114 protein-coding genes and 1 other RNA gene (2 of these 115 cut by a window edge) are annotated in these 115343 nt (G+C 43.8%); 33 read left to right on the plus strand and 82 right to left on the minus strand.

The window, feature by feature from the left end; all coding sequences use genetic code 11:
• Both ABMY45_RS01370 and ABMY45_RS01375 read right to left on the minus strand, forming a co-directional pair.
• Window positions 1-38 carry the beginning of a nucleoside deaminase gene (locus ABMY45_RS01370; RefSeq protein WP_174170083.1) on the minus strand. It extends 544 nt beyond the left edge of the window, so the window shows 38 of its 582 coding nt (coding positions 1-38); its start codon is at window positions 36-38; the stop codon falls past the left edge of the window.
• A 41-nt stretch (window positions 39-79) separates the two neighbouring features.
• Complete coding sequence (locus tag ABMY45_RS01375; RefSeq protein WP_349288301.1) at window positions 80-1474, minus strand: PLP-dependent aminotransferase family protein; 1395 nt, start codon at window positions 1472-1474, stop codon at window positions 80-82.
• Window positions 1475-1569: 95 nt separating this feature from the next.
• Between ABMY45_RS01375 and ABMY45_RS01380 the strand changes: the two genes are divergently transcribed.
• A complete protein-coding gene (locus ABMY45_RS01380; protein WP_227387028.1) occupies window positions 1570-2952 on the plus strand; it encodes a pyridoxal-dependent decarboxylase in 1383 nt (460 codons plus the stop codon).
• 17 nt (window positions 2953-2969) lie between these two features.
• Here ABMY45_RS01380 and ABMY45_RS01385 read toward each other — a convergent pair whose 3' ends face one another.
• The 7 genes from ABMY45_RS01385 to ABMY45_RS01415 form a co-directional block, all read right to left on the minus strand.
• A complete protein-coding gene (locus tag ABMY45_RS01385; RefSeq protein ID WP_102057051.1) occupies window positions 2970-3812 on the minus strand; it encodes a hypothetical protein in 843 nt (280 codons plus the stop codon).
• 15 nt (window positions 3813-3827) lie between these two features.
• On the minus strand, window positions 3828-4649 hold the full coding sequence (locus ABMY45_RS01390) for a hypothetical protein (protein ID WP_010605150.1): 822 nt from the start codon (window positions 4647-4649) through the stop codon (window positions 3828-3830).
• Between the two features lie 126 nt (window positions 4650-4775).
• Entirely contained in the window at window positions 4776-5156 is a 381-nt protein-coding gene (locus ABMY45_RS01395) for a DUF4440 domain-containing protein (RefSeq protein WP_102057052.1), read from the minus strand.
• Between the two features lie 9 nt (window positions 5157-5165).
• On the minus strand, window positions 5166-5573 hold the full coding sequence (locus tag ABMY45_RS01400) for a GFA family protein (RefSeq protein ID WP_010605152.1): 408 nt from the start codon (window positions 5571-5573) through the stop codon (window positions 5166-5168).
• 13 nt (window positions 5574-5586) lie between these two features.
• On the minus strand, window positions 5587-6039 hold the full coding sequence (locus tag ABMY45_RS01405; RefSeq protein ID WP_174170080.1) for a GNAT family N-acetyltransferase: 453 nt from the start codon (window positions 6037-6039) through the stop codon (window positions 5587-5589).
• A gap of 15 nt (window positions 6040-6054) precedes the next feature.
• Window positions 6055-6342, minus strand: coding sequence for a hypothetical protein (locus ABMY45_RS01410; RefSeq protein ID WP_174170079.1), 288 nt, complete (start codon window positions 6340-6342; stop codon window positions 6055-6057).
• Window positions 6343-6732, minus strand: coding sequence for an HIT family protein (locus ABMY45_RS01415; protein ID WP_010605155.1), 390 nt, complete (start codon window positions 6730-6732; stop codon window positions 6343-6345).
• Between the two features lie 176 nt (window positions 6733-6908).
• Between ABMY45_RS01415 and ABMY45_RS01420 the strand changes: the two genes are divergently transcribed.
• The 10 genes from ABMY45_RS01420 to hisC all read left to right on the plus strand — a co-directional run bounded on the left by ABMY45_RS01420 (window position 6909) and on the right by hisC (window position 19976).
• On the plus strand, window positions 6909-7982 hold the full coding sequence (locus tag ABMY45_RS01420) for an SGNH/GDSL hydrolase family protein (protein ID WP_206471006.1): 1074 nt from the start codon (window positions 6909-6911) through the stop codon (window positions 7980-7982).
• Between the two features lie 402 nt (window positions 7983-8384).
• Window positions 8385-10490 carry a TonB-dependent siderophore receptor gene (locus ABMY45_RS01425; protein ID WP_206471007.1) on the plus strand — a complete coding sequence of 702 codons (2106 nt, stop codon included), beginning with the start codon at window positions 8385-8387 and terminating at the stop codon, window positions 10488-10490.
• Window positions 10491-10499: 9 nt separating this feature from the next.
• Window positions 10500-11219, plus strand: a complete 720-nt coding sequence (locus ABMY45_RS01430; RefSeq protein ID WP_039497249.1) for an ABC transporter ATP-binding protein — start codon at window positions 10500-10502, stop codon at window positions 11217-11219.
• Window positions 11219-12619 carry a DUF3526 domain-containing protein gene (locus ABMY45_RS01435; protein ID WP_206471008.1) on the plus strand — a complete coding sequence of 467 codons (1401 nt, stop codon included), beginning with the start codon at window positions 11219-11221 and terminating at the stop codon, window positions 12617-12619. Before ABMY45_RS01430 ends, ABMY45_RS01435 begins: the two co-directional genes overlap by 1 nt.
• Complete coding sequence (locus ABMY45_RS01440; RefSeq protein WP_206471009.1) at window positions 12616-14085, plus strand: DUF3526 domain-containing protein; 1470 nt, start codon at window positions 12616-12618, stop codon at window positions 14083-14085. Before ABMY45_RS01435 ends, ABMY45_RS01440 begins: the two co-directional genes overlap by 4 nt.
• The gene (locus tag ABMY45_RS01445) at window positions 14082-15416 is read left to right on the plus strand and encodes an alanine racemase (RefSeq protein WP_174170075.1); all 1335 of its coding nucleotides are present in this window, start codon (window positions 14082-14084) and stop codon (window positions 15414-15416) included. Before ABMY45_RS01440 ends, ABMY45_RS01445 begins: the two co-directional genes overlap by 4 nt.
• 36 nt (window positions 15417-15452) lie before the next feature.
• The gene (locus ABMY45_RS01450) at window positions 15453-16511 is read left to right on the plus strand and encodes a cysteine synthase family protein (protein WP_174170074.1); all 1059 of its coding nucleotides are present in this window, start codon (window positions 15453-15455) and stop codon (window positions 16509-16511) included.
• A 2-nt stretch (window positions 16512-16513) separates the two neighbouring features.
• Window positions 16514-17497: an ornithine cyclodeaminase gene (locus tag ABMY45_RS01455; RefSeq protein WP_174170073.1), complete on the plus strand. Its 984-nt coding sequence runs from the start codon at window positions 16514-16516 to the stop codon at window positions 17495-17497.
• Window positions 17491-18867, plus strand: a complete 1377-nt coding sequence (locus ABMY45_RS01460; RefSeq protein WP_174170072.1) for an MATE family efflux transporter — start codon at window positions 17491-17493, stop codon at window positions 18865-18867. The genes ABMY45_RS01455 and ABMY45_RS01460 overlap by 7 nt, the downstream gene beginning before the upstream one ends.
• A complete protein-coding gene (hisC, locus tag ABMY45_RS01465; RefSeq protein WP_174170071.1) occupies window positions 18864-19976 on the plus strand; it encodes a histidinol-phosphate transaminase in 1113 nt (370 codons plus the stop codon). Before ABMY45_RS01460 ends, hisC begins: the two co-directional genes overlap by 4 nt.
• A 22-nt stretch (window positions 19977-19998) precedes the next feature.
• Here the strand turns inward: hisC and ABMY45_RS01470 are convergent, their stop codons facing one another.
• The 7 genes from ABMY45_RS01470 to ABMY45_RS01500 form a co-directional block, all read right to left on the minus strand.
• Window positions 19999-20889 carry a DUF1015 family protein gene (locus tag ABMY45_RS01470; RefSeq protein WP_174170070.1) on the minus strand — a complete coding sequence of 297 codons (891 nt, stop codon included), beginning with the start codon at window positions 20887-20889 and terminating at the stop codon, window positions 19999-20001.
• Between the two features lie 164 nt (window positions 20890-21053).
• On the minus strand, window positions 21054-21641 hold the full coding sequence (locus ABMY45_RS01475; protein WP_102057064.1) for a helix-turn-helix transcriptional regulator: 588 nt from the start codon (window positions 21639-21641) through the stop codon (window positions 21054-21056).
• A 201-nt stretch (window positions 21642-21842) separates the two neighbouring features.
• On the minus strand, window positions 21843-22247 hold the full coding sequence (locus tag ABMY45_RS01480; protein ID WP_174170069.1) for a hypothetical protein: 405 nt from the start codon (window positions 22245-22247) through the stop codon (window positions 21843-21845).
• Window positions 22248-22348: 101 nt separating this feature from the next.
• Window positions 22349-22810 carry a GNAT family N-acetyltransferase gene (locus tag ABMY45_RS01485; protein ID WP_211866505.1) on the minus strand — a complete coding sequence of 154 codons (462 nt, stop codon included), beginning with the start codon at window positions 22808-22810 and terminating at the stop codon, window positions 22349-22351.
• An 86-nt stretch (window positions 22811-22896) separates the two neighbouring features.
• Window positions 22897-23838: a polysaccharide deacetylase family protein gene (locus tag ABMY45_RS01490; RefSeq protein WP_349288302.1), complete on the minus strand. Its 942-nt coding sequence runs from the start codon at window positions 23836-23838 to the stop codon at window positions 22897-22899.
• Window positions 23839-23995: 157 nt separating this feature from the next.
• Window positions 23996-24175 (minus strand): hypothetical protein, encoded by a 180-nt coding sequence (locus ABMY45_RS01495; RefSeq protein ID WP_349288303.1) that lies wholly within the window; start codon window positions 24173-24175, stop codon window positions 23996-23998.
• Window positions 24165-24491: a hypothetical protein gene (locus ABMY45_RS01500; protein WP_206471016.1), complete on the minus strand. Its 327-nt coding sequence runs from the start codon at window positions 24489-24491 to the stop codon at window positions 24165-24167. The genes ABMY45_RS01495 and ABMY45_RS01500 overlap by 11 nt, the downstream gene beginning before the upstream one ends.
• Before the next feature lie 423 nt (window positions 24492-24914).
• On the opposite strand from ABMY45_RS01500, the gene ABMY45_RS01505 reads away from it, so the two are divergent.
• Window positions 24915-25616: a hypothetical protein gene (locus ABMY45_RS01505; RefSeq protein ID WP_010605170.1), complete on the plus strand. Its 702-nt coding sequence runs from the start codon at window positions 24915-24917 to the stop codon at window positions 25614-25616.
• A gap of 12 nt (window positions 25617-25628) precedes the next feature.
• Here the strand turns inward: ABMY45_RS01505 and ABMY45_RS01510 are convergent, their stop codons facing one another.
• The 21 genes from ABMY45_RS01510 to ABMY45_RS01610 form a co-directional block, all read right to left on the minus strand.
• Entirely contained in the window at window positions 25629-26975 is a 1347-nt protein-coding gene (locus ABMY45_RS01510; protein WP_227387023.1) for a DUF2254 domain-containing protein, read from the minus strand.
• Window positions 26976-27097: 122 nt separating this feature from the next.
• Window positions 27098-28480 carry a Na+/H+ antiporter NhaC family protein gene (locus tag ABMY45_RS01515; protein WP_039497221.1) on the minus strand — a complete coding sequence of 461 codons (1383 nt, stop codon included), beginning with the start codon at window positions 28478-28480 and terminating at the stop codon, window positions 27098-27100.
• 230 nt (window positions 28481-28710) lie between these two features.
• On the minus strand, window positions 28711-29130 hold the full coding sequence (locus ABMY45_RS01520; protein ID WP_010605173.1) for a hypothetical protein: 420 nt from the start codon (window positions 29128-29130) through the stop codon (window positions 28711-28713).
• Window positions 29131-29182: 52 nt separating this feature from the next.
• Window positions 29183-29449, minus strand: a complete 267-nt coding sequence (locus ABMY45_RS01525; RefSeq protein WP_045989807.1) for a GNAT family N-acetyltransferase — start codon at window positions 29447-29449, stop codon at window positions 29183-29185.
• A 230-nt stretch (window positions 29450-29679) separates the two neighbouring features.
• A complete protein-coding gene (locus ABMY45_RS01530) occupies window positions 29680-29817 on the minus strand; it encodes a hypothetical protein (RefSeq protein WP_227387021.1) in 138 nt (45 codons plus the stop codon).
• Window positions 29818-29848: 31 nt separating this feature from the next.
• The gene (locus tag ABMY45_RS01535) at window positions 29849-30223 is read right to left on the minus strand and encodes a GFA family protein (protein ID WP_349288304.1); all 375 of its coding nucleotides are present in this window, start codon (window positions 30221-30223) and stop codon (window positions 29849-29851) included.
• Window positions 30224-30362: 139 nt separating this feature from the next.
• A complete protein-coding gene (locus ABMY45_RS01540; protein WP_010605175.1) occupies window positions 30363-30830 on the minus strand; it encodes a DUF4265 domain-containing protein in 468 nt (155 codons plus the stop codon).
• 179 nt (window positions 30831-31009) lie between these two features.
• Entirely contained in the window at window positions 31010-31273 is a 264-nt protein-coding gene (locus ABMY45_RS01545; protein ID WP_206471020.1) for a hypothetical protein, read from the minus strand.
• A 145-nt stretch (window positions 31274-31418) separates the two neighbouring features.
• Entirely contained in the window at window positions 31419-33677 is a 2259-nt protein-coding gene (locus ABMY45_RS01550) for a hypothetical protein (RefSeq protein WP_349288305.1), read from the minus strand.
• A gap of 64 nt (window positions 33678-33741) precedes the next feature.
• Window positions 33742-34062, minus strand: a complete 321-nt coding sequence (locus ABMY45_RS01555; RefSeq protein WP_017216036.1) for a multidrug efflux SMR transporter — start codon at window positions 34060-34062, stop codon at window positions 33742-33744.
• An 829-nt stretch (window positions 34063-34891) separates the two neighbouring features.
• Entirely contained in the window at window positions 34892-35407 is a 516-nt protein-coding gene (locus ABMY45_RS01560) for an adenylate kinase (RefSeq protein WP_349288306.1), read from the minus strand.
• A gap of 252 nt (window positions 35408-35659) precedes the next feature.
• Window positions 35660-36274, minus strand: coding sequence for a LysE family translocator (locus tag ABMY45_RS01565; RefSeq protein WP_227387017.1), 615 nt, complete (start codon window positions 36272-36274; stop codon window positions 35660-35662).
• A gap of 25 nt (window positions 36275-36299) precedes the next feature.
• On the minus strand, window positions 36300-36854 hold the full coding sequence (locus ABMY45_RS01570; protein WP_227387016.1) for a GNAT family N-acetyltransferase: 555 nt from the start codon (window positions 36852-36854) through the stop codon (window positions 36300-36302).
• A gap of 74 nt (window positions 36855-36928) precedes the next feature.
• Entirely contained in the window at window positions 36929-37555 is a 627-nt protein-coding gene (locus tag ABMY45_RS01575; RefSeq protein WP_227387015.1) for an SMI1/KNR4 family protein, read from the minus strand.
• 78 nt (window positions 37556-37633) lie between these two features.
• Window positions 37634-38158, minus strand: a complete 525-nt coding sequence (locus ABMY45_RS01580) for a DUF4303 domain-containing protein (protein WP_349288307.1) — start codon at window positions 38156-38158, stop codon at window positions 37634-37636.
• 54 nt (window positions 38159-38212) lie between these two features.
• Window positions 38213-38881, minus strand: coding sequence for a hypothetical protein (locus tag ABMY45_RS01585; protein ID WP_227387014.1), 669 nt, complete (start codon window positions 38879-38881; stop codon window positions 38213-38215).
• 333 nt (window positions 38882-39214) lie between these two features.
• Window positions 39215-39871 (minus strand): hypothetical protein, encoded by a 657-nt coding sequence (locus tag ABMY45_RS01590; RefSeq protein WP_349288308.1) that lies wholly within the window; start codon window positions 39869-39871, stop codon window positions 39215-39217.
• A 649-nt stretch (window positions 39872-40520) separates the two neighbouring features.
• On the minus strand, window positions 40521-40760 hold the full coding sequence (locus ABMY45_RS01595) for a hypothetical protein (RefSeq protein ID WP_010605182.1): 240 nt from the start codon (window positions 40758-40760) through the stop codon (window positions 40521-40523).
• A gap of 135 nt (window positions 40761-40895) precedes the next feature.
• Window positions 40896-42008 carry a serine hydrolase domain-containing protein gene (locus ABMY45_RS01600; protein WP_349288309.1) on the minus strand — a complete coding sequence of 371 codons (1113 nt, stop codon included), beginning with the start codon at window positions 42006-42008 and terminating at the stop codon, window positions 40896-40898.
• Window positions 42009-42010: 2 nt separating this feature from the next.
• Window positions 42011-42241: a hypothetical protein gene (locus ABMY45_RS01605; RefSeq protein WP_249122695.1), complete on the minus strand. Its 231-nt coding sequence runs from the start codon at window positions 42239-42241 to the stop codon at window positions 42011-42013.
• 206 nt (window positions 42242-42447) lie between these two features.
• Entirely contained in the window at window positions 42448-43410 is a 963-nt protein-coding gene (locus ABMY45_RS01610; protein WP_349288310.1) for a DUF5050 domain-containing protein, read from the minus strand.
• A 364-nt stretch (window positions 43411-43774) separates the two neighbouring features.
• Here ABMY45_RS01610 and ABMY45_RS01615 point away from each other — a divergent pair, with 364 nt between their 5' ends.
• On the plus strand, window positions 43775-44983 hold the full coding sequence (locus tag ABMY45_RS01615) for a porin (protein WP_010605186.1): 1209 nt from the start codon (window positions 43775-43777) through the stop codon (window positions 44981-44983).
• Window positions 44984-45053: 70 nt separating this feature from the next.
• Here ABMY45_RS01615 and ABMY45_RS01620 read toward each other — a convergent pair whose 3' ends face one another.
• A complete protein-coding gene (locus tag ABMY45_RS01620; protein ID WP_349288311.1) occupies window positions 45054-49496 on the minus strand; it encodes a di-heme oxidoredictase family protein in 4443 nt (1480 codons plus the stop codon).
• A gap of 348 nt (window positions 49497-49844) precedes the next feature.
• The gene (locus ABMY45_RS01625) at window positions 49845-50357 is read right to left on the minus strand and encodes a GNAT family N-acetyltransferase (RefSeq protein WP_206471027.1); all 513 of its coding nucleotides are present in this window, start codon (window positions 50355-50357) and stop codon (window positions 49845-49847) included.
• Between the two features lie 359 nt (window positions 50358-50716).
• On the opposite strand from ABMY45_RS01625, the gene ABMY45_RS01630 reads away from it, so the two are divergent.
• Window positions 50717-50875, plus strand: coding sequence for a hypothetical protein (locus ABMY45_RS01630; protein WP_157782784.1), 159 nt, complete (start codon window positions 50717-50719; stop codon window positions 50873-50875).
• A gap of 157 nt (window positions 50876-51032) precedes the next feature.
• Here ABMY45_RS01630 and ABMY45_RS01635 read toward each other — a convergent pair whose 3' ends face one another.
• Window positions 51033-51920, minus strand: coding sequence for a LysR family transcriptional regulator (locus ABMY45_RS01635; protein WP_349288312.1), 888 nt, complete (start codon window positions 51918-51920; stop codon window positions 51033-51035).
• 105 nt (window positions 51921-52025) lie between these two features.
• On the opposite strand from ABMY45_RS01635, the gene ABMY45_RS01640 reads away from it, so the two are divergent.
• On the plus strand, window positions 52026-52892 hold the full coding sequence (locus tag ABMY45_RS01640; protein WP_174170054.1) for an MBL fold metallo-hydrolase: 867 nt from the start codon (window positions 52026-52028) through the stop codon (window positions 52890-52892).
• Window positions 52886-53509, plus strand: a complete 624-nt coding sequence (locus ABMY45_RS01645) for a DsbA family protein (RefSeq protein WP_349288313.1) — start codon at window positions 52886-52888, stop codon at window positions 53507-53509. The genes ABMY45_RS01640 and ABMY45_RS01645 overlap by 7 nt, the downstream gene beginning before the upstream one ends.
• Window positions 53510-53651: 142 nt before the next feature.
• Here the strand turns inward: ABMY45_RS01645 and ABMY45_RS01650 are convergent, their stop codons facing one another.
• Window positions 53652-54053, minus strand: a complete 402-nt coding sequence (locus ABMY45_RS01650; RefSeq protein ID WP_349288314.1) for a hypothetical protein — start codon at window positions 54051-54053, stop codon at window positions 53652-53654.
• Window positions 54054-54152: 99 nt separating this feature from the next.
• On the opposite strand from ABMY45_RS01650, the gene ABMY45_RS01655 reads away from it, so the two are divergent.
• Window positions 54153-55343, plus strand: coding sequence for a serine hydrolase domain-containing protein (locus ABMY45_RS01655; protein WP_349288315.1), 1191 nt, complete (start codon window positions 54153-54155; stop codon window positions 55341-55343).
• A 617-nt stretch (window positions 55344-55960) separates the two neighbouring features.
• Here ABMY45_RS01655 and ffs read toward each other — a convergent pair.
• Both ffs and ABMY45_RS01665 read right to left on the minus strand, forming a co-directional pair.
• Window positions 55961-56057, minus strand: an RNA gene (gene ffs / locus ABMY45_RS01660) — signal recognition particle sRNA small type.
• A 146-nt stretch (window positions 56058-56203) separates the two neighbouring features.
• The gene (locus ABMY45_RS01665; protein ID WP_010371393.1) at window positions 56204-57082 is read right to left on the minus strand and encodes a DUF3014 domain-containing protein; all 879 of its coding nucleotides are present in this window, start codon (window positions 57080-57082) and stop codon (window positions 56204-56206) included.
• Between the two features lie 554 nt (window positions 57083-57636).
• Between ABMY45_RS01665 and ABMY45_RS01670 the strand changes: the two genes are divergently transcribed.
• Genes ABMY45_RS01670 through ABMY45_RS01680 form a run of 3 tightly spaced genes read left to right on the plus strand, consistent with a single transcriptional unit; the run spans window position 57637 to window position 60573 of the window.
• Window positions 57637-58776: a patatin-like phospholipase family protein gene (locus ABMY45_RS01670; RefSeq protein WP_227387007.1), complete on the plus strand. Its 1140-nt coding sequence runs from the start codon at window positions 57637-57639 to the stop codon at window positions 58774-58776.
• A 30-nt stretch (window positions 58777-58806) separates the two neighbouring features.
• Window positions 58807-59985 (plus strand): beta-propeller fold lactonase family protein, encoded by a 1179-nt coding sequence (locus tag ABMY45_RS01675; protein ID WP_227387006.1) that lies wholly within the window; start codon window positions 58807-58809, stop codon window positions 59983-59985.
• 6 nt (window positions 59986-59991) lie between these two features.
• Window positions 59992-60573: a GNAT family protein gene (locus ABMY45_RS01680; protein ID WP_227387005.1), complete on the plus strand. Its 582-nt coding sequence runs from the start codon at window positions 59992-59994 to the stop codon at window positions 60571-60573.
• A 79-nt stretch (window positions 60574-60652) separates the two neighbouring features.
• On the opposite strand, the gene ABMY45_RS01685 is transcribed toward ABMY45_RS01680, so the two are convergent.
• The gene (locus tag ABMY45_RS01685; protein ID WP_349288316.1) at window positions 60653-61864 is read right to left on the minus strand and encodes an alpha/beta hydrolase-fold protein; all 1212 of its coding nucleotides are present in this window, start codon (window positions 61862-61864) and stop codon (window positions 60653-60655) included.
• A gap of 115 nt (window positions 61865-61979) precedes the next feature.
• On the opposite strand from ABMY45_RS01685, the gene ABMY45_RS01690 reads away from it, so the two are divergent.
• Window positions 61980-64070, plus strand: a complete 2091-nt coding sequence (locus tag ABMY45_RS01690; RefSeq protein ID WP_349288317.1) for a winged helix-turn-helix domain-containing protein — start codon at window positions 61980-61982, stop codon at window positions 64068-64070.
• A gap of 87 nt (window positions 64071-64157) precedes the next feature.
• Here the strand turns inward: ABMY45_RS01690 and ABMY45_RS01695 are convergent, their stop codons facing one another.
• Entirely contained in the window at window positions 64158-66128 is a 1971-nt protein-coding gene (locus ABMY45_RS01695) for a monovalent cation:proton antiporter-2 (CPA2) family protein (protein ID WP_349288318.1), read from the minus strand.
• Window positions 66129-66281: 153 nt separating this feature from the next.
• Between ABMY45_RS01695 and ABMY45_RS01700 the strand changes: the two genes are divergently transcribed.
• Window positions 66282-67178 (plus strand): GGDEF domain-containing protein, encoded by an 897-nt coding sequence (locus tag ABMY45_RS01700; protein ID WP_102057103.1) that lies wholly within the window; start codon window positions 66282-66284, stop codon window positions 67176-67178.
• Between the two features lie 33 nt (window positions 67179-67211).
• On the opposite strand, the gene ABMY45_RS01705 is transcribed toward ABMY45_RS01700, so the two are convergent.
• The 19 genes from ABMY45_RS01705 to rpsB all read right to left on the minus strand — a co-directional run bounded on the left by ABMY45_RS01705 (window position 67212) and on the right by rpsB (window position 88360).
• On the minus strand, window positions 67212-67559 hold the full coding sequence (locus ABMY45_RS01705) for a hypothetical protein (RefSeq protein ID WP_239420828.1): 348 nt from the start codon (window positions 67557-67559) through the stop codon (window positions 67212-67214).
• Window positions 67552-68859, minus strand: a complete 1308-nt coding sequence (gene tilS, locus ABMY45_RS01710; RefSeq protein WP_206471037.1) for a tRNA lysidine(34) synthetase TilS — start codon at window positions 68857-68859, stop codon at window positions 67552-67554. Before tilS ends, ABMY45_RS01705 begins: the two co-directional genes overlap by 8 nt.
• Window positions 68860-68944: 85 nt before the next feature.
• The gene (gene accA, locus ABMY45_RS01715; RefSeq protein ID WP_010606782.1) at window positions 68945-69901 is read right to left on the minus strand and encodes an acetyl-CoA carboxylase carboxyl transferase subunit alpha; all 957 of its coding nucleotides are present in this window, start codon (window positions 69899-69901) and stop codon (window positions 68945-68947) included.
• Window positions 69902-69917: 16 nt separating this feature from the next.
• Window positions 69918-73409, minus strand: coding sequence for a DNA polymerase III subunit alpha (dnaE, locus tag ABMY45_RS01720; protein WP_102057105.1), 3492 nt, complete (start codon window positions 73407-73409; stop codon window positions 69918-69920).
• Window positions 73410-73411: 2 nt separating this feature from the next.
• Window positions 73412-74005, minus strand: coding sequence for a ribonuclease HII (gene rnhB / locus ABMY45_RS01725; RefSeq protein WP_010606780.1), 594 nt, complete (start codon window positions 74003-74005; stop codon window positions 73412-73414).
• A complete protein-coding gene (lpxB, locus tag ABMY45_RS01730) occupies window positions 73995-75149 on the minus strand; it encodes a lipid-A-disaccharide synthase (RefSeq protein ID WP_010606779.1) in 1155 nt (384 codons plus the stop codon). Before lpxB ends, rnhB begins: the two co-directional genes overlap by 11 nt.
• 72 nt (window positions 75150-75221) lie before the next feature.
• Entirely contained in the window at window positions 75222-75995 is a 774-nt protein-coding gene (gene lpxA / locus ABMY45_RS01735) for an acyl-ACP--UDP-N-acetylglucosamine O-acyltransferase (RefSeq protein WP_088530226.1), read from the minus strand.
• A complete protein-coding gene (gene fabZ / locus ABMY45_RS01740) occupies window positions 75995-76447 on the minus strand; it encodes a 3-hydroxyacyl-ACP dehydratase FabZ (RefSeq protein ID WP_010371351.1) in 453 nt (150 codons plus the stop codon). The genes lpxA and fabZ overlap by 1 nt, the downstream gene beginning before the upstream one ends.
• 10 nt (window positions 76448-76457) lie before the next feature.
• Window positions 76458-77501, minus strand: a complete 1044-nt coding sequence (lpxD, locus tag ABMY45_RS01745; protein ID WP_211866556.1) for a UDP-3-O-(3-hydroxymyristoyl)glucosamine N-acyltransferase — start codon at window positions 77499-77501, stop codon at window positions 76458-76460.
• Window positions 77501-78019 carry an OmpH family outer membrane protein gene (locus ABMY45_RS01750; protein ID WP_010606776.1) on the minus strand — a complete coding sequence of 173 codons (519 nt, stop codon included), beginning with the start codon at window positions 78017-78019 and terminating at the stop codon, window positions 77501-77503. The genes lpxD and ABMY45_RS01750 overlap by 1 nt, the downstream gene beginning before the upstream one ends.
• Window positions 78020-78030: 11 nt before the next feature.
• Window positions 78031-80502, minus strand: coding sequence for an outer membrane protein assembly factor BamA (gene bamA, locus ABMY45_RS01755; protein WP_010606775.1), 2472 nt, complete (start codon window positions 80500-80502; stop codon window positions 78031-78033).
• A gap of 166 nt (window positions 80503-80668) precedes the next feature.
• Window positions 80669-82021, minus strand: a complete 1353-nt coding sequence (gene rseP / locus ABMY45_RS01760; RefSeq protein WP_349288319.1) for a sigma E protease regulator RseP — start codon at window positions 82019-82021, stop codon at window positions 80669-80671.
• Window positions 82022-82023: 2 nt separating this feature from the next.
• Complete coding sequence (gene ispC / locus ABMY45_RS01765) at window positions 82024-83214, minus strand: 1-deoxy-D-xylulose-5-phosphate reductoisomerase (protein ID WP_174170036.1); 1191 nt, start codon at window positions 83212-83214, stop codon at window positions 82024-82026.
• Entirely contained in the window at window positions 83211-84077 is an 867-nt protein-coding gene (locus ABMY45_RS01770; RefSeq protein WP_017216091.1) for a phosphatidate cytidylyltransferase, read from the minus strand. Before ABMY45_RS01770 ends, ispC begins: the two co-directional genes overlap by 4 nt.
• A 10-nt stretch (window positions 84078-84087) precedes the next feature.
• A complete protein-coding gene (locus tag ABMY45_RS01775) occupies window positions 84088-84861 on the minus strand; it encodes an isoprenyl transferase (RefSeq protein ID WP_010606771.1) in 774 nt (257 codons plus the stop codon).
• A gap of 171 nt (window positions 84862-85032) precedes the next feature.
• Window positions 85033-85590, minus strand: a complete 558-nt coding sequence (gene frr, locus ABMY45_RS01780; protein ID WP_010371327.1) for a ribosome recycling factor — start codon at window positions 85588-85590, stop codon at window positions 85033-85035.
• A gap of 92 nt (window positions 85591-85682) precedes the next feature.
• Window positions 85683-86420, minus strand: a complete 738-nt coding sequence (pyrH, locus tag ABMY45_RS01785) for a UMP kinase (protein ID WP_010371324.1) — start codon at window positions 86418-86420, stop codon at window positions 85683-85685.
• Window positions 86421-86559: 139 nt separating this feature from the next.
• The gene (gene tsf / locus ABMY45_RS01790; RefSeq protein ID WP_010371321.1) at window positions 86560-87411 is read right to left on the minus strand and encodes a translation elongation factor Ts; all 852 of its coding nucleotides are present in this window, start codon (window positions 87409-87411) and stop codon (window positions 86560-86562) included.
• 220 nt (window positions 87412-87631) lie between these two features.
• Entirely contained in the window at window positions 87632-88360 is a 729-nt protein-coding gene (rpsB, locus tag ABMY45_RS01795; protein ID WP_010371318.1) for a 30S ribosomal protein S2, read from the minus strand.
• A gap of 279 nt (window positions 88361-88639) precedes the next feature.
• On the opposite strand from rpsB, the gene map reads away from it, so the two are divergent.
• From map to dapD, 3 genes are all read left to right on the plus strand, one after another.
• The gene (gene map / locus ABMY45_RS01800; protein ID WP_010606768.1) at window positions 88640-89431 is read left to right on the plus strand and encodes a type I methionyl aminopeptidase; all 792 of its coding nucleotides are present in this window, start codon (window positions 88640-88642) and stop codon (window positions 89429-89431) included.
• A 216-nt stretch (window positions 89432-89647) separates the two neighbouring features.
• Window positions 89648-92266 (plus strand): [protein-PII] uridylyltransferase, encoded by a 2619-nt coding sequence (glnD, locus tag ABMY45_RS01805; protein WP_102057114.1) that lies wholly within the window; start codon window positions 89648-89650, stop codon window positions 92264-92266.
• 10 nt (window positions 92267-92276) lie between these two features.
• A complete protein-coding gene (gene dapD, locus ABMY45_RS01810; protein ID WP_349288320.1) occupies window positions 92277-93104 on the plus strand; it encodes a 2,3,4,5-tetrahydropyridine-2,6-dicarboxylate N-succinyltransferase in 828 nt (275 codons plus the stop codon).
• A gap of 49 nt (window positions 93105-93153) precedes the next feature.
• On the opposite strand, the gene ABMY45_RS01815 is transcribed toward dapD, so the two are convergent.
• The 11 genes from ABMY45_RS01815 to rpoE all read right to left on the minus strand — a co-directional run bounded on the left by ABMY45_RS01815 (window position 93154) and on the right by rpoE (window position 103775).
• Entirely contained in the window at window positions 93154-95208 is a 2055-nt protein-coding gene (locus ABMY45_RS01815) for a TonB-dependent receptor (protein ID WP_349288321.1), read from the minus strand.
• Window positions 95209-95289: 81 nt separating this feature from the next.
• Window positions 95290-96024, minus strand: a complete 735-nt coding sequence (gene pdxJ, locus ABMY45_RS01820; protein ID WP_174170033.1) for a pyridoxine 5'-phosphate synthase — start codon at window positions 96022-96024, stop codon at window positions 95290-95292.
• A gap of 93 nt (window positions 96025-96117) precedes the next feature.
• On the minus strand, window positions 96118-96810 hold the full coding sequence (gene recO / locus ABMY45_RS01825; RefSeq protein WP_010606763.1) for a DNA repair protein RecO: 693 nt from the start codon (window positions 96808-96810) through the stop codon (window positions 96118-96120).
• Window positions 96811-97710: a GTPase Era gene (gene era / locus ABMY45_RS01830; RefSeq protein ID WP_010371295.1), complete on the minus strand. Its 900-nt coding sequence runs from the start codon at window positions 97708-97710 to the stop codon at window positions 96811-96813.
• Window positions 97700-98377: a ribonuclease III gene (gene rnc, locus ABMY45_RS01835; protein WP_010371291.1), complete on the minus strand. Its 678-nt coding sequence runs from the start codon at window positions 98375-98377 to the stop codon at window positions 97700-97702. Before rnc ends, era begins: the two co-directional genes overlap by 11 nt.
• 2 nt (window positions 98378-98379) lie before the next feature.
• Complete coding sequence (lepB, locus tag ABMY45_RS01840; RefSeq protein WP_010371286.1) at window positions 98380-99315, minus strand: signal peptidase I; 936 nt, start codon at window positions 99313-99315, stop codon at window positions 98380-98382.
• A 12-nt stretch (window positions 99316-99327) separates the two neighbouring features.
• Window positions 99328-101115, minus strand: a complete 1788-nt coding sequence (gene lepA, locus ABMY45_RS01845; protein ID WP_010606762.1) for a translation elongation factor 4 — start codon at window positions 101113-101115, stop codon at window positions 99328-99330.
• A 59-nt stretch (window positions 101116-101174) separates the two neighbouring features.
• Window positions 101175-101633 (minus strand): SoxR reducing system RseC family protein, encoded by a 459-nt coding sequence (locus ABMY45_RS01850; protein WP_010606761.1) that lies wholly within the window; start codon window positions 101631-101633, stop codon window positions 101175-101177.
• Window positions 101630-102580, minus strand: coding sequence for a MucB/RseB C-terminal domain-containing protein (locus tag ABMY45_RS01855; RefSeq protein WP_010371273.1), 951 nt, complete (start codon window positions 102578-102580; stop codon window positions 101630-101632). Before ABMY45_RS01855 ends, ABMY45_RS01850 begins: the two co-directional genes overlap by 4 nt.
• Complete coding sequence (locus tag ABMY45_RS01860) at window positions 102581-103192, minus strand: RseA family anti-sigma factor (protein ID WP_174170031.1); 612 nt, start codon at window positions 103190-103192, stop codon at window positions 102581-102583. It abuts the gene before it with no gap.
• 1 nt (window position 103193) lies between these two features.
• Window positions 103194-103775: an RNA polymerase sigma factor RpoE gene (gene rpoE / locus ABMY45_RS01865; protein ID WP_010371267.1), complete on the minus strand. Its 582-nt coding sequence runs from the start codon at window positions 103773-103775 to the stop codon at window positions 103194-103196.
• 297 nt (window positions 103776-104072) lie between these two features.
• On the opposite strand from rpoE, the gene nadB reads away from it, so the two are divergent.
• Window positions 104073-105674, plus strand: coding sequence for an L-aspartate oxidase (gene nadB / locus ABMY45_RS01870; protein ID WP_349288322.1), 1602 nt, complete (start codon window positions 104073-104075; stop codon window positions 105672-105674).
• A 57-nt stretch (window positions 105675-105731) separates the two neighbouring features.
• On the opposite strand, the gene ABMY45_RS01875 is transcribed toward nadB, so the two are convergent.
• Entirely contained in the window at window positions 105732-106145 is a 414-nt protein-coding gene (locus ABMY45_RS01875; RefSeq protein ID WP_349288323.1) for a protein YgfX, read from the minus strand.
• Window positions 106126-106377, minus strand: a complete 252-nt coding sequence (locus ABMY45_RS01880) for a succinate dehydrogenase assembly factor 2 (RefSeq protein ID WP_349288324.1) — start codon at window positions 106375-106377, stop codon at window positions 106126-106128. The genes ABMY45_RS01875 and ABMY45_RS01880 overlap by 20 nt, the downstream gene beginning before the upstream one ends.
• A 160-nt stretch (window positions 106378-106537) precedes the next feature.
• Here ABMY45_RS01880 and ygfZ point away from each other — a divergent pair, with 160 nt between their 5' ends.
• Both ygfZ and ABMY45_RS01890 read left to right on the plus strand, forming a co-directional pair.
• Window positions 106538-107449, plus strand: coding sequence for a tRNA-modifying protein YgfZ (gene ygfZ / locus ABMY45_RS01885; RefSeq protein WP_349288325.1), 912 nt, complete (start codon window positions 106538-106540; stop codon window positions 107447-107449).
• Between the two features lie 11 nt (window positions 107450-107460).
• Entirely contained in the window at window positions 107461-107946 is a 486-nt protein-coding gene (locus ABMY45_RS01890; RefSeq protein ID WP_010371256.1) for a peptidylprolyl isomerase, read from the plus strand.
• A 31-nt stretch (window positions 107947-107977) separates the two neighbouring features.
• Here the strand turns inward: ABMY45_RS01890 and ABMY45_RS01895 are convergent, their stop codons facing one another.
• The 3 genes from ABMY45_RS01895 to ABMY45_RS01905 are packed head-to-tail and all read right to left on the minus strand — an operon-like array spanning window position 107978 to window position 109601.
• Window positions 107978-108427 (minus strand): hypothetical protein, encoded by a 450-nt coding sequence (locus ABMY45_RS01895; protein WP_010606754.1) that lies wholly within the window; start codon window positions 108425-108427, stop codon window positions 107978-107980.
• 11 nt (window positions 108428-108438) lie between these two features.
• Window positions 108439-109266: a DUF481 domain-containing protein gene (locus ABMY45_RS01900; protein WP_174170027.1), complete on the minus strand. Its 828-nt coding sequence runs from the start codon at window positions 109264-109266 to the stop codon at window positions 108439-108441.
• A gap of 17 nt (window positions 109267-109283) precedes the next feature.
• Entirely contained in the window at window positions 109284-109601 is a 318-nt protein-coding gene (locus ABMY45_RS01905) for a DUF440 family protein (protein WP_102057123.1), read from the minus strand.
• Window positions 109602-109793: 192 nt separating this feature from the next.
• Between ABMY45_RS01905 and ABMY45_RS01910 the strand changes: the two genes are divergently transcribed.
• The 4 genes from ABMY45_RS01910 (at window position 109794) to ABMY45_RS01925 (ending at window position 112592) form a co-directional block, all read left to right on the plus strand.
• Entirely contained in the window at window positions 109794-110591 is a 798-nt protein-coding gene (locus ABMY45_RS01910; protein ID WP_349288326.1) for a crotonase/enoyl-CoA hydratase family protein, read from the plus strand.
• Window positions 110592-110702: 111 nt separating this feature from the next.
• Window positions 110703-111071 carry a CidA/LrgA family protein gene (locus ABMY45_RS01915; RefSeq protein WP_174170025.1) on the plus strand — a complete coding sequence of 123 codons (369 nt, stop codon included), beginning with the start codon at window positions 110703-110705 and terminating at the stop codon, window positions 111069-111071.
• A 1-nt stretch (window position 111072) separates the two neighbouring features.
• Window positions 111073-111753, plus strand: a complete 681-nt coding sequence (locus ABMY45_RS01920) for an LrgB family protein (protein ID WP_211200811.1) — start codon at window positions 111073-111075, stop codon at window positions 111751-111753.
• Between the two features lie 17 nt (window positions 111754-111770).
• A complete protein-coding gene (locus ABMY45_RS01925) occupies window positions 111771-112592 on the plus strand; it encodes a mechanosensitive ion channel domain-containing protein (RefSeq protein ID WP_349288327.1) in 822 nt (273 codons plus the stop codon).
• 42 nt (window positions 112593-112634) lie between these two features.
• Here the strand turns inward: ABMY45_RS01925 and ABMY45_RS01930 are convergent, their stop codons facing one another.
• Window positions 112635-113531 carry a mechanosensitive ion channel domain-containing protein gene (locus ABMY45_RS01930; protein WP_349288328.1) on the minus strand — a complete coding sequence of 299 codons (897 nt, stop codon included), beginning with the start codon at window positions 113529-113531 and terminating at the stop codon, window positions 112635-112637.
• A 180-nt stretch (window positions 113532-113711) separates the two neighbouring features.
• Here ABMY45_RS01930 and ABMY45_RS01935 point away from each other — a divergent pair, with 180 nt between their 5' ends.
• The gene (locus tag ABMY45_RS01935) at window positions 113712-115235 is read left to right on the plus strand and encodes an amidase (protein ID WP_349288329.1); all 1524 of its coding nucleotides are present in this window, start codon (window positions 113712-113714) and stop codon (window positions 115233-115235) included.
• 89 nt (window positions 115236-115324) lie between these two features.
• Here ABMY45_RS01935 and cysS read toward each other — a convergent pair whose 3' ends face one another.
• A protein-coding gene (gene cysS, locus ABMY45_RS01940; protein ID WP_349288330.1) for a cysteine--tRNA ligase crosses the window boundary here: on the minus strand, window positions 115325-115343 show its 3' portion. It continues 1361 nt past the right edge of the window; 19 of the gene's 1380 nt are visible here — the last part of the coding sequence; the start codon falls outside the window, past its right edge — the gene reads right to left on this strand; its stop codon occupies window positions 115325-115327.

A 115343-nucleotide genomic window follows, 5' to 3' on the forward strand; every position in this document is an offset into this window, starting at 1 on the left:
CTATTTACTTGGGTTTCTGCGTTGAGTAATACAGTCATTTTTTTTATTCCTTGTTGTATTATATGAACCGAGCTTAACACTATAATTTGGCGCAATTATGAAGTACCCAATCACATAGCTTATCTAACCAAGGTTTTGCCACATCAAGCGGCCAACCACAATTGATCCGCAGATGATCTTGATACAACTCACGACTTGTAAATAAGCTGCCTTGGCGAATTTCAACACCAAGTTCAGCGAGCCGTAAAGCGAGTGCATCACAGTCAATATTAGGCAGTTTCAGCCATAATGCCATCCCGCCCTGAGGGGAAGATATTTTACAGCCCTTTGGTAAACGCGATTTCAAATAGCTTTGGTAAGCGAAGCAGTGTGCCGCTAAGGTGCGATTAAGCGTCCGTAAATGGCGCTGGTAATGTCCTGTCTCAATAAATCGTGATACCGCCATTTGTAAACATTGATTTGGCATGCCGTGAAATGCCTGCATGAGCGCGGCCACTTGGCTTTGATAACGCCCAGCTTCACACCATCCAACTTGCAAGCCCGGCGCTAACGTCTTAGACACTGAGCTACACCAAATTACATATCCGGCTTTATCCCACGCCTTTATCGGTAAAGGCATTGTGTGATTATGGCTCAGCTCCCCAAAGACGTCGTCTTCGATAATCGCCACTTGATACCGCACAGCAAAATCCGCAAGCCACGCTTTTTGTTGCACAGATAGACTGTGCCCCGTTGGATTTTGATGGTTTGCCGTAAGCAAACACGCAGATACCCTTTGCGTTGTCACTACCTGTTCCAAGGCTTCTAGGTCGAGTCCTTCGGGCGTCGTTGGGATCTCAATCACCTTGAGCTGTAGCGTTGCAAGCAGTTGCAATAAACCTTGATAACAAGGTGATGGCACCACCACACAATCCCCCGCTTTTGTGACAGCCTGTAGTCCCGCCATCACGGCTTGAATACAACCGCCTGTCACCACGAGATTATCAGGATTCAGCGCCAACCCCTTTTGTTTAAAGTGCTTGGTTAGATTCTCTCTGAGCGACATCAGTCCCATCGCATTGGGATAATGAAAATGGTGATACTGAGGAGAGTCGAACGCTTGCTTTATAAACTTAGTCAGGCGATTTATGGGCATCAACTCGGGTGCTACTTGCACCGTAGATAACATTGTATTGAGCCCTACGACAGAGGGTCTTAACGCACTTTTAGGAGATTTCACTTCACTCGTAAACGTGGCAAAGTCAATGTCACTATTTTTTGCTTTCGGTTTACAAATATAAAAACCAGATTTCTCTTGAGAAGCTAAAAAGCCATTATCCTGTAATTCCTCATAGGTTCTAATCGCGGTACTCATGCTCACGCCATGCTGCTTGGCAAAGATCCTAAGTGAAGTCATTTTTTCACCGCATTGACGCTCACCGGCGTTTATCTCTGCAATCACCTGCTCACTTAATGTAATAAACTTCCTCGCCATCTGTACCCCTAACAACCAATAACTTTGTATCTGTACTGCATTTTTACCGAAGTTACACTGTAATTCCAGTATTCGTTCACAAATAGGATTGACACATGACCATGACACACAACCAATGGCAAGCATTACCCCAATTGCTCACTGAGTTTTCTAAACTTACCGAGGCATTTATACAGTCTAACAATAGCCGTCCAGTCGCAGGTCGCGATATTGCTCCGCCCGACCTAGCACTCACAGAGTCTGGAATTGCATTTGAATCACTGATAGAGATTTTTAGTAAACAAGTAGTGCCAAACTTAAGCACCAGTATTGGACCTAGGTATTGGGGATTTGTCACCGGCGGCGCAACGCCTGTTGCCACCTTTGCCGATTGGCTAGTGTCAACCTATGACCAAAATGTCTCAAAAGGCGATGGCTCCATTGCGACCAGTATAGAGCGGCAGGCCATTCGCTGGCTAACCGAATTATTCGACCTACCAGCAAGCTTTGATGGTCTTTTTACTACAGGGGCGACAGCAGCAAATTACTTAGGTGCAGTCATAGCACGCCAGTTTGCAGGGCATCAACAAGGGATCAATGTGGCAGAAGAAGGAGCCTTCGGTTTGGAAATTGAGGTTTTTTGCGCGACGCCCCACGCGAGTATGATTAAGGCGCTTGGTCTTGCAGGCCTTGGCCGCAACCAAATCACTAGAATCGCGACGCAAGTAGGCAATGAGGCTACAGATATTGCAGCGCTTGAGTCAGCGCTTGCAACAAGTAACGCCAAAGGAAAAGTTGTCATCGCCAGTGCCGCCACGGTTACTGGCACTAATTTTGATGATTTAATTCAGATCCGCCATTTATGCGATAAACACCAAGCTTGGCTGCATGTTGATGCTGCATTTGGCATTTTCGAGCGTCTGGTCTCTGGCTCAGAAAGTCGCACTAAGGGGCTAGAGTTAGCCGATAGTATCACCTTAGATGCACACAAGTGGCTCAATGTACCATACGACTGCGGTATTTTTCTCACTCGTCATTTGCACTATCTGGTTGAAAGCTGTGATGTTCCAGCGCCTTACTTAGTCACATCAAAAGCCGATCCTGACTTTTTTTCGATGGGTGTAGAAAACTCTCGTCGATTTAGGGCGCTGCCCGTTTGGATGTCATTACTTGCGTATGGTAAAGACGGGGTCCGTCAATGGGTAAGCAAAAATATTGCGCAAACTAAACAACTTGCAGACTGGTTTACTGATTCTCCAGACTATGATTTAGTTTATTACGGAGAGCTCAACGTAGTGCTTTTCAAGCCAAGTGGCAAAGATGACGCAGCAACAACCGCCCTTCTTCATGCCATTAATGCGGACGGCCGTATATTTGTCAGCCCAGGGAGTTGGCAAGGACAGAAGGTGATCCGTGCTGCGCTCAGTAATTGGCAAACAGAGCAAGTTGATTTAGACATAGCAAAAAGCGCATTAACCGAATTAGCTAAGGCGCTTTAAGATTATAATATTTGAAGTTAGCTAACGCTGTGATTGGGAGTAATACTTTGCGCCAATTTGCGACTGTATTCCTCAAAATCAATATTGCTTTGCTCACCAAGTCCAGCCACCGCATGAGAAATAAACTGCGGTGGTACAAATAGATAAGTACGTTTTTTAAATTTCCAATGACGCACGATGTGCTTGGGCTGATGCTTGTCTTCATCTAACCCAGCCAACGAAAATAAATCTTGCCAGTCACTCTCGGTATCGCCGGTCGACTGGGCAACGCTTTGTGGTTCGATACTGAGCAAAATTGCCGACGTTTGTGGCACGCCCATCAACAGCTCACCAATAAAAAAGATGCTACCACTGCGGCACAACTGCTGCTGCGCTTCCGTCATCTCAGATTGCTCTGCCATCTTCGCCCTTTGATATTGCATACCATTAAACATGGACTTGGCAAAAGGCAGCTGCTTTTCAGAAAACTCTCGATTTAAGACATGCTGAAACAACGCTTTGCCAAGCGTATTACCTACGCCATCGTGACTAAAAGTGCCTTCTTCCACATTGGTTTCAATGAAAAGCCCTGACTCTACCAAAATATTTTTCACAGCTTGGTAGTTAAATATTGAAAACGGCTTACCCGTCACCGGATTTGTTGTCGACGTCACCGCTTTTGTCATCGCAGCAAAAAACACACTAATATCAACGAATGCACTTTTTAAGTCAGTGTCAAAGCTCTGAATGCTATCCGCCGTTGCACACAACATGATATTACCCGTTTCATTAAACACATAATGTTTAGTAATTGGGGTATATATTGGCTTTGATTGCAGTTTTGACGGTTTATCTTGCTTGCTAAACCAAGTTGAGAACATTTTTTACTCCCAACATTAACTGTCCTTTTTAGTCGTTTTACTGGCTGCTGTGGTTTGCGGCGGTGCGGCTATGACACTTCGCATTGATTCAATCAGGTTATTAAACTCTGGATCTGACATCGCCTCATTGAGCGATGCCGCTTGCTTAACAAAAGCAGGAGGAACGAATAAATAAACAGACTTACAAAGTGTAAGTTGTATCTCCGTATGGCCCCCTTTTAAACAAGGGCCTGCTTGCCACACCGATTTGACATCATTGGCATCCGCTGAGATAACAATTGGCGCAATAGAAATAGCACCGAGTAAATATTCGCAAACAAAAATGATGGTGCCGACCTTTTTGTCTTGACTGTCGGAACTCGCACTAATACTTACCGAGGCTTGCCCCATACCAGCGATCATATCCATCAATGATTTACCTATGGAGGCTAAATTACCACTGAGCCCTAGTAAAGTTTGAATCAACTGGCTCGATAGTGTGACCCCTGTCTGTTTACTCTCAAACTGAATATTACTCTCTGTCACTTTGACAAAAAGACCTGAACTTGAGACTAATTTATTGAGCGCGTCATAGTCATATAAACTCGTGCCTGACTCTGCCATCGCCTTGGTTAAAGCAGCAAAAAATACACTCACTTCACCAAACGCATTTTCAGCTTCTTGCGGCAATACACTTCCACCTGCGGTACTGTTTAGCGTACTTGCGATAAATAAGTTGCCGGTGGCATTCACTACAAATTGTTTAGTCGCTGGCACTTCATTGCTGTTTGTCGTCGTTAAATTAGCGGCTCTGGTTTGTGCATTACTCACAACAGTGCCGGGTTGAGGTGTTGACATACTCGTTCCTTAGATCTTGGTCTAGCAGATATTCTTCTTATGTCGATTTAGTGTAGTCGCATTTTCAATTACTTAAAATTTACTTTTGTGATTTTTTACAACCCAACCTATGTCGTAAAAACAGCACTAAAATAAACTGGTGGGCGTACCCTGATGATGTAACAACTGCCACTTATCATTTTGCTCGACCCATAAAGATGATCGATAGGCATGCTCTGAAAGCGTGCCATCAGTGTTCCGCCATGCGGAGCGATAAGTAAGAAGCAAAGCGTCACTATTCATATAAGCACAGTGAAACTGCTCTGCTACTACCTCCCCATCTGGCCATTCTTCTTCATTCATTAAGCATAGGATCTGGCCTAAGTTATATTGGCTTCCAGAGCGTCCAACCTCAATAAATTGAGGGTGAAGGAGTTCGCGACACAGCGCCATATTATGCCTATTTTCTTTGCGGTGAAGCGCACACTCCTTCGCGATCACTTGCTTAATAATTGACGTTGAACACATCAGAGCAGGCTAAGGCTGTTTATCAAATACGATGACGCCCTCTGGGATGGTATACCAGTCTTGCTTTTCACTAACCCATGCATGGGCCGTCGGTTGAATAAGGCGAGTATCGTCCAAATTACTTGGTTTGAGTTTAATTGAATTCGGCTCTGCTGGATTAAAGTGGTAAATGCGATTGCCGCAAGTTGGGCAAAACTTAGCTCCGCTAACGTTACCGCTGTCAGCAGGGCGTCGCCATTCCTTCATCGGACCCGAAAATTCAATATCGTCTTTATCAACAATGGCTGTAATGCTAAATGCGCTGGTTGACAGTTTTTGGCAAGCCTTACAATGACAGGCGACCACCATTTTAGGTGCTGCTTTTAACGTGTAGCTTACTTCACCACATTGGCACGAGCCGTTAATTGGAAATGTCATAAAATATCCTTGCTTAAGTTCGGTCTAACTTCATTGGAACAAATCTAATACCGTTTTTCTGTGCTTCTTGCCCTGTCGCCTGAAAACCTAGCGCAAGATAAAACGATGCTGCATTAAGCGATGAACATAGCGAGATTTGAGCTGCGGATGTACTCGCTAACACAGTATCTAATAACTGCCGGCCAACCCCTTTACCTTGAGCTGACTTAGCAACAAATAAATGGGTGAGGTAGTTACCGTCTCTTAATAAAGCAAACCCGATCAGCTCACCGTTTATCAACGCCTTGGCACCGACAAAGTTGGCGTTGCACATGACTTGAGTTACTTCAGGTATTATTTCGTTTAGATAAGTGTCTTTGCCAAGCTGCGAAAAATTCGGTAAGACGTCAGCCTCTGAGACTTCACGCATTAACCTTTCGATGGCATCCGCATCCTCGCCCTGAATCGCATTGATGGTAATCTTCACTTATGACCTTTTGATTTATTGCGTGCTTACATTTCTGGCAAACATTATCCCAAAAAAGCAATGCATTGCCGCTAGGCTAAATATTAACTTACTTAAACTGGCATCGAAAAACCAAATGCCAATAGCAAATACGGGATGCATAGCAACCATTACCCACCAGCACACTCGGCCAATGTTGTAGAGTGGGTAGCCATGTTTCTTTTGGAAATTTAATAACCCAAACGCCCAAGGCAACAAAGTCCAGACAAGTGACATACAAAGCAATAGCGTCACAACAACCTTAATTAATACTTCCCCGAGCATCTATAACCCCTCAAGTGAGGTACGCAAAACCTCTTGAGGTTTAATATTGAGCCCATCGCGCCCAAACGCAAAACTATCTCGCTTATAGCGGGGGAAAATATGCAGGTGATAGTGGCTCAATTCGTTAAAATGCCCGTTGTTTTGCACCAGCGTAATCCCATCTGGGGAAAATTTACGCTCAATTCGCACATAAAGGTCACGCGCAACGCGGTGGATTTCAGCCAGTATGGATTCAGGGACCTGAAGAAGCGTTTCATAAGGGGATTTGGGGCAAATTAAGATATGGCCAAAGTTTATGGGGTCATGATCGGCAAACGCAATCACCTGCTCTGATTCATATACAATAACCGCTTCAATATCTCTAGCAACTATCTGTTCTACAATCGTCATCAGCTACTTCTCCTTAACCTGATTACATAGAGTAATGTACCTGAGCGACTCTCTTCCTGCCAGTGATATATTCTATTTTCTCCTTTGTTAAGTGAATAATTTTCAAGCCCAAATTAACTCACAACCTATTTAAACCAGTTACATTATTCAATGAATAACCCTACAAGGAATACAACATGTTAAAAACGTTAGTTACGGTGGCTTTATTAGCTTCTGGAAGCGTAGCCAGTGCCGCAAATCACGCAGCGACCCATCATGCGATTCATTATGAAGGACGCGTCAGTAAAAACTATGCCGATGGCAGTGTGAGTTTTAATTGGCCGGGTAGCCAGCTGCATACCAAGCTCACTGGTCGTGCCTTTCATATCGAGTTGATGGGCTATGGCGATCAATTCGATGTATTGATTGATGGCAAATTTACAAAAAAGCTAAAGACCAACGCCAATGGTGTTGCGGAGACCTTCACGCTATTTGAAAGTACAAAGACAGAAACCGTCACAATTGAACTCGTTAAACGCTGGGAGCACTACGAACACAATACCCAGATCCTAAGTGTTGATGTGGACGGAAAATTAGACTCAATCCAGCAGCCACAGCCCCATATCTTATTTATTGGCGATTCAATTAGCGCAGGCTTTGGCAGTGAGTCCACTCAAAGACAGTGTGAATGGAGTGAAATTCTTGATTTAAGTAACGCGCGTAAAGCATTTCCGTATATGAGCGCGCAACAGCTGGGAGCCAGTTTTACCCAAGTTTCATACTCAGGTTTAGGCTTAATTCGAAATTGGGGCGGCAATCAACCACATCATACGTTGCGTAGTTACTACGACAAAATGTCAGCAGTATTTACCGACAACACTGACTTTGAAGACAAGTTTCCACAGCTTATCGTCATTGAAGTAGGCACCAATGACTTTAGTACCGATCCAACCCCTGCAGAGCCTTGGCAAACTATTGATGAAGTCAAAACGCAGTGGGTAAAAACGATGGTCGTTTTCACCAAACAGCTGCGTGCAAGATATCCTGCAGTCCCCATTATTTATATGCCTCGTCCGGCATATCCATATAACTTTATTATTCCAGCAACTCACGATGCAATTGCAAAGCTTAATCAGCAAGATATCAGTAAACTATACAGTCATACATTCGACTCACCATTAGAAGGCTGTGTGTGGCATCCAACCGCTTCAGAGCATCAAGACATTGCTGAGAAACTCGTTACCTTTATCAAGCAGCAAGCACTTCTCTGAGCATATGTTCAGCGTTATTCAGTGAGATTAAGCTCGATGTACTGAATAACACGCAAACCATTTACAAACTTTCACATTGTTTTTTATACAAAAATTCACAACAAAAAATCAACTCACCCGCTTTAAAAACAAATTAATGAGAACGATTTTTATTTGTAAAAATAATACTTGTTGAGATTTATACTTTTTCAACACGTAAAGCCGGTACTTTGAACGACCTACATTAATTTTACTTTTCACAACAAAAATCACCAAGGATAACCTTTTGGCAATAACTCCCCTCTTTTCAAGCACGCAAAAACATGATTAAGATCGTTACGTTATAACATTTTTAAAAATAATCATTTGTATCAAATAAATGATGGTTCTTTTCACATTCGTTTTTGCAGTTGGAATAACAAAATGACAAGGTCACTCCTGACAGTTAGCGTGCTTAGTAGCTTATATTCTTCACTTAGTGTTGCCGAACAATCCATTGAAACAATTGATGTGCATGGCACTCGCGCGCCTCTTTACAGCACGAGAGACGTGAACGCTTCGGCGTTGGGGATGAAAGATCCACAGCTTCTTCCTATTTCCATTCAATCATTTTCTGAAGAACTGATCAGCAATCAAAGAGTAAAAACGCTAGGCGAAGTGCTTGCCAACGATGCTTCTGTTCAAAACACCTCAATTGGTACGGTTTTCGACTTTGTGAGTCTGCGTGGCTTTCAACTAGATTGGACTAACGGTCTAAGACGCGACGGTTTAGCGCTTGCCCCCTACCAAGATGTACCGCTAGAGAATATTCAGCGCATTGATATCGTTAAAGGCCCGTCAAGTCTCGTATCAGGCTTTAACAACCCCGGCGGTACCATCAACTATGTGACAAAGCGCCCTACCATGGACGCCTTTTTGGATGTCACAACAGAAGTACGTAGCCGTGGAGGAAAGTATTTACACATCGACCTCGGTGGGCCAATTTCCGAAGAGCAAACGCTCGGCTATCGTATTAATGCCGCAGCAGAGAAAAACGGTGACTTTACCGGTGGTGATGACTTAGAGCGCTATTTCTTTAGTGCAGCACTGGATTGGCAAGTCTCAGACCGCCTATTTATCCGATTAGACGGCGATTACCAAGACAAAAGCACTGTATCACAGCCTTTGATAGGACTTGCCAGCGACCCCAATGATCCTGACCGTAAAATATTACCGCCCTATGTCGACACCAGTGATGTCTTGCTCGGACAACCTTGGGCAAAGTATCAAACCGAGTCATATAACCTTGCCGCACGTGCTGATTTTTGGTTGAACGACACCTGGCAATGGGTAAACCAAGCTGCGCTTTCTGGTAATGACAGGTTTACCGTTTTTCCTGATATCTACTCGGTTGATACACAAGGTAATGTGCTGTCTGCCGCTATCCACATTACCCCAGACGAAACGTATGACACACTCTCCGCACATAGTTTTGTCAGCGGTCAACTTACCACCGCTGCAATTGAACATGAGCTAGTCGTCGGCGTTAGTATTCGTGATTATGAGTCAAAGGATGGGCGTTGGTTTGAGTTAACCAACCCCGTTGGCAATATTTTCAATCCAATTCATAGCAGTAAACCGCAGTTCCCTGATTATCCAGAACCAACCAAAACTGAAGCCTCTGAAAGCGCGTTATTTATCACAGATACCTTGCACTTTAACGATGTATTTTATGCCACCTTAGGGCTGCGTCATATTCAATACAAAAAAGAGCAAACTCTACCTAGCCAAACTAAAACCACGCTAGACGACCGAACTTTTAATACCCCCATCATAGGTCTTAACTACAACCCAAGCGATCAGCTCGCGTTTTATGCCAGTTACTCAGAAGGCGCGGGGGAAGGCGGCGTTGCAGTCATCGGCAGCGGTGCAATAAACGAGGGCGAATCACTCGGCCCACAAGAAAGCGAACAAATTGAAGCTGGCATAAAATACCAAACGGACACCATGAACTACTCGATAGCCGTCTTCGAAATAGAAAAAATGTTGGAGTACCACAATCACATTACTAACTATTTCGTGCAAGACGGTGTCCAGTCACATAAAGGTATTGAGCTCAATGCTAGTGGTTCATTGGCTCACGGTCTTGCAACCGTAGCATCCATCACCTTGATGGACCCCAGCTTAGATAAGCTCGACGGCGAGCCCGCGCTTAATGGCAACACCCCAGCCAATGTGCCTGAATTTCAAGCAAATCTCTATGTCGACTATCAACTGCCATTTTGGGAGGCGTTAAGCATCAATGCGGGTATTTTCCATGTTGGTGAGCGCGAACAAAACGTCAATAACACGCTAAAGCTACCAGCCTACACGCGCTTCGACTTGGGCGCTAAATACCACTTTACTGACATTAACACCACGCTACGACTCAAGGCCGAAAACCTGTTCGACAAAGAATATTGGCTATCTGGCGGTGCCAAAGGCATAGACTGGGGAGTCGCTCCAGGTCGTGGCCGCACCTTTATCGCCTCATTAAGCGTGAGCTTTTAAGGATAATTCATGACTACACCTGTTATTCAAATCAATAACCTGCAAAAGCGCTTTGGTGAATACCAAGCGTTACAGGGATTAAACTTGAGCGTACATCAAGGTGAAATTCTAGCGCTGCTAGGCCCAAATGGTGCAGGTAAAACCACCACGATTAATTGCTTACTGGGCTTTTTACAACCGGATGCCGGGGAAATCACCATCGCTGGAATTAATCCACAACATGACGTAGTAACGGCAAGGCAGCAACTGGCTTATATTCCTGAACAAGTCGCGCTCTATCCGCGACTTAGCGGACTTGAGAATCTCGCGTATTTCAGCAAAATGGCCAGCATAGAAAAGACCGACGAGGCCTTTCGCACACTGCTCAGTGAAGTAAAACTGCCAAGTCACGCTGTAGACAAACCCGTTGCAACCTATTCAAAAGGGATGCGACAAAAAGTGGGCATAGCCATTGCCCTCGCAAAACAAGCCAAGGCATTGATCTTAGATGAGCCTACATCAGGTCTTGATCCTTCAGCCAGCCATGAATTTAGCCAGCTCATTCAGTCATTAGCAAAGCAAGGCGTTGCGATTTTAATGGCGACCCACGACTTATACCGCGCTCAAGAAGATGCTCATCGCGTGGCAATTATTAATCAAGGGCAATTAGTCGATACCTTAGTCTATGAACAGCTGCAAGAAGTCCAACTTGAATCCGTTTACCTCAAACATATCAAGGTGGGTGTCTGATGTTTCAAACGACATTAAAAAAGGAATGGCTCGATACCAAGCGACAGGGACAAGCTCTTTGGCTTGGAGGCATTGCAGTATTGCTGCTCTTGCTTGCCTGCTTGACTGGTTTTAAAAGCCACCAAAGCTATCAGCAAGCCGTCACGGAAGTGTCCCAATCAGAGCAATTACGCTGGTTAAATCAAGGTGAAAAAGGTCCCCATTCCGCCGCCCACTACGGTATTTATGTGGTCAAACCCACCACCCCATTGGCTGCACTCGACGCGGGATTACAAGCATACCAAGGGAATGTGTTGAGGCTTGAGGCTCATATTCGCAACGATAGCATGTTTAGAAGTGCGCAAGATAACTTGCCGATGTCACGTTTTGGTAGCTTATCACCCGCCTTTGTGCTGCAAGTCTTACTACCGCTATTGATTATATTAATTGGCTACCCACTACTTGCCCGAGAGCGTGAGCAAGGCACCTTAAAACAACTGCTCGCATCGGGCGCAAGCCCAGCTAAGTTGTTTATCGCCAAATGTGCGCTGCTTTTTGCTATTTCTTGCTTATTTTTATTGCCTGTCGCGCTTTTTTTACTTTATAGCCAAGTAACAAGCGCGGAGCCTCATACACTCAGAAGTGGGCTATTTTTACTATTTTATTTGGTTTACTTATTGCTTTGGTCGTTACTCACCACCACGCTTTCAAGTTTACTTCCAACGGCAAGGCGCGCATTGGTAGCGCTATTAACCATTTGGGCCCTTACAACACTTTTACTACCAAAACTGGCGATGAATATCGCAACCACCATTCATCCGCAAGGTTCAGGTCAAGCGTTTCAAGCAAAGCTTGAAAGTGAGGTTTATACCGAGGCACGAGTTGAAGCAATCGCAAAGTTCAAACAACAAACATTGACTCAATATGGTGTTAGCAATGTGGAAGACTTGCCCTTTGACTATGCCGGAGCGCAACTCCAATTTGGTGAACAATACGCTGATAAAATCTTTGACCGCTTATTTTCAGCGCGTTTAGCTCAACTAGAAGCGCAATCACAAAGCTATCAACTTGCAGGAATGTTAACGCCGTTTATCGCGATACAAACGCTGTCGATGGCCACCGCAGCCAGCGACTTTACCCACCAGCAAGCATTTGAGAATGCGGCAGAGCAGCACCGCCGCCTGATGCAAGAGGTGCTTAACTTTAATCAAAGAGATCACGGTCACAAGGCGGACGGACATTACACCGCGGGCGAGGAATTATGGCAGCAGATCCCAAAGTTCGCATTCCAATACCCTAATTTCATTCGTTACCTGCCTCACTACGTTATCAGCCTGTTTAGCCTGAGCTTTTGGTTGATTGTGCTGGTGTTATTGAGTTTCTTCGCGATTAAAAAACTGCGCTTGGAGGAGCAAAGATGAAACGCTTAATGTTAGCTACTGAGTTTAAAAACCTCTGGCGAGAAAAGCTCGTACTCGCGCTGTTTGTGACCACTACCATGCTTGCACTAGTGGCATTTTTTAACGCCCATTACTTTGCTAAAAAACAGCATGGCGTGGTACTTGCCGCACAGCAAATGCAGCAACAGGCCATCCAAGATGCCAAAGCTGGATTACCCGAAAGAGTCGCCAGTACAGCAGACTATAAATGGTGGGAAGACCCATACGACCTGCGCGGGCAGGCTTTTTACTTAATGCAAAATTACGCCACCAAAACCCCGCTTGCAACGTCGCCAATCGCAACAGGGCAAGCCGACGTATTACCTTACTATTTTAAGATGCTAATCAAAGAAAAACAGCACATCGTTCATCAATATGACTATGTTCATCCGCTATCTCTGTTGTTAGGCCAGTTCGATTTAAGTTTTGTAATTGTCTACTTACTGCCATTGCTCATTATTGGCATTTGCTTTAATGCCTTGGCAAGTGAACGCCAAGATGGGCAGCTAAGACTACTGATGCTGCAAGGAGGCAGTGCGACCCGCCTTCTGACCTATCAATTATTGCTGCGAAGCGCGTTAATTGTGCTGCCATTTTTAAGTATTAGTAGCCTGCTTTTAATAACAATACGAGAGCAGCTAGGAGTGGTTGAACTGCTGAGCTATAACCTTATCGCACTATGTTATTCTGGGTTTTGGATTGCCTTAACCGCTTGGGTAAATAGCAGAGCTAAAAGTGCAGCAAACAACGCAGCTACCTTAGTCACCTGTTGGCTTGCCTTGGTGATTGTGGTTCCAGCTTTGGTCAATACCAGCATCGCTTTGCTTGACCCAACCCCTTCACGAATTCACTATATAGATAGCCTCCGTGTCGCTAGCGACGATGCCCAAAAAGCGAGTGAAAAGACCTTAGCTCAGTATTTTCAAGATCATCCAGAACTTGCGAAGAATGGCAGTGGTTCCAGCGATTACGCAACCAAAAAAATCGCCACCATTAATTCTGTTGAACGCGCAATGGCGGCCGAAGATTTACGCTTTTTAACTGCGCAACAAGCACAGCAACATAATGCACAAAAGCTACAGTATCTCTCCCCCGCACTCATCGCACAAACACTGCTGGTTGATTTAGCGGGCAATGGATTAGCACGTCATCACGCCTTCATGGCGGAAGTTGAAGCTCATCATCAAGCACTACAAGGTTTCTTTGCCAACGAAATTGCCAAAGCCAACCAAAGAGGAGACTTTGCTCCTTGTGAGGGTTGTAGCGCCAAGCCAACGCTCACGGACTTAGCTGATATTCCTCAATTTAGCAGTGACTTTGCCACACCAGTGAACAACTACACGCCATTAATCTGGTTGCTGCTCCTAGCCGCCGGCCTGCTCCTTATAGCAAAACGCCGTGTCAACAAGATAGACAGTGCAAACAACAAAGAGGTGTTAGTCGTATGAGTGATGCCTTCACTGCAAAATTGCATCCGCAAACGCAGAGCCTGCTCGCGGAGCACCAAGCCAAGTTATTTGAATGGGCGGCAGCATTGGGAGCGCCGCTACATTTAGTGTTTCCTCAGCGTTTTGCGGAAAATATCGAAACCCTGCAAGCTAACTTAATAAAGCTCGGGCTTGAACATGAGATTTATTTTGCCAAAAAAGCCAACAAAGCCCAATGTTTTACTCAAGTCGCGTCCAATCACGATATAGGAATAGACGTGGCTAGTGTGCAAGAGTTTGAACTTGCCCTAAGCGGTGGTATTCAAGGTGTAAAAATTGGTGTATCTGGTCCGCATAAATCAGATGCACTACTTAGCTTAGCGCTTGTGCATCAAGCACTTGTCGCCATAGATTCAAGTGCTGAGTTAAGCTCCATCATTACACTGGCCCGCCAGCGAAAGCGCCCAGCGCAAGTGCTACTGCGTTTACAAACACAACCAACTAAAGCCTCACGCTTTGGTAGTTCACTGTGCCAGCTTACGCCGCTATTAGCACAGTGTCGAGAATACAAGGAGTGGGTAAGCTTAGAAGGATTTAGCTGCCACTTAAGCGGGTACTGCCCACAAGCACGTGGCGAGAGTATCCATACTTTAGTCGGTGCGATAGACGAGGCCAAGCAAATGGGACTGTCGCCATCAAAAGTGAATATTGGCGGTGGCCTGCCCGTCTCCTACTTACAGAATGAGCAGTGGCAACAAGCCTTGGACTTTGAATGCTTTTTTGCAGATAAAACCTTTGCAGGATTTTATCCCTACCATAACAAACAAAGCCCTGCGGACACCTTACACGCTATTTTGGCAGTGAAGAACGCGCATGGACAAACCGCATTAGCGGCATTACGCCAAAGGAACCTTACATTGATGCTTGAACCTGGGCGCGCACTGCTCGAAGAGGCTGGCATTAGCTTGTTTAAAGTGCAAGGGACAAAGCCGCACCTAGGCACATCAGACTGTTATATCGCTACACTTTCGGGCTCGAGCTTATCACTGTCAGAACAGTGGTTTGAAAGCGAATACTTGCCGAGTCCGCTGTTACTCACGGCACATTCAAACCGCAAACAAGGAACGTATCGCGTGGCTTTTGGCGGCGCAACCTGCCTAGATAACGACATGATAAGCTGGCGGTTTATCCCCTTGTCGCAACTACCGCAGCGCGATGACCTAATGGTTTACCTCAACACTGCAGGATATCAAATGGATTCAAATGAATCTGAATTTCACTCTATGCCATTGCCACGAAAAATCGCCGTAACGTGGGAGCACAACAGACTTTCTTGGCAACTACTTAGCTAGAAAAACCCCAACAACACAACGTAAAGGAGCCTATTTATGAACATAAATGTGCAGCATTCGCTCGCCTCGACATTATCCCTAACCCCCTATTTAAGGGTTTCGCAAAGTATTGGTAATACCCCGCTAATGCAGTTTTTAAGTCTACCAAACGGTAGCAAACTGTTCCTTAAACTTGAGCAATTTAACCCCACTGGTAGCGCTAAGATCCGAATGGCGAAGTCTATGTTAGATGAAGCAGAAGCCAGTGGCCAACTGAAGCCAGGTGGCTGGGTCGTTGAGTCAACTTCTGGCAATACCGGCGTTGGTCTTGCGCTGCTTGCAGCGGAGCGTGGCTATCGCTTTACCGCACTTGTGGATAACCATGCGGCAAAAGAGAAAATTAGTAATATGAAAGCCTTTGGCGCGGAAGTGATCTGCGTTAGCGAAGCTGGAGACGACAGCCTATCTACTGATATTCGCGATGCAATGGCCGCGAAGCTGGCACAAGAGCAAGGCGCATTTTGGACCGCCCAACACAATAATTTTGCCAATAGCCGCGGTTATACAGGACTTGCGCAAGAGGTCTTTCATGAACTTGGTGAACACATTACTCACCTTGTCGGTGCGGTTGGCACAGGTGGGTCGCTATGCGGCACAACAAGGGCTTTGCGCGACTTAGGTTGTCATCACCTCACAACGATTGGAGTTGAACCTGTAGGGTCTGTGATTTTTGGTGGACCAGGACTGAATTATCATCAGTCAGGAACGGGGACGCCGGAAGGCGCTGAGATAGGTCCCGTTATTGAGTATGAACTTATCGACAAAGGCGTGAAGGTATCTGACAAACAAGCGTTTAATACCGCCAGGTACCTTGCCAAGCACTACGCCCTAATGGTCGGTGGCTCGGCAGGTGGGGTTATATACGAAGCAGTACAGGCGTTAAAAACCGCCCCCGCCGATAGCTTATTTGTGGTACTCGTTTGTGACGGTGGCGAGAAGTATCTCGATACGGTATTCAATGATGATTGGATGGCAAAACACGACCTTATCGACATTAACATCGAGCAAGAGCTCGATGACCTATTAACGCAATATAAACCTGCCGCGAGAGCCTAACCATGACCCAACAAACTGTTCTGCCGATACTAAATGAAGCCCGACTGGCGCAACTTGATTTTCCCTATAGTAAAGTCATTGAGGTGGTGGAAAATGCCTTTCGTTCACTGCACCACCCTGACTCTGCCAACCCACTCAAAGTGATTATGACGCCACAAGATGGTCGATCCATTGCCTATAGTATGGCTGGCCGAGATGCCGCAAGTAATACCGTAGGGTTTAAGGTCGTCTATGAATACGACCCAGACAGAAGTCGCAACCAATATCAATTCTATTCCTTTATTTTCCTTTGCGATGATGCCACAGGCCACCCTGTGGCCCTAATGGATGTAAAAGAACTAGGTCCTATGCGCACATCAGCCACCTCCGCCTTGTTCGCAAAATATGCCGTTCATTCAGATGCTAAAAATGCGTTGGTTGTAGGCACCGGTGTTCAAGGGCAAATCGCTTTACCAATGCTGGTCACGGCATTACCACAACTCACAAATCTAACCGTTCATGGCAGCTATCAAGCAGGTTTGGAAGTGGTTCAGCAAAAACTAAAGGAGCATCACCCACAGCGACAAGTTGCGGTATCACAAGATTTAGAAGCTTCAGTAAGACAAGCCGATGTGATCCTTGCCGTTACTGGGTTATCCGCCAAAGAGAACATAAAATATGAATGGTTAAAACCCGGCGCTGTGGTGATTTTAGTTGGCTATGGGATCGAAAAACCAGTGCTACACCGAGCTGATAGATTGCTCACAACGGATGCAGAACAAATGAAGGTCACCGGAGACGATTTATTAGACGAGAACGATAAGCTACCCGCCGTTGATGCGACATTGACGGAAATACTAAATGGTGAAAAGCGGGCACGAACCCACCCTGATGAAATTATCTTTGTCTATAACAGCGGCATGATCATTACTGACGTGGCACTCGGAAGAGCGGTTGCAGACTTTGCCATCACACAAGAAAACGTGGAGGAAGTAACGTTATGGTAGCTTCAGCGCGCGCCGATATTTTTAAAGTAAGTCAGCTCGCAGGGCCGCTTATTCTGACCAATCTGCTCTACGTGGCAATTGCAACGATAGATCTTATCATGCTCGGTATGTTGAGCCCGTTAGAACTGGCTGCTGGCGGCCTCGCCATTGGTATTTTTAATCAATTTAGAACCATGGGAACGGGCGTAGTCACGGCAACGGGTAATCTGGTATCTGATGCAATCGGCAAGGCTAAACTAGATCAGATCACTCCTCTTTTTAACGCCAGCATGCTTATCGGAACATTTTTGGGTCTGCTATTCGCCGCCGCGATGTTTGCCATAGAGCCATTTTTAAGGTTTATCGGTACATCCGAGGCAATTGCCAATTTGACGACCCAATATTTAACCGTTGTCGCTTTGGGCTTATTACCCTGTTTTTGGTTTCAAAGCGTGCGGCATTTTAGTGTTGGATTGAAAAGACCAGGGCCATTGATGTTAATAACGGGTGTATCTGTTGTACTCACTATCGTGCTCAATTACGGTCTAATTTTTGGTCAGTTTGGCCTACCACAACTCGGCTTTGTGGGGGTTGCAGCCGCCACGTGTATCGTGCTGTATTTATCGTTTTTACTGTTTGTACTATTTGCCAAGCGCGATGACGTACTCAGCCCCTACCTCACTATAAAGTTTTGGCAAACCGACCGTGAAGCACTTAGTAAAACATGGAAAATGGGCGTGCCAATTGGCGCAACTTACGGGCTTGAAGCTGGTTTTTTCACCGTGCTTGCGTTGTTTGTGGCAACACTCGGCGTAAATGCCTTAGCCGCCCACAACGTGGTAAGCCAAATGGTGTACATCGTATTTATGGTATCTGCTGGCATTTCATCTGCTTGTTCTATTTACATCAGCGAAGCCAATGCTGCGGGGGACTTTCATCATGCAAAACGCATCGGCAATTTGGGGATTATTTGCGGTGCCGTGGTCATGTCTGTTTTCGCCTTAATCTATTTATTCACACCCGAATTTGTACTGCGGCCATTTTTAAGTGCAGAAGAATTACAAAACTCCGATGTCGTTGTTATCGCTATAGAGCTACTCGTTATTGCCGCCTTTTTGCAGTTTTTTGACGCGTGGCAAAATATCGGGCTCGGTATCCTGCGTGGACTTGGCGATGTTAAAAGCACCCTAATGCTGTCTTTAATTGGTTATTGGTGCATTGGTCTTCCCGGTGCGTGGTTATTTCAAGAATTTTTCTCTTTGGGTATTTTGGGCGTTTGGTACGCCTTAATGTTAGGACTTGCGGTCACAGCGCTATCTGAGATTTGGCTTTTTAATCATAGGGCTAATCGTTTACTTGAGCCCACATCACTCAAGGAGCAAAACGCATGACAACGACAATGCCAAACCCAGCCCGCAAGGAAGTCATTGCACTACCGCCCTATGGTGCGGGACAAACCATTGAGCAAGCAGCAGCGCGTAATCTCCACCCCAATATGATAAACCTCTCGGTGAATGAAAACCCTTTAGGGCCAAGTCCTGCTGCGCTTAATGCTTTTAAAGCACAACTGCATACCGCTAGCTGCTATCCAGACAGCCAATGCACTGAGCTAAATGAGCAGCTGGCAACTAAACTTAACGTTGCCAGAGAACAAATTGTACTCGGCAATGGCTCTGAGGATGTACTCTCAATGCTGTGTAAAGCTTTCCTCAGTCAAGGCGATAAGGTGTTAGTGGCCAAGCCTACCTTTGCGCTTCATGGGATTTACGCCAATATGATGGGGGCAAAGGTCCTAGAAGTGCCGATGCAAAGCGATTTATCCTATCGAATTGATGATTGGCTCGATGCTATCGCATGCCACCCAGATTTAAAAATGCTTATGCTTGCTAACCCATCCAACCCCATAGGTTGTACGTTTGATGCCAATAATTTGCAGCGCCTCATTGATGCCTGTCCGCTCAATACGGTTATCGTCATTGATGAAGCGTACTGCGAATATGCCCAAGGCCATAAACAGTTTGTCGATAGCTTAACACTACTTCAAACACAGCCTCGTCCCTACGCGGTATTACGGACTTTTTCCAAAGCCTATGGTCTTGCAGGGCTTAGAGTGGGCTACGGCGTAATGACAAATGCCCAATTGGCGGATTATCTGCACCGCGTACGTACACCGTACAATGTAAATCGACTAGCACAACTTGCTGCGATTGCGGTATTGCAAGATCCCTCCTATTTGGCAGACACGGTCACGCAAACGAATCGCGAAAGGGAAAAACTCAGCGCCGCCCTCACCGAGCTGGGTTATTTTGTCGCGCCAAGTCTAGCCAACTTTTTATTTATTGATGTCAAGCAGCCGTCTGCGCATGTCGCATCTTTGCTGCTGCAACAAGGAATAATGATAAAACCATGGCTAGAATCAGGTTTTGATCATTTTGTAAGAGTAAGCATCGGACTGCCGGAGCAAAACCTTAGGGTGCTTGAAGCCTTTAAACAGTTGTAAGTATCGCCCTCTGTGAGGGCTTTTAAGCACAAGCTGCCTGCTGATTTAAATGGTAAAGTACTTGGCTGTCGGCCTTATGAGTAAATAAGGTCGACTTTTCTGGAAAGTACTTGCCTGCTTTGGCAGCAGCAAAGATGTCTTCAATTATGGGGGCGCGACAGATGGCGGTTACAATATGAGCGTCATCACTTAGCTCAACTTTATTTTTAGACCACAGCTCCTCAAACGCTGGCAGTGCCTGCAGTGCTCTACGCAACTGGGTCTGAATAAGATAAGAATCGCTTTTCGCGCGTTGGAGAGCAAAACATAAAGCAGCTTTCCCCAACCAAATAGTATAATCGCCCTCAGTCTCCGGGGATTCACAGATATCAAAATCGCTAAGGTGCTGTTTGAATTTAGTAACATCTACAGCTTGTGTGTAAGATGCCTGCACCGCGAAACTCGTTATCACCGCATCTTGCTGTGGAACTAACCATGCCATCATCCGAGATTGAGGCGCATGACGTTGGCTGGCAGCAAACATCCTGTGATGTCCATCAGCAATTAGCCATTGTTGGTGCATTGCGATCTGCTGTCTGAATTCTTGTAGCACGTGACGATTTTCAACAGCATAGAGGCGATGAGTACACTCACCGCAATCACTGTGCCACTGCGCAGTTTCAACACATTCCGCTTGCCATCGCACCTTGTCCAAATTAAGTTTTCCGACCAAAAGACACGGGGGTAACAGCAACTTCTCGAGCTGAACACGCTTTTTCAGCGCCATAGCATGGGTAACCGAAACCGACTCGTGAGGCAGAATCGCTTGCTCAGGTAACACTGAAACGTCAAGCTCGGCCAAAATGCCTGTAACCAAAATACCACCTTGCTCCACTTGGTAAAGATGAAGTGGTCCATCCGTTATTGTGATCATAAAATAAACCTTGCACCATTTTAGATACAATATAACATACCATAAATTGAGTAACATCAAGTTTACATGACAATTTATACTGACTTGTTTAGTGTGGTTATTGCTTTGCCTCAATAATCAGAAAAAATTCAGTAAGTTTGCTTTAACTTACTGAGCTTTTTGTATTACAGATTTGGTGACAACGAGAGTTGATAATCATCAAAGTGTACTTCAGCCTGTTTTTGATGTTGAACCGTAACACTAGGGGAAGCGATAAGAACTTGACCCTCAGAAGATAAGCTGTAAATCTCGGTCACTATTTTCACTTGGTTTTCTTGTTCAATTTTTGAGGTGAGGCGAATTTTTAGCTTATCTGAAAATACAATCTCGCTGAATGCGCCTTCGTCATTCAAAACCTGAACATCAGCCAGCGTTTGTCCCTGAGAGGTTAGCATAAGGTCAACCATCACGGGCTTAGCTGACGCCGTTAAGGTAAAAACACTTGCAGCCATCACAGCAGTACCTGCAAAAAATGCCGCAGCTTTGCGTGTTAATTTGGCACCTTTTAGCTTAGGCTGATGTTGAATTTCTATCACCTTAACTTCATAAACCGCAGCAAGTGCTTTTATCGACTCGAGCGATGCCGTCCCTGACTTTTCGATACGTTGTATGGTTCGCAGGCTTAGCCCAGAAACCTGTGCCAATTCGGATTGACTCCACGCCCGCTCTACTCTTTTCGATTTTATAAGTTGTTTGTTAATTTGCATTTCCATGATTGGTCTCCTGTATTAGTTAGCTCAACTATACTCGGAGACCTTCCTACTGATTACGCCACTTAGGCGACATAGGTATGTCAACTCTATGACATTAAAGAATAAATTAAAACTCTTTCACTGTGTTCTGACACATAACGTTTAAGAGTTAAGCATTAATGATATTTTCACTTAATATTGGCAAATCAATTTACACAAATACTAAATGGACATTTCATCGAGTTGTTTCACCATCGACTTTAGCTCATTAACTGTGACTTTTTCTGCACTAAACTCTTTGCTAAGATTTTGCTGGGCTGCTGCGAAAAGCGGCTCAGCTGTTAGTGAGTTTCCAAGCTTTTCGTGCAATAATCCGATACGGATGTAAGTAAATGCTAAAATATTGGGCCCCAATTCAGCACGAACGCTTGAGGACTCCGCTTGATTCAAAAGCCTAGCCAACGATTCTAAAGCATAGATTCCACTTTCAATTGAGCCATCTTTATATTGCTGAAATGATATTTCAACCTCATTTTTAATAAAATCCATTTCCATATCTTCTGCATAAGCTGCTGTTGTATTGAGTGTAATTAAGCCGCATATGCCTATTAAACATCCTTTAATCATCGAATTCTCCTTAGCCCGTTGTAACATTTATTTTTAGAGTTCGTACCTTTTATAGCAAAAAAAGTTTACTGTGTACATTTTATCATCTTAAGGATGAGTTATTATTGAGCGGGTTTAATTACTGATACAAACGCCAGCTTCTCTATTCCATGTGTTGGCAACCAACGTTTAAACTCAATAAATCCATACTTTTGATAAAGCGCTATGGCGGGGATATTTGCGCTAGCTGTTTCAACTATTACCTTCTCCGCACCCAACTCAGCTAACGCAAAATGCAGTAATTTACCCGCAATCCCTTTGCGAAAATAACTGGGATCAACGGTCAGGCTATCTATTTCTAGCGTTTTCTCAACAATGACAATTTCAATGACAGCAGCAAGATTTTGATTTTCAAAATATCCATAAAAGTGACTCGTCGCGCTGCATATATCTTCTACCGTTCGAGATAAAGGCGGAAAATAACTCGCCCCAATTAACTCTGCTTCTACTTTGTATGAGCGTTGAAACACACTGAAAATCTCTATCGCCACCAACGCATCGCGATTGTCTAATTGTCGAATCACAGCAAATTTCTCACATTTTAACGTATTAGGTGCGCTTAAGTCGGTGTTTTCCAAATTCGAGCGCACCCAATCATATTTAAAGTTGGCTATCTCAACTGATTCATTGTTTTAAATTCCATTCCTATTTTTTTCGCATGAGCGAAGATTTTTAGCAATGTATTTGTCGGTGTTTGCCAGCGATCTGTGACTTCTCCCTCGACGATACAATGGCCAACCAACACTAGGTCTCTACCTGTCTTCATTGCTCTTTCCATCGCTCCAAACACTCTTTCTTGAGGTTCAAAATAAACGCTGTCAATACCCACACCATTATAGAAATAGCCATCACTTTGTGTCGCAAATCTCAAACTATCCGTTTTGGGACTTAAATATCCCCTAACGGAAGTGAACTCGCTTTTCAGAGCTTCACTTAGTTCTAAATTATATGAGCCGAACGGAAATGCAAAGGCAGTTACGTTAAGACCATCATTTCTCATGTTCGTAAGAGAATCCAACACTGCACCTTTGAGCCAAGACTCTACACCATGTTTTTCAACCCATTCCACTGCATTTGCGTGATAAGTAGTATGGTGGGCAATTTCAAAGCCTCTACTTTGCAAGTCGAGCAGATTTGCTGCCATATCACTATTATACTTACTCACGTATAAAGTCGCGGTGGCTCCGTGCTCTTCAAACAAGTGCGCATGCTCTACCCACGAGTCAACACAGTGGCCGTCATCAAATGTCAAAACAACGCTGCCCAGATTTTCACGACCAAGAACAACCTCTTTGATCACTTCGATTTCTTTAACTACTTCGATTTCTTTAACTACTTCGATTTCTTTAACTACTTCGACTTCTTTAACTACTTCGACTTCTTTAACTACTTCGACTTCTTTAACTACTTCGACTTCTTTAACTACTTCGACTTCTTTAACTTTATCTGAAGAGCAACCTAACAAAGTGGTTAATACAATTGCAATCGGTAAATGCTTAACTGTTAACATAAACGTCCCTATAAACAACCCAAAAGGAAGCGATGCTAACATTGCTAAATTACCTAGAAAAGGGATTCTTGTAAAAAAAACCTCTATTAGATACAAAAAAAGTATTTATAAACAAACAATTAACAAAAATTGCATACTTCTAAAGTATGCGCCGAGCATTCCGTTCTTGATGAGAACGATTCATTCTAACTTTGCGAGATCAATGCAAGAAAAGATACAAATGCTGGTTTTTCATTTTAGCTTCATTAAACCAACTTTCGAGCTGCGCGATTTGGGTTTGCTCAAGCTCACCATAGTCCGCTTCGTCTGTATTGATGCTCTCAGGTGCAATGCTGAAAATTGCAGGAAAGTCATCTGGGATTGGAAATTTATAAGGCATATCCATCATAGATGGTGAACGGGATATCATAAAGATTATCCATATCGCATGGGTACCACGCACTATTGTTTAAAAATTGTCCCTTTATCTCGCAAATGGCCTTGAATAAATAACCAAAGGCAAAACCTAGTCCAGCTCGGTTCCCCTCACCAATCAGCAGTTCTTTGAGTAAATCTAACGCGCGAACGTGCTCGCTATGATCTTCTAGCATTGAATTGATCTCACGCAATTCTCTCGCACATTTTAAATTAACTTCTTCAAAAAGTACTCTTGCTGGTGTGTTTAACAGTGCTTGCGTATCTACTAGATACGCCATAGGACATATTATCTCATTAATTTAGTCCATTGTTTACCTAATTGCTTTGCCAGCACGATTGCTGATTGCAATAATAAGCCATGCTAAAAAGTCGGTCGTTATTGTCCGCCTCTCAAAGCACCATTAGCACAACGAAACTTAATATTGAAATCATCTGAATTATCAATTTTATGCTATTGAATGGCCACATAACTCGCCGATCCAGCCACAGAGTCAAGAGTTAGTGCTGATAGTACCAAAACCCACTGCTAAAACTGCAGTTAACGGCTAGAACTCAGGTAAACACTAAAATTTTAAACAAAACGATGGTATTTAGGGCGGATAGAGCCTGGTATTATTTCTAGTGAATTTCAAGTTGTTGCGGTTATAGGGTATAAACAACGCACACTAAAAATAATTTACATAAGATCAAGGAAGCGTTTCATGTCGTTAGCTAAACACACACTCGATTTATCACTAACGGATAAAGTTTGGTTCAAATATGTGACTCTAAAAAACAAAAATGAATTGAACGATAACTCTCAAGTATCACTCAAATCTATCGCAGCGCTGGGCATGCTTTCCGGTGGCGCTGAGTTTTTATTTGCATTATTAGTCTTCGCCTTGGCTATCACAGCGTCGTTTATTGATGGCGAGTACCCACGCTACCTTGCCTTTCCTGCTTGTTTAATCGCATTTTTAATTATCTTTTTCACTAAAAGAGTCATGCTGTACAAAAAATTTGGCTTTGGCTCTCAATGGGTGATGGACGTGTCGAAAAACCAATTAACCATTTCGCCCAAAGCAATAAAAACAAAGGTAACTGGTACGCAAAAAATTGCTAGAGAAGATATTACTGAAATCACCTTTCATTACTTACTATTAAAAGACCGCAAAGGCGGAAGAATAAAAACAACGGCCAATTTATGCTTTGCCGAAATCTTATTAAAAGATGGTACAAAAGTAGAACTCAATGGCACTCGGATCGGTTTTTTTGACTTACTCTACTTACTTATATTCTTTGATTATCCCTTAGTTTATCGAAATACGTCTGCAGGCGGCAGCTCTGATATTGCCATCATTTTACTCAGGTTACTCTCCCTTTCTGCCATTGCCGCCGGTCTTGCTAAGCTTGCGCTGAATTAAAAAAGTTCGCGCTTATTCTCGTTTAAATTGAGTAATAAGCGCTTCTCCTTTGTCGCCATTGATTTTCTCAATGGCCTCGAGCATTTCAATGATCCGTTGACGGTCAAACGGGTTAGTGATGGTATTGCGCACATCGTCGATGATGGCCTCTAGATAATTAAATAAACTTTCCGTCGCTTGTTGACCCGCACGTGAGCGAAACAGTATATTTTTAAACGCTTCCAACACATTAACCATGACATAGCCATCGGTCTTTGCATAGTTTCTTATCGGCGTAAAATTATCATGCAGTAATTCATCAAAAGACGCTTCGTGAATATATAAAAGCGGCTCATTTTTAGCGTGTTTAAAGGAGTAGTTCACATCGCAAATATCCAAACGCTGGATAAGTAAAATACTCAGCATATCAATCGCCTTTACCGCAGTACCGGGGTCATTAATCCCTGGGCTCATGGCCTTCACTGCAATCTCCGAGATTTGTGTTAAACCATAGCGATAATGGTCGCTGATGTACTCTTCAACATAAAAAATAAAACAGCCAAGTAACGCATCCTGTAGCGCCTCATTTTCACTAAGATCCTTATTACACTTAAGAAACGGATAGCCTTTAACGGTAAAAAACCCTTGTTTAACTGCAATATATATTTTTAAGTCATGTTGCTCGCACAACCCGCACAGTTTGTCACTGTGTACTCCCTTAAAATATCCCTCTTCTGTGCTGGGTAAATTATGCCAACTCGAAAAGTCAGGAAAGTTATCAAAAGGCTGCTCTTGCTGTTTGGTGATAATATTCTTCATCTCATTCTTGGTGTTGTTAAACAGGTCATTTAGCACATTATCGACCTGTATGGCGCGGGAGATTGAATGGATAAAAAATACAAAAAAGCCTAATGAGATCAGTCCAAACACCAACGAAAGTAAAACCCCTAACGCTGGGATCCCAGTTTCACCATTGCCCACACCACGAATGTTTATCAGCATAATGATGGCATAAATGATACTGCCGAGATAAAACCCCAATACCAGCTGGTGCGACTTTCTGGTGATAAGGCCTGGCAGTACCCTAGGTGACAACCCAGCGCTGGCATTATTCAGCACAATCATCACCATTGAAAAACTAAATACCGTCAATGAGATGATACTACCCACGAGCGTGCTTAAAATGGTTCGTGCGTTTTCTTCACTGTCGACAAGTACAATCGCTATAAGCTCCTTAAAGTTGCTGATAGGAGCTGCATATTCAAGTGCAGTGGTTATAAGCGCGAAAATGAAAAATGCAACTGCAAGTAAAGAGGGGTAGAAACCGATACTACTTATCAGTTCGCGGTAATTTTCGGCTAACTTGCGAGGTGTGAACATTGCTATCCTTACACTTTGAGAGTCTGGTTATATAGCCTAGCAAGACTTGAGCAATAGAGTAATGTATTTTAGAAAGTTAGCTTCGAAGGGTTAGCAAAACTAACCCTAAAACTTACTTGCGATTATGCAATGATCAAGAAGCCAACAAAGGCGATAGCAGCCGCAATCAACGCATAAGGTAGCTGAGTGATGGCGTGACTGACTAAGTTACAATCTGAGCCTTGAGCTGCCAATACTGTAGAATCCGAGTAGAAACACGCTTGACTTCCAAATGATGATGCCGACAACAACGCGCCTATTACCAAAGGAATATTAGCATCTACAGCAACGGCCAATGGCATCACGATAGGAATAGTCACAGCGAAGATCCCCCAACTAGAGCCTGTTGCAAAAGCCAAAATAGCCATAGATAAAAACACCATCGCAGGCAGTAAACCAGCAGTCATATAAGGACTCAGCGCATTTATCACATATTGTGGCAATAGCAGCTGATCGCACACATCCTTAAAGATAAATGCGGCGATAACCGTTCCTATCGCGGGTAGCATGCATTTAAAACCATTGATCATTTGCTCAAGCATGTCTGCAAGCGGCATCAACCTTTGCACCATATAAAATGGGATAGTTACAGCCAAAGTCGCTAACAAGCCTTTCCATACATCAATGTCAAAATACACTGTAAACGCCACCAACAAACCAATGGGCACTAAAAAGTTAACCAGTTTGCCTTGAGTGTCGGCTTGTTCAAATTCCTGCTCAATGGCTTTTGCAGCATAGTGATCCGGTGTATGCACTTCTTCCAAATCAACCTGCTCAAGCGCAGGCTGTCCTTGTTTAGCTGCAAGCTCTGCTTTTTTCATTGGGCCGAATAGTGGAACAACACCAAATATCACCAGTGGCACCATAATTACAGCCACCCAAGCATACAGCATGTAAGGAATGGCCTGAATATACGTGCTGATCCCCTGTCCTTCTCCGGCGACACCGTTATCAACCAGCAAACCACCAAAGAACACTGCCCAAGTCGAAAGTGGTACTAGAACACAGATAGGCGCAGCGGTTGAATCCACTACATAGGCAAGCATTTCCCTAGAAATCTTAAACTTATCGGTAACGCGACGCATCGTCTCACCAACCGTCAGCGCATTAAGATAGTCATCAATAAAAATGATCACACCTAAAAAATAGGTCATAAGCAAAGACGACTTTGGCCCTTTTGCCATTTTCAGTGCATTGCGACCAAATGCTAAGGCACCACCCGTGTGCACCAACAATGCTATCAAAGCACCAAACGTACCACATACCAGAATAAGCCAGCCGATGGTTTCATCGCCCATCACTTTTAGCGAAGCATCAGCAAAATTTGCCAATACGGTGGCAGGGTCTAACAATGCGAGTCCTACAAGCGCCCCTAAGACAAGGGACAAGATAGGACGACGTAAGATAATTGCAAGCGTCAATACGACGACTGGGGGAATGATGCTAATTGCACTTGGCTCAGCCATTCGAATTTCCCAAATCAAAGGAATTTGAGCAGCGGAAAAAAGGGACGCAACATCGGCTATAAACAGCGGCTGATGCAGTCTTATCCGTTTCCCAAATTCAGAACAAAAGGTTAAAATCACAGGCACTTAATGCGTGTGAGGATCTGCCTAATATTGGGTTGACGAGTTGACTGTATGGCCCTCATTGAAACATCGCGGAGAAAATATACAGAATTTGACTTTGCGTCAATTTATTTTTTGTCTAATGCTAGTTTTGCCATGTGCTTATTTACTTGCTCTATCTCTTCAGCGGTCAATTCGGCGTAACGTCTAGGATAAGACCACCCGTACCCCCAACGAAATGGCGTAGGTAAATAAGGAAGCCCACCAAGTCGCACACCCGCTAACATCAAGGTTGCCACTTCTTCTTGACCTACCGCAGCAACACATTTTTGCAAGGCAATGTCGGCATTTTCGCGCTCTATAGCGGTACCACCTTTCCAGTAGGCAAGGTCGTGTGCCGTGCAACAACTTAGCCACAGTTCATTTTGCGCCAAAGTACCATCAGGAAATGCACTACAGCCATCGCTTGTGAATGGCTTTAATTCATCGGCACTGCCGTGACTAGATGCAAACAGCAGTGAGAATATAATTACTATTTTTTTAATCATCGTAAATTACCGTTTGGCTACTTTTATGACTTCCAACCTTAGCTGGCGCACCTTACACTTTCATTTCCATCAGCTGCGCATCTTCACCATAACTTTTGCATACCTTAATTGGCTTTGGAACAAAGCCTAGTTTCAACCAAAACCCTACGCTATTTTGAACAGCCACGAGTCGAATGCGACAGTACCCCATTTGGGTCGCCAACTCAACTAAGCGTTTAATCATCAAGGCACCAATTCCCTGCCCAGATACGGCTTGTGAAACAACGAGGTCATGTAGAAACAACGACGAACTAGCCGGTTGTTCAGGAAGTAATACCAATTTGCTGAATTAAGTGCTCTATTTTGAGGCAAGAAAATCTTGTCGATAACAAGGCAAAAATTTTGCTATTTAGTTGTTCTAAATAAGAAATTTTTAACACAGTTAGCGTCAGATTTGCTCCTTCAAATTGAGCAAGTATTTAGGTAGATTGGTATAATGTAAACAGACTCGGCGGCTTTTCATCGTACCAAGGGTGCGCCAATAAATAGGCATCCACGGCTCGATGTTGTTTAAAAACAACTCTTTGGCGAGCGCATCCATTTACTTTTTAGGATATCCACAGTTTCCGGCGCAACATCATGATACGCCTGACTTTGTAGCGTTAGGATCTCAGGCCACGACGCATCTTCGATAGCGTAATAAGTCATAATATACTCGCATACGACGCTTAGGTTAACTTCATCCTATGCGCCACCATTTTGGCCTTTTTGAAATATAAGAATGGGATTTGGGTTCTAGGGTTTTACGACTATTGGCATCAAAAACGCCGAGCACTAATGCAATGATAGGCGCGTCATCTATTGCACCTAATGTGCTACCACACTCAGGGCAAAAAGCGCGCGATGAATAATCCGAAGAACGCCACACCTTAGGCGCACCGCCAGGCCCATCCCAGCTTACCTCTTCACTTGCGAACTCTACCCATGTAACGGTTAGGGCACCGCTATGTCTTTGGCACATTTTACATGAGCAGGTATGAGGGTTACGAGGGACGCCAATCGCGGTAAAACGGATCTGCCCACATAAACATCCTCCAACAAAATTGACAGCCATCCTTGTGTTTCCTTAGTATTTCACCATTATCCTAAATTAAGTACGATAGTAAATTACCGTGCCTATAAAGTTCCAAGTGAAACACAAAACTGAACACTAAGCCACTGAATTTGTGATGCATTAGTTAGGTATCTCTTAGTTACGCACTGTTACCATCGAAGTTATCGTGGGGCTCGCCGGCAAGTTCATACTTCAATACGCCAAGCTCCTGATAATAATGCAAGATATCGATAAAAGATTCGTATTCTCTTTGCGGTGAAACCGTCAAGGCAAAGCACCCATCATCCAATTGCTCGCTCTCCACGCCAGATAGAGTAAGCTCTTGAAGTAGCTCTATGTTTTTGGCATTTTCTAACTCGTTTGTAAAGCGGATCCGCAAAGAGTGATACTCACTTCGAGCCACAATCTCGATGACGTCTAAAGAACCTTCGCTATCTGGTGCAACCAAAACGTGGTCGTCGTAGTTAACACCAAAAGCAAAAAGCGGAGCGCCTTTTATTTGATAAATATTATCGCTCACTGCCGTCGCAACAATAAATTCTTCAGCACAACCTTGAGGATGGTTTTTAAAAGTAAACCGTACTTTGTCAGTGACTACATCATTCATATGGATACAAACCGCCTTTACATGGACTGATCTCGTTTTATTTAACCGACCGTAAGTCCAACAAATAAAAGTTACCCACAATTACAATGTGTTACTTGTATATGGGTTTAGATTGCAAACATGATGCAGTAGCAAAACTGAAGAGAAAATTAAGCGACGACCTATAGAAAACAAAGTGGTTAATCACCAGCTAATTTTAGCTTTGAGATCGACTGTGCGATCTTTCTTTTTATAATTTTCTGTTCAATATATAAAGAGACTCCCACTCCTATCATAGCGGTGATAAGCATCACTAACCAAAAGGACAAATTGTCGTAAGACAATAACCCAGAACCGGCAAGGTAGACGTTAAACGGTACTGCAATAAACAATACACCAAGCGCTTTGCACAGCTCATTTAAGGTTGCTGAGTCTGCTTTCGCTTCTGTAATTACCTCATGCAATATCCGATCGTCTATCAGCTCGATTTTCGTGAAATTATTCCTTATCCATCGTAAGTAATCCAATTTATCTTTGCCTCCAAATTTCGGTTTTAGATATAACGTATACAATTTGGGAACGTGGTACTCTGAGACTCAAAGTGGCATGCTAACGTTTGCCCCAAAGCACATCAATTTCTTTACCGTCTTTAACAAACTCTAGCTTCACCGTCACTTTGGTACCATTTTGTGCCTGAGGAAAAGTGCGCGTACATTGCAATACATAATGGGCGAAAAAGCGGTTATAAAATCCATGTTCGCCCATGTCATCAAAAAGATTAAATGCTTTTTCAAGCACTGAATAATCCCCTTCTTGGTGATAAGCGAGGTTAAGTTGTGCAAAACCATCGCATAGGTTTTTAATGTCGTGCAAAATCCGCGGATGCAACTCGACTATTCCTGCAAGGGTTTGGAATTTACTCGCACCTAGCCTGCGCCAATCCCGCTCTTTGCGTGCAAGTTTTCGACATCCCTTTGCTTTGAGATATTGATATGTCGCCAGAGCCACTTCGTTATGAGAGTTAAGTTGCGAATTTAACAATGCCTCAAAAATCGCATCATATAATTTCACCCGATTTTCTATAGTCGCCCGCTCAGGAAGTATTTTGTGATTGATAGGTAATGCAGCGGCAAGCGAGATGGCCAGTCTTCTACTATCAAACTGACCTAATAAAGCTAGTAGCTGAACAAACGCGTCATGGTCAAGGTGTAAGGACTTAACGATCCGCACATTATCGGCATCTTTGAGTATCTCGCTCAATCGGTGTTTTGTATCCTCAGAGTCAAACTCTGGGATCATACCCCATACCGATAAATCATCGACCAAGTGGTCCAGCTCGTTACTGGTCACACTCGCCTCTTGCTGTTTATGTAAGAGCGTCAGACCCAATGTAAACTCGTTTAGCTTGGGCGGCGTTGATGTTGAAAAGGCCACCATCTGAGCATCAAAGCTGAGATAGTAATGACGTTTATCGCCATTAATATCATCTTGATAACCACGCATTCCAAGCGTAGCAAGTTGCACTCTATTTAGCTTGTCTCTCGTTTCAATGGTTTTAAATGAATAGCTGTTACGGCTCATGGCCGACCAAGCACCAAAGCCTAAATTGAACCCATAGGCTTGCTTGATTTCAGTACTGGTTTGAAAGAAGAAGCGCTCTATCTCGATTTCATCTTGGTAACTAGGCTGAGTGATAGTACCAACCCGCCCAAATAGCGCATCAAGATGCACCTGCTCTAGGCCTTTGGTAGTTAATTTAGCTTCAAGCAGCGATTGATGACTGGATAAACGCGTATATTCAAACTTAGCACTTAACTCGGCTTTCAGCTTTGCAGCCGTTTCAATATTTGCTAACACCGTTTTTTTAATGGTCAGCAGCTCGCTTTGGAGTCGTTCTAAACTGTCCATTAGTGGATCAAGCTGTAAGCGATCTTTTAATCTTAAGATCAGATCTTTTTGTGCTTCATCGGGAAAGTTTGTTGCGACAAGCGAAAGGACTTCTTCAACCTTATCCAAAGGTGCATTGAATATCCCTGTCAAAATACTCGAATAAGCTTGCTTAAATCCGGCTTGGTCGGCAAACTTGGCGTTCACTCCCCCAGTGATTGTTAAAGCAGTATTCGACAATGTTGATTTTTTAATTGCGAGGAAAGTATGGTGTGGTTTATCCAAGCGTTTAGAAAAGACAACACGAAAGCCACCACGGATCTCGATATTAAGGTCCGCATTCAAAGCCGAATCAAGGTTAACATCAAGTAACTCTCCTTGGTCCAACCAGCGGCTAAACATATCGAGATTTTGCGCGATTATATCTGACCACCTAAAATTGGCGCTCACGGTTAACGCCCCTGCCGTTTCCATCATTAATGCATTGTTAGGTGCAAGTGACTTAACATCCTCAATATCGAAAATAACCGGCATAGTCGCAAGGTCGCGGCCTAAGGCAAGACCCACAGCTTCATGTGGTTGATGGCATAGGTAGGCTGCTAGTTTACATTGTGCCTGCCCATCTGTATTGATGCCAAGCAGCTCCGCTTTGGAGGAACCGGTTAGATCAAAATCAATCTGTGTGCTGTATTTTATCCAGCACACCTCATCACTATAGGTAAGTGTTGTGGTAGGTTCGAGATTTGCATTAACCTCCTTTTGCTCACCAATAATACCGTCTTCATCGATGACTGTGCTCGCGTTGATAAGCTCTATCTTACTTTCACCAGTAACACTTGTGGTTATATCTTCCAATGCGAAGCTATGGCTTTCTACCATTTCCCCGCGCCAAGGTAACAAATCACCATGATAGTCTTTAAGTGGTGTGAGGGTAGTCTCGACAAGCGTTTGTAAGCCCGTCATATTCAGTTCAATCGTCATCGAATTTCCTTTTCATCTGAAGTGGAATTATCTAACCTAAGCTCCGATTAACTATAGCTGTAATTTAACCCTGAGAGGATAATTTTAGACCAATAATCCCAATCACTATCAGCAGTAAACTGAGTAGCTTAAGTGATGACAACGGCTCTTTAAAATAGACAAAGCCAACAATAATCGACCCTAGCATACCAATGCCAACCCAGACAGAATAAGCAACGCTAAGCGGTAAAGTTCGTAGTGCAACACTGAGAAAGTAGAAACTTGCGGCCATCGCCACTAAAGTAATAATTGAGGGAACAGGCTTCGTGAAACCGTTGGTAAATTTCAAACCAATAGCCCAAACGACTTCCAATAAACCTGCAAAAACAAGTAGCAACCAGCTCATGACAACTCCAAAATGGGGTCGTCCCCGCCAGTAAAAGAAAGCTCTGGAGGTCGTCCACCAGAGCGAGAGAAAATTAGCACGCCCGTGAAGCTAATTCAAGCTTCACGGCAAACAAATTAAGACTCAATTAAAATTGTAAAAGAGCGAGGGCCTGTTGACCTTTGCTGTTTGATTTTTGTTCTTCTGAGTGTGTTTTGGTCGCGACGCTCGACTTGTCGCCTAGTAATCTAGGCAAAAGTTGAGCAACAATGAACAAAGCGCACTCAGGTGAACCCAAAGGGCAGCGCTTGATTGGCATTTCTTCTGTGTTGCCCCACAAGGATGTGGGGTAAGGTGACTTTGCAGGAGCACAAAGTCTTTATCACCAGACTTACATAGAATGACTATGCTACGCTGGCTCTGCCTTGTATAAATACCAATCAAACTGCTGCAAAAACAAACTTGAAAGATCAACAGGCCCTAATATCCTAAAAAATCGCAGTTAGCCGTGACAGACAACACCTTCCAACCACCTTGCTCTATCTGTTCAATCTGTTGGTTGAGTAACTCAACGTCTGGTTGTCGCGAAAAAATGCTTTTTCTTATTAAATATTACAACTCTTCTCATGCACCTCTCCATGCGCAACTATCAAACCGGCTAAGTATAAAGAACAACAAAAAAGTACAAAGGCAAATAGCAAATAATAGCTGCGATTAGATGATTTATCACCGTTTTAGTGTGGGTAAGACCGCTACCAGTTTTATTATTCATCATTTACAGCGCAAAAGACGTAACACCAAAGGCTGTAAATCAAATCAATACATTACTCACGTTTACCCTTTGATGATATTACTTCGCATGTTGGCGTACAAAGCTATCAAGCGCCGCAACCGACTTAATCACATAGAGTGTTTTGGTTTGCGCACTTTCCTCTAACTGCGATAAGAATTTTTCATTCCAAAATTGCGGGCAGCGCCTTAACGTTTTAATACTGGCAATCGTCCCTTTAAACACTGAGCTACCATCTGGCCAGCCTTCAGGCTTATTGAGCATGCTTTTTAAAAGACGTTTTATTACAAACCAATAACTCACTCGATATGGTAAGTTGATGTAGACTAAGGTATCTGCTGCATCTAAGCGCTGTTTAAACGCATCTAACGGACCAAAGCCGTCAATGATCCACGCATCAGTATTCAATATGTTTTGATGTGCTTTATCAAAAGCGGCTCTGTCAACAAACTCGCCATTTGCTTGGTAGAGCATCGAGTCTAATTGATATAACGGGATGTGTATTGCCGCGGCCAGTCCTTTACTCACCGTAGACTTGCCGCTTCCCGGTTTACCAAAAACTGCTATTTTCTTCATGTAACCTCCTTGCTGTGGCCCCACAAGGCAGATACAAAAAACCCACCTTACTTTGGTGGGTTCATTAAAAAAGCACACAAAACCACCACTCCTAAGGAATGGTAATAATTCGTGTACTTGTGAGAAATAGTTCTATATTCATAACGATACTTTCACGTAATGATTAGTTATTGTCAAGCACACGCAGGCCAGATGAGTGAATTGAGAAGTAGCATCACTTTGTGGGCTAGCGAGTCACGAACTTTGGCATCGCTACTGTCTACTCAACAGTAAGTTGCCGCCAGATAGCACCAAAAATGAAGCACATGCACGATTAAAACGTTTAACCAGTTTAGGTTTACTAAACCACTGCCTTAGATACAGCCCAATAACAGCGTACATAGCGATAGCCACGATTTCCAGAACGAGAAAAGTAGCCCCCAATAGTGAAAATTGCTCTGTCACATTTTTTGCAACGTCGACAAACTGAGGGAGAAAAGCGGTAAATATCAAAATTGCCTTTGGATTACCCGCAGCAAGAGCGAACTCTTGCTTCATCAGTCCGGTAATGCTCAGATTGCGGACATCATCCGAAACTGGACTAACGTCTGAGCGCCATAAATTATAAGCCATCCATAATAAATAGAGCGCGCCACAAATCTTAATGGCAAGAAACAATATTTCCGACGTATACAGCACAACAGCAAGGCCTGAAGCGGCAAGCGCAATCATCACACAAAATGCGGCGAGCCTTCCAAATCCCGCAAGTAGAGCTATACGAAAACCATAACGACGAGCATTATTTAGCGCTAGAAGATTATTTGGCCCTGGTGCCATATTCAAGGCAAAGCAGGCTGGAATAAATAAAAGTAGTGTCCAGATTTCCATTGTCTTTCCTTTAAAAAATATTGGCTCAGCGATTAAATTCTGACTTTAATAACCCAAAGCACGTTAGATCGTGAAATTGTTCTTTCCAATACCCACTTTGTCGTCTAACTCCCTCAGCTTTAAAACCTAGCTTTTCTAACACAGCCTCTGACGCATGATTTCCCGGCACCGTATCTCCTTGAATTCGATTCAGTGCACCACATGCTAGTAAACCACCAAACGCGGCGGAGATAATTTGGTGTAATGCTTCAGTGGTATAACCCTTTCCCCAAAATTTCGGCGTCAAATCATAACCGATAACTGCATTTTTCATCGCTGAGTTCCATGAGTTAAAACCACACGTACCTATAAGCTGCTCAGTGTCTTTTAATCGGATAGCCCAACGGATCCCAACACCGCTATCAAATCGAGAATGAAAGAAATCTATGAGTTTTTCAGCTTGTAATCGCTCACTAAACGCATCTAAATCGTAGTATTTCACTACCTCTGGGTTTGAAAATAGTTCAAAAATAGCATTACTGTCGCATTCGGATAGCGCCGTCAACTTCAAGCGTGGTGTTTCAAATTCTGGAAATTGCATATTGATCTCCTTAACATTCAAAGCGCAACACTGAGATAACTTCAAACCGCGATAAATAGCACGGTGAAAGTTATTTATACTGCGCGAAATAGCACTTTGACTGCATCTAAAAAATGGCCGGATTGCGGCTGTTTAGTATTAAAACTTCTACCACCATCGTCTTCGACCACAATACTGTAATTACCTGACTCAAGTTCAGCGGTATACCACTGCATAAACTCAGAGAACGACTTAGCAATCACAAACTTTTCGTCTTCATCACGACCAAAGTTTATCACTTGTCCAACTGTGCCATTTTTGGCCGGATCAAAATCTAAACCAAGGTAGTTGCCTGCCCAATCATGGGCAAACGGTACCCACTTTTTATTGGCATAAACTTCTTTGATAAACCCAGGAACGTGAGAGGTTGAAAACATGCTCAGCTCTTTCATTCCCTCTTCACCTTGTGAATCGATGATTTCAGCCCACGAACACCACTCTTCATAAACTCTGTTCAAAGGTAAAAAATTGAGTCCGTAAAATAAACCAGTATTGATCTCATCTTTCTGGCCGTTATGTTCGAGATACATCGCTTTCAATCGCTCAGGCAGTTCAACACCGAGCTTATTCTCTAGACTTGCTATTTCACTCGCTGTCGCCGGCTGATTAAGATCACACAAAAGCTCAGGTAATGTCGCCTGTACCCATTCAATCAAATTCATTTTAATTACTTCCTTATCACTTAAATCTAAGAGTTAATTCCATTGATATCTAAAATACGCGTGTTTGCTCATCCGCCTTCAACCAAACCGAGCATGCCAATCATTGAATCGGTTCAGCAACTCTGCGCTATTTAGCTTACGATTTGCTGCGCTTTCAAGTTCCAACATATGCTCGCTTGGATCTGTACTTATCACTGACAGAAAAACATTTTTGGCAAAGACGCCTTCTTGCCTCAACTCTAAAAGCGCCAATACAAAAGCGTTGAAAGTGGGGTTGATAATTTCTTCAAGATAATTTTCATAGAGCTTTGCATCTTCCAGTTCAAGGCGAGCTGCGAGTAAAGTAGCAACACCTTTAAAATGCACATCCCTATCGCTTAAATCCCACTCAACGGGAGAGAACTCAAACTCAGTATTATCATCTTGTGAAAGCCATTGTTGTGTCATGGCAACGTGATAGAGCGTCATTACACTGTCATCAGTACATAAGGCATAACCGAGCAACTCATCTGGCTGGTGTATACGTTGGAGGTTTGTAAAAGTAGTTTTTACGGCATCTTTGACGAGACTTTTCAACTTATCAAAGTCAATCAAATCTGACATGGCACAACCTCCATACACTACACTCTGGATAACACACCAAACAGATCCGCAGGCTTATTTATCCGCTAATGACATCGACCCAACTATTTTGCCATTTTCGATTAAAAAGAGCCTATTTGCGATAGGTGCGTTACCGTAACTATCATCGTTCCAAGCTTCGCTATGTAAATAAATAAACTTATCCAATAAATCGTGCGATGCATCTCTGGATACCACCATTAATCCGGTACGTCTCGCTATTGAGACAAGTAGCTGTTCGGCATCTAGCATTTCGTGCGCTTTCAGCATTTGCGTTTGAGATAAAATCGCTTCACTACTAAAAGACTCTCCGCTGGCAGTTAATACTTGGTTGTTTAGCACTGCGGACGGGACAAAGGTTACATCTAAAGCATCAATATTTTGAAAAGCCTGTGGAACTACCACATTTAAATCGATCTCTTGACCATCTTGATGTGTTAAAAAAACGAAGTTATCTGGGGTATCATAACCAAAACCAATCACGACTTCTGGGTCATCTTCTGGGCCAATTAATACTGAATAAACCGCACCGTATTGAATACCTGGCCAATCTCCAGCCTTAATAATGGGATAAATTGTTCTATCCTTTAAGTCCATTGCTATTTCCTTATCTAAGTTGTTTGGTAAAGTAGTTTCTATTGGCATGTCTGCAACAACATCTCCCGAAAACGCAGCTACCAATAACAGTATTAAAAAGACCTTCATAAAAATTTAAGCCTCAATCAAGTAAGACGTACTGCGTAATTGTCGGTTCGAATGTGTTCGTACTTATGCTGACGGTTGTAAGGGAGATAAATAGACGCTCTAGATTTTTGGATTTATTTTGCGATATCCATATCATGCTATCTAAATACGATACTATTCTCAGCAATCCCTGGCAGTATCCATGCTTTTTTATTAAATCACCTTTGTTCCTTTTTTCAAGGTAATTTTATTAGACCATTAATAAAAAATTCAGTGATGTAGAAAAAGGCATGCTTGCATGCATGCCGTTTAGTCTAGGTTTTTAGTGGTAGTATAACCAAGAATAATTGAGTGCTAGCGTGTTGGTCTCAGCGTTTCAATAACCTTCGCATCCATCCAGTATGGATTACCTTCCCAGTAACTCGTGCCGTCTTTTTTGACTTTTTTGTCACCTCGCCAAAAAAATAAGTACTTTCCGTCTGGTGATACTTTAGGTCGTTGCTCGTACGCAGCCGTATTAATCGTATCTCCCATATTTATTGCGTTTGTCCACGTGCCATCTTGGTTACGAAAACTAATGTAGATATCAGGCGTGTTTTCACCTTCCTTTTCAGCATCCCACATAATATAAGACTCATCTGGCGCGATGTAGGGGTGAGCAATGTACTTTCCTTGGTTAATTGCCTTACTCATTTTGTGCGGTGTTTCATATTTGCCATCAACAAGCCGTGAATAACTCAAATGCCCACTGCCGTCTTTCAAATCTAAGACATAAAAGTAGTGTGTCCCTTTTGCTGAGGTGGTATAACCTCTGATTGGAATATCTTTAAAAGGCTCGATGTTTTGTATGTGTGAAACCGGTGGGCTAAATTGCTCCTGATATGCATTTATGTCTGCTTCGGGTATTGATTTTTCAATCCATTGATTGTTTTTATATTGCATCACAATCCAAGTTGGTTTTTGATATTCCCCACCAGAGCGAGTAAAAGAAAGCTCTGACATATCTGGCAAAAACAACACTTCAGTCTCGCGGTGCTCATCCGTAGAAACGACACCTGGAGCAAATTATTAAACTGCAAAACATAGCAATTAGAATGCTCATCTGCTTCATAAACTATCCTTTTATTAGAGCCTTTAGTTTTCAAGTAAATATAATTGCACTAGGAAACAGACAAGTCCAAGCTCCTTTACAAAACCTGACAATAACACCAGTTTGTCTTAATACTTGCTCAATTTGAAGGAGCAAATCTGACGCTAACTGTGTTAAAGATTTCTTATTTAGAATAACTAAATAACCTGAGCTGCGGATAATTAATGCCTTTCTAGCAGCCAGTTTTAGCGCTAACTGCGTTGAATTCACTTCCAATAGCCAGCTATTGGTGCGTAAATTCGCCTTGCCTACAGGATGTAGGTACCTTAGCGAGAGCAGGACGCGGAAGCGGTGTTTTCCCTAAAACTCTCTGGCTAGACAAGGAAAAAACTAAGTTGTGCTTTAGCAACAATGAGTTGGAACATTCCTTATCCAAACCTCAGGTTAAATAGCAAAATCTTTGTCTTGCCTACAGGACGTAGGTACCTTAGCGTGAGCAGGATGCGGAAGCGGTGTTATCGACAAGATTTTCTCGCCTCAAAATAGAGCACTTAATTAAGCAAATTGATGTTACACCGCAAAGCCTCGCCATTGCGGCATCAAAAGGCCTGCAATAAACCAAGGAACTTGTAGTACGAGAATACACAGTGCATACAAACGCAACTGCTCAGCAGTCCATAGCGCAGCAAACCACCCTATGATAAAGAACGACTTCCATCCTTCTATTTTTGCAGCTCCGCCAAAATTTAAAATCCAAAGCCAAAATGCCGCAAGTGTGACATGAGAGAGTATCCATGTAAGTAAACTCATACCTAACTCCTTGTCTCTAAATTCGTACCCGATCCAGCTTTCGCTTCAGAAAGTAAGCTAATGAAGCTGATATTAAACCACTTTAATCAATTGCATATTTTTTAACTTCTTGAATCCGGAATTTTCATTGTCTTTTTACCGCTTAGCGTGCTCATACTTTTCAACAATCGCATTGGCAATATCATTTAATTTCCCTTGCGTGTTGTTCGCTGAAACATTTGTGGCAATAAATATTCCTAACTTCTGCTTTGGATAAAGCGCAAGCCAAGTGGAAGTACCTATAGAGCCTCCACTGTGATAGAACATAGGATTAGCTGAGTGATACTCGTATGTATTCCAAAAAAATGCATGGCCATGTTCACTGCTGGTTTCTGTTAATAAGGTGCGCGACAACAGCACTTCTTCTGCTTGGGTGCTGAGTAAATACTGCATATAATCGGCAATCGAAGCTGTATTGGATGTTAGTCCGCCTTCAGCAAACGAGTGTGGACTGAGTAACGGTGCAATTTTGCCGTTTCTATCTACCCCTCTCGTTATTTTACTTATCTCACTGGGCTCTAAACGAAACCTTGTATGTTCTTCACCCGATTGCTCCGTGATCAATTGCGCAACAAGTGTAGATAATGGTCGGTTATACACGTTTTCCAAAATATACCCAGTCAGGTTTGCGCCAACATTGGAGTATTGAAATGTCTGACCAGGTATTGAGGTAAGTTGGTACTGAGCTAAATCTTCAAAAAACGTCGCTTTTGAATAGTTAGAGAACAGCTCAAAAGCCTTGCCAGGCTTTATATCTGCGCTTGTATATGCAAAATCTTGCGGTAAACCACTTCTGTGAGTCGCGAGATGACGCAAAGTGATAGGTTTGCCTAGATGTTGCAGGTTTTGATAATCACCACCCTGCAAGTACACCCTAATATCTTCATCTAATTGCACTTTTTTATCTACTACCGCCTTGGCAAGCAACAACCCGGTATAAGTTTTAGTGATGGATGCAATTTCATACACGGTATCATGGCGTGGCTTTGTACCATCAGGAAACTCGCCAAATTGCTTTTGATAGTTAAGCTTATCATTCACAATAGCGATGGAAGCAATTTGTGCATTTTCCTCAATCAGAAAATCTGTTAGTTTTTTCTCAACAAATGCGTCAAAGTCTAGTTTGCTATCGTTGTTGCAGGCGGTTAACACCATCAAAAAGAGCATCAAACAAAGTAGGGTTAATGATTTCACTGAACGTAGCAGCATATTTACTCTGGCGCCTCGGTTAATTGATTGATGTATTCCAATAGAAGGCTTTTATTTACTTCATTATCAACCAGTCGCACGGCTACTTTGGTGTTTTTCAGCGCTTGTAAGTTATCCTCATTCGCCTCAAATGCCTTTGCTAATGACTCATAGGCTTGCCAAGACTTAGGTTGATATTCGGTGTAACGTTCTGCGACTTCTATCGCTTCTATGACTCGGCTTAGTCTAATCAAATTCGTACTACTGAAGCCGAGCCTATTTACACTATTCCAACGCGTTGATCTTAGCAATGTAGTAAAATTATAACGCTCTCTTAATTGGTCGTAGTTGTTATTAATATTTTGTAGAACATTACCAGATTTAGTCACAATATCGCGATACTTCTTTTCCTTTTTTAGGTCGTCTCCAACAACAGCAAAGTAAATAACTTAAGCTACGGTCAGCGGACAGGCCCACTGGCGCTCACTTTTTTCTTTAACTTTTTTAGCGCTTCTTGGTCAAGACCTGGCACAACTGTCGCTTGCGAGCTGTTTTGAAGTATTTTTTTGATAGACGTGCCATCCACATTTATAGAAAAGACATCATAAAAGCCAAATACATTCTCTGAAGCGAAATACACCTTTGTGCCGTCTGGAGACCAAGATGGATCCCACTCTTGAATGTTATTACGAGTCAGTCGCTTGTTATTGGTTCCATCAATACCCATAACATATACTTCCTGATTCCCATCTCTATTAGATAGGTAGGCTATTTTTGTGCCATCTGGGGAAATTTGAGGAGACATGTTATCAGTGTCGTCTTGAGTGAGTTGAATAACCTCGCTGCCATCCAAATTGGCAATGCTAATTTGGCTTGGGCTGGCTTTAGATTGGTATAGTAATCGACCATCTGGCATAAATTCTGGAGCACGACCTTCGAGATTTTTAATTTGGCGCTGTTCACTACCATCAGCATTCATTAACCAAATTTCTTCCTGCCAAACACCTTCCTTATTTTCATATTCTCTAGCAAACGCTATCGTCATTCCATCCAAAGACCAAGCAGGTGCACTATCCCACACATATTTTTTACTGGTTAATCTTTTCAGATTGCGGCCAGTAATATCAACGGTATGAATTGACCATGTTTTGAAGTTATCGTATTTACCGTAAAAGGTTACTTTGTCTCCCGATGGTGAGACAGCAGGATAGCCGTCACTTGACGTGGCTTTCACGATCTTTACTGGCGATTTACCACCTTGGTCACTTAAGTAAATCGCTTTGCTATTACCGTCTTTAAGACCATATATAACACCATACGACTCTGTTGGTGGTTCGCTATATGATTGAACTTCATGAATAAAAAACAACATAATGGTGGAAAAACAAGCCAATTTTGAGATGCCAATTTTTTTAACAAGCATTACTCAATCTCCCTTTTGTAGTTGTGTATCTAATTGGAAGACTACAGAAGTCTATCTACCAAAAACATGATGTTTTATTGATTTTTCGCTGAATTACACGTTTTCGTGCTATCTTGCAGTAACAAAACGCTGATATTGCTATAACCCCTTACATTTATTGCGTAAAATCAATCAATAACCTCAGAACTCGTACTTTCCTAACTCATTGATATTTAAACTCAATGAACAGGAAATGAATAAATTTACCAAAAACCACGTTATTTTCTTGATATTTTTTCACTTTTGCCTGTATTTTAGCTTTGATAATCTCCATTTTTTAGCTAATTTAGCCCTATTTAGCAACAACATTGAAACAAGGTAATTCATGAAAAGAACACTTGCTGCCACCCTAATCGCTAGCGTGACTACTATTCCAACAGTGAACGCTATCGAGATATTCAAAGATGAAAAGAATAGTGTCACGGTTGGCGGCTTTATCGATGCTCGAGTTATTAACACTCAAGGCGAGACTGAATTGGTAAACGGCGCATCGCGTATTAACTTTGACTTTAAACGCCAATTGAAAAACAACTGGCAGGCTTTCGCACTCCTTGAATGGGGTGTAAACCCTGTTGGTAGTAGTGATATTGTTTACAGCAACCGCTTCGAATCAATACAAGACGAGTTTTTATATAACCGATTAGGTTATGTTGGTATTAAGCACGATGAATACGGCCAAGTTACCCTAGGAAAACAATGGGGCGCTTGGTACGACGTGGTATACAGCACCAACTACAGCCTAGTTTGGGATGGTAATGCCGCAGGTGTTTACACCTATAACAAAGACGACGGCGCGATCAATGGTACTGGTCGTGGTGATAAAGTGCTGCAATACCGTAATCAATTTGGCAAGCTGAGCTTTGCTGTACAAGCTCAGCTAAAATCTGATGACTTTTATACTTGTGATGTCGTTGATATTTCGAGCAGCTCCTGCGAAGCCCAATTTAATCAAGGGAACAACGCGGCACAAAAAGTAGAGTTTAATTCAACTTATGGTGCCTCACTTACCTATGCTGCGACCGAAAACTTAACTCTCACAGCCGGTGTTAACCGCGGCGCGTTTGATATTGTGTACGCTGGTGGCCGAAATCAATCGGTTAAAGATTTAATTTATGGCGTCGGTATTACTTACGGGGATTTCTATAAGCCTGGTTGGTATGCAGCTGCAAACATCAATAAAAACGAAAACCACGATACAGATAACCTAGGCCGCTTAATCAAGGATGCCGTTGGATTAGAGTCGCTTGTTAGCTACCGCTTTGATAATGACGTGCGTACATTTATCGCTTACAACGTATTTGATGCGGGCGATGACTATGTGATCCAACCAAACTTTAATGCTGATCCTAATGATGTTTTTAAGCGTCAGTTTGCCGTGATAGGCGCACACTACTTTATGTCTGAAGACACCATTTTGTACATTGAAGCGCGTAAGGACTTTAGTGACTTCTCAAGCGCCGATGCCGCGCAAGAAGCACAAATGTCACAAACCGAAGACGACGGTATCGCCATCGGTTTCCATTACACGCTGTAAGACTAAGCACTGTAGCAACAACTTCAAGTGCATCAAAGCTCATGACTTTCGTGATCTTTGATGCACAAACTTACAATGAGTTTAAAAATGCCAACACGGCTGATTTATCATTTGCCGACAAGCTTTCGTAAGCTACTCTCGCTGCTTGCGCTTCACCATCATGCCATAAAATAGCTTCTTCAATCGTTCGCGCACGACCATCGTGCAGATAGCTTGGCTCAGCGGTACAAAACTCATTGCCTTGCCCACCTAACACATTATCAACACCACCTGTCACACAAGCAGACAATCCAATCCCCCATAATGGCGCTGTTCGCCACTCAGCACCGCTAGCGATGCCTTCACCTAAGTTATCCGCAAGACCTGGGCCCATATCATGCAGTAATAAATCGGTATACGGATGGATCGTTTGCGCACGTAACTCCGCAAATGGATGATACTCACTGGTTTCAAATGTTGCTGTATGGCAACCTTCACAGCCAATTGAGGTAAAGCGTGCCTTTCCTAATTGCACCTCAGGGTCGTCAAGCCCACGCTGCGCTCTTACACCCAATAAAGCGATATATTTGCTTAGCGCAGTGAGATGTTGATCAGACACTTCTACACCGCCACCTCCGCAGCTTGATTGTGATGCTCCACAGTCAGGATTTGGAAATACCGAGTTGGTTACTCCCATATCCGTATTAAATGCACTAGCGACTTGGTGTTTAATTGATGCCGCCGCAGCTTTGTAGCCAAAGCGTCCTAACCGTGTTTGACCGGTAATAGGATCGTTCACGCGCTGCGCTTTGCCCGAAATACCGTCGCCGTTACTGTCGTTTTCATCCGCCAAGGCTAACACCGCACTCTCTGGTATCGCTTCAAGTAAGCCCAAGCCCACCAGCTGAGGCGCGATACGGGCTGAGTAGCGTGCTGGAGTGGTTTTATTAAATTGGTAATTGGGTGAACGCAAACCATTATTTTCAGTCCACGAAGCAATCGTTACATCTCCCTCGCCTTGCGTCTCGGTATCTATGCCTGTGTTTTTAGGCTGTAACACATTCCCCAATAAGGGATGGGTGTTGCCATTGATATCGGCCACTTTAAACACCCATTTTGCCAATGAGCCGCCAATAGCTGGTGGAGCCGCACGACCATTGCGAACATGGCAAGCTGCGCAACTGTCGTTGATGTAGTGTGGGCCTGACTTTCCAACCACCGCACTAAACACGCCATTTTCTCCGTTGCGTTCATCGTGCTCACCATTAACAAAACTACTGTGGTGAACACGTCGCCCCTGAACAAATGCCTGTCCATTTTGGCTCGATAAATTGGTCGCCATTTGCATAAAGTGATTATCAGGCTCATTGGTGTAATTGTATGGCAATGTGGTTTTGCCTCCCAACCACCCCGCTTCTGCAATCGGGTAAGAATCTTCGCGTTGTGATGATGGATCAGCAAAGTCGCCAACGGTTTTCCATGGGACAAGCCCTTCACCTACCATGTATAAATACGTTGTACCATAATAATTTTCTCGTCCTTCTGGTGGCGCATCAAGAAACTGGCTAACTTCAAACTCCATGCGCTGACCAACTTCAAGAGGCAAAAAGCCTGCAGCAGGGTCCCAATTTAGCGGTCTGTAGTCATCAATGATCACTCTATAACGATATTGATCACCTGAATCACTTATCTTATTAAAGTTCGTATCATAACTGCCGTTATCAAGCTCAACGACCGCACCGCCACCAAAGTAATTACCGTGGTACTCAGCAACTGTGCCTAATCCACGATACCAAGCACGAAATTCGCGCGCACCGAGTTTCCATTCTGTAATAAAGGTCACTTCAATGCGTGAGCCGCCTTTAGCTACAAAATCAGCGATTTCAAATTGCGCAGTTCGATGCGTCCAATAATGCGATAAATAGTGATCATAGATTTGAAACTGATCTTCTTTTGCATGGCGGTCTCGGCCGCGATCAGCAAAACGCGTAATTAGTGCATCTCCACGGTCATAACTAACGGCTTGCTCTAAAGGTGTTGTTGCATCATAAAGTGGCACAATAGTGCCAAAGCTGAGCTCACAACCTTGGCTGTCAACTTGGCGCCCCGTAGGGGTATTGGGACATTGGTCTAGATTATCTGGCACACCATCGTTATCGCTATCATTGTTAGATGAACCAGCGATATTGAACTCAAGCCAGTTTAGATTTAACTCGCCACCCGCCATTTCAACACGAACGGTATGTACACCCTCATTTAACGTAATCGACGCAATATTTTGACTAATAAAGGTTTGCCAGCCACCCGTAGCAGGCACAACGGTACTGGCAACTAGATTACCATTAACAAGAACGTTATACGCTCCGTTACCAACTTGGGAGGCAACGCGTGCGGTCAAATTATAGCTTCCCGCGCCTAAATTAGCCTGATATTCGAGCCACTCTCCCGCCGACGTCCAACCTACGTTGTAACCACCGCCGTTGTCGCTGGTCAGCTCAATATCAACATCATCATTGCGATATTCGCCACCTGTATTGCCTGCATCGTTATCAAAATAGTTGCTATAGTCTTCCGCTTCGATACGAAGTTGCTCAGTGATTAAAATGCTACATCCATCGGTGTTTACCACATCCCCCACAGGCGTATCTGGACACTGATCGATACCATCATTCACGCCATCACCATCGCTATCGTTACCAGCTGAGGATTCTGAAAGTATATAGGCCTGCTCTGCGGTATCTACGACCGTTCCGTCCTCCTGTTGGTAAGTAAACCAAAAACTAACCACATCCCCCACTGCTAGCCCAGATATTGTCAGCTCATTGCGACCATTAATCACTTGCATGCGGACATTTTGCTGCACACCGCCGTTGACTCGATAATGAACATCCGCCCAGCCGGTAGTGTTAACATAGAAAGTTAAAGTATCCAGAGAGACCTGTTCCAATCCATCGGGTAAATTATTCAGTGGACAGCCATTCGCATCAACTTCTTCATTTGGTTGAGTATTTGGGCACTGATCGAGGCTATCCTCAACACCATCTTGATCGCTATCGACAGGGGTACTACCGCCCCCTGTCCAGGTAATATCGTCAATTGCCATTTGAAAAGAATAGTTAGGTTCTTGCCCAGCGACAGAGACAATATTGAAGTGATTTTTAATTGATTGTAATGCCACCAAGCTACCCGCTAACTCAGTGATTGGAATACGCACTTCACCCCATTGGCCATCACGAACAAGGCCATACTGATTGGTGTTCGCGGGGAATGTGATCCAGTTCTCATTAGTATAAGTGTCAGCAATGCCAATTCTGAAACTCACATTCGCAGGAATTTTAATCTTAAAATTTAAGTAACCATCCCTAAAGTTGCTCATATCTCGCACTTGACGACTTTGAATACCGGCTCCAAACCACTGCGTTGGCGAATATTGCCATGCAATCACTTCATTGCCTTCATAGGCAGGGATATTGCCCTGAGTGAGTGAGTTTTGGTTCCACACATAAATATCCGCGTTGCTTCCCGGCACTAACTGATTATCGCTTGGCCCCTCACTAAAAACACCAAAGGTGCCAACTTCGGGCTTAGTGACATTGCCGCTGAACACTTCACCTTGACCATCTAGCTCATAAATACGCACATAATCCACCACCATTTTCCCAGGAAGTGGTGCGCTCACCTGGTCATTGCTAAGCGCGTCCGTAAATAACCCGCCGACAGCCAAGTTCATCAATAGATAAAATGGCGCGTTGAATTCGTTTGACTCTTCACTAATAACAAACGGGCTATCGAACATATCATATTCGACCCCATTATCTTCAACTGTGAAACGGATCGTTTCTTCGGTCCAATAAGTACGATAGATAACAAAGCGATTGGTTAAGGGGGTTGAGGACAAATGTGCATTATCGGTTTTGTATGCCACACTTGCTGCACAGGTTGGATTACCTTCATTGCAGGCGGCATCTGCATAAAAAATTAAGTTTGAGCCTGTATAGTTATTGCTTGGCGCACCGGGAAAGCCAGCATCATTACGAGCGGCTTGAGATTGGCCCATCTCCATGATGTCGATTTCGCCTTTTGCCGGCCAGCTAGCAGTACTCGTCCCTAGCATCCAAAGTGCAGGCCAAAGCCCCGTGTCGACATCAGATACCTTCATTCTGATCTCTATCATGCCATATTGCACAGCAAGCTTATTCTTACTCTGGATCTTACCTGAGGTAAATGCCTTGCCGCCTATCGCTTGATTTTTTGCTTCAAGAACAAGGCCTTTGTTTCCCACCTCGCCTACAATGTCGGTAATATAGACATTATTTTCACTGTACCACTGTAATTCTTGATTACCCCAACCACATATTCCTTGGTCACAACCATCCCCGACATCTATATTCCATGTGTTGGTATCTAAATTATTAAAATTATCTTCCCAAAGTAAATTCCCCACAGCCGCGTTACTTTGCGAAGACGCACAAACAATCAGACTGATAACGCTAATGTTTGCGAGCTTTGCGATTAACTTGCTACTCGTTTTCACTTTATGTCTCCAAATGTAATGTATAAAACTGCTTTAGTGATCAACCACTAAAACACGGATCCTTTTATCACTTCATAAACCGCAGAAATGAAAGCGCTTACATTTCAATCCATAACAACCCCGAACAATTGAAAAATATAGCGCTTTTCAAACACACGAGCTTTACTACACACTTTTCAGCGCGGTGTAATCGTATGTTGAATGTTAAACCTAACATGTAAGCGCTTACATTAACAAGAAAATAACAACAATTGTTATATTTTTTACTTTTATCAATTGATGGACTAACGACAAGTCGAGCGTTGTGACCAAAGCACATTCAGGGAAATAAAAGTCAAACCGCTGAGGTCAACAGACGCGATGGATCTCATATTCAAAGAAAAGTGGACTGTTTTCATCATGCACTTGCTGTGAAAACCCCAGCTTTTTGAGCAACCGAATGGAAGCATGGTTGGATTGCTCCACTCCCGCAATTAGGGTACTCCAATACTCTATACTGGTAACTGCATGGATAAACCCTTGCAGCAATTCACTGGCGTAACCTTTGCCCCAGTGCTTTTCAGCCAATAAGTAACCGATATGCGCATCACTTTCGTTTTCAACGTAAACAAACAAAAAGCCAATTGTCTCATGCTGCCCAAGCTTAACTTGCAGTAAGCGGCTCTCTGAACACATACGCTGAAACCAGTTTTCGGCCTGTTTTGTTGAATCAATACCATGAAAATAGGGGGGAAGGTTTTCAACCACGTTAGAACTCAGGATATGGGGAATTTGCTCTATCAGCCGTTCACGATCGAGTGCCGGAAAATCGTCGTTAACCTCAATAATATGCAACCTTAAGGTCTGAAATGATAATGCCATTAGCTCCCCTACTTTTTATCAACTCGATTGTTATCCTAACAAGGATACTAGCATTGCTTCTTTTAATGTGTAAGGCGCACGCAGCTATTTGCCGCAACAATTGGTTGGATATAGGTTGTACAATCAACAAGATTGACATGCACAAAAGTCCAGCGCTGTCATTTTTACTTGCTTGATAAAAATTCAATATAATAAACAACTTAAAAAACAAACAACTAAAAGATCTACTGAAGTTATTTGCCATCCCCGCTTGAAATATGTTTAAAAATTAAACACATTATTTAACAGATAAGTACTTAGAAATAGGTATTTATCTACATTACCGAATAATCAAAGATAACAAAATAACTGGATACAACATGAAACTGAAAAAAGTAAAATTAAAAAACCTTAACGCAAACAAAGCGCTAGATGCTAAACAAACGAAAGAAATAGCAGGCGGAACCGGCGCTTACAGTAAAGACTACGGTGCATGCTATACCGCACCTGAATTTTGCCCAACAGTTTACATCTGCTAAGTATGTCAAGCCCAGCAACTAGCTGGGCTTAGTTTTAAGTAAAAAGTAATTGAGAAATATAGCGATAATAAAACACTCGTCGTGTTAGCCACTCATCTGAGCAAACGAGCTAGTAACGTAACAACATTAAGATGTAACTCTTAAGATACTTGCAGTTTCACCATGGCGTGTTGGCAAAATAGTGCGACAAATAATCTATCAATGCCCTCACGGTTGGAGACATATACTTTCTCGAAGAATAGAGCACGTATATATTCATATCGCTTGGCTTCCAATCAGGTAGTACCGGCTTAAGCTCGCCAGATTTGATGTAGCGGTTAACCAAATAAGTGGGTTGAATTGCCAAACCAGCGCCATTTAACGCTGCGTGCATTAAGGCCGTCGCTTCGTTCGCAGTTAAACGACAGTTTACGGCTACCGACTGTTGTGAGTTACCTTTGCGCAAATGCCAGATATGCTGCTGAAAATTCTTATACCCAAGGCATAAGTGCTCAGCTAGGTCATCAGGTTTTGTGATTTCACTTGCACTCGTAAGGTACTGCGGCGACGCCACAATAACAGAGTCACATACTGCAATTGATTTACCAATCAAAGAAGGGTCCGGTGCAGAGGCAATACGAATAGCAAGATCTATCTGACTCTCAGTGAGATCGGCCACAGAATCTTGCAAATCAATATCAATATTCACATCAGGATGTGCTGACATAAACTGTTGAATAGCGGGCACAAGTTGAGAAAAGCCAAAAGACATACTGGTTGCTAGTCGAACCGTACCAGACAGTTTTCCGCTAGTATTCGCCAAGCCGGTTATGGTGTCAGCTTGCCTCAGCCACTGTCTTACTTCTTCCAAGCAGGACTCCCCTGCTGTCGTTAAAGACACTCTTCTCGTGGTGCGATGTAATAAACGAATGTTTAGCCAGCTTTCCATTGCTTCAATGTACCGAGTTACCATAGGGCGAGACATATCTAGCCTATCAGCCGTCGCGGTAAAGCTACCTGTGATTGCAACGTCGGCAAAGACCTTAGCAGCGATGAGTCTATCCATTTATTTGTTCGATTTATGAAACAATGATGTTTAGTTTGGCATGTTTTTCTGAGCCTATCAATTTCATATCATCTGCTCCGTACTAAACCTATTGAGGCAAAAGATATGAAACACCTAACGTTGATAGCAGCATCGATTTTATTCGCAAGCAATGCGATGGCAGCAAACACCGCCCCACTTACACTGGATGTTTATAACGCTGACAAAAACAGCTTCCACGTTAACTCAACACTGGTGATTGGTGAGAGTGAAGTGATGGTCGTAGATACGGGTTTTACCAAAGCGGATGCACTACGCATAGCTGCCAAAGTGCTCGACAGCGGCAAAACCCTAAAAACGATTTTTATCAGCCAAGCTGATCCGGACTATTATTTTGGCGCGGAAGTGCTACACACTTTATTCCCTGAAGCTAAGATCCTAACCACTGCGGCCGTAAAAGCAGTGATTGAAGAAAAACTCGCGGGTAAATTAGCATTCTGGACACCAAAAATGGGGGAAAATGCACCTGTTAAGCCATACATCCCAACAGTTGTAGAGGGAAATACACTCTTTGTAGATGGGCACAAAATAGAGATCCACGGCACGCAATCTGAGCTGGCACACCGCCCCTACTTATGGATCCCGTCAAGTAAAGCGATTCTGGGCAATGTTGCAGTCTACGGTAATGTGCACTTATGGATGGCCGATGCGCAATCCCAACGCAGTCAACAAGCGTGGAGCCGCCAATTAAAAGAGTTAAAAGCACTGAAGCCAGAGATTGTAATACCTGGTCACATGAAAGCAGGCACCAAACTTGATTCAAGTACCATAAGCTACTCGCAGCAGTATTTAAGCGACTTTAGTCAGGCAAAAAGCAGCAGCAAAAATAGCGCTGAACTGATTGATAGTATGTCTGCACGCTACCCTGATGCAGGATTGCCGATGGCGTTGGGTATTGGTGCTAAGGTACATATGGGAGAGATGAAATGGTAAAAGTGCACTACTTCTTCGACCCCATGTGTGGCTGGTGTTATGGTGCGGCTGCACTGCTGGATGCAATTGCAGCCAACAGTGACCTCAAGCTTGAACTGCATCCTGGAGGTATGATTGCCAACCAATCTATAGAGAAAGCATTCCGCAACCACATTCTCACAAGCGATGCGCGTATAGCCAGCATAACAGGCGCGCAGTTTGGCAAAGGTTACATCCAAAGGGTGAATAGTAACGAGTCGATGATCCTTGACTCATACATCACCGCTCGTGCCATCATAACCGCTGAGCAATTGGGCATAGCGCCACTTAACATGCTTAAAACTATTCAGCACGCACACTATGTAGAGGGCAAACAGGTTAACCGAGCTGAGGCTATAGAGGAGCTAGCCGTTGAGCTTGGGCTAGATAAAAACCACTGGCAACGAGCTATGCTGGCAAATCAAGGTGCTGAGCAAACAAAAATCGCGCAAAGCCGCCAATTAATGCAAAAGCTTCAGGTTACTGGCTACCCAACCCTTATCCTTGAAAAGCATGAGACGTTCGTAAAGCTTCCGCATACTGCCTATTACGGTAAGCCCGATGCTTGGCGCAAGCTAATTGATGACTATATACACTAGTTCTATACAAGCTTTGGGGTTGGAATTGGAGCTGCTGTTACGCTAATGTGAGCCCCAAAGGGGGCTGTCGGCATATCCGCTACACAACTTTGGCGTTGTCATACTAATTTGCATCTAGATTGCAACTAACCTTACCTCTGAATTACCTAACTTTTTGGAATTGCCAATCCTTTAATTCGATAACGGACATGCTTTTATCAGCGGTTAGTTCGTAGAACTTACCCGGTCTAAGTTCTACTATAAATTCATTATCTGCTTGTCCACTGTAAACCTTGCTCTGTAAATCCCCCCAAGCAAGATGTAAATCTCCACAACTGGCCGACACCCAGCGATCAGGTGAAGGGTTATATGTAGTCTTCACTCTTACCCAATTTACTTGTTGCGCCTCTTGGGCATCAACTTCAATAATGGGGTACGTTTCTCCTGGAGTTGATTCAAGTGAACCTGAGTTGGTTCCTTTACGCTTAGACTGGTACATATCACATGACTGGCTTGCGATAAAACTCCCTTTGGCAGGGGTAGCAGCGGCAGTAAAGCCACACAAATTAGCTAACTATACATTTTTAAACAAATTAATTTTGAGTAATTCAATAATATTTGAGTCTACAGAGGAGCATTAACAACCAACATAAAGGATTTTGCTTTGCTTATAACAAACTTACAATCATCATTTAAATTCGCTCATTTAGCGTTATTAACCTTACTATTAAGCGCGTGTGGTTCGGATATAACTCAAACTTCGCCCTTAATTGATGAAACTGAGCTCCCTAAAGAAGTAGGTATTGCACAAGATGGTGCATTAAAACAGCATTTAGAAAGTATTCGACAGGCATATAATGTACCTGCAATTACGGCTATGACAGTAAAAGATGGCTTAGTGTACGAAATTGCCAGCACAGGCTATCGTGATATACAAAGCCTTGAACCTGTAAGCGATAATGATCGTTGGGCGATCGGCTCTGTCGCAAAATCTATGACCGCTTTGCTCGCCGCTCGTTTAGTTGAACAAGGCCTCATTACTTTTGACACTACCGTCATAGATATATTTCCTGAACTTAAAGGCCAAATTCGACCAGAACATGAGACCATTACTTTACAGAATCTGTTGAGCATGACATCCGGATTAAAAAAGGACATAGGTGTAAAAAATCAGCAGTGGTACGACAATACCAAGCCTTTAACCGAATTAAGATATGAGCTAACAAAAGAGGTGCTTAATACCGCTGCAGTGAAAACCCGAAGTGAGTTTTGGTATAGTAATGTTGGTTACGTGATAGCAGGACATATGTTAGAGCGAGTCAGCAATCAGACTTGGGAGTGGCTTATTGGCGAAGAAGTCTTTGGGCAATTAGGCATCACTAATTATGGTTTTGGTGAACCGAGCTTTGAGAGCGCAAAGCAGCCTAAAGGGCATATTTACGAAAATGGTCACTGGCATGGGGTAACTGAAGAAAAAAAGCTTGCTCCAAAAGTATATGGTCCTGCCGGTACGGTGAATATAAGTTTACCTGACCTTGCTGTTTATTTTTCTTCGGTATTAGAGGGAATGCAGGGAGGTGACAATATTGTGAGTAAAGAGAGTTACAAAATGTTGCTCTCGCCTTATAGTAAAATTCAAGACAGCCATTCTGAGTATGCGATGGGCTGGTTTGTCAAGTCAGATAAAACGGCTTTTGGTCATGACGGTTTTACGGTCGCATTTTCGGTCAGTAGCCTGCTTTATCCTAGTCAAAATAGCGCTTATTTTGCGGCAGTGAATGGCGATACAGATAACGCACCCAAAGCACTCTCGCAAGCGTTAGAAGTGCTTATGAAAAGAAACTCTATAGAATAGTCAATTTGATAGCTTAGGCAAATGAAGCATCGACGTTATATTCTATTAGGGCCTGAAACCCATCGCGCTTGGTATTCGACGCTGATGCCACACCTTAAGGCAGAGGGTCAATCTTGTAGTAACTATTAGGGTCAGATCTTGCTTATTGCCTTCATGTTCTTTTCTAAACGAACAACTGCCGTGAATAAGGTTGGGTATGCGCGAGTTTCGACCACAGATCTGTCTTTAGGTTTACAAGTAGCCAAACTTGAGGAAGCGGATTGCGACAAAGTATTTATTAATATGACTTACTTTGTTGATTTGTAGGTCGAATAAAGCGTGCAACGCCGCCATCCGACAAACCTTTTGCACAGCAGTTACACTTTTTTCATAACTCAGTTGGAAAGCGCCTACGACTTTTCCAACCTACGAGAACACGCTAATAAAGTGTTGTTGATCTAACGAACGAAGAATAAGTGTTTTATTTGATTTAGTTTTTAAATTTAGAAAGATAGGAATTAGTATGTTTTAGTATAGTTTTAAGTACTATCAATAAGACTTACACTTCAAACAACACACACTATGGAGTTTGTAGTGACTTACACTTCAAACAACACACTTGGAGGTTTGGGTGGCAGTCTTACCAGCCACATCCCGGCACACAAGTCATACGCTGTGGCTGCTTCGTTCCCGACCTGACCAGATTCACGTACTATTGTTGCGAGAGGACCAATAAGACTACCATTGAGGGCCTTGTTTGGCGCGGGATGAATTATCTCGAAGATTGCAGGGGGATGCAAGGGAAAAGTCAAAAAGCTTGGCTAACTGGGTGATGTTTAAACAGTTTGCCAAGCTTTTGTGGATTTTATGAGGCTGTGTGCTTATTTGTTCAACGCAATTTTGATTTCTTCTAGGCGCTTTTTCACTTTTTTCATGTTTTCAGGGCCCATTCTTAAAAACTGTTTTTGCGCCGGAGAAAGTTGCTCCCATTCTGCATATGCATATTTATAGGTAACTGAGTCTTTTACCAAAGGCAGTGCGGTGTCTGGAATGGGTGTTGCCAACAACTCGTCGATTGCATCAGTTAACGTGCCGTTGAATGCATCTCCTTCGTAGCCTATTTCTTCGTATGCTTCTTCAAACAATGGTTTGTATTGGTCGTATAGTCTAACCACTTGCGCGGTGCTCATGGTGTCGAACATGGCGACATAAGGTGTGTAACGCTCGTAGCTGTTAGGATCAGTAATAATAATGTCGTCATCAATTACGCTAAAGCCATCTTGCGGCTTCACCACTGGTGCGTGGTTTTCTGCCACTTTACCCTTTGCTAGGTTATCTACATAAACCACCGTGCGGCGGATCACGTCGTCATCTGCCAGCAATTTTACCGCTTGATTAGAGAGATAATTTGATACTGCTTCTTTAATTTCGGTATCACTTTGAGAAAGCGGCGGTAGTGTTACTTCAGGTTCAACCGGTTCTACTTGCTCTGGCTCGATTTGCTCTCGTTGCGGTGGCAAGGTTACTTCAGGTTCAACCACTTGCTCAGGTGGTGTTTCTCTTGCGGTATTGACCAATGGCGTTTCTGTTTGTTCAGGCACAACAATATCTTGTTTGACCTTTTGGTTTTCCGTCGATGGAGTGTCTTTTTGTGCTAGCACAAACACAGCCACAATAATCAACGCTAGTACAACTACCGCGGCAAATAACAACTGGCTGTTAGAAGGTCTTTTATTACCTTCTTGATGGTTCTCTGACATGGGGACTCCCTCTTCGTCATTGTTGATACGCGTTAATGTAAAACTATCACCAAATACTTGACTAATAACTTAATGCGCGCTGAAACCCTAAAAAAATGCGTTGTGGTGCAAACTCTGGCTACACCTTGTTCAAACATTTGATCTTAATAAAAATACTTGAGCACCGAACTTAAGTTCAGTACATTGAAGTTAAGCTAAATTGCCACTTTATTAAATACAAAATCGCGCCAATTAGCGACTAAATTAAATCGCTAGTTTGTTAAAATTTGTTTGTGCCACCATAGCGCTTTAGTACTTAAATTTCAAAATAATAGCCTAATATATTGCGCGGGTATGTGCACTCAGACAACTTGGGTTTTAGCTAGGTTCAACTAGAATAAATAAAACAACCTATAAGCGGCTTAAGGGCAAAGTGGCACTTTACTACTAAAAATAACGCATTTACTGGAGTTATCAACTCTTTGCCCCTAAAGCATTACAACATCAACAAAGATAAATAACGCATAAAAAGACCAAATTTAAATTAAGCAAATTTAACAGCAGGATGGCCTCTTTTGAGAAAGCATAGAACGAGTGATAAAAAAATTGCCTTACTACTGACTGGAGGTGGCGCAAGGGCCGCTTATCAAGTTGGGGTATTAAAGGCGCTTGCGCAAAGTATGCCTCGTACTTCTCCCCTCCCTTTTGAGATCATTACTGGTACCTCTGCCGGCGCAATTAACTCGGCGGGGATTGCCTGTTACGCATCTTGTTTTCACCTTGCGGTGAAAAAAGTGGAATATATTTGGAAGAACTTTAGCACCGACATGGTGTACAAAAGCTCGTTTACTGGTGCATACGGCCATTTATTTGCCAATATGATGCGCAGCTTTCAAGCGCAATACCTTAATCAGCCACCAGCCAGCTTGTTAAATAACTCGCCGCTTCGAAAGCTGCTGGCCAATGTACTTGATTTAAATCGCATCGATCACAATCTACACCGCCATTATCTTGATGCCATCGCGATTACGGTTTCGAGCTATTCTACTGGTAAATCTGTGGCGTTTTATCAGGCGAACAATGCTGAACCTTGGCAGCGCTCAAAGCGCGAAGGTGTTCCGGGCACGATTTCGCTCGACTTACTCATGGCAAGTTCGGCTATACCTATGGTGTTTCCAAGCGTGCGCGTTAAACATCATTACTATGGTGATGGCTCTATCCACCAGCTTTCCCCGCTTAGCCCTGCCATTCATTTAGGTGCGGATAAAATCTTTGTGATTGGTGTTGAGCAGCCTAAACTGCCACAGCAGCTCGGCTATGAGCCGCATTTTCCGGGAATGTCAGTGGTCGCCGGTCACCTGCTAGACAGTGTGTTTAGCGATACCTTAAATTCAGACATCGAACGGCTCGACCGCGTCAACCGTACGGTAAGCTTGCTACCGGCCAGAGAAAAGCACAAAGAGCTTAGACGAGTAGATCATATGCTCATCAAGCCAACGGTTAATTTTAATGAAGTCGCAGATCATTATTACGAAGATATGCCGTTGGCAATCAAGCTGTTGCTCAGAACCATGGGGGTTAAAAAGCATTCTCCGTCGAGTTTAACGAGTTACTTGCTGTTTGAGCGTACTTATACACAAAAACTCATTGAGCTTGGATTTGAAGACGGCATGAGCCGCTTGGACGAAATGAGAGAGTTTTTGGAACTCAAGTAAGATATACAATAATAAAAATAGGTAGTAAAGATGTATAAACCTACTATAAGTGCACTTATGCTTATCGCACTTGGGTCAATTTCATTTTGCGCACACAGCCAAACGTTCGACGTTGTTCAAACCATCCAAAATAACACCGCAGGGTTTAGCGGCTTAGATAATCCAAGGCAGCTGCGTTTTAATCACCAAGGTACACAGGCCGTTGCAGTAAGTGGCGACGATAACGCAGTGGTTACATTTACGCTTAATGAAAATAAGCAGCTAGTCCAAGATCAACTCTTTCAATCGAGCGACGCGCAACCGCTTTTACTTACTGGCGCATCCGATGCGGTATTCGTAAATAGCAATCTCATTCTTAACACTAGCTTTTACGATGGTGCATTAAATGTGTTTGCAAAAGATAAAACGGGTAAGTTTAACCTTGTGCAAACCTTTTCTGACGAAGTGTCTTACAAAGTGGTGTTTGATCCAACCAAAAATGCCTCAGCTCATGACACCCTTGGCTTGTTTGCACCTTGGAAAATTAGTTTAAGTGGCGACAAGCGCTATGCATTTATCCCAAGTTATAAAAGCAATACCATCACTGCTTTTAGGATCACGCCTACAAACAGCGTGACGTGGCTCGGCCCTATTGATAGCGCTGAGCAAACTGATATGGGTGGGCCTGTGGATGTGCTAGTAAGTAAAGAGGCTAACGCGCTTATCGTTGCAGGTTATGAAGGCGATGTCATTACGCTGTGGCAACAGACAAAAGGTACTTATACTGTTAAACAGCGCATCGTTAAAGACGACACTAACTTGCTCGCACTCAGTAAACCACAAGCCTTAGTTGCAAGCTCAGATTTCACTGTTTTTTATGTTGCAGCGGCGGGCAGTAACAGCATTTTAGCCTTTGAGCGTCAACAAAATGGTCAATATCATTTACTCCAGACCATTGATGCAAACCAAGTTGGCAAGCCACTTAACGGTGTCTCCACCTTGTTACTTGCTGCTGATGGCAAAAGGTTGTTCGCAGCCTCAGAGAGTAGCTCTGGTATTGCAGAGTTTAGCGTTACCGCAACGGGCAAGCTCACACATATCGCAACTTTTGATGATTTGACCAATCCTTTAACCAATATATCGGCCTTGGCTTTTGTAACTGACCCAAATCACTTAGCTGTATCTCTTGCAAAACAAGATACCGTCAAAATACTCAAAATAAGGAAGTAGTACCGCATGTGGCCAGCTAATAAACCACTGATAGGACAGCATGTCACCCTTGAACCATTATCAACAACCCATATTAATGCCCTGCAACAAGCAGTAAAAGATGGTGAAGCTTGGAAGCTTTGGTATGCCAATGTACCCACTCCAGACGATATGGAACGCTATGTTAACACTGCGATAAGCCAAGGTTCTGAAGGCAACCTTGCGTATGCAGTAAGGCTAAATAGCAGCAACGAAATTGTGGGAACCACCCGCTATTACAATGCAGATATAGCCAATCGCCGTGCCATGCTTGGCTATACTTGGTACAGCGATAAAGTACGTCGAACAGCGGTTAACACGGAGTGTAAGCTTTTGCTGTTACAGCAACTTTTTGAAGATTTTGACGCCATTGCCGTTGAATTTAGAACCCACTTTTTTAATCATGCCTCTCGCAATGCGATTGAGCGGCTTGGCGCCAAACTCGATGGTATCTTGCGCAGCCACCAGATCGGTAGAAACAGCGAGCTAAGAGACACTGTTGTGTATTCGATTATCGCCTCAGAATGGCCCACCGTTAAGCAGCATTTATTGAGCAAGCTTGACAGGTAGTAAAAGCATAAAAGATCGCAGGGTGAACCTGCTCCTACTTTGTGTTGTAGGAGACGCTTTACGCGGCGATCTGTATAGCTTACTGCACGATTTTGCTTTTTGCTTGGGCTATCATGCTTTCAAAATAATCATATACTGACGGGTCGTCGACTTGCTGTGCTTTCGCAAGTTGCAAGGCGTGATTAAAGCTTTTCAACGCCTTGTTATACGCTTTATTCTCTAAATATCCATGGCCTAGGCTTGCATGCGCATAAGACGAGTCGGGATAACGCGTGACAAATGCATTTAAAGTCGCAAATGCAGCGTCTACACGTTTATGGCTGATTTGCGCGTCAGCAAGTGCTCTGTATATAGACTCTGGCACTAACACATCAAACTCATAGCGCTTAGAGAGCTTTAGATAATAATCTTCAATATCAGAGATATGCGCATATTTTCCTGCTTCTTCATTAAGCTCAAAATAAAAATCATCAAAAAGTTTTGTTAGTCCTTCATAGAGACTTGGGTAGAACGTAGTTTGATGCGTTTCCAATTCTTTGAGGCTAAATTGCCAATTTACTTCTTTTGATCGAAGTGCTTTCAGGTTTGACGCAACTCGCATACCGTTGGTGTAAAAGTCGCCTCCTTCCCCTGCGATACTAATATACAGATTGCGACGTAAATCATGTGCTGAGTTGCTAAGTGCTTTAAACTGCTGATCGAGCTCTTCCTCACCCCACCAACCTGGCGGGCTAATAAGCAGATAATTAGTAAATATCTCTGGCTTATTTAGAAAGGTGTGTAGTCCGTAGATCCCACCATTGGAATACCCTACTAACGTACGATTAGGTTTGAGTAAATATTGTGACTCAATGAAAGGAAATAACTCTTGAGTTAAGAAGGCTGTAAACTCGGTTGTCTTGCCAAATTGAGGAAACTTCTCTTTAATCCAGCGCTGTCTATCACTTTGAGCCTCACCGTTAATTGGCGGTAAGTAGTCTCTTGTTCTCACCGTGGTTTTCAACCCAACAACGATGGTAGCTGGTATTTTTCCAGTGCTAACCAAAGACTCCACAATGCCCACGGTTTGGGTAAAAAAGAATTCTGCATCGAGTAAGTACAACACTTGATATTGTTTCTTAGGGTCATAATCATTTGGCGTATAAACCATGACCTCCCTATTCTCACTTAATATCTTAGATGCAAAAGTTATTTTAGACCCAATCGTGATGGCTTGTTGTTCTAATGTTTGCCCATACACCTTGCCCAATGCTGCAAGTAGCATTAACAATAGCAAAATAATAAAACGCATGACTTTCCTTTTTAGTTTATTTTTATCAGTGTGTTACATTAGAAAAAAACAGGGCGATAAAACAGCAAAGTTTGCTGATTTTTCGCTGATAATTCGCTGAAAAAAGAATTTTAAAATGGAATTAAAGCAGTTTTTGATTGCAGAGCACCTTGTGGATGTAAACCGCAATCATATTGTTATCGACCAACAGACTTATGCGCTCCCCCCTAAAGCAATAGCGGTGCTTTGTGAATTGGCAAAACAACCCAGAGAAGTAGTGAGCTTTGAGCAACTACTTAACACCGTTTGGCACGACAGAGTTGTTTCTCCCAATACATTGCAGCGCTGCATTTTCCAAATTCGCCAAGTATTCAAATATGCTGATAGTGAGTTAGAGTTTATAAAAACGCACAGTAAAAAAGGCTATAGTTTAGAGGCATCCGTTACGTCGACAAGCGATAAGCCGAGCGCGCATAAAGCGACTCAAAAATCTCGCCCACGCGCTGCAAAATTTGGGGTGGCGGCACTAGTGGTAGTTATCACGGCTTACCTCTTTACTATTATAATTGCACCCGAAACCGCCCCCAGAGTACCTATTCAACCTACTTTTACTCCAATGACCACAAGTGACGCATGGGATGCAAATGCCAGCTACTCACCCAATGGACAATGGATTGTTTTTCAGCGCTTTAGCGATAATTGCCATAGTCAGCTTTGGGTCAAAAATCTAGCCTCGCACAAAACCTCTCGTTTAACCGCTCGCCAGGGCGTGTACGGAAAACCAAGTTGGTCACAGGACGCAAAGCAACTAACTTTTACCGAACGGAGTCATTGCAAGGCTCAAGAGACGTCTCCCTTTTGCTGGTCTTTAAACACACTAAATGTCGATACTGCAATCAACTCACCACAAAATCCACATGCCGTTATTGCTTGCCAAGAAAAGCCCATATGGCGTCCAAATTGGATGAAAAATGGCGAGATCAGTTACTTATCTCATTTACGTCCCAAACAAGCAGTGCCCTACCTTTTTGATTTAAAGACAAAAAAAAGCCGCACTACCGAGTATATGCCAAACTTTGAAAACTACACTCTTGACTATCTTGCAGATAAAAATGTTTTCGCAATGGTAAGCATTGATGAGCACAACTCTCATCACCTGAATATTTACAATCCCGATAAGACACCAACGATCACGGCAAAGATATTACTACCGCACGAATTGTCACCATTACAGCCAATTGAAGTCAGTTATCATCCAAGCGGCGAGTATTTGCTCGCATCGACGACTAATGGACTTTATAAACTGCAAACCAACGGGAGAATGGTTGCACTTGATACTGGGGGTAGAAAAAATCTAAGGGAGGCTTCTTTTTCAGCTGATGGAAAACAGATTTTAGCGACACAGATAAATGCCGATACCGATATTTTTACATTAAGTCTTGCTCAAATACGAAATCACCAAACCACTGCGGCAGCAAAGATAGCCAGAACAACAATGAAGGAAGACAACCCTCAGTTTCAACCTTATGGTGATCATATTGCTTTTACGTCTACACGTACTGGTTCAAGGCAATTATGGCTTTATAATGACCAAGGTGTTGCACAGCTTACCGATTCACAGCAAGACAATATCAGCAAACGAATTGTGTGGTCTCCTGCGGGTAATGAGATAGCGGGCACAACACAACAAGGACTCACTATTTGGTCTTTAAATGGTGAGAAAACCCTCATTGCTAATTCGCTTGCTATTGATTCTGTCCTGCAGTGGCTAACGCCGAAAACGTTGTTGGTCACAGCAAGGGAGAATGGAAACGCGGGGCTTTACATTCTTAATAAAGATACCAAAGAGGCCTCACTCATTGTTTCTGAAAATGTAGTTTGGGCCACGCAAGTAGATAGTGATCATTTTCTGTATCAAGATATGAATCAGCGTTTTTGGCTTGTTAACACAAACACAGATCCTATACCGACTGAGATCAATGCGTTACGCGCTCAGTTAGCGCAGCCATTTGCCGTTTATAAAGATGGTATATTGTACGGCGTAAACAACGACAACCAGCTATGGTCTTATCATCTCAGTACAGGGATATATCAACGCCTTGCAGAGGTACCCAGTAACAGCCGTTACTTGGCAGATTTTAACGGTGAAACCTTTTTGTTTACTCAAATGCATTTGTTACAAAAGCATATCGTGTCATTTAATACACCTGATGATCAAGGCACATAGATAGAGCAAGAACGCAGGCCTACTCCGTGTTGTAGGAGACGCTTTACGCGGCGATCTGTTAAAAAAGCATAAATTTAAGAAACGTTATTACGGTAGGCCATCGAGTAAAAACTGCTCCGCACGTTCAACGCGGCGGGGTTTCCCCTTTAACAGCAAAACATCATTAACGCGTAAAACGGTTTGCTCATCTGGTTGAGCAATTTCTTCGCCGTCACGCCTTAACGCAGTAATATCAACGCGCTTAACGTTGAGCTCAAGCTCAGCAATCGATTTGTTAACGGCAAATGCATGGTCAGGCAAAGCAATGGCATGCAGATATTCTAACCGCTCACCTGTGACTTCATGCAGATCACTGCTGTCTCCAGCAAAAAAACCATGTAAATACGGATAACGATTTTCTCGCTCTTTACTGACGCGACGAAAAATTCTGCGCATTGGCACGCCAGACATGTACAACACATGAGAAACCAGCATCAAACTTGCTTCTAAAGTTTCTGGCACAACTTCTGCGACGCCCATGGCTTTTAATTGCTCCATGTAGCTGTCATCTTTCATGCGTACCAAGATCTTCACTTCGTGGGTACGCCGACGAATGGCGTCAACAACCACCTGCGTCTGTTCAAAGTCATCAAAGGTAATGATAACCAAGCGCGCTTTATCAATATTTGCTGACTTTAACAGCGTTTTTTGTGCCGCATGACCAAATAACACGGGCTCACCCGCAATTTGTGCGTCTTGTACAATTTGCGGGTTGCGCTCTACCGCAATATATGGAATAGCCTCCGGACGTAAAAATCGTGCGATAGTTTGACCAACACGCGCGTAGCCAAAAATCACAACATGATTTTTTAAATCAGCCGCGTTATAACCACTTGGCGCTTCGGGTTGCCAGTCTTTTTCTATTCCCAAGATATTGAGAATATGCGCGGTTTTACTAATAAGATAAGGCGTTAACGCCATAGACAACACGCCAAGCGTGATCAAGAAGGACACTTCATTCTTGTCTAATAATTGATGTTTACTGGCAAGAGCAACCAATACAAAGCCAAATTCCCCCATTTGCCAGATCAAAATACCAGCGCCCCATGCGTCTTTTTTACGCTCTCCCATTAACTGCGCAACGCCAACGATGATCAACACTTTGATCTCAAGCACAGCGCCAAGTGCTGCAACAATATAAATAAACTGGTCGAGCACATAAGGAATATCTAGTTGCATACCCACTGTGACAAAAAAAAGTCCCATTAGAATATCTCGAAACGGTCTAATTTCTGCCTCAAGCTGATGCCGATATTGGCTTTCCCCTAACATCATGCCCGCTAAAAATGCGCCGAGCGCCATTGAAAGTCCGAATGCATAAGTGAGCGAACCCGCGCACAGGGCAACAACTAAAGTAGATAAAACAAAGAGCTCATCTGTTCTTACTAATGCGATTTCGTTAAATATTTTAGGTAGTAACCACTTACCTACTGCCCATAAAACCAGACACACAACCGCACCCTTAGCAAATGCAAAAAGTAGCGCTGACGCCAGCTCTGAATTACTCGCAGAGGAAATAAGCGGAAACGCGATGAGCAGCGGCACAACGGCAATATCTTGGAATAACAACATGCCAATACCGAGCTGACCATGACGTGTGTTGAGCATCCCCAGCTCCTTTAACAGCTTAACCACAACCGCCGTAGAAGAAAGTGCAATGAGGCTTGCAATCACAAATGCACCCACCCACTCATATTGCATAAAACGCAACACAAACATACCAATGATCGTGGTAACGATGACCTGCAAACTCCCTAAACCGAATACTACGTTTCGCATTGCCATTAATTTTGGCACGGAAAATTCAAGCCCTAAACTGAACAGTAAAAACACGATCCCAAGCTCGGCCATAAAGTGGATTTCTTGGCTGTCACTCATCCATCCAATGCCGTGACTGCCTGCAATGACTCCAGTGAGCAAATAAGCCAGAATAGGCGGCAAGCCAATCCGCTTAAAGGACCAGACTAAAATCACTGCACATAACAGCAAGGCAAAAACCTGCGCGAAGATACTTTGCAATCTGCCTCCTGAGCGAAAAAATTGACGGGGAATAAAGGTGGATTTCTTTTTCTTTCTCTTAAATATAGCAAGCGTTTGTTTTTAAGCCAGTTTAAATTTTTGGCACAAAGTTCGCATATTAATCATGTATTGTTGTATTTAAGGGGAAGAAATATGGAAAATGTCCATATTTTGACACAGAGATTGCCGACCAGAGGCGATTACTTGCCGTTCAATTCTGAACAGTATAGTACGCAAGGCGGTGAACACTACGCGCGATTAGTCGACAAACTTCAGACAACACTCAACATTGAAGAGCTGTTGACTATTTACGCGGAGCATGTGGCAAGAATTTCAAAAATTTCGGGGCTCCAGTTCCATTGTAGCCTTGGTGTCTTTCAGATGAAGGACAGCGATAGCCAATTTCCGGCTAGTACGTTTGATCTTGAGCTAGAAAAAGAGCACTTAGGACAGCTGGTGTATTTCAGTGAGTTTCCATTTAGTGAAGCGATCAAGGCAAAATTGTCAAAATTACACGCCTGTTTAATTTACCCAATGCGTAATGCCTTGATGTACAACCGTGTATTGCAATTAGCAACTAAGGACTCTCTAACAGGACTTTATAATCGCAGTCAATTTACTGACAATTTAGAAGAGAAACTCGAGCGTTGCCGTCGTCAACATCGTAATTTTAGCCTAATGCTTTTAGATTTAGACAACTTTAAGCAGGTGAATGATGTTCATGGTCATAAAGCCGGTGATGAAGTGTTGGTTGAGTTTTCACGTATTTTGCAAACCTCAACGCGCGCAACTGATTCGGTATTTAGATTCGGTGGTGATGAGTTCGCCATTTTAATTGACGATCCTGCGTTTACCACCAACAAGGTAATTGCAGAAAGAATTATGGAAGCCGTAAGAAAGTCGAGCATGTTGGCTAAATATACGGTGACCACGAGCATTGGCTTTACGCTGGCATCGAGCCATGATACTGCCGACAACATATTTGCTCGTTCGGATAGCGGCTTATACCGCGCCAAAGCAGCCGGACGAAACTGCGCTCGCGCAGTATAAAAAAACACTTCCCCTTTTGCTCAGTGTTATGCGTTAACGCTGAGCACCTTTTCCTAAGTATAGGTAGGCCATCAGGGCTAACGCCGCGCCGTTAAAAAATCCATTTATTACCCATGCAAGCGCAAGGAAATCGGGTAACTCTGAAAACATCACCGCAAGCATTGGCGCAAGTAAGCCAAGAATAAAATACATTCCACCCTTACCATGCCAATACAGAAGTAAAAACACGATACTGATAATGCCTGACGCGGAAGCAAATATTTGATTTAGCCACACCACTTCACTCGACATAAAAAGTACGATAAACACCACCGCAGTGAACACCACCGCATAAGGTGCCTTTTGCGCTAACTGTTGGCCAATCTTTTTACTTTCAGTCATCTTTTACTACCCAAATAATGCCATTGTCTTCTGCGTGATCGGCACTCACAAACAGTCCGTTCACCGCAACCGGTGTATCATTGTAATAAACAACCGCAATAGAATCACGCTCCCAGCTTGGAATGTGTAAATCTTTTAGCCAATGTTTCAAGGTATTAGAGCCAGGTTTGCTTTGTGGTTTGATTTTATCTTTAAGTCTGCCGTAGCGAATGCTAACGATTTCGTCCGTGAAAGGTTTGCGGATCCCCTTGCCAGTTTGTAAAGCAACAGGTGTACTTTGTCCGCTGAGTTCGTTGAGGTTAACGGTCTCAATGTCATGCTTTTGGCTAGTTTCCGTTACCCAATAAAGTGCGTCACGATAGCGCCTCACTGCGCCTTGCTTAAAACGAATTTCAAGTTGACTGTCTTGGCGCGATAAAAACGCCTGTTGTACGATTTCATCTAGCTGTTTGTGACTCGGCATCTCTATGCCCTGCTTTGATAGCCACAGTCTGATAACATTATCTCTTCTTGCACAAGAGAGCCGTTGTAAAGCCGTGATATTTAGCGCCATCCGACAACGACACTTTTGCAAGTCTTCTTCACTCACCTCATCAATTATGGCTTGTTGGCGCTGTAGAATATCAATACTGCGCAGTGTGTTACCTACAAAACCATTGAATCGAGAGGTAAGTAGCGGGATCACCTGATTGCGTAAAAAGTTACGGTCAAACACATCGTCAGCGTTGGACTCATCAGTAATATGCTCAAGGCCAAACTGCTGTGCAAATGCTTCAATGTCACTGCGACTAACGGCAAGTAACGGACGAATACAATAGCGCCCAGATGGCAGCTGAGTAGTCGCTCTCATCGCTCCAAGCCCGAGTAATCCCGAGCCGCGCTTTAATCTCAGTAAGAAAGTTTCTACTTGGTCATCGGCATGTTGCCCAAGTACGATTGCAAAACCGGCTTTGGCCGCGTCATCTAAAGCTTGATAGCGAGCTTCGCGTGCTTGCGCTTCAAGGCTAGTACGGGTTTTCCGAGTAATAGCAACCTGTTTTGCAACAAAGGGAACATTGAGTGTTTCACAAAGCGATTTACAAAACTGCTGCCACTGCGTAGCGTGCTGTGACAAGCCATGATTAACATAAACCGCTTGGAGTATAACGTTATGCTTGTTTGCATATTCTCGACAAAGATGGAGCAACACAACCGAATCCACACCACCAGATAAAGCAATACACAACCCTTTGGCGTCAAGGCTGGAACTCAATACCTTTAAACTTGACTCTACTTGTTGGTAAACCCGACTATTAATCATGTTTTCTACAATCAATAAAAAAAGCCGCTCAATAGCGGCTTTTTAACTTAAATTAGCATTGATATCAATACGAGCAGAACCCGTATTAACAATAACCAAATGACATCAGACGCTTATAACGCTGATCTAACATCTCTTCGGTGCTTAGCGCTTCAAGATCAGCCAAGTCACGTTTAAGCTGCACTTTCAGGTTTTTCGCCATCGCATCGTAATTGCGGTGTGCGCCACCTAGCGGCTCTTCGATGATGTTATTGATAAGGTCTAACTCTTTTACGCGAGAAGCTGATACACCCATTGCTTCTGCTGCAAGTGAAGCTTTGTCTGCACTCTTCCAAAGAATAGAAGCACAACCTTCAGGTGAAATTACCGAATACGTGCTGTATTGCAGCATGTTTACTCTGTCACCTACCCCAATAGCCAATGCGCCACCAGAGCCGCCTTCACCGATCACAGTACAAATGGTTGGCACTTTGAGCGCTGCCATCACCTTAAGGTTACGTGCAATCGCTTCACTTTGACCGCGCTCTTCAGCACCTACACCCGGGTAAGCTCCCGGAGTGTCGATAAAGGTAATGATTGGCATCTTAAAGCGTTCAGCCATTTCCATTAAGCGTAATGCTTTACGGTAACCTTCTGGCTTTGGCATACCAAAATTACGTTTGATTTTTTCAGCCGTATCACGACCTTTTTGCTGACCGATAATCATTACTGGCTTGTCGTCAAGACGTGCAACACCACCAAGAATAGCCGGATCGTTAGCAAAAGTACGGTCGCCTGCGAACTCGTCAAACTCGGTAAAAATGCGTTCAATATAATCGCGAGTATATGGACGAAGCGGATGACGCGCTAATTGAGACACTTGCCAAGTACCTAAACCATCGAAAATTTTCTTGGTTAGCTCAACATTTTTGTCTTTTAAGCGGCTTATCTCTTCTTCAAGGCTAAGATCTAAATCGCCAGAGCGGCTTACGTTTTGTAATTCTTTGATTTTTGCTTCCAATTCAGCGATTGGAAGTTCAAATTCAAGATAATTGAGGCTCATGCTCTAAACTACCTGTTTAGTTAAATTCTAATTCTAATTCCTGCGCCGCCAACAGTGATAAACGAGTTAAAAGCTCATCACTTGGCGTCACACACCATTGTGTTCCTAATGTTAACTCTGCTAATGCATCAGGACGCTGATATTTAATTTTTACCGGACACGTTCCAAATTTGTATGGTTCTAGCACTTTTTTGAAATTATCAAAGAAGTTCGCGTCAATTTGAGCCATATTTAGCGTCATTTTTATTGCACTAATACGCTTTTCTCGCGCCTGAGCAATGGTAGAGATTTCTCTTGCGGTCATTGTAATGCCACCAGAGAAGTTATCAAAGCTGACCTGTCCAGATATTACCAAGATTTGGTTAATTTGCAGCATTTCTTGGTACATTTCAAACTGTTCAGGAAATAAGCGTACATCAATTCGGGCACTTTTGTCATCTAAAGTGATAAGCCCCCAACGCGCTCCTTTTTTGTTTATCAAGGTACGAGCATTGATAACCAGTCCCGCCGCGGTTGCTACCGTATCACGATTACCGGGTTGTAAGTCAACTAACTTGCCAGAGGTATAATATTTTAATTCTTTACGATATTGGTTAATTGGGTGGCCTGTTAGATAAAGACCTAAGGTTTCTTTTTCCCCATTTAACCATTCTTTATCGCTAAGCGGCGTGGCTTTGATAAAGGCTTGCTCAACCTCCTCAGGCTCAACTGCTAGCAAACCAAATAAGTCGCTCTGTCCAAGTGATTCGGCTTTGTGATGCTGCTCTGCCGACTTCATGGCATCTTTTAAGCTTGCCAGTAAAGTCGCGCGCCCAGGCTGATCTCTGTCAGGGCCAAGCTTATCAAGCGCTCCTGCGTAAATGAGCTTTTCAATCACGCGTTTATTTAGACGCTTTAAATCAACTCGCGCACAGAAGTCGAATAAATCTTTAAATTCTCCCCCTTGGGCTCGCGCTTCAAGGATCGCTTCAACGGGGCCTTCACCCACCCCTTTTATCGCACCTAAACCATAGACGATCTCACCTTGAAGATTTACAGCAAATTTGTAGACACCGGCATTCACGTCTGGTGGTAGCAGCGTCAACTTCATATTTTCGCATTCATCTACCAAGGTTACGATTTTGTCGGTGTTATCCATATCCGCTGACATTACTGCCGCCATAAACTCGGCAGGGAAATGGGTCTTCATCCATAGCGTTTGGTACGACACTAACGCGTAGGCTGCGGAGTGTGATTTGTTAAAGCCGTAACCCGCGAACTTTTCTACCAAGTCGAAGATTTTCATGGCAAGTTCGCCTTCGACGCCATTATCTTTGGCACCATCTTCGAACGTTGCACGTTGCTTCGCCATTTCTTCAGGCTTTTTCTTACCCATCGCACGACGAAGCAAGTCAGCGCCACCTAGACTATAACCGGCAAGCACCTGCGCTATCTGCATTACCTGTTCTTGATATAGGATGATCCCGTAGGTTGGCTCCAGTATGGGTTGTAGACTTTCATGCTGGTATTGTGCGTCTGGATACGATACTTCTTCACGACCATGCTTACGGTCGATAAAGTTATCTACCATGCCTGATTGCAAAGGACCCGGACGGAATAGCGCAACCAGTGCGATCATGTCTTCGAAACAGTCTGGCTTCAAGCGACGGATCAAGTCTTTCATACCACGAGATTCCAACTGAAATACCGCAGTTGTTTGTGCGTCTAGTAACACTTTAAAACTTGCAGGGTCATCCAATGGGATCGCAGCGATATCAATCGGCTCACGACTTTCTCTACCAAGGCGTTCGTTCGCCATGTCGAGCGCCCATTGCAAAATGGTTAGCGTTCTTAGACCGAGGAAGTCAAACTTAACCAGACCTGCAGTTTCTACGTCATTCTTATCAAACTGGGTAACTGGGAATTTACCTTCTTCATCGCAATACAGCGCTGCAAAGTCGGTAATGGTGGTAGGCGAGATAACAACACCACCGGCGTGTTTACCTGCGTTACGCGTACAGCCTTCAAGAATACGACATTTATCAATCAGTTCACGAACTTCTTCATCGCTATCGTAAGCTTCAGGCAGGCGAGGTTCAACATCAAACGCTTTGGCAAGTGTCATCCCAGGGTCGCCAGGTACAAGCTTAGAGATCCTATCTACGAAGCCATAAGGGTGACCAAGCACACGACCAACGTCTCGAATTACCGCTTTTGCCGCCATCGTACCAAAGGTGATGATCTGAGATACGGCGTCTCGACCGTACAGTTTAGCAACGTGATCAATTACCTCGTCTCGTCTATCCATACAGAAGTCGACGTCAAAGTCTGGCATCGAAACCCGCTCGGGGTTAAGGAATCGTTCGAATAGAAGATCGAATTCAAGTGGGTCAAGATCTGTGATCTTAAGCGCATATGCCACCAAAGAGCCGGCACCGGAACCACGACCAGGACCTACAGGGATGCCGTTATCCTTACTCCACTGAATGAACTCCATTACGATTAAGAAGTAACCTGGGAATCCCATTTGGTTGATAACATCGAGTTCAACCTGCAGACGGTCGTCATATTCACCACGCTTTTCTTTGCGATCATTTTCATCAGGAAATAAGAACTGCAACCGTTCTTCTAGGCCATCTCGCGACACTTTTACCAAGAAATCTTCAATCGCCAGATCGCCCGTTGGATAATCTGGTAGGAAGTAGGTGCCAAGCTGTACCGTCACGTTACAGCGTTTGGCGATTTCTACGGTGTTTTCTAAAGCTTCTGGAATGTCACTAAAGAGCGCTTGCATTTGCTCAGAAGTCTTTAAATATTGCTCTTTAGAAAAGCGTTTTGGTCGATTTTTGTCTTCTAATGTATAGCCGTCGTGAATAGCAACACGAATTTCGTGGGCATCAAAGTCTTTTTCGTGTAAAAACACCACTTCATTCGTCGCAACGACGGGTATATTACGCGCAGCCGCGACCTCCACAGCACCATGGAGATATTCTTCTTCTTGTGCACGTGCTGTGCGTTGCAGCTCAATATAAAAATGGTCGCTAAAATGTTGCTCGTAAAACGCCAGCGTTTCTTCAATTAGCTTAGGATTGCCTTTTAAGATGGCTTTACCTAAATCGCCATCTTTCGCGCCCGAGATAAGGATCAGCCCTTCTTTGTATTTGGCGAGCCATTCTTTATCAATAACAGGACGATGGAATACATGACCACGAAGATAGGCATCGGAGATCAACAAGGTGAGGTTTTTATACCCTTGATTGTTCTTGGCGAGAACGAGAATTCGGCTTGGTTCATCAGGAAACTGATCTGACTTCAGCCAAAAATCCGCACCAATTATTGGCTTAATCCCTGCCCCGTGTGCGCCACCATAAAAACGCACCAAACCACATAAGTTCATTTGATCGGTGATGGCAAGCGCAGGCATTGCAAGCTCTTCGGCCCTAGCCACAATTGGTTTGGTCTTTGCTAGACCATCCACCATTGAGAAGTCACTGTGTACACGCAAATGGACAAATTGCGGGGCTGGCATGTTTACTCCTTCTCGGCCAAAATTCGTTGCACAGGCTTAAAGCTTGTACGGTGATGCGGAGTAACACCATGTGCTTCGAGTGCGGCAAAATGGGCTTTGGTTGGATAACCTTTGTGGCCTGCAAAACCAAACTCTGGATATTCCGCATCGAGTGCTAACATCTCATTGTCTCGGGTGACTTTCGCCAATATGGATGCTGCACTTATCTCGGCAACTAGGCTATCCCCTTTTACAACTGCGGTTGCCGCAACACTTAGCTTAGGTAAACGATTTCCATCAACAAATACATGATTTGGTTGAATTTCCAACCCTTCAACTGCGCGTGTCATCGCCAACATCGTTGCGTGAAGAATATTCAGATCGTCAATTTCTGCAACTGATGCTCTCGCAATGCAGTAACATAATGCCTTTTCTTTTATTTCTTCTGCCAATGCAATGCGCTTTTTCTCTGACAGTTTTTTTGAGTCGGTTAACCCTACTATTGGTTTGGTTGGGTCTAAAATAACGGCAGCGGTCACAACGTCACCCACCAACGGGCCACGTCCTACCTCGTCAACGCCTGCAATATACTGCACATCAGGACGTTCAATTTGCATCTATTAACTCCATTACAGCCTGAGCCGCTTGTTTGCTGGCATTTAGGCGAATGTTCTCATGTATCTCGTAAAACTTTCTAACAAGCTTACTATTATTGCCCTTTAACATCGGGAAAAGTGCATCAGCGAGTGCGTCAGGATTACATTCTGCCTGTAAAAATTCAGGCACAAGTGGTGCGTCAGCCAATAAATTCGGCAAAGCAAAGTATTTGATGTTAAAGGTAAAAAAGGTATTAAAAATCCAATAACTCTTAGGATTTAGCTTATACCCTACCACCATTGGCTTTTTATATAGCATCGCCTCAAGTGTGGCTGTACCCGAGGCCAGTAAAACGCTATCCGCAGCTTGCATTGCCAGTGCTGACTGGCCGTCAAGCATAATCGGGTTCAATTCCGGCGCAACTTCCTTCAAGGCTTCCAAAAACTGCGCTCTGCGCTTTTCGTTTACCAAAGGCACGACGATTTTTAAGTCGGGAATTTTATCGACTAGTTTTTTTGCAGTGGCAAGGTAAGTGCGACTCAATAAGCCAACTTCAGAGCCCCGGCTACCAGGAAGCAGTGCTAAAACCGTATCATCTTGACTTAAGCTCAGCTGTGCACGCGCACCTGCGGTATCCGGCTCAAGTGGAATTTCATCCGCTAGCGTGTGACCCACAAATGTACAAGGCACTTCATGTTTATCATAAAAGGCTTTTTCGAACGGCAGCAAAGACAGCACTAGGTTAGTCGCTTCAGCAATCTTATGGATGCGTTTTTGACGCCACGCCCACACACTTGGGCTTACATACTGAATGGTTTTAACCCCAGCCGCTTTCAACGGTTTTTCAACACGCAAATTAAAATCCGGCGCATCGATACCGATGAATACATCGGGTGGATTATCAATAAAGTAATTCACCAATTGCTTTTTAATTTTTAGCAAGCGAGGTAAGCGACCAAGCACTTCGACTAGTCCCATAACAGCCAGTTCATCCATGTCAAACAGGCTTTTACAACCAGCTTGTTGCATTTTAGGACCACCGATCCCGACAAAATTGGCATTGGGGTAATGAAGTTTTAGCGCGTTTATGAGGCCTGCTCCGAGTATATCGCCCGATAACTCTCCTGCGACCACGCCAATGGTAATATTTTTTTCGTTAGCCATTGTTATTTTTCAGTATAAAAAAACGCCATACAAAATGTATGGCGTAAGTATAACCTGTATTGCGGTTCAAGTTTAGCGGATCAAACCACGATTAGAAGTCGCAATAAAATCAATCATTTGTTGAACTGCTGCGAACTCAGAAGCCTCTTCTTTTAGCGCTTCTAACGCATCTTCTAAACGCAGCCCCTTACGGAACAACGTTTTGTATGCGCGTCTTGTTGCCATGATTTCATCAGACTCAAAGCCGCGACGCTTTAAGCCTTCAGTATTAATTGCAACGGGTCTCGCTGGCGTGCCAGTCGTTGTAACAAATGGCGGCACGTCTTGGTTCACACCCGAGTACATACCAATAAAGGCATGTGAACCCACTTTACAAAATTGATGTACACCAGAATTACCCGCAAGGATAACCCAGTCACCAATATGTACGTGTCCGGCTACACTCGCATTGTTAGCGAAAATCACATTGCTGCCAATGACTGCGTCGTGTGCTACATGGGTGTAAGCCATAAATAAGTTGTTGCTACCAATTCGAGTGATCCCTTCGTCTTGAATTGTGCCACGATGGATGGTCGCACACTCACGAATAACGTTGTTATCACCAATAATTAGCTTGGTTGGTTCATCCTTGTACTTTTTATCTTGGCAGGCTTCCCCTACTGACGCGAATTGGAAAATGTGATTGCCTGAACCAATTTCAGATGGGCCTTTGATCACAACATGTGATTCAATCTTACAGTTATCGCCAATGACTACGTCATTGCCAATATAACTATAAGGGCCTACAGAAACATTCTCGCCTAGACGCGCGCCTGATTCGATAATTGCGGTAGGATGAATAGCCATTAAAACTCTCTTCTAGCACACATAATTTCAGCTGAACACACAGTTTTGCCTTCTACTTTAGCTTCAGCACTGAATTTCCAGATATTACGGCGTTCTTTTTCGAACTTAACGTGCAAATGCATCGTGTCACCCGGTAGAACAGGTTGTTTGAAACGTGCATTGTCAATCGCTGCAAATAAGTATAGTTCATTCTCGCTGCGATTCTCGACCGTTTTAAAACCAAGTAAACCAGTTGCCTGTGCCATCGCTTCTAGGATCAACACACCTGGGAAAATAGGTTGCTCTGGGAAGTGACCCGTGAAAATAGGCTCATTAATCGTCACGTTTTTAATCGCGTGAAGATATTCGCCAGGCTTAAAGTCTACCACTTTGTCAACAAGCAACATTGGGTAGCGGTGCGGAAGAAGTTTTAAAATCTCTTGGATATCAAAGCTGTTTAATTCGTTAGCCAAAATAGCTTCCTTATTCTACATCAGTATCTTTAAGCTGTGCTGTCAGCAGCTCAAGTGCCTTCAGGCGCGACTTAAAGTCAGATAAATTGCGTAAGTGTGCAATAGACTTACGCCACTCTTTATTCGTTTGGTGAGGTAAACCAGAAGAATAGATCCCTGGCTCAGTAATTCCTTTAGTAACCATGCTCATACCAGTAATGACAACCCCATCACAAATTTCGTTGTGACCATTGATTGCTGTCATGCCGCCAATTTGGCAGTACTTGCCGATCTTAACACTGCCCGCTAATACCGTGCAGCCTGCGATGGCTGTACCGTAACCAACTTCGACGTTATGGGCAATTTGGATCTGGTTATCTAAAATGACGTTGCTATGAATAATGGTGTCTTCTAGCGCACCTCTATCAATAGAGGTACTCGCGCCAACTTCGACACGGTCGCCAATAATTACGGTGCCAACTTGAGGGATTTTAACCCACTCGCCTTTCTCGTTGGCGTAGCCAAAACCATCACTTCCTATTACGGCACCAGACTGGAATAGACATTGCTCGCCTATCTGTACTTCATGATAGATAGTCACGTTTGCCCAGAGTTTAGTCTTTGCGCCTATTTTGGCATGTTTTCCAATGAAACAGCCTGGCCCTATCTCAACATCATCACCAATCACAGCGCCATCTTCAATTACAGCGTTCGCACCCACACTGACATTTTCGCCAAGCGTCGCGGTATCAGAGATAACTGCTGTACGATGAACTCCTGCTGCTGCGCTAGGTGTTGAGTCTAGCTTCTGTGCAAGTTTTGCATAGGCTACATAGGGATCTGCGATAATGAGTTTATTACCCGCAAAATAATCCGCGTCTTTTACACTCAAGATCACGGCCCCCGCAGTCGTGCTTTCAAGCTGACCACGGTATTTGCTGTTGGCTAAAAACGCGATTTGGTCGTCTTTTGCCTGTGCGAGAGTGGCGATATTTCGAATTGATTTATCGCCATCACCTTGCAGCTGAGCACCTAGAAACTCAGCAAGTTGAGATAAGGTGTGAAGTTTTGTCATTACTTATTGCTAACCGCTTTTACCACTTCTTCAGAAAGGTCGGCTACTTTATCAGGATTGAAGTAAATTGTCGTATCTTTTACTTTAACTTCATCAAACTTACCTTTTTTAGCAACAGCCTCAATCGCATCTACGATTAGCTTTTGTACTTTAGCAAGCTCTTGGTTTTGACGAACTTTAATTTCTTGCTCTAGTGGACGACCTTTTTCAGCAAGTGTCTTTTGCATTCCTTGGATTTTTTCACGAAGCGCTTCTTTTTGCTCTTCACTCATAGTCGTCGCTTCGCGCTTAAATTTTTCAGCTTCGAAACGAATGTCACCTTGAATTTTTTCAAGCTCTTGACGACGCTCAGCAAACTCAGCTTGTAGCGTTTGTTCAATTTTCGCCATTTGTGGAATTTGCTTATACACTTCCTGCATGTCTACGATGCCGACTTTGTGTGCAAGCGCGCTACCTGAAGCACCCATCATTAGTGCTGCTGTCATGGCTAGTGTTGATGATTTAATAAATTTTTTCACAATAAAACTCCTTAGAATGTATTACTGATATTGAAGCTGATCGTCTTCGTATCGTCTTCTTCTTCTTTTTTGAGTGGGTAAGCGAAACTGATCAGCATTGGACCCATTGGCGAGATCCACTGAATCGATAAACCCGTTGATACTCTGAACCTTGATGGATCAGAGAAATCAGAAAGTAGATTGTATTGATCTTCCGTCAAGTTGTTATAGCGATCTACATCAAACTCGGTATCCCAAACGTTTGCCGCATCAACGAAGAAGCTGGTTCTTACAGAACTGGTATTATCTTCGTCTAGGAATGGCGTTGGTACAATAAGCTCTAAACCAGCTAGTGCTTTTGCGTTACCACCGATACGGCCACCTAGGTTTAGCGTATCAAATTGCTGATCGCCGCCAATACAGCTACCTGATGTACCATCTGGTTTAGGTGTACCCGGAATACACTTAGGCGCACGCTGTACCGCTCGAGGTAGGATCGTGTTTCGGTCAAAGCCTCGCAGCTCTTGCTCTGAAATACGGAAGAACTCTTGGAATGGCAATACTTGCTCAAAGCCATTGGTCTCGCCATAACCGTTACCATAACCTAAGCCCGCTCTCGCTGAGAATACCCAACGATGGTCGTTACTGATTGGCCAGTAAAAACGTGAATCGTAATTAATCTTGAAGAAATTAAGATCTGAGTTTGGTGTAGTAATACTTAAGTTCAAGCTTTGACGAGAACCTGCGGTTGGGAACATACCACGGTTAACCGTTACACGTGACCAACCTGCGCTTAACTCATATTTGGTAAAGTCATAATCTGCGTTTGGATCGCTTTCGTTTAAGAAGCTCTCACGAAGTACGCGTGTTTGCTCAAAGTCTGAAATTTGCGAAAGGCTTTCTTCAATCCAACGAATACCAAAGTTAACACGGTTTATCGCATTGATTGGGAAACCAAAGTTAGTGCCGATACCGTAGCTCGTCGATTTATAATCTACAATCCCAAACTCACTTGCATCGAACTTACTATAGAAGATACTGCTGCCTTGCGACACACCATCAGGTGTAAAGTACGGATCGGTATAAGATACACTATAACGCTCTGAACCACGCGAAGTGTTGATATTGAACGCAACTTGGTTACCTGACCCCAAGAAGTTAGACTCACTGACACCGATGTTAAACTGAAGGCCCGCATATGAACCATAAGCAACACCCGCTTGGAAACTGCCTGCAGGTTGCTCTTTTACTTTAAAGTCAACATCAACCTGATCTTCAACCCCTGGAATTGGCTTGACTTCAAACTCTACCGATTCCATATATGGCAAACGTTGAATTTGAAGCTTAGAACGCTCTAAGTTTTGGTTAGACAACCATGCACCTTCAAGCTGCGTCATTTCACGACGTAACACTTCATCCGCTGTATTCTGGTTACCATTCACTACGATTCGACGCACATACACACGCTTACCAGGGTCTACCGATAGCGTTAGTTGTACTTCTTTATTTTCGTCATCAATTTCAGGGACTGTTCGCACTTCAGCGTTAGCATATCCAAAGCGCGCCAAATAACTCTTAATGAAGTCTTCCGTCGCCGTTACAACTGAGCCGTTGTAAAGCTCACCAGCGCGAAGTGGCACAATACCTTTAATTAAGTCTTCACGGCCTAGTAAGTCACCAATGAAATCAAATCCTTTAACGGTATACTTTTCACCTTCGGTGATGTTTGCCGTAACATAAACTGATTCACGTTCTGGGCTTACTGAAACTTGCGTTGAATCGATGTTAAAACGTAAATAACCACGGTCTAGGTAAAAACTGCGGATCTTTTCTAAATCGCCTTCAATAGTTTGTTTTTGATAACGGTCATTAGAGAGGAAGCGCCACCACGGCAAGTCCTGCTGAGATTCAATTAGGTTAAGAAGTTCTTCGTCCGAGAACAGTTCATTACCAACAAGGTTAATTTGACGTACAGAAGCAGCATCACCCTCTTCAAACTTCAGCATCAACTTCACACGGTTACGTGGCAATTCTACAATGCTCACCTCAACCTTAGCATTGTATTTACCAATACTGTGGAAGAATTCCGTTAAGCCTTTTTCGATACTATCGAGTACCGTTCTGTCTAACGGCTCACCTTGGCGAATATTTTGCTGTTCTAAACTCTCATTTAGCTGCTCGTCTTTGATGTCTTTGTTGCCATCAAATTCGATTGAGCTGATAGTTGGACGTTCTTTAACCTTAAAAATAATCTGATTACCATCACGGAATACCGCAATGTTGTCAAAGTGGCCAGACTTATACAACGCCTTGATTGTGCGTGAAATAGTAAACTGATCGACATTGTCACCAACGTTGATCGGAATATGTGTCAATGCAGCACCTAGTGCAACGCGCTGCAGCCCTTCTACTTTTAAATCTTCTACGATAAAGGAGTTTTGCCCTAAGGCAGCAAAACTAGCGCCCAGTAAACTGGTTACTGCAATGTGTTTTTTTATAGGCATTTTATTATCTTTATCCTTTACAACAATTTTGGCGCGATACGCTAAGGCCCACTACATCACAACATTCAAACGTTACAGCCTTTGTATTATGTTATCCGTTGTATGCTTGAACAAAAATGCAAACATTTAAACTGCATATAATGTGCACTTTTTAGCACCGCACGGCTTAAAGCCGAGAAACATCATTAAATAGTGCAAAAAACGTTAAGGCAAGAAGAAGCGCTGCTCCAATCTTAAACCCAAACTCTTGTGTCTTTTCAGAGACTGGTTTTCTGCGAATTAGTTCAATTAAGTAATACATTAAATGCCCACCATCTAGGACAGGGAGCGGTAATAAGTTAAAAACTCCTAAATTCACGCTGATAAGCGCTAAGAAGCCTAAAAATGCAACTAACCCGTAACTAACACTATTTCCGGCACTAACCGCGATCCCCACAGGCCCGCTTAAGTTTTTTACCGAGACTTGGCCCGTGATTAAGTTGCCGATCATGTCGAAACTTAAGGCAATCAAGTCGTAAGTTTTACGAATGCCAAGCACCATACTATCTAGGATGCCATATTGTCTAGTTTCAATATAACCATTTGGCCATTTTTCCATCACAGGCACAACGCCCAAGTAGCCTTGTACGACACCTTCTGATGACGTTTTTGCCCGAGGGGTTACCGTTAGGGTTTGTGGCTGCCCATCGCGCAGAATATCAATGCTTATGGCTTGATTTGCCGATTTTTGAACTCGGCTCACCAGCTGTTGCCACGACGCCAATTTGTCACCATTTATCGCAACTAGCGTGTCTTCTACTTGTAAGCCACCTTTGTCGGCAGCCGCACCTTCTTCAATATAACCGAGCTGCAGCGTCAGCGGCGGCCTATATGGCGTAATGCCGACTGAGGTCAGCGGCGCTTCGTCCTGCTTTTCCAGCTTCCAGTCACTCAAACGTAGCGTGCGAATTGCTAAGCTCCCCTTTTCATCTTGTACTTTGGCAACCAGTGATGGTTCACCTAAATGCGCCATCAATTCAAACGTAACGTCTTGCCATGAGTGCACTAACTCATCATTCAGTGCAATGATGTGGTCGCCTGATTGAAACCCTGCATCCGCCGCGATACTGGCTGGTGTCACAGCTCCAACGACGGGTTTTACTGATTGAACCCCTACCATATACATTGCCGCTAACGCGACAATGGCAAACAAAAAGTTCGCAATGGGGCCTGCAGCTACCACAGCGATACGAGAAAGTACTGGCTTATTATTGAAGGCAAGGTGGCGCTCCTGCTCTGGCACATCGTCGACACGTTCATCGAGCATTTTGACATAACCACCAAGTGAAATTGCGGCGATAACGTATTCGGTTTGGTGTTTGTCATACCACTTAACTAAAGGCTTACCAAAACCGATAGAAAAACGTAAGACCTTAACGCCGGCTTTTCTGGCAACCCAAAAATGGCCATATTCATGAACGGTAACTAAAATCCCTAAAGCAAGAATAAATGAGCCTAAGTGCCAGAAAAATTCAAACATGGTTACCTCAATGTGGCGATAATTTGCTGCGCTCGGTGGCGTGCCGTTCGGTCTGTTTCCATAATAGACTCAACGGATTCTAATACGCTTAGCTCACTGTGCTCAAGCGTTAAGGCATTGACTCGATAGATATCACAAAACCCTATCTTACCCTCTAAAAATGCCGCAACGGCAATTTCATTTGCAGCATTCACTGTTGTTGTTGCGGCCTGACCACTACGACATGCGTCAATCGCTAATTTGAGGTTGGGATAACGGTTAAAATCTGGTTTGGTAAAAGTGAAATCGACAATCTGAGAAAAATCTAATGGCTCTACACCGGCGTCAATTCTGTCAGGATAGGCAAGCCCATATGCAATCGGCGTTCGCATGTCTGGTTGCCCCATTTGTGCCAGCACCGAGCCATCGCGATACTGCACCATAGAGTGGATCATACTTTGTGGGTGGATCACCACTTCAATATCGTCAGCTGAACAGTTAAATAACCACTTAGCTTCAATAAACTCTAGCCCTTTATTCATCATGGTCGCAGAGTCGACAGAGATTTTTCTGCCCATAGACCAATTAGGATGTGCAACCGCTTCTTCTACCGTTACTGAAGCTAAGGTAGCCAATGAACGCTGCAAGAAAGGTCCACCTGAACCGGTTAATAAAATCTTACTAACACCGCTGTGGCTTAGATTTGAAGATTGTCCCGTTTGTATAGTCGTTGGTAGACACTGATAAATGGCATTATGCTCACTGTCGATAGGGAGTAAAGTCGCACCATGCGCTTTTACTTTATCCATAAACAGCTGGCCACTCATTACTAACGACTCTTTGTTCGCCAGCAACACTTTTTTACCCGCTTCGACTGCCGCTAAAGTCGGTAACAACCCAGCTGCACCAACGATTGCGGACATCACGATATCCACATCCACGTGGCGAGCCATCTCAGCCATTGCTTCAACGCCATGGAGTACTTCGGTGGTAGTGTCCGTCAAACGTTGAGAAAGTTGCTGAGCTGCGTGCTCAGAGCTCATAACCGCGTATTTGGGTTGATGATGTAAACAAAGCTCAGCCATCTTTTCCGCGTTTTGCCCTGCGACTAAGGCAAATACACGATATTGTTCTGTATTGCGGCTGACGACGTCTAAGGTTGATAGTCCAATTGAGCCTGTCGCCCCCAGTACTACCAAGTTTTGCTCGCTCATAGCACTACCGTCCAAGCGTAGCAAAAAGCAAAAATGGGTGCTGCAGCCGTTAAGCTATCAATGCGATCTAGAATACCGCCGTGACCTGGCAAACAACGGCCTGAATCTTTAAGGCCTACTTCGCGTTTAAACATACTTTCAAGCAAATCACCAACGGCGGAAAATAGCGCGATAATAATGGTCATTGCAGCGTAAATTGGCCACATGTTGAGATCAATCGCAGCGAAGTGACAAAACACCAAAACAAAAACAACCGCGGTGATCACACCACCAACTAGGCCTTCAATCGTTTTATTAGGGCTCACTTTAGGCATGAGCTTGTGCTTACCTAAATTCTTTCCAGCGAAGTAGGCGCCAATGTCTGCGCTCCACACTATACCCAATACCACCATGATAAGAACCGAACCTATGTGTTCGCCATCTTCGTATCCGGCACTACGCATCACGTTTAACGCAAGCCACAGCGGTACTAGCGTCAGTACACCAGCGATGGAGCGCATCATGATCCCTTCATTCCAAGCACGAGCTGCTCGTGGATATTTAACTACCAAGAAAGTAGCAACCAGCCACCACGCAAAAGCGAGCGTAAATACATAATTAGCATCAGCGACTAAGCGCCCTTGCTGCCATAAATCCTGTATTGGCCAGTGGGTGTTAAGCAATAGAATTAACACCGCCATGACGCCAACGAAAGTAAAACGCTGACGCTTTTGACATAGGCCCGCAAGCGCCGACCACTCCCATGCACCAAGCAAAACGATTAGTGCGGCAATCGTACTAAACATTGCCAGCGGTGTATAAAACACCAAAAGTAGAGCCAGAGGTGCAAGCACCGCTGACGTTAGAATACGTTGTTTTAACAAATTTGAACCCTTAACTTGTTGCGTCTTTCTCTGCGAGGAGCTGCTTTATCTGCTCTCCTGTGCATCCGAAGCGTCGCTCTCTAGACACGTAACAAGCAATGGCTTCAGAGAATGCTTGCTCGTCAAAATCAGGCCAAAGCGTGTCGGTAAAATAGAGTTCGGCATACGCAGCTTGCCATAGCAAGAAGTTACTGATGCGGAAGTCGCCTCCCGTTCTGATCAGCAAGTCGAGATTCGCTTGATCGGCCATCGTCATCTGCTCTGTCAAGGCATCTTCGGTTATATCACTTGGTTGCAATTCACCCGCTGCAACTTGTTTTGCGAGGTGTTGTGCTGCCTGTGTGATATCCCAACGTCCACCGTAATTTGCTGCAATGTTTAAGTTAAGCCCTGTATTGTCCTGGGTCAATGTTTGAGCTTCATGAACACGCTTTTGGAGGCTGTCAGGAAAACGAGAAAGTTCGCCAATAATGGTTAGCTTTACGTTGTTCTTATGTAATTTTTTAACTTCTTTAGTCAGCACATAAATAAATAATTCCATTAACGTGCTGACTTCATCTTCTGGCCTACGCCAGTTTTCACTACTAAAGGCAAATAGCGTCAGAGACTCTATACCTAACTTGGAACAGAATTGTACAGCACTACGAACAGAATCTACGCCCTTCTTGTGTCCGAAGGCGCGTGGACGCCTGCGAGCTTGAGCCCAACGACCGTTGCCATCCATTATTATCGCAACATGTTTTGGCAATGATTGCTGCGAAATAACCTCTGCTTTTAAAACCATAATTCCAATTTAAGTGAAAAAAAACGCCGCCTAGTATACCTTAGGCGGCGCTTCAAACCTAATAAATTTGTCAGTGTACCTAGCCCAAAAAAACCTAACTGCTCAGAAACAAAGCAGAATTTTCTGCAATACGTAAACAGTGCGTAAATATAAACGCTAGGATAAAGACATTTAGATTTCCATCAACTCTGCTTCTTTCGCGCTTAGTTGAGTATCCATTTCTTTGATGAACTTGTCAGTCAGTTTTTGGATATCATCTTCAGCTTGACGCGCTTCGTCTTCAGAAATTTCTTTGTCTTTTAGCAATGATTTAATATCACCGTTTGCATCACGGCGAATGTTACGTACTGCAACACGACCACCTTCAACCTCACCACGTACGATCTTGATGAGATCTTTACGACGCTCTTCAGTTAGTGGAGGAAGTGGAACACGGATCACGGTACCTGCTGACATTGGGTTTAGACCTAAGTCAGAAGACATGATTGCTTTTTCTACCGCTTGTGCAAGTGACTTGTCGAATACGCTGATAGCCAGCGTACGAGAGTCTTCCGTCGTTACGTTTGCTACTTGGTTTAGCGGTGTATCTGCACCGTAGTATGAAACAGAGATACCATCTAGTAGTGCAGGGTGTGCACGACCTGTGCGGATTTTAGAAAGCTGGCTTCCAAGTGCCGCCACACTTTTTTTCATGCGCTCTTGAGCGTCTTTTTTAATATCTTCGATCACAATACTTTCCTAGTCTGTTCTTGTTATGCCAGATTATACTCGCAATTTAGAGATTCGCTACTTAACTGCGAATTGCTGAAATAGTCGTCAGATTATTCTGCTGCTTGAGAAGAGATAAGGGTACCTTCCTCTTCACCCATGATGACATTTTTCAATGCACCCGGTTTATTCATGTTGAATACGCTGATTGGCATATTGTGGTCACGTGCCAATGTAAATGCAGCTAAATCCATCACTTTCAATTCTTTATCGATCACTTCGTTGTAAGTCAACGTGCGGTATAGCGTAGCATCTGGGTTTTTCACCGGATCGTCACTAAATACCCCTTCAACCTTAGTGGCTTTAATCACGGTATCCGCTTCAATCTCAATACCGCGCAAACATGCTGCTGAGTCTGTAGTAAAGAAAGGATTGCCCGTACCTGCAGAGAAAATAACAACACGGCCAGATTTTAGTAGGCTAATTGCTTCTGCCCAATTGTACGCATCACACACACCATTTAGCGGGATAGCAGACATCAAACGTGCGTTTACAAAAGCACGGTGCAGCGCATCACGCATCGCAAGGCCGTTCATGACGGTCGCCAGCATGCCCATGTGGTCGCCCACAACTCGGTTCATGCCCGCTTCTGCAAGTGAACCACCACGTAAGAAGTTACCGCCACCGATAACCAAACCCACTTCTACGTCGAGCTCTACTAACTCTTTGATTTCTTGTGCCATACGATCCAATACTTTTGGATCGATACCAAAGCCTTCATCTCCCATTAAAGCTTCACCACTAAGCTTTAAAAGAACGCGTCTAAAAACAGGTTTTTTATTGATAGTCATAATATCCGGGCCAATTAAAAGTGAGGTAAAAAATAACCGCGCTTATGCTAGACATAAATGCGCGGTTATTTTAGAGAATTTTCAGCAATGACGCAAAGCTAATGTCAGCTTTTACGTCATTAGGCATCACAATAAGTGATTACTGGCCTTTTGCTGCAGCGATTTGCGCTGCAACTTCTGCTGCGAAATCTTCTTCTTTCTTCTCGATACCTTCACCTACTTCTAGGCGAACGAATGAAGAAACAGATGCATTCTTCTCTTTAAGGTAGTCACCCACTGATTTCTTAGGTTCCATGATGAAAGCTTGACCAGTAAGAGAGATCTCACCAGTGAACTTCTTCATACGACCAACAACCATCTTCTCAGCGATTTCAGCTGGCTTACCTTCGTTCATTGCGATTTCAACTTGAACCGCTTTTTCTTTTTCAACTACTTCAGCAGGTACGTCTTCTGGGTTTAGGTAGTCTGGCTTAGAAGCAGCAACGTGCATTGCAACGTGCTTAAGTGTTTCTTCGTCAGCATCACCAGCTACAACAACACCGATACGCTCGCCGTGACGGTAAGCAACTAGCTTGTCACCTTGGATGTAAGAAACACGACGGATGTTCATGTTCTCACCGATTTTAGCTACTAGTGCAACGCGAGTCTCTTCAAACTTAGCTTGTAAGTCTTCGATAGTTAGTTGCTCAGCTACAGCTGCGTCAGCAATTTCGTTAGCAAATGCAAGGAAGCTTGCATCTTTTGCTACGAAGTCAGTTTGACAGTTAACTTCTACTAGTGCAGCAAAACCTTCGCCTTGCTTGATGATGATTGTACCTTCAGCAGCGATGTTGCCTGCTTTTTTAGCAGCTTTAGCAGCACCACTTTTGCGCATGTTTTCGATTGCTTGATCGATATCACCGCCAGTTTCTGTCAGTGCTTTTTTACAATCCATCATGCCAGCGCCAGTGCGCTCACGAAGTTCTTTTACTAGGGCAGCAGTTACAGCCATTAGAATATCCTCAAATCTGAATTCAGTTCTTGATAAAACCAACCTTAGGTTGGCTGAATATCAAATCAAGTACAGCTCGCCTCAATTTGATAAAAATCCGTTATCTTTCAAGGTCTGCTTGGCAAACAACGGGATAAGCAGTTAATCGCTTATAAAGAATATCAAGTCTTCACCAATAATTTGATGAAGACTTGATGACAGCTAATACCTAATCAGGTAATTACTCAGCTTCAACGAAGTCGTCGTTTTCTGCTTGAGCAACGATGTTGCTTTCACGACCTTCAGTGATAGCAGTCGCTACTGCACCAGTGTATAGCTGGATTGCACGGATAGCGTCGTCGTTACCAGGGATGATGAAATCAACACCATCTGGGTTAGAGTTAGTATCAACAACAGATACTACTGGGATACCTAGGTTGTTAGCTTCACGGATAGCGATGTGCTCGTGGTCAGCGTCGATAACGAAGATAGCGTCAGGAAGACCGCCCATATCTTTGATACCGCCAAGGCCTTTTTCAAGCTTTTGCATTTCACGAGTAAGCATTAGCGCTTCTTTCTTAGTAAGCTTCTCGAAAGTACCGTCTTGGCTTTGAGTCTCAAGCTCTTTAAGACGCTTGATTGATTGACGAACTGTTTTCCAGTTAGTCAACATACCACCTAACCAACGGTGATTTACGTAGAACTGCTCACTTTGGATAGCCGCTTCTTTAACTGCTTCGCTTGCAGCGCGCTTAGTACCTACGAAAAGGATTTTGCCTTTGTTAGATGCTACGTTCTGTAAGAACTTAAGTGCATCGTTGAACATAGGAACAGTTTTTTCTAGGTTGATGATATGAACGCGGTTACGTGCACCGAAGATGAACGGCTTCATCTTAGGGTTCCAGTAACGTGCTTGGTGACCGAAGTGAACACCAGCTTGAAGCATATCGCGCATTGAAACGTTTGCCATTGTATATTTCCTCTAAAAGTTAGGGTTAGGCCTCCACATATCCCATAGCACCAACACGAAGTTTTTATAACTGCATGCACCCAAGTGTATGTGTCGATATGTGTGTGTGTTAATATTAATAAGTGTGTTGTCTTAACTACAAACATTCAATCTCATCGTGTGAGGAAGAATTATTTGTAAAAAGACGGCGCGCTTTATACCATATATAAAGAATTAACTCAATCTTATGCGTAAAATTTGTGCATAATAAATGTTCATCTAAATTGACTTGGAGTCTAAATGAGTGCAGTGATCAAAACCCCTGAAGAAATCGAAAAAATGCGTGTTGCTGGGCGTTTAGCCGCGGAAGTACTGGAAATGATCGAGCCGTATGTTAAGCCAGGGGTGACCACCGACGAATTAAACACCATTTGTCACAACTACATTGTTGATGAGCAAGGTGCCATTCCTGCACCGCTAAATTATCACGGCTTTCCGAAGTCTATTTGTACCTCAGTTAACCACGTTATCTGTCACGGAATCCCGAACGATAAACCGCTAAAAGAAGGCGACATTATCAATATCGACATCACTGTGATCAAAGATGGGTATCATGGTGATACGTCAAAAATGTTTTACGTCGGTACACCAACGATCCAAGGTAAGCGCTTAAGCGAGATCACGCAAGAAAGCCTATACCTTGCGATAAAAATGGTAAAACCGGGCGTGCGTTTGGGTGATATTGGCGCTGCAATTCAAAAGTATGCAGAAGGCTTTAACTACTCTATCGTGCGTGAATATTGTGGTCACGGTATTGGTAAAGAATTCCATGAAGAGCCACAAGTAATGCACTACGGCAAACCAGGTACTGGCGAAGTGCTCAAAGCTGGCATGTGTTTGACTATCGAGCCTATGGTTAACGCCGGTAAGCGCCAATGTAAGCTACTAAAAGACGATTGGACTGTCGTTACCAAAGACCGTAGTCTTTCGGCGCAGTGGGAACACACGCTGCTTGTCACAGATAATGGCGTTGAGATCTTAACGCTGCGCAATGACGAAACGATAGACCGCGTTATTACGCATTCAGCTTAATTGCAAAAAGCATTTATCAAAGCCAGCCAGATTGCTGGCTTTTTTGTTGCAAAACTCACACAACAGCGATTACAGCACCCCTTGGTTTAGATGTCAGTTACACACGATGATAGTTGTCCAATCCTTGACCCTTCACCTCCTCGTCACTCGCAATTCTTATTTATTTAGTGTAAAACAGGACTCTACTGTTTTTGCGCGCATGACACAGGATCCTAAGTGGCATTACCGAACAAAGTGAAGACGCTTCTTGACGAAGCACAAGAACTTACCGATTACCGTGATTGTCTTGCTTTTTTCTACAAATGGTTAAGCAATCAATTTGCCAAGCAACCCGTTAGAAATCTAATTAACTCTCGAGCCGAATTTATCGATCGATTGTTGATTAAATTGTTTAATGAAACTGGGCTAGCGCACCAACCAGACTTGTCGTTAATCGCCATTGGTGGTTATGGCCGTGGTGAGTTACACCCGTTCTCTGATATCGATTTTTTGGTGCTGACCAAATCCGTTCCCTGTGAAGAAGTGACCAGCTGCTTAGAGCGTTTTGTCACTTATTTATGGGACTTAGGTCTAGATATTGGTCATAGCGTAAGAACCCATGAACAAGTCCTAGAACAAAAACAAAATGACGTTCACTTTGCCACTAGCCTGCTAGAAAGCCGCCTCATTTGTGGTAACCATATTGAATATGAACGCCTCAAACGACATATTGTTGAAACCCCAATTTGGCAATCTAGTGACTTTTTTATCGCTAAGGTCAATGAGCAGAATATTCGCCATAAAAAATGCCATGGTACCGCCTACAACCTTGAGCCTAATATTAAAGAAAACCCCGGTGGCCTGCGCGACCTGCAAACCATTTTTTGGGTCGCTAAAAAACACTTCCGCGCTGAAACTTTGGAAGAGTTAATCAATCACGGTTATTTGACCCATGAAGAATATCAAGAGCTGTTAGAGTGCATCGAAAACCTGTGGAACATTCGCTTTGCGCTGCACTTAGCCGCTGGTCGCAGTGAGAACCGCTTACTGTTTGACCATCAACCACATGCCGCAGAGCTCCTCGGTTTTGGCTCTGAAGGTAAAGCCTCGGTCGAGCGTATGATGAAACGCTTATTTAGGATCATGAGCCGAGTGCGCGAAATGAACCAGATGCTGCTTTCCTATTTCGAACAAAGTATTCTTCCTGAGCAGTTAGAGCAAGAAGCCGTGCCACTTGACAGAAACTTTGAGCGTATTGGCAATAAAATTCGCGTTAAAAACCCCTCGGTCTTTTTCCGTCGAGAGAATTTGTTTGTCCTCTTTGAACATATTGCAGACAACCCTAAAATTAATCAGATTGACCCCAGTACCATACGTACTATGCGCCAAGTCAGACGCCGTTTATTAGGCGATTTGCAAGATTACGCAGGCTGTCGTGACGCTTTTTTAAGGTTATTGAAACACCCTAATGGCATGGGACGAGCGTTTACTCTGATGCACAAACACGGGATCATCGCTGCCTATTTACCGCAGTGGCGTAATATTTTTGGACAAATGCAGTTCGATCTGTTTCACGCCTACACGGTAGATGAGCATACCCATAAACTCATCAATAACATCTACCGCTATTTCGATAAAGAGCATATTAGTGAATTCCCGATTTGTTCTGAGATTGTTGCCCGCATGGACAAACCAGAGCTACTCTACTTGGCTGGGATCTTTCACGATATTGCCAAAGGTCGAGGTGGCGACCATTCCGAGCTTGGTGCCGTTGACGCCATGGCATTTACCAAAATGCACGGTTTTACCGCTTCCGACGCTAAATTGGTAGCTTGGCTGGTGCAAAATCACCTCCTGATGTCTGTCACAGCCCAGCGTAAAGATATTAACGACCCCGATGTTATTGCAGAATTTGCACAAAAAGTGAAAAACGAACGTCAGCTAGATTATCTCTATTGCTTAACGGTTGCCGACATTCGTGCCACCAACGACAACCTCTGGAACGACTGGAAAAACACCCTCTTACGCGAGCTATATCTACATACTCAACGGGCATTGCGCTTGGGTCTTGAAAACCCAATGGATATGCGCGACCAGATCCGTGATAAGAAACGCCAAGCCAAGCAACGACTGATTAATTTGGGCTACTTCGAAGAGTACATTGACCTTATTTGGTCACGCTTTAAGGCCAATTATTTTACTGCCTTTAGTGAACAGCAGATCTCTTGGCATACTGAGCACTTATTACAGTCTGATGATTTAAGTCAGCCAAGCGTGATCGTCTCTAACAAGCCCATGCATGGCGGGACGCAAGTATTCGTATACAGTCCTTATGAATCGGCGCTATTCGCCAAGCTAGTCAGTGTAATTGGTTCTAAAAAAGCACAGATCCAGCATGCTCAGGTCATGACCACAAAAGATGGCTATGTTGTCTTTAGTTTTGTTATCCTAGAAGTGAATGGCGACCCACTCAGCACCAGTCGTGCAGCGGGGATCAGGAGAGGCTTAGAGACGCTCTTAAAAGACCCAAAAAAGAAAATCAGAGTCAAAAAGAATCGCTCACAGAAGTTTAAAGATTTTAATATTAGGCCAAAAATTATCTTGCGCCCTCATGCTAGAGCAAACCGTAGCCTTATTGAAATTCAGGCCATTGATATTCCGGGGTTACTGACTAAAATTGCTGAGGTATTTCAGGCCTATTCACTACATATTCATGCCGCGCGCATTACAACCGTCGGCGAACGCGCAGAAGACTTTTTCGTCGTCTCAAACAAAGATTACAAGGCTCTAGATGAAGTACAAAAAGCAGAGCTTCATCGCGCCCTACTCAAAAAATTAAATGCTGAAACAGATTAACGAGGAATTTATGTCTGATTTAAAAACGACTATTGAAACCGCGTGGGAAAACCGCGATACCATTACTCCAACCACGGTATCAGACGAAGTAAAACAAGCGATTGTCAACGCATTGGAAATGCTAGATTCAGGTGCAGCGCGTGTTGCTGAAAAAATTAGTGGTGAGTGGGTTGTACATCAATGGTTGAAAAAGGCGGTACTCCTGTCTTTTAGAATTCGTGACAACCAACCAATGAGCGATGGCGTTAACCAGTTTTACGACAAAGTACCATTAAAATTCTCAGAGTATACGCCAGAGCAGTTCCAACAAGGTGGTATGCGCGTAGTACCAAACGCGGTAGCGCGTCAAGGCAGCTTTGTCGGTAAGAACGTGGTACTAATGCCATCCTACGTTAATATTGGTGCATATGTTGATGAAGGCACTATGGTAGACACTTGGGCAACCGTAGGCTCGTGTGCACAGATCGGTAAAAACGTACACCTATCTGGCGGTGTGGGCATTGGTGGCGTATTAGAGCCGCTACAAGCCAATCCAACGATTATTGAAGATAACTGTTTCATCGGCGCGCGTTCTGAAATCGTAGAAGGTGTAATTGTTGAAGAAGGTGCCGTTATCTCCATGGGTGTCTATATTTCACAAAGTACTCGTATTTACGACCGTGAAACTGGTGAAATCCATTATGGTCGCGTACCAGCCGGTGCAGTGGTAGTACCAGGGTCACTACCGAGCAAAGATGGCTCTCATAGCCTGTATGCAGCAATTATTGTGAAAAAAGTAGATCAGCAAACCCGCGAAAAAGTTGGGATCAATGCACTACTTCGCTCACTAGACGACTAAATATCACGATAGTTTCACAAAGGGAGCTTTCTGCTCCCTTTTTCATCTATTACCAGCGGTAGTCCAGTGACACTAGAATGTTCCTTGGCCGCCCAGGAAAGTACCTTTCACCACTAAATGAAGTGTAATCGGCACGCTCAGCATAACGTTCGTCGGTTAGATTTTTCACTCTCATCGTCAACGCCAAATGCGGATTTACCTGCCACTTTCCTCGTAAACTCAGTAAATCGTGACCAGAATAACGATGAAGATTTTCGGGGTCAGTAAAATACTCTCCTACATGGTGCCAAGCTAAAGACCAACTGAGATTATCCCGTGCTTGCCAGTGTAATTGGGCGTTAATGACGCTCCTTGGTGCTGAATCTAGATCGTTGCCGTTAATATTGATGCCACCAAGAATATTATCTTGTTCATAGGTATGCTTAGCACGCGTTGCGGCGAGATCTAGTTGCCAATGTGCTAAGAATGAATAACTCAGCTCCAACTCCACACCTCGGTGTCTTGAGCGACCATCGTTGATATAGAAAAAGTCACTATCTCGGAAGATCAAATTTTCTTTTTCCATGTCATAAATCGCGACCTGATAGCCAAGACTATCTGCACTCCCTTTTAGGCCAAGCTCGATATTGTCCGCCTTTTCTTCCTCTAGCGATGCTTTTACCTGCTCTCGCTGCAATTGGTAAAGCTCGGCAGTTTGTGGTGCGCGATAGCCTTGAGACACGTTAGCATAGGCAATATTTCGCTCAGTGAACGCATAGCTTAGGCCAAATTTTGGTGAAAAATAAGCAAAGCTATCTCTGCCACTGGCTGGGCGACTATAACGACATCCTCCCATTGCACACACCGAGCCATCTTCTTTGGTGCGCCCAGTAGGCAAAAAGTTGCGATAATCGTACTTCATTGACTCAAAACGACCGCCCAGTTCAACTAACCAGTTACCCTGTCGCCAACTGAGGTTTGCAAAAGGCGCGAGTTGCCTTGCATCTACCTCATAGTCGTAATGCTTTCCTGTGGGAATAGTTGAGCGCAAAAATGCAGAGCCTTCAGTCGGCGTAGGCTGATACTGCAACATCTCGCCTTGAGTATATTCCGCATCCATTCCCCAATCTAGTTGTATTGAGTCACTTAATTCAGTGTGTATAAGCGTTTGCAGCCCTACACCAGTTTGACCATTTTCTTCAAACGGCTTACCCGGCAAGAAATGCTTAACAAATTCCATCTCTTGCCAGCGTACATAAGGTTTTATCAGTACGGTGTTGCTATCATCAAAGTGCCCGGTTATTTCTGTCCAAGCTCTAAATGACTCTGCCTTTCTAAATGCTTCAGGGTTTTCGTTTTGCTTTGCCAATTGCTTATTTTTATAGCTGTCCACTCCTGTTATATAACCCGCAGTTTGCTGATTTAAGTGGGTGTATGTCATCCCAGATACGACACCAACCTTCTCACCTTCATATTGATGTTTGACGCTCAACTTTTGTTGCTCAACGCTTTCATCGTCACGATAACCCGTATCTTTTGTAAGGGTTAACGCTGCGCCCAAGCCAAGGGCTTTATCGCCAGCTTGTATTCGAGTTCGGCTATAACCATAGGAGCCGATATCTAACGCTACCCTAGGTGTTTTTTGAATGCTGTTTGAAGTAATCACATTAACCACTCCATGCACCGCATTCGAGCCATACAATACGCTGTTTGGCCCTTTTAGCACTTCTATACGCTCAGCTGCTTCAAAGTGCGATTCAAAGAGTTCATTAATATTGCAAAAACCTGCGGCTCTGAGTGCAATACCATCTTCAGCCATTAAAATGCCGCCACATGCGCCTGCACCAGAGAGCACTTGTGAGCGCAATGCAGGTAGATACTCTTGACCATTACCATGTTGTACATTTGCGCCAGCAACGAGCCTCAACGCCTTTTCGATATGCGTGACGCCTGTATCATCTAATTGAGCTTCTGTTAGCAAAGAGAGGCTTACAGGACGCTCTCCTGCCGTCTCAGCCAATCTGGATGCCGTAGTAGTGATGATTTCAAATTCGTTGTTCTCTGTCGCTTCGCTAAGTTGTGGTGCAAGGGCACAACTTGCAAAGACCAACACCATTTTTTTCATTTTGATACCAACTGTATTAACTCGATTACAAGGCAAAAAGAAAGGGCTACACAGCCCTTTCGTTTTCTTTACCACTAAGCGTTATGCTTGTCTCGCCTCTAACATCAAACGCTTCATATCTCGTACTGCCTTTTCCAGCCCATCAATTGCCGCTCGAGCAATAATGGCATGGCCAATGTTAAGTTCGTAGATTTCTGGCATTTGTGCAATCGGTTTAACGTTATGGTAATGCAAACCATGACCAGCGTTAACGATAAGACCTAAGCCATGAGCATACTGAACGCCTTCACGAATGCGTTCAAGCTCAGCGCTCATTTCGGTGTCGCTCTCAGCATCCGCATAAGCACCAGTGTGGATCTCAATGTAAGGCGCACCGGTTTGCTTTGCAGCATCTAGCTGCTTTTTGTCCGCGTCAATGAACAAGCTTACTTTAATACCTGCATCAGCTAGACGCTGAGTTGCCGCTGTGATCCTATCAAGATTACCCGCAACGTCTAAGCCACCTTCCGTGGTTAACTCTTCGCGCTTTTCTGGCACTAGGCAAACATATTCAGGTTTTACTTCGCAAGCGATGTCGAGCATTTCGTCAGTTACTGCGATTTCTAGATTCATACGTGTTTGGATGGTTTTTGCCATCACGTAAACATCGCGATCTTGAATGTGGCGACGGTCTTCACGTAAGTGAATAGTAACGCCGTCGGCACCTGCGTGCTCAGCTACTGCAGCTGCATGTGCAGGATCAGGATAGCTAGTGCCTCGCGCCTGACGAAGCGTTGCAATATGGTCTACGTTGACGCCGAGTAAAATATCTTTCATCGTTTATCCCTTGATAATATGACGTAGCAAGTGGATCACCCACCTATTACTGCGATACCAATTTACCGATTTATACTTTTGATTAAATTGGTATTATTTCTTTGAAATAAATAGTTCTCTACTTTTCAGCCCTTGCTTACCAACCAGCGGCGCCATTAATTTTCGTGTTAATAGCTTAGCCGCTCTTCTCACGGCAAGGTCTTGGAAATCTTGATTGGCAATGGCCAATAACATACTGCCCGGTATCGTATCAGGTTCACGACCGACTGCAATAAAACCGTACTCAGATACGTACTTATACGCGGCTTTTGGCCGCACTGGATTACCTTCAGCGTCAAATTCCAGTTCCACCCCGAAACCCAGCTCACCTAACAATTGCAACTCAAAGCTACGTAAGATAGGTTCCACATCTTCATCTTGGGCCAAACGCATTAAATGTAGCTGATAGAGCGCAAAGATCTGCTCTAGCGGTTCGTTGGTTGGTACCACGCGTTGCGTTAATTCATTGAGATACAAACCACAATATAGCTGCCGCCCAACGAGTTGGATTTGGTTGTCTGTGGGTTCAAAACGGTTTAGGTATTTAAAATCGTATCTGCCTGCATATTGCAGTAAAAGTAATGAAAATGGCCGCAGCTGGGCATTATGTTTGAGGGATTGCTTGCCCTTGACTCGGGCAAGCATTTTAAGTTGTCCAACGCCTTCGACCAGCACGTCAAGCAGTACCTGAGAATCGCTGTAAGGTCTGCGATGTAACAGATAGGCCTGTCGAAAGTCGCTATCCAATCAGTCTTCTCCGTACCCTAAGCTACGAAGAGCACGTTCGTCGTCTGCCCAGCCAGATTTCACTTTAACCCAGCATTCGAGATAGACCTTGTTGTCTAGCATGTTCTCAAGATCTTTACGCGCTTCGCGACCGATAACTTTGAGCTTTTCGCCTTTGTTGCCGATCACCATGCGTTTTTGCGATTCGCGCTCAACAAGGATCAACGCGTTGATCTGCCAAACGCCGTTGTCTTGCCACTTAAACTGTTCGATCTCTACCGTCACCGAGTACGGTAACTCATCGCCCATAAAGCGCATCAACTTTTCACGCACGATCTCTGCCGCCATAAAACGCATCGAGCGATCGGTAACATAATCTTCAGGGAAATAGAATTCACACGCAGGTAAACGCTTGTGCACTTCTTCTCTGATCATATCAACGTTTTTACCTTGCTTCGCAGAGATAGGTACGATCCCGATAAAATCCCCCTGTTCACTCAACCACTGAATATGTGGCATCAACAAGTCTTTATCTTTTACCTGATCGGTTTTATTCATCACCACCAAGATAGGACGACCGCTGTCTTTAACTTTAGCCAGTACCATTTCGTCATCAGGCGTCCAATGCGTCCCTTCTACGACAAAAATAACCAGTTCAACATCGCCGATTGAGCTTGATGCTGCTCGGTTCATTAAGCGGTTAATTGCACGCTTTTCTTCAATATGAAGTCCTGGTGTATCAACGTACACCGCTTGATAGTTACCCTCTGTATGGATCCCCATGATGCGGTGACGAGTGGTTTGTGGTTTACGCGAGGTAATACTTACCTTTTGCTCAACCAATTTATTTAATAGTGTCGATTTACCTACATTAGGTCTACCGACAATGGCAATCATGCCGCAATGTGTATCAAGCGTCATTCTTTAATATCTTAAGCGCTTTTTCGGCAGCTTTTTGCTCAGCTTTACGTCGCGAGCTGCCTACTGAAATTATACTTTCCATCCCTTCCACTATACATTCGACCGTGAATGTTTGGTTGTGAGCTTGCCCTTTGGTATCTATTACAGTGTAGCCCGGCAAAGGTAATTTTCGAGCTTGTAGATACTCCTGCAGCAGCGTCTTCGGGTCTTTTTGATTATGACCAGGTGAAATCGCTGTTAAGCGTGATTCGTACCAACTTAGTACCAAATCTCTACACACGTCGATGTCAGAGTCTAAGAAAACGGCACCAATTATGGCTTCTACTGCATCTGCGAGCGTCGACTCACGGCGAAAACCGCCGCTCTTCAGCTCACCTGGACCTAGGCGCAGATAATCACCCAGCGCGAATTCCACACCGAATTCCGCCAGAGTTTGACCACGCACTAACGTTGAACGCATGCGGCTTAAATCACCTTCACGCGCTTTTGGAAACTTGTGATACAAAGCATTTGCAATCACAAAGCTTAAAATAGAGTCGCCCAAAAATTCGAGACGCTCGTTGTGCTGGCCTTTGTGACTGCGATGCGTCAAAGCCTGCTCAAGCAGCGCCTTATCAGAGAAGTTGTACCCTATTTTATTATAAAGTTCTTCTACGTTTCTTTTCATTTTTACTGAATACTACCTAGGCGTTCAAAACGAACACCAGTTGGAACCCACCCTGGCAAAATGCTGTCTGGGCCATTATCAAAATCAAAACTTAACCAAATAAATACCGCTCTTCCAACCAAGTTTTCATCAGGTACAAAACCCCACATACGACTATCTTGGCTGTTATTACGGTTATCACCCATCGCAAAATAACTTCCCTCTGGTACTACCCACTCATCGCGGCGAGTACCTGGTTGTTGATAGTAGCGATCTGTTAACTCTAACACTTCAGGATTAATTAAAATATCATGTTCTACGTTTGGCAAATGCTCGGTTAGACGCACTAACTGCATTGGACCTTGCGTAAACTCGTCACGATTTACAATGTCTACATCAATCTTGTTATATTCGCCACACGTCAACCCGTTTGCTTCGCTCTGCCCGTCTTCACACTTAGGTTTAATGTAAAGCTGACGATTGCGATAAACAATGTGGTCGCCCGGTAAACCAACAATACGTTTGATGAAGTCAATTCTCTCGTCTAGCGGAAACTTGAACACCGCAATATCACCGCGCTCAGGGGTACCCGTTTCAACGATTTTGCTACGCCACACTGGATCTTTAATCCCGTAAGCATACTTTTCCACTAGAATAAAATCGCCATCCAATAAGGTTGGCATCATTGAGCCGGATGGAATTTGAAACGGTTCAAAAATAAACGAACGGAAAATCGTGATTGCGGCAATCATAGGAAAAATTGATTTCGCGTTTTCAACAATGGCAGGTTCAGGTGCGATTTCCGCAATGATGTCGGCATCTAACTGAGTGTCAGACGCACCTTGCGCAATAGCAAGCCTAGCTTGTCTTTTTGGTGCATACACCAAATGATCGATCAACCAAATAAGGCCTGAACCGACCGTGAGTAGCACCAATAAAATTGAAAAATAACCTGCCATTTGTATTTCCTGTTACTTACCTACTTTCAATATTGCTAAGAATGCGTCTTGTGGCACTTCAACGTTACCAAGTTGCTTCATACGCTTCTTACCTTCTTTTTGCTTTTGCAGTAGCTTTTTCTTACGGCTCACGTCACCACCATAACATTTTGCGATTACGTTTTTACGTAACTGCTTAACTGTACTACGCGCAATGACGTGATTACCAATTGCAGCTTGAATAGCAATATCAAACATTTGGCGAGGGATCAATTCTCTCAGCGCTTCAGCTAACTGACGGCCACGCGTTTGTGAACCGTCGCGGTGAACAATTATTGCAAGTGCATCAACGCGGTCACCATTGATCAGAATATCCACACGCACCATGTCTGATGCTTCAAAACGCTTGAAGTTGTAATCTAGTGATGCAAAACCACGGCTGGTAGACTTCAACTTATCAAAGAAGTCCATTACCACTTCTGACATCGGCAATTCATAGGTTAACGCAACTTGCTTACCGTGATAGGTCATCTTGGTCTGCATACCACGCTTTTCAACACATAGCGTGATCACATTTCCTAAATACTCTTGCGGAACGAGAATATTTGCTTCAACAATTGGTTCACGAATTTCAATAATGTCGTTTACTGGCGGTAAATCCGATGGATTATCGATTTTCACCACACCGTGCTTAGTTTCTACTTCATAGATTACCGTTGGAGCTGTGGTAATAAGATCCATGTCATATTCACGTTCAAGGCGCTCTTGAATAATCTCCATATGCAGCATACCTAAGAAACCACAACGGAAACCAAAGCCTAGTGCTGTTGAGTTTTCAGGCTCGAAGAATAGTGATGCATCGTTGAGGCTCAATTTATTAAGCGCATCGCGGAAGTTTTCATAGTCATCAGATGAAATTGGGAACATTCCCGCGTATACCTGAGGCTTCACCTTTTGGAAACCAGGCAAACGGTCTGTTGCAGAATCACGAGCCATGGTAATGGTATCACCAACTGGTGCACCATGGATGTCTTTGATACCTGCGATAACAAAGCCTACTTCACCCGTTTTCAACACCCCAGTATTGGTCTGCTTCGGTGTAAAGATACCAACCTTATCTACTTGGTGAGCTTGCTCTGTAGACATGATCTTGATCTTCTCGCCCGCTCTTAATTCACCGTTTTTAATACGTACCAATGACACTACGCCTTGGTACGGGTCAAACCATGAATCGATAATCAGTGCCTGTAGTGGCGCATTTGGCTCACCTTCTGGCGGCGGAATATCACGTACGATCACTTCGAGCACTTCATCAATGCCGATCCCCGTTTTCGCACTACAACGCACCGCTTCTAATGCTTCAATACCAACGATATCTTCAATTTCTTCGGCAACGCGAAGTGGATCAGCCTGTGGTAAATCAATTTTGTTTAGTACCGGAATAACTTCCAAGTCCATCTCAAGCGCGGTGTAACAGTTCGCTAGTGTTTGTGCTTCTACACCTTGACCCGCGTCAACAACCAATAACGCACCTTCACAAGCGGCAAGAGAGCGCGACACTTCATAAGTGAAGTCAACGTGTCCTGGTGTATCGATAAAGTTTAGCTGGTAGGTTTCACCATCTTTTGCTTGATAGTTAAGCGTTACACTCTGTGCTTTGATGGTAATGCCGCGCTCACGTTCGATGTCCATCGAATCCAGTACCTGCTGCTGCATTTCGCGGTCTGTTAAACCTCCACAAACTTGGATTAAGCGGTCTGATAGCGTCGATTTTCCATGGTCAATGTGGGCAATAATAGAAAAGTTACGGATATGCTTCATATACTGGATTCAATACTTCTGTTAGTCACAAATAGAGATTAAGGCCTCGATTTTACATTTTATTTAGTACAATCACCATCTATTTGCGTTATTGGTAGGCTAATTGGGTAAATTTTTATCACTTTTACCTGATGTTTGAGTTTATCCCCTTGGACTCTGGCGAAAAATAAACCGAGTGCTGCACTCGTAAATGCAATAAGTATCTGCAAAGGTTCATTGAGACCAAGTACGAGGGCTGCGATAAACATGCCGGCAAAAGCAAAAAGTAATGGCATCATGTAAACATAAAACGCATGTTTCACCACATTAGAGTCGTCTAATGCCAACTTAATTTTTTGGCCAATTTCGACAGATTCCGTCAAATCTACAGGGAATTGTTTTTTGTGGGTGCCAAAGAGTTTGGCGAATACTTGGGAGCCGCATTTGCCGTTACAGCCTTCACAAGCGGGTTTTGGCTGCGCTTCTAAGTAGACAGTTGCGCCTTTTATGGCGGCAACTGTCAGAGTTTGTTCTATCATAAAGGTCTTTTCACAGACTCAGCGATTGCTTTTGCGGTCATTGCTGGAATATTTCCAACTACGGATACGTCAAACGCACCTGTGTTGTGTACGTACACCGTTGTTGCACCTGACGAGAGCGCTCCACTTGGGCGCTGGCCCGGTAAAGGACGTTGTACAAATACCGAAATATCAACAAGGCCATCGGAAAACAAGTAGTAGTCTGCCAGCTCATTGTTTAAATCTAACTTATGTCTGTCAGATTTTAGCAGCTCAAAGCCCTGAGGTAACCAACCAATTTGCCAATTGTTTTTTGTGCCATTCTCAAGTGTCTTCAACAACCCAGATACGGCTTCAGGAAACTGTTTTTGTGAAAGTTCTAACAATTGCTCGGCCGGAGTTTCAGTCACGCTGATATGGGTAAGCTGAAGCTGTTCTAACAATTCGCCTTGTTGGTTTACGTAAGCGGATTTTAGCAACAGAGATGACTCGGTATCGATCCACAACCAATAGTTGTATTTAGCGTCGTCCTTTGCTTCTAACCTGACAAGCTGAGCAGGTCTGTCAACAATCCGACCTTTACCACCTAAGACAAAATCATAGCTTTCTTTGAGGCTGTCGATATTTTTGAATAAAACTTCGGGAATAGGACCTGCTATCGAATCTGTTTGGATGGTGTAAGGCTCAGACTTTGGTTCAAAATAAGTCACTTTGTCACCAATGCGGATCATTTCAAGTCCAGCACCATTGAGCAAACTTAAAAGCTCAAATTCAGTCCCATCTTGGTTACCATGAAGCCAACGGTAAGGCTCCATAGATTTTCCTTTCACCACGACAAACGATGCATCAAAGTTTCTATGATGCACCGCTTCGGCCATGTCTTTTAGCAGTTGTTTGGCTGATACGCTTTCATTTGCCCACAGCCAACTAGAGAAAAATACACTTACTACAACTAACAGTGCTCTCATTTATTGCTCTTTTTCCTCTTGCTTTTCAGCGGTGCTGTTTTCACCAGATTGCTGCAGCGCATACGCCATGCGTGACTGTCTTTGGTGCTCTAACACCAATGCACCAATACGTTGCTGCTGTAACTCTCTAATGCCTTTAGCCGCTGATTCAAGCGCAGGCTCAGTTGATAAGCTCACAGGAGAAACGCCTCCAGCAAAAGGAGTAGATTGCAACTGTAACGTATCGCCCGCAGGTAAAGTCGCATCTGTGCTTAGCGTATTGACCCCAAGCACAGCAAACAATGACACACTTGCCGCGATAGCCACTTGTGCAAACGGCTTACGCCATGTACTTAGCTCAATCACATTGCTCTTCGGCGTCGTTTCTTTCACTTGCTCAAGGGCCGGCTCACTATACGTTTGCTCTTGCTCAAGTGCCGCTGCAAAGCTGCTGGTGATATCAATGCAAAGTGTGTCTTGCTTTTGACTACGCATTACATCACCAATCAAGGCATACCGAGCAAACTTTTGTTCGTCTAAACGAACATCAGTTTCAGCGTTGAGTGACAGATCACCGTCAAAAATTTGCGATGTCGTTAAATCTTCTGTCACTTGTTTTTCAGCTTGTGCCATATTAAGACTCACCTATTAATGGGTTCAAATTGTTATCTATCGCTTCCCTTGCGCGAAAAATTCTCGAACGAACTGTACCTACCGGACAATCCATAATGACAGCTATTTCCTCGTAGCTCATACCTTCGATTTCACGCAAAGTAATTGCGGTTTTTAAATCGTCAGGCAAGCGCTCGATAGTTTTGAAAATCACTGCTTTCACTTCGTCGCTTAACAATAGATTTTCCGGTGAAGCGTTCGATCTTAATTGGTCTGCACCATCATAAAACTCAGCTTCTTCCGCATCTACGTCGTTTGCTGGCGGCTTTCGACCAAGCGCCACCAAATAATTTTTTGAACAGTTAACCGCGATTCTATACAACCAAGTATAAAATGCGCTCTCGCCCCTAAAGTTAGGCAACGCTCGATAAGCTTTAATGAACGTTTCCTGTGCCACATCTGCCACATCGCCTTGATTCGCTACATAACGAGAAATCAGCGCTGCGACTTTATTTTGATACTTGGCAACTAACAGGTTGAATGCGTTTTTATCTCCCTGTTGAACGCGTTTAACTATATCTAGATCTAAATCCTGCTCGCTCATTCGAGCCGGTACTCCTCTTTTTGCTTTTCTAAATCGTATCTAGTTGCCATCATTCACAGCTACTCTGACTTAGTACTGAATAAAAAGTTCTGTTTTTTTGTATTTTTTTTTAAAATAAACGAATTCATCCATCTTTGCGTACTAGTTTCTTGGCTGCTTTTTAGCATTATTCCATTAGCAGTCACACAAAATGTTCTAAATGATTCTCATTAAACGGAACAAACTCTCTGCCTTCTATGATAGCAGATGTGGTATAAATAGCAGAATTAAACGCAAAAACAGTAAAGATCTTCGAATATGAAAAATACGACTCACCACAATACTGATGTAGTCATTATTGGCAGTGGCGCTGCTGGACTCTCTCTTGCGCTCTCTTTAGCAAACCACTGTAAAGTTACCGTGATAAGCAAAGGGGCGTTAAAAGAAGGCTCCACACTTTATGCTCAGGGTGGCATTGCCGCAGTATTCGATAAGAAAAATGACAGTATCGAATCACATGTCGAAGACACACTTGCGGCAGGCGCTGGCTTATGTGACCGCGATGCGGTGCACTATACCGCCTCAAATGCAAAAAATTGCTTGAAGTGGCTGATTGAGCAAGGCGTACCATTTGATATGGAAGTGGATAGCAAAGGGAAAGAGCGCTTTCATTTAACCCGCGAAGGTGGACATTCACATCGTCGTATATTGCACGCAGCTGATGCAACGGGTAAAGCCGTTCAAACCACATTAATTAGCCAAGTACAGTTACACCCAAAAATTAATATACTAGAGCAATACAACGCCATCGATCTCATTAAAGATAAATATGGTGACTCAAGCGATATCAAAGGCGTTTACGTCTATAATCGCAAAGCGGATAGAGTTGAGAGCATCTCGGCTAAGTTTGTCGCTTTAGCAACGGGTGGCGCAAGTAAAGTCTACTTGTATACCTCAAATCCAGATGTTTCTTCGGGTGACGGCATCGCAATGGCGTGGCGTGCGGGTTGTCGTGTGGCCAACATGGAGTTTAACCAATTTCATCCAACCAGCTTATACCACCCTGAGCTACAAAACTTTTTAATAACCGAAGCCATGCGCGGTGAAGGCGCGCTGCTTAAACGTCCTGACGGCACACGCTTTATGCCTGACTTTGATGAGCGCGAAGAACTCGCCCCTCGCGATGTAGTCGCCCGTGCCATCGACTATGAGATGAAACGATTGGGTGCAAATTGCGTCTATCTGGATATCTCACATAAAGACAAAGAGTTCATCATTGAGCACTTCCCTACGATTTATGCTAAGTGCTTAAGTGTTGGTTTAGATATCACCAAAGAGCCAATCCCCGTAGTGCCAGCGGCGCATTATACCTGCGGTGGTGTTATGACTGACTTTAACGGTCGTACTGACATCGACAATTTATATGCAATCGGCGAAGTGGCTTACACAGGTCTACACGGCGCAAACCGCATGGCGAGTAACTCGTTGTTAGAATGCATTGTGTTTGCCCACGCAGCCGCAAAAGATATTTTAGCTAAAATCGATAATCGTCCTGAGCCATCTAAGTTACCAGATTGGGACGAAAGCCGTGTAAGCGACTCGGACGAAGAAGTAGTGATCACCCACAACTGGCACGAACTTAGATTGTTTATGTGGGATTATGTTGGCATCGTTCGCTCAACTAAACGGTTAGAACGTGCGCTACGCCGCGTTGAGTTATTGCAGCAAGAGATCCACGATTATTACGCCAACTTTAGAGTGAGTAACAACCTGCTCGAATTACGTAACTTAGTACAAGTAGCCGAACTGATTATTCGCAGCGCGTTAGAACGTAAAGAAAGCCGCGGACTGCACTACACCATTGACTTCCCAGACATGGCTGAAAACCCCACACCGACCGTTTTGTCACCGACAAAATAATAATATTTGCATGTAGAGCATGTGCTGATTTTTATCGCCATGCTCTGGTCGCTGTTTCTAATTGGCTTGCAGCGCAGTGCGACAAAGTAAACGCCAGTCCGCTTCTGGTATTGCCTGTCGAGTCAAAAATATCTGCTGCTTAGCTTGGTTCGCATCCATGATTTTTAGCGCTATTTGACTATCAAACCATATGGTGGCACCAATAAGCTGCCCTTTGCAATTTATCGTTTGCGACTGTATTTCAATGAAGTTTTCCTTCGGGAGCATGAGTACAGTACCTGCCTTTGGCGTACGAGATAAAACAGTTTGCCAACTGCAATAACCCGTCACGGCGAATACGATTGCGACTAACCACCACAGCGCAGGAAACAGCAGAAAAAGGATAAAAGCGAGGCAAGAAAAAAGAACCACAAAGAAGGTGTGGTTCTGAAGATTGTGTTGAAAGTCGATTCTATACGCGGATCCGATCAAGGATTAACTTAACCATGCGGTTTAGCTCTGGATCTGGACATTCTTCATGACCCATAAACCAAGCGAATAAATCTGGATCCTCACAGGTAACTAGACGCTGAAACACGTACTTACCTTCGTCGGATAGCGCGTCATAAGCCTGCTCAACAAACGGCTCTAAAATAACGTCCAGCTCTAACATGCCACGACGGCAAGCCCATTTAACTCGAGCTTTAGGCAGTAACTCAACCATAAACTGATTAACCCCTCATAAACTATTGAGAAAATTATACCCACTGTGCAGGACATATGCCATAAAACTTATAGAAATGGCACATTGAAATCGTCCGTCCCTATCTCCACTTATGATTTTACGGTAACATGACGAAAACACTTTAATAGGGATCAACATTATGTCAATTGCTCGTGCTTATGCGCTTCCGTTCAAGGTTATTCGCATTTCAGGACAAGATAAACTTAGCTATTTGCACGGTCAGGTTACTCAAGACATTAACCTTATCAAAGAAGATAATTTTATGTGGTCTGGGCATTGTAGCCCTAAAGGCAAACTTTGGTCTGTGTCGCGCTTAACTCGCTATCAAGACGACTACTTAATGCTTGCAGGTGTAGCCGAAGCTGAAGCATCACTTCGTGAGCTAAAAAAGTACGGCGTTTTTGCCAAAGTTGACATTGATTTTGCTGACTGCGAAGTCTTTGGCTTAATGACTCAGGACAGTAAAGCGCTTGCTACTGCCTTTGACGTTGAGCTTTCGTCTGACGCAAGCGCTGTTGATGTTGCCAACGGCAAGCTGCTAAAACTCGCAGACGAGCGCTTTGTTTTCATCGCGTTCGAAGGCGCAAGTTTACCCGCGGACGTGGAACAACAAAGCAATCCAGCACCGTTTATTGCGGCCAGCATTTTAGCAGGTGAGCCAAGCCTTGATGCAGATCACGTGGACGAATTTGTACCACAAATGGTTAACCTTCAAGCCCTTAACGGGATCAGCTTTAAGAAAGGTTGCTATACTGGTCAAGAAACCGTAGCTCGTATGCGCTATCTTGGTAAAAACAAACGTGCCATGTACATAGTGACAGGCAATGCTGCAGAGCGCATCGAAGAGGCAGACATTGAACTGCAGATTGAAGACAACTGGCGTCGTGGTGGCAAGGTTATTCAACAAACCTTTGATGCTAACAGCGGCCGTTATTATGCGCTAGCTGTGATGCCAAATGACACACCACAAGACGCGGTGCTAAGAGCAAAAAATTCACCAGAGGTGAGTCTTACTATTCAACCTCTACCTTATTCTTTAGAAGACAACTAACGGGATCTTATATGATTATTGGCCCTAACTCGGTAGTGACAATCCACTACTCAGTTCAAGACAAAGACAACAACACGATTGATAGCACATTTGATGATGAGCCTGTGATAGCGATGCTTGGCTCAGGCTATCTGATCCCAGGTCTTGATGATGCCCTACAAGGCAAACAAGCTGGTGACACTTTCAGTGTGACCATAGAGCCACAAGAAGGTTATGGTGAGCGCTTTGACGAACTGACTCAAGCTGTTCCTAAATCAATGTTTGAAGACATGGAAATCGAAGTGGGTATGCAATTTAGAGCTACCACTGATGAAGGCGACCAAATCGTTGTGATCATTGGTATCGAAGACGAAGAAGTCATTGTTGACGCGAACCACCCACTTTCTGGGATCACACTGAATTTTGACGTTGAAGTGCTTGAAGTACGTGAAGCAACAGCAGAAGAAGTTGCCCACGGCCACGTTCATGGCGAAGGCGGTTGTGGTCACGACCACTAAGATTAGTCGAGTTACTAATAGAAAGCGCTGATCATTCAGCGCTTTTTTCTTGTTTAAGTTTACTTTCCATTGCCGTAACCAAGTTAGCTTGGTCATTAGTTCCTAAGCGATATTTAGTGCCGTCCTTCATCACCACTTCGAGTGCCTTGAATCCAGCAACTGTGTATACCCAACCGTCTGTACTGATCCGCATGCCAATGCCATGACGTAGAGAATTAGTCACAGGCTGAACATAATCGATATCGTCAAACTTTAAGGTCATTTTGGCGACCGACGGTCCAAACCACCAGCTTAACGTTTGTTGCTCTTGGTTCACTTGAATGGTTAAGCCGTAAAAAATAAACGCAACAAGCGCGAGGATCACCAAAAAGCCAACAAAGGCGAGATTGCTACCAGCTAGGAAAATTGCCAATATGGTAAAACTGGCGATAAAGGCTAGAAACAGCCATATAACCCATGCAAACTGTGTATTTTTATACATCGATAGTCTTCTTAATCAAAGCTGTAAACTAATGTAGCACCAAGTTCGGTGTCTACCTTTTCTTTTTCATTTTCTGGCTGCGAATTATAACGGTAAATAAACGCAAACTTCAGCGCAATCCCGCCAATCACTTGTGTGACTAGCGCAGACTCAGCAAACAATCGGGAGTTTAAACCTGACAGCGATTGCTCAAAACTGACGTCTTGATTAAAGCGGGTACGCTTTGAAACGTTTCTTTCCCACTGCAATGCCATACGCAAAAGCTGGCCTTGCTCGGTTCTATCTTCTTCCGGTTCAAGCTCGATTTCGTTATCCACACGAGAAATGGACATACCGGGACCAACGTCGATATCTACAGTATTCTTTCGTCCCTCGTACACACGATTGCCATAACCGAGCGCAAATGTCGTGGTATATTCCTTGCCGTTAAACCTGTCACGCTCATAGTCACCGTACATAAAGAACGAAGCGTTATCGTCTCCTAGCTTGTAGTTACCTTGCGCAGAGCCAAAATAGCGCGACGCTGAGACATCTTCGACGTCTGTTTCTGTATTTTGCTCGCGGCGATAAAGGCCATTAAATTTAAATTGATTACGCCACTTGGGGAAATCTTGGTAAAGGTTACTTTTAAACTTAAATGACGTGTTTTGCGTATTACCTTTGTTAACGATAAAGCCAAATTCAACGTCGCCGTACAGCATTTCGCCCTTGTGTTTTTGATGAATTTCGTCATCGGGCATTTTGCCATATTCGTGAAAATCTTCGAATGGATCCGTAGCTAAGCTTGGTAGCGAAACCAAGCCAATTGCAAATAAGGCGAAAGTTCTAAAAAACGGCACTGGCAACTACTTTCCGGTTATTGCTTCCATATGATATGACAAAACGGTGCATCTAAATCTCTGCTAATCAAGATTTTTGCGTACACCTGATCCGAGTCATCAAACTCGATACCAACCAAAACCTGTACGAAATGCTCTGGTTCTGCTTCTTGTTCATACGCAGTGATGCTCGACCAACTCTCGTCCGGCTCACTTTCTTCAATGAAGCCACGCTCTTCACGATGTTCGTTGAACATATTAATATCGTGTTCTTCAAGATTATCCGGGGCCAACTCAAGGAAGATATCATATGCTTGGTGAGTGGCTTCTTCGATGCTACAAAGTCTCGCTGTCATGGACGCTAGCCTGTTGTTTTAAAGTTGGCGCAATGATAGCAAAATGAGGTAAAACATAAATACATAGTCGCGATAATCAAACAGAAAATAACGCTAAATGACGAACAAATTATCGGTAAAAGTTGAATGTTACGTCGCTTTTGAGTTATTACTCTAAAACTATCGCACAAAACCCGCAGGGAGCATCTCATCATGATTTTATTTTCCGAAGCGAACAACATCGCATTTGTGACCTTATCTCGACCAGAAAAACAAAACGCGCTGTCTGTTGAAATGTTTGTTGGTTTAGATAATGCAATAAAGAAAATTAGAAAAAGCAAATCAATTAGGGCTGTCGTTCTCCAAGGTGAAGGCGCACATTTTTGTGCTGGCCTAGATGTAAAAAGCGTGCTGAATAAACCTTCTAGGATCATCAAGCTACTTAAAAAGTGGTTACCTGGCAATGCTAACTTAGTACAAAGAGTCGTACTCGGCTGGCAAACTTTGCCTGTTCCTGTCATCGCCAAGATCACAGGCAATTGTTTAGGCGGAGGCTGTCATATTGCATTAGGTGCAGATATTCGTTTAGCCGACAGCAGTGCGCAGTTTGCCATTATGGAAGCCAAATGGGGACTTTGCCCTGACATGGGCGGCAGCTTACTTTTGCCTGCCACAATGAACAAGGATAAGGCATTGCTAATGACAGTCCATGCACAGCGAATAGACGCCCAGCAAGCACTAAAGGACGGTCTCATTACCGAGATCTGTGATGATGTTGACGCTAGACTCTCAGAGTTACTCTCTCAATTTACCGCACGCTCGCCAGATGCCATTGCAGCAATTAAGAAAGTGTATAATCGAGCCTACAACCAGCCCGCACGTAAACTATTGTGGTTAGAAACGTGGTCACAAATTAAATTGCTCGCCGCTAAAAATACCAAAATTGCAATGAAGAATGCCTCTGTAGCAGATGATAATAAAAAGCCATTTTTGCCTCGCATGAAGTGGTGAGGCTAGATTGAATGCCTGTTTGCCCAAAGTATAATGGTCATCGCAATACGAAAGCGTACAATGAGCCATCATACATACTAGAGCCATTACAGCGCTAAGGATTTACATTTAATGGTACACAGAGCGAAGTTGATATTACAATTTGCACTAGGCTTTGCCATCATTTTAGCGTGCCTCTTCAGCGCTAAGTGGATAATTCAGCTTAGTGCTTTACAGATCCCAGCCGCCCTACTTGGCATGGTGTTTCTTGTCATACTCCTTGCCACAAAAATCATTAAAGTAGAATGGTTAGCCCCCGCAGCAGAGCCCATCTTAAAATACATGGCGCTGTTTTTTATTCCAGCGGGAGTGGGCTTGGTAGAGCATCTCAGTTTGTTTCAATCCCAATGGCTTATGCTACTGTTATTGCTAGTTGGTGTACCAACAATAAGTCTTGTATTGTTAAGCCCTATCGTTAAGAGCATCAAGTTTCGTGATTAATATGATTATGGCGTCAGCGCTCACTGTGCTATTATTTTTTAGTGCTCGCAAACTATATCAGCGCATCTCCTTACCGATATTGAACCCTGTGCTGATCTGCATTTTGGCCATTTCGGCATTTCTACTGTTCACGAAATTCGACTACAAGGTATATCAACAAGCAACGCTACCAATTCATTACTTGTTAGAGCCAGCTGTCGTTGCACTCGCTTACCCTTTGTATAAACAATTTCACCAAATTAAACCGGTATTTTTTGCATTGTGCTTAACCAGTTGGTTGGGTGTTTCACTGTCTACGTTAAGCGCTTTTCTTATCTGCCAGTTTTTTGCAGCCGATCCGCAGCTCTCAGCTTCAATGGCGGCCCTGTCGGTTACAACACCAATCACCTTACTCATTAGTGATTATCTCGGAGGGATCCCCGCTATTGCAGCGATTATGGTGATACTAATTGGTGTATTTGGTGGCGTGTTTGGACTACATATCTTGCACTGGTGTAAAGTTGACCATATGCAAGCGAAAGGCACTGCGCTTGGTGTTGCTTGCCATGCGATAGGCACAGCCGCAGCGATAGAGCATCACCCCATGGCTGGCGCTTTTGCTTCAGCGGCGATGACAATTACCGCCATGATAACTGCACTTTGGGTGCCTTTGTTTTATCATTGGTTGGCTACTCTAATTTAATAACTCGGGATACGACTGTGATCAATCAAGAAATCGAGCAAATAGAACACTATTACAACATTATTCGAGAGTATCTGGTGACTTACAGTTTCCAATTGCTCGCTGCGATATTCATCTTCCTTCTCGGTTTGTGGTTATCAAGAAAGCTGTCTAAAGCGACTGAAAACTTGATGCTAAAACACAATATCGATCCTGCTTTAACCAACTTTATTGGCAATGTGATCAAAGTGCTTATCATTGCCATGTTTGTGATTATTTCTCTTGGCAAGGTTGGCATAAGTATCACACCGTTTGTTGCCGCCATCGGTGCCGCGTCCCTAGGTGCTGGTCTTGCGCTGCAAGGTATGCTGGCAAACTATGGCGCAGGGCTTGCCATCATTGCTACCCGCCCATTTGTGATTGGCGATACCATCAGCATCAAAGGGGTTAACGGCCAAGTTAAAATGATTGAGCTTGGACATACCACGCTCATCAACGAAGACAAAGTAGAGATCACTATCCCGAATAAACATGTGGTGGGAGAAATTCTCCATAACTCATTTGCAAACTCTCTGGTTAAAGGTGAAATAGGAATAGCTTATGATGCTGATTATCAAGGTGCATTAACGCTTATCAATCAGGTACTCGCTGATAATACTAAGGTCAGTCAAGACCCTAAGCCGCAGGTGGGGATTGAGGAATTTGCCGACAGTGCAGTGATATTGAGTTACCGCTACTGGGTGCCTACGACTTCACTTATCGAAACTAAATTAGAAGTGAATAAAGCGGTGTTTGCCGCGATTAAAAATGCGGAAATCGAAATTCCATTCCCGCAACGAGTGGTTAAAATCATTCAGTGAGTAAACTCACGAACGGCTAGCACCCTAGCCGTTATTCTACACTCAGCTTTCATCAGGCTTTTCCATAGAAAAGCCACTGCGTAAATGAAGATCGCGCTGTGGAAACGGGATCTCGATTTGATATTTGCGAAAGGCATCATCGATAGCCCAGAGGTAATCAGAAACCAGCGCCGTTGGCCGCTTTACCTGCTCAGGTTGCACCCAAACTCCTAGCGTGAAATTCAAGCTACTATCACCAAACCCTGTCATCCATACCGTTGCTTCTCGCCCCGGCGTATTCAAGGTATATTGGACATTTTTGGCCGCTTCCAATGCGGCACGCTTCACCTTCTCTTTATCGCTGCCGTAGGCCACCGAAAAAGGAATACGGAAACGACGATATTTATCTGACATTGTCCAATTGGTAATTGTATTTGACACCATTTCCGAGTTAGGAATAAGCAGGTCGACGTTGTCATTTGTACGGATCCAAGTTGAGCGCATGTGAATGGCTATCACTTCCCCCACCACCCCGTTGGTCAGCTCCACAAAGTCCCCGACTTTGACTGTTTTCTCTAGCAGTAACACCAGACCTGAGACAAAGTTATTCACCAGACCTTGTAGGCCTAAGCCAATCCCAACGCCGAGCGCACTGGCAACAAGCGCTAATTCAGTGATCTCTATTCCTAACGCCGTCAGCGCAATAATAAGACCAATAAATAACACGATGTAGTGAATGATCCTGCCTATCACATAGGCTGAGGTATGCTGGATCACCCCTTGTCTTGACGCGAGACGATTAAATGCTAGTCGCAGGATCTTGGAGATCACCAAAGTTGCAACGATCACCGCGATAAATGAGAGTGCCTCTCCCACCTCTAATGAAAATTTACCTAATGAAAATAGCTTCTGGTCAAGCCACGGAATATCTACGTCTATATCTATTGGTGCTTTTATCATGGTTATATTTTTTGTTATCTCGTGAAGTTAAGTGTGTGTGGCGAGCAGCAAAAATACAAGTTTTAAAGACGCCTAAATCATGCTTTGTTCAAGCTACTCGCTTGACCTTTTACAGGGCTCGTGACTAAATAAAGGACAAACAAATAACAAAAATACTACTGCGGATTGGTAAAATACGTCATGAAAAAGTCCCTACTCGCTTTAACCACTTGTCTCGCGCTTGCGTTGCCGGCTCATAGTCAATCGCTTGCGGACCTTACCACGCTCGAAGCACAAACCAAAATACAAAATCGAACTTTATCAGCAACGCAACTCACTGAGTTTTATTTAAAAAGGATTTCACAACTTGACGACAGTGGCCCTATGCTCAATGCCGTGATCACGCTCAATCCCAACGCTTTACAAGACGCTAAAAAGCTTGATGCCGAAATACTCGCGGGAAAATATCGAGGGCCACTTCATGGCCTGCCAGTTATTGTTAAAGATAATATCGACACCAGGGCGCCAATGGCAACAACCGCAGGCGCGCTCGCCCTGCAACACAACGTCAAAACCCAAGCTGCACCGCTTATCATCCAGTTAGAACAAGCCGGCGCTATCATCCTTGGCAAAGCCAATTTAAGTGAATGGGCAAACTTTAAATCAAGTTTCAGCTCGAGCGGCTACAGCACGCTCGGTGGTCAAACCAAAAACCCGTATGTGTTAGACAGAACACCATGTGGCTCAAGTTCCGGCTCTGCTGTTGCCGTCTCCGCAGGTCTTGCACTGCTCGCCATTGGTACGGAAACTGACGGTTCTATTGTTTGTCCTTCAGCACATAATGGCGTTGTAGGTATTAAACCGACTGTCGGTTTGGTTTCTGGTGAAGGCATTGTTCCTATTAGTCATAGCCAAGATAGCGCTGGCCCTATGGCAAACTCGGTGATGGGCGCCGCCTTATTGCTCAATGCTATCGTTACCGATGCAAAACAGCCGATTGATTTTACCCAAGGCTTAAATGCAGCCAGTTTCAAAGGCAAACGAATTGCTATCACCAGTCATGTAGGTCAGTTTCCACCAGCAGTTCAAGCGGTATTTGCAAAAGCCGTTGCAACCATGAAAGCAAATGGCGCAGAAATAATTGAAGGGTTAGACTTACCTGAGCTGGAAGCTTTAGGCTCCGCCGAATTGGATATTTTGCTCTATGACTTTAAACATGATCTCAATGCTTACCTTGCCAAGACACCAGAGCAGGTAAAAGTAAAAAACCTAAACCAGCTCATCCAATTCAACCAGCAACATCCCTCCACCATTAAGTACTTTGATCAATATTTGATAGAGGAAGCAGCAAAGAAAGGCGATATCACAGAACACCGATATCAAGAAGCCCAAGCTTTGGTTAAAAAATTTGCCCGCCAACAAGGCATTGATAAAATAATACAAGAACATCGCCTTGACGCATTTATCGCACCAACGAATACCCCAGCTTGGAGTATCGATATCATTAACGGTGATAACTTCTCAGCCTCGTCGTCATCTCCCGCGGCGATTGCAGGATATCCAAGCATTACAGTACCGATGGGTTTTCATCACGAGCTACCGCTGGGTATTTCTTTCTTCGCTGAGGCTTATAGCGAAGCGAAATTAATCAAGCTTGCCTATGCTTTCGAACAGTTGACTAATGCACGCAAAGCACCTGAGTTTAAGGCGACATTAACGCCTTAAAAATAATAGTAGTGTTATAAATAAAAATGCCTTCACACCGATTGATGTGAAGGCATTTTTATTTGCGTATCGTGTTGGTACCAAGAAGGTTAAGCTTTACGCCAAGTT

Origin of the sequence: Pseudoalteromonas sp. XMcav11-Q (assembly GCF_040104525.1) — a bacterium.
In the GTDB taxonomy this organism is placed as follows: Bacteria; Pseudomonadota; Gammaproteobacteria; order Enterobacterales; family Alteromonadaceae; genus Pseudoalteromonas.

Coding starts and splice junctions, on each gene's coding strand:
- ABMY45_RS01615 (WP_010605186.1), top strand. CDS start 43,775: ATGAAAAGAACACTTGCTGCCACCCTAATCGCTAGCGTGACTACTATT.
- lpxD (WP_211866556.1), bottom strand. CDS start 77,501: ATGACAAAACTTCACACCTTATCTCAACTTGCTGAGTTTCTAGGTGCT.
- ABMY45_RS01505 (WP_010605170.1), top strand. CDS start 24,915: ATGTCGTTAGCTAAACACACACTCGATTTATCACTAACGGATAAAGTT.
- ABMY45_RS01375 (WP_349288301.1), bottom strand. CDS start 1,474: ATGGCGAGGAAGTTTATTACATTAAGTGAGCAGGTGATTGCAGAGATA.
- ABMY45_RS01530 (WP_227387021.1), bottom strand. CDS start 29,817: ATGACTTATTACGCTATCGAAGATGCGTCGTGGCCTGAGATCCTAACG.
- lpxB (WP_010606779.1), bottom strand. CDS start 75,149: ATGGCTAACGAAAAAAATATTACCATTGGCGTGGTCGCAGGAGAGTTA.
- ABMY45_RS01425 (WP_206471007.1), top strand. CDS start 8,385: ATGACAAGGTCACTCCTGACAGTTAGCGTGCTTAGTAGCTTATATTCT.
- ABMY45_RS01640 (WP_174170054.1), top strand. CDS start 52,026: ATGAAACACCTAACGTTGATAGCAGCATCGATTTTATTCGCAAGCAAT.
- ABMY45_RS01380 (WP_227387028.1), top strand. CDS start 1,570: ATGACCATGACACACAACCAATGGCAAGCATTACCCCAATTGCTCACT.
- ABMY45_RS01930 (WP_349288328.1), bottom strand. CDS start 113,531: ATGATAAAAGCACCAATAGATATAGACGTAGATATTCCGTGGCTTGAC.
- ABMY45_RS01460 (WP_174170072.1), top strand. CDS start 17,491: ATGGTAGCTTCAGCGCGCGCCGATATTTTTAAAGTAAGTCAGCTCGCA.
- ABMY45_RS01635 (WP_349288312.1), bottom strand. CDS start 51,920: ATGGATAGACTCATCGCTGCTAAGGTCTTTGCCGACGTTGCAATCACA.
- ABMY45_RS01610 (WP_349288310.1), bottom strand. CDS start 43,410: ATGCTTGTTAAAAAAATTGGCATCTCAAAATTGGCTTGTTTTTCCACC.
- ABMY45_RS01400 (WP_010605152.1), bottom strand. CDS start 5,573: ATGACATTTCCAATTAACGGCTCGTGCCAATGTGGTGAAGTAAGCTAC.
- ABMY45_RS01520 (WP_010605173.1), bottom strand. CDS start 29,130: ATGATTAAAAAAATAGTAATTATATTCTCACTGCTGTTTGCATCTAGT.
- ABMY45_RS01570 (WP_227387016.1), bottom strand. CDS start 36,854: ATGCAATTTCCAGAATTTGAAACACCACGCTTGAAGTTGACGGCGCTA.
- ABMY45_RS01905 (WP_102057123.1), bottom strand. CDS start 109,601: ATGACAGCGAGACTTTGTAGCATCGAAGAAGCCACTCACCAAGCATAT.
- ABMY45_RS01555 (WP_017216036.1), bottom strand. CDS start 34,062: ATGAGCTGGTTGCTACTTGTTTTTGCAGGTTTATTGGAAGTCGTTTGG.
- dapD (WP_349288320.1), top strand. CDS start 92,277: ATGTCTGATTTAAAAACGACTATTGAAACCGCGTGGGAAAACCGCGAT.
- ABMY45_RS01565 (WP_227387017.1), bottom strand. CDS start 36,274: ATGGAAATCTGGACACTACTTTTATTTATTCCAGCCTGCTTTGCCTTG.
- dnaE (WP_102057105.1), bottom strand. CDS start 73,409: ATGCCAGCCCCGCAATTTGTCCATTTGCGTGTACACAGTGACTTCTCA.
- ABMY45_RS01675 (WP_227387006.1), top strand. CDS start 58,807: ATGTATAAACCTACTATAAGTGCACTTATGCTTATCGCACTTGGGTCA.
- ABMY45_RS01705 (WP_239420828.1), bottom strand. CDS start 67,559: ATGACTGAAAGTAAAAAGATTGGCCAACAGTTAGCGCAAAAGGCACCT.
- ABMY45_RS01880 (WP_349288324.1), bottom strand. CDS start 106,377: ATGGTTGAGTTACTGCCTAAAGCTCGAGTTAAATGGGCTTGCCGTCGT.
- ABMY45_RS01535 (WP_349288304.1), bottom strand. CDS start 30,223: ATGGCTGTCAATTTTGTTGGAGGATGTTTATGTGGGCAGATCCGTTTT.
- ABMY45_RS01585 (WP_227387014.1), bottom strand. CDS start 38,881: ATGAAGGTCTTTTTAATACTGTTATTGGTAGCTGCGTTTTCGGGAGAT.
- ABMY45_RS01470 (WP_174170070.1), bottom strand. CDS start 20,889: ATGATCACAATAACGGATGGACCACTTCATCTTTACCAAGTGGAGCAA.
- ABMY45_RS01850 (WP_010606761.1), bottom strand. CDS start 101,633: ATGATAGAACAAACTCTGACAGTTGCCGCCATAAAAGGCGCAACTGTC.
- ABMY45_RS01895 (WP_010606754.1), bottom strand. CDS start 108,427: ATGTATAAAAATACACAGTTTGCATGGGTTATATGGCTGTTTCTAGCC.
- lpxA (WP_088530226.1), bottom strand. CDS start 75,995: ATGGCTATTCATCCTACCGCAATTATCGAATCAGGCGCGCGTCTAGGC.
- ABMY45_RS01685 (WP_349288316.1), bottom strand. CDS start 61,864: ATGCGTTTTATTATTTTGCTATTGTTAATGCTACTTGCAGCATTGGGC.
- map (WP_010606768.1), top strand. CDS start 88,640: ATGAGTGCAGTGATCAAAACCCCTGAAGAAATCGAAAAAATGCGTGTT.
- rnhB (WP_010606780.1), bottom strand. CDS start 74,005: ATGCAAATTGAACGTCCTGATGTGCAGTATATTGCAGGCGTTGACGAG.
- era (WP_010371295.1), bottom strand. CDS start 97,710: ATGACGCTTGATACACATTGCGGCATGATTGCCATTGTCGGTAGACCT.
- ABMY45_RS01515 (WP_039497221.1), bottom strand. CDS start 28,480: ATGGCTGAGCCAAGTGCAATTAGCATCATTCCCCCAGTCGTCGTATTG.
- ABMY45_RS01390 (WP_010605150.1), bottom strand. CDS start 4,649: ATGTCAACACCTCAACCCGGCACTGTTGTGAGTAATGCACAAACCAGA.
- lepB (WP_010371286.1), bottom strand. CDS start 99,315: ATGGCAGGTTATTTTTCAATTTTATTGGTGCTACTCACGGTCGGTTCA.
- ABMY45_RS01500 (WP_206471016.1), bottom strand. CDS start 24,491: ATGGCGTATCTAGTAGATACGCAAGCACTGTTAAACACACCAGCAAGA.
- ABMY45_RS01455 (WP_174170073.1), top strand. CDS start 16,514: ATGACCCAACAAACTGTTCTGCCGATACTAAATGAAGCCCGACTGGCG.
- tsf (WP_010371321.1), bottom strand. CDS start 87,411: ATGGCTGTAACTGCTGCCCTAGTAAAAGAACTTCGTGAGCGCACTGGC.
- ABMY45_RS01910 (WP_349288326.1), top strand. CDS start 109,794: ATGATTTTATTTTCCGAAGCGAACAACATCGCATTTGTGACCTTATCT.
- pyrH (WP_010371324.1), bottom strand. CDS start 86,420: ATGACTATCAATAAAAAACCTGTTTTTAGACGCGTTCTTTTAAAGCTT.
- ABMY45_RS01860 (WP_174170031.1), bottom strand. CDS start 103,192: ATGGCACAAGCTGAAAAACAAGTGACAGAAGATTTAACGACATCGCAA.
- ABMY45_RS01775 (WP_010606771.1), bottom strand. CDS start 84,861: ATGGTTTTAAAAGCAGAGGTTATTTCGCAGCAATCATTGCCAAAACAT.
- ABMY45_RS01665 (WP_010371393.1), bottom strand. CDS start 57,082: ATGTCAGAGAACCATCAAGAAGGTAATAAAAGACCTTCTAACAGCCAG.
- hisC (WP_174170071.1), top strand. CDS start 18,864: ATGACAACGACAATGCCAAACCCAGCCCGCAAGGAAGTCATTGCACTA.
- ABMY45_RS01690 (WP_349288317.1), top strand. CDS start 61,980: ATGGAATTAAAGCAGTTTTTGATTGCAGAGCACCTTGTGGATGTAAAC.
- ABMY45_RS01450 (WP_174170074.1), top strand. CDS start 15,453: ATGAACATAAATGTGCAGCATTCGCTCGCCTCGACATTATCCCTAACC.
- ABMY45_RS01680 (WP_227387005.1), top strand. CDS start 59,992: ATGTGGCCAGCTAATAAACCACTGATAGGACAGCATGTCACCCTTGAA.
- ABMY45_RS01540 (WP_010605175.1), bottom strand. CDS start 30,830: ATGAATGATGTAGTCACTGACAAAGTACGGTTTACTTTTAAAAACCAT.
- ABMY45_RS01490 (WP_349288302.1), bottom strand. CDS start 23,838: ATGTTAGCATCGCTTCCTTTTGGGTTGTTTATAGGGACGTTTATGTTA.
- ispC (WP_174170036.1), bottom strand. CDS start 83,214: ATGAGCGAGCAAAACTTGGTAGTACTGGGGGCGACAGGCTCAATTGGA.
- ABMY45_RS01915 (WP_174170025.1), top strand. CDS start 110,703: ATGGTACACAGAGCGAAGTTGATATTACAATTTGCACTAGGCTTTGCC.
- ABMY45_RS01385 (WP_102057051.1), bottom strand. CDS start 3,812: ATGTTCTCAACTTGGTTTAGCAAGCAAGATAAACCGTCAAAACTGCAA.
- ABMY45_RS01445 (WP_174170075.1), top strand. CDS start 14,082: ATGAGTGATGCCTTCACTGCAAAATTGCATCCGCAAACGCAGAGCCTG.
- ygfZ (WP_349288325.1), top strand. CDS start 106,538: ATGTCAATTGCTCGTGCTTATGCGCTTCCGTTCAAGGTTATTCGCATT.
- ABMY45_RS01415 (WP_010605155.1), bottom strand. CDS start 6,732: ATGACGATTGTAGAACAGATAGTTGCTAGAGATATTGAAGCGGTTATT.
- ABMY45_RS01935 (WP_349288329.1), top strand. CDS start 113,712: ATGAAAAAGTCCCTACTCGCTTTAACCACTTGTCTCGCGCTTGCGTTG.
- rnc (WP_010371291.1), bottom strand. CDS start 98,377: ATGAAAAGAAACGTAGAAGAACTTTATAATAAAATAGGGTACAACTTC.
- ABMY45_RS01815 (WP_349288321.1), bottom strand. CDS start 95,208: ATGAAAAAAATGGTGTTGGTCTTTGCAAGTTGTGCCCTTGCACCACAA.
- ABMY45_RS01435 (WP_206471008.1), top strand. CDS start 11,219: ATGTTTCAAACGACATTAAAAAAGGAATGGCTCGATACCAAGCGACAG.
- ABMY45_RS01580 (WP_349288307.1), bottom strand. CDS start 38,158: ATGTCAGATTTGATTGACTTTGATAAGTTGAAAAGTCTCGTCAAAGAT.
- ABMY45_RS01510 (WP_227387023.1), bottom strand. CDS start 26,975: ATGTTCACACCTCGCAAGTTAGCCGAAAATTACCGCGAACTGATAAGT.
- accA (WP_010606782.1), bottom strand. CDS start 69,901: ATGAGCCTCAATTATCTTGAATTTGAACTTCCAATCGCTGAATTGGAA.
- tilS (WP_206471037.1), bottom strand. CDS start 68,859: ATGATTAATAGTCGGGTTTACCAACAAGTAGAGTCAAGTTTAAAGGTA.
- bamA (WP_010606775.1), bottom strand. CDS start 80,502: ATGCCTATAAAAAAACACATTGCAGTAACCAGTTTACTGGGCGCTAGT.
- ABMY45_RS01920 (WP_211200811.1), top strand. CDS start 111,073: ATGATTATGGCGTCAGCGCTCACTGTGCTATTATTTTTTAGTGCTCGC.
- pdxJ (WP_174170033.1), bottom strand. CDS start 96,024: ATGAAAGATATTTTACTCGGCGTCAACGTAGACCATATTGCAACGCTT.
- ABMY45_RS01395 (WP_102057052.1), bottom strand. CDS start 5,156: ATGTGTTCAACGTCAATTATTAAGCAAGTGATCGCGAAGGAGTGTGCG.
- ABMY45_RS01475 (WP_102057064.1), bottom strand. CDS start 21,641: ATGGAAATGCAAATTAACAAACAACTTATAAAATCGAAAAGAGTAGAG.
- ABMY45_RS01575 (WP_227387015.1), bottom strand. CDS start 37,555: ATGAATTTGATTGAATGGGTACAGGCGACATTACCTGAGCTTTTGTGT.
- ABMY45_RS01600 (WP_349288309.1), bottom strand. CDS start 42,008: ATGCTGCTACGTTCAGTGAAATCATTAACCCTACTTTGTTTGATGCTC.
- ABMY45_RS01495 (WP_349288303.1), bottom strand. CDS start 24,175: ATGCCTTATAAATTTCCAATCCCAGATGACTTTCCTGCAATTTTCAGC.
- ABMY45_RS01890 (WP_010371256.1), top strand. CDS start 107,461: ATGATTATTGGCCCTAACTCGGTAGTGACAATCCACTACTCAGTTCAA.
- ABMY45_RS01440 (WP_206471009.1), top strand. CDS start 12,616: ATGAAACGCTTAATGTTAGCTACTGAGTTTAAAAACCTCTGGCGAGAA.
- rseP (WP_349288319.1), bottom strand. CDS start 82,021: ATGTTTGAATTTTTCTGGCACTTAGGCTCATTTATTCTTGCTTTAGGG.
- ABMY45_RS01630 (WP_157782784.1), top strand. CDS start 50,717: ATGAAACTGAAAAAAGTAAAATTAAAAAACCTTAACGCAAACAAAGCG.
- ABMY45_RS01420 (WP_206471006.1), top strand. CDS start 6,909: ATGTTAAAAACGTTAGTTACGGTGGCTTTATTAGCTTCTGGAAGCGTA.
- nadB (WP_349288322.1), top strand. CDS start 104,073: ATGAAAAATACGACTCACCACAATACTGATGTAGTCATTATTGGCAGT.
- ABMY45_RS01625 (WP_206471027.1), bottom strand. CDS start 50,357: ATGGCATTATCATTTCAGACCTTAAGGTTGCATATTATTGAGGTTAAC.
- ABMY45_RS01700 (WP_102057103.1), top strand. CDS start 66,282: ATGGAAAATGTCCATATTTTGACACAGAGATTGCCGACCAGAGGCGAT.
- ABMY45_RS01560 (WP_349288306.1), bottom strand. CDS start 35,407: ATGAAGAAAATAGCAGTTTTTGGTAAACCGGGAAGCGGCAAGTCTACG.
- ABMY45_RS01595 (WP_010605182.1), bottom strand. CDS start 40,760: ATGAGTTTACTTACATGGATACTCTCTCATGTCACACTTGCGGCATTT.
- rpoE (WP_010371267.1), bottom strand. CDS start 103,775: ATGAGCGAGCAGGATTTAGATCTAGATATAGTTAAACGCGTTCAACAG.
- ABMY45_RS01410 (WP_174170079.1), bottom strand. CDS start 6,342: ATGCTCGGGGAAGTATTAATTAAGGTTGTTGTGACGCTATTGCTTTGT.
- ABMY45_RS01855 (WP_010371273.1), bottom strand. CDS start 102,580: ATGAGAGCACTGTTAGTTGTAGTAAGTGTATTTTTCTCTAGTTGGCTG.
- rpsB (WP_010371318.1), bottom strand. CDS start 88,360: ATGGCAAACGTTTCAATGCGCGATATGCTTCAAGCTGGTGTTCACTTC.
- ABMY45_RS01480 (WP_174170069.1), bottom strand. CDS start 22,247: ATGATTAAAGGATGTTTAATAGGCATATGCGGCTTAATTACACTCAAT.
- lepA (WP_010606762.1), bottom strand. CDS start 101,115: ATGAAGCATATCCGTAACTTTTCTATTATTGCCCACATTGACCATGGA.
- ABMY45_RS01645 (WP_349288313.1), top strand. CDS start 52,886: ATGGTAAAAGTGCACTACTTCTTCGACCCCATGTGTGGCTGGTGTTAT.
- ABMY45_RS01550 (WP_349288305.1), bottom strand. CDS start 33,677: ATGACGATTGAACTGAATATGACGGGCTTACAAACGCTTGTCGAGACT.
- ABMY45_RS01430 (WP_039497249.1), top strand. CDS start 10,500: ATGACTACACCTGTTATTCAAATCAATAACCTGCAAAAGCGCTTTGGT.